At 47.3% G+C, this 115343-nt stretch carries 98 protein-coding genes (2 of these 98 cut by a window edge); 69 read left to right on the top strand and 29 right to left on the bottom strand.

Annotated elements, in window-relative coordinates; translation table 11 throughout:
• From B7982_RS11220 to B7982_RS11185, 8 genes are all read right to left on the bottom strand, one after another.
• Positions 1 to 770, bottom strand: partial view of an ABC transporter permease gene (locus tag B7982_RS11220; RefSeq protein WP_088660825.1) — the 5' portion only. The gene continues 193 nt to the left of window position 1, outside the view; only the first 770 of its 963 coding nucleotides appear in the window; its start codon is at positions 768 to 770; the stop codon falls past the left edge of the window.
• 69 nt (positions 771 to 839) lie between these two features.
• Positions 840 to 1826, bottom strand: a complete 987-nt coding sequence (locus B7982_RS11215; protein ID WP_088660824.1) for a PLP-dependent cysteine synthase family protein — start codon at positions 1824 to 1826, stop codon at positions 840 to 842.
• A gap of 15 nt (positions 1827 to 1841) precedes the next feature.
• Complete coding sequence (locus B7982_RS11210) at positions 1842 to 2930, bottom strand: ABC transporter substrate-binding protein (protein WP_014545829.1); 1089 nt, start codon at positions 2928 to 2930, stop codon at positions 1842 to 1844.
• A gap of 168 nt (positions 2931 to 3098) precedes the next feature.
• The gene (locus B7982_RS11205; protein ID WP_088660823.1) at positions 3099 to 4196 is read right to left on the bottom strand and encodes an ABC transporter substrate-binding protein; all 1098 of its coding nucleotides are present in this window, start codon (positions 4194 to 4196) and stop codon (positions 3099 to 3101) included.
• A 16-nt stretch (positions 4197 to 4212) separates the two neighbouring features.
• Entirely contained in the window at positions 4213 to 4965 is a 753-nt protein-coding gene (locus B7982_RS11200) for a hypothetical protein (protein WP_088660822.1), read from the bottom strand.
• 245 nt (positions 4966 to 5210) lie between these two features.
• Positions 5211 to 6197, bottom strand: a complete 987-nt coding sequence (locus B7982_RS11195; RefSeq protein WP_088660821.1) for a PLP-dependent cysteine synthase family protein — start codon at positions 6195 to 6197, stop codon at positions 5211 to 5213.
• Positions 6198 to 6212: 15 nt separating this feature from the next.
• The gene (locus tag B7982_RS11190) at positions 6213 to 6713 is read right to left on the bottom strand and encodes a GNAT family N-acetyltransferase (protein ID WP_088660820.1); all 501 of its coding nucleotides are present in this window, start codon (positions 6711 to 6713) and stop codon (positions 6213 to 6215) included.
• Between the two features lies 1 nt (position 6714).
• Positions 6715 to 7125, bottom strand: coding sequence for a NifB/NifX family molybdenum-iron cluster-binding protein (locus B7982_RS11185; protein WP_088660819.1), 411 nt, complete (start codon positions 7123 to 7125; stop codon positions 6715 to 6717).
• 403 nt (positions 7126 to 7528) lie between these two features.
• Here B7982_RS11185 and nifH (B7982_RS11180) point away from each other — a divergent pair, with 403 nt between their 5' ends.
• The 7 genes from nifH (B7982_RS11180) to B7982_RS11150 all read left to right on the top strand — a co-directional run bounded on the left by nifH (B7982_RS11180) (position 7529) and on the right by B7982_RS11150 (position 15663).
• On the top strand, positions 7529 to 8374 hold the full coding sequence (nifH, locus tag B7982_RS11180; RefSeq protein WP_014545823.1) for a nitrogenase iron protein: 846 nt from the start codon (positions 7529 to 7531) through the stop codon (positions 8372 to 8374).
• A 26-nt stretch (positions 8375 to 8400) separates the two neighbouring features.
• Complete coding sequence (locus B7982_RS11175; protein WP_073423780.1) at positions 8401 to 10005, top strand: nitrogenase component 1; 1605 nt, start codon at positions 8401 to 8403, stop codon at positions 10003 to 10005.
• A gap of 17 nt (positions 10006 to 10022) precedes the next feature.
• Positions 10023 to 11375: a nitrogenase component 1 gene (locus tag B7982_RS11170; RefSeq protein ID WP_085491306.1), complete on the top strand. Its 1353-nt coding sequence runs from the start codon at positions 10023 to 10025 to the stop codon at positions 11373 to 11375.
• Between the two features lie 444 nt (positions 11376 to 11819).
• Positions 11820 to 13031 (top strand): hypothetical protein, encoded by a 1212-nt coding sequence (locus B7982_RS11165; protein ID WP_088660818.1) that lies wholly within the window; start codon positions 11820 to 11822, stop codon positions 13029 to 13031.
• A 17-nt stretch (positions 13032 to 13048) separates the two neighbouring features.
• Complete coding sequence (locus B7982_RS11160) at positions 13049 to 14077, top strand: ABC transporter substrate-binding protein (RefSeq protein ID WP_088631110.1); 1029 nt, start codon at positions 13049 to 13051, stop codon at positions 14075 to 14077.
• A gap of 9 nt (positions 14078 to 14086) precedes the next feature.
• Positions 14087 to 14902 carry an ABC transporter ATP-binding protein gene (locus B7982_RS11155; RefSeq protein ID WP_088660817.1) on the top strand — a complete coding sequence of 272 codons (816 nt, stop codon included), beginning with the start codon at positions 14087 to 14089 and terminating at the stop codon, positions 14900 to 14902.
• Entirely contained in the window at positions 14899 to 15663 is a 765-nt protein-coding gene (locus tag B7982_RS11150; protein WP_085491302.1) for an ABC transporter permease, read from the top strand. The genes B7982_RS11155 and B7982_RS11150 overlap by 4 nt, the downstream gene beginning before the upstream one ends.
• Before the next feature lie 11 nt (positions 15664 to 15674).
• Here B7982_RS11150 and B7982_RS11145 read toward each other — a convergent pair whose 3' ends face one another.
• The 7 genes from B7982_RS11145 to B7982_RS11110 form a co-directional block, all read right to left on the bottom strand.
• Entirely contained in the window at positions 15675 to 16679 is a 1005-nt protein-coding gene (locus tag B7982_RS11145) for a DsrE/DsrF/DrsH-like family protein (protein ID WP_088660816.1), read from the bottom strand.
• 137 nt (positions 16680 to 16816) lie between these two features.
• Positions 16817 to 17686 (bottom strand): class I SAM-dependent methyltransferase, encoded by an 870-nt coding sequence (locus B7982_RS11140; RefSeq protein ID WP_088660815.1) that lies wholly within the window; start codon positions 17684 to 17686, stop codon positions 16817 to 16819.
• Positions 17687 to 17722: 36 nt separating this feature from the next.
• Positions 17723 to 18634 (bottom strand): PLP-dependent cysteine synthase family protein, encoded by a 912-nt coding sequence (locus B7982_RS11135; protein WP_088631114.1) that lies wholly within the window; start codon positions 18632 to 18634, stop codon positions 17723 to 17725.
• 10 nt (positions 18635 to 18644) lie between these two features.
• Positions 18645 to 19802, bottom strand: a complete 1158-nt coding sequence (locus B7982_RS11130) for a PLP-dependent aspartate aminotransferase family protein (protein WP_088660814.1) — start codon at positions 19800 to 19802, stop codon at positions 18645 to 18647.
• 416 nt (positions 19803 to 20218) lie between these two features.
• Complete coding sequence (locus B7982_RS11120) at positions 20219 to 21688, bottom strand: nitrogenase component 1 (protein WP_014545813.1); 1470 nt, start codon at positions 21686 to 21688, stop codon at positions 20219 to 20221.
• A 10-nt stretch (positions 21689 to 21698) separates the two neighbouring features.
• The gene (locus tag B7982_RS11115; protein ID WP_088660812.1) at positions 21699 to 23009 is read right to left on the bottom strand and encodes a nitrogenase component 1; all 1311 of its coding nucleotides are present in this window, start codon (positions 23007 to 23009) and stop codon (positions 21699 to 21701) included.
• Entirely contained in the window at positions 23002 to 23874 is an 873-nt protein-coding gene (locus B7982_RS11110) for a radical SAM protein (RefSeq protein ID WP_014545811.1), read from the bottom strand. Before B7982_RS11110 ends, B7982_RS11115 begins: the two co-directional genes overlap by 8 nt.
• 411 nt (positions 23875 to 24285) lie before the next feature.
• On the opposite strand from B7982_RS11110, the gene nifH (B7982_RS11105) reads away from it, so the two are divergent.
• Positions 24286 to 25131, top strand: coding sequence for a nitrogenase iron protein (gene nifH, locus B7982_RS11105; protein WP_014545810.1), 846 nt, complete (start codon positions 24286 to 24288; stop codon positions 25129 to 25131).
• Between the two features lie 109 nt (positions 25132 to 25240).
• Here nifH (B7982_RS11105) and mnmA read toward each other — a convergent pair whose 3' ends face one another.
• The 4 genes from mnmA to B7982_RS11085 form a co-directional block, all read right to left on the bottom strand.
• Positions 25241 to 26341, bottom strand: coding sequence for a tRNA 2-thiouridine(34) synthase MnmA (gene mnmA, locus B7982_RS11100; protein WP_233138517.1), 1101 nt, complete (start codon positions 26339 to 26341; stop codon positions 25241 to 25243).
• Positions 26342 to 26536: 195 nt separating this feature from the next.
• Complete coding sequence (cysK, locus tag B7982_RS11095) at positions 26537 to 27469, bottom strand: cysteine synthase A (RefSeq protein ID WP_088631118.1); 933 nt, start codon at positions 27467 to 27469, stop codon at positions 26537 to 26539.
• A 25-nt stretch (positions 27470 to 27494) separates the two neighbouring features.
• The gene (locus tag B7982_RS11090; protein WP_014545806.1) at positions 27495 to 28781 is read right to left on the bottom strand and encodes an O-acetylhomoserine aminocarboxypropyltransferase/cysteine synthase family protein; all 1287 of its coding nucleotides are present in this window, start codon (positions 28779 to 28781) and stop codon (positions 27495 to 27497) included.
• 393 nt (positions 28782 to 29174) lie between these two features.
• Complete coding sequence (locus tag B7982_RS11085; protein ID WP_088660810.1) at positions 29175 to 30191, bottom strand: YafY family protein; 1017 nt, start codon at positions 30189 to 30191, stop codon at positions 29175 to 29177.
• Between the two features lie 191 nt (positions 30192 to 30382).
• Here B7982_RS11085 and B7982_RS11080 point away from each other — a divergent pair, with 191 nt between their 5' ends.
• The 10 genes from B7982_RS11080 to B7982_RS11035 all read left to right on the top strand — a co-directional run bounded on the left by B7982_RS11080 (position 30383) and on the right by B7982_RS11035 (position 41577).
• Positions 30383 to 30904, top strand: a complete 522-nt coding sequence (locus B7982_RS11080; protein WP_088660809.1) for a phospholipase D-like domain-containing protein — start codon at positions 30383 to 30385, stop codon at positions 30902 to 30904.
• 68 nt (positions 30905 to 30972) lie between these two features.
• On the top strand, positions 30973 to 31503 hold the full coding sequence (locus tag B7982_RS11075) for a type II toxin-antitoxin system death-on-curing family toxin (protein WP_088660808.1): 531 nt from the start codon (positions 30973 to 30975) through the stop codon (positions 31501 to 31503).
• A gap of 799 nt (positions 31504 to 32302) precedes the next feature.
• A complete protein-coding gene (locus B7982_RS11070) occupies positions 32303 to 32617 on the top strand; it encodes a hypothetical protein (RefSeq protein ID WP_144065957.1) in 315 nt (104 codons plus the stop codon).
• Between the two features lie 45 nt (positions 32618 to 32662).
• Positions 32663 to 33178: a hypothetical protein gene (locus B7982_RS11065; RefSeq protein ID WP_088660806.1), complete on the top strand. Its 516-nt coding sequence runs from the start codon at positions 32663 to 32665 to the stop codon at positions 33176 to 33178.
• A complete protein-coding gene (locus tag B7982_RS11060; protein ID WP_144065956.1) occupies positions 33175 to 34818 on the top strand; it encodes a GTPase domain-containing protein in 1644 nt (547 codons plus the stop codon). The genes B7982_RS11065 and B7982_RS11060 overlap by 4 nt, the downstream gene beginning before the upstream one ends.
• Positions 34805 to 36517 (top strand): LeoA/HP0731 family dynamin-like GTPase, encoded by a 1713-nt coding sequence (locus B7982_RS11055; RefSeq protein WP_088660804.1) that lies wholly within the window; start codon positions 34805 to 34807, stop codon positions 36515 to 36517. Before B7982_RS11060 ends, B7982_RS11055 begins: the two co-directional genes overlap by 14 nt.
• Before the next feature lie 15 nt (positions 36518 to 36532).
• On the top strand, positions 36533 to 37237 hold the full coding sequence (locus tag B7982_RS11050) for a hypothetical protein (protein WP_088660803.1): 705 nt from the start codon (positions 36533 to 36535) through the stop codon (positions 37235 to 37237).
• Positions 37238 to 37398: 161 nt separating this feature from the next.
• Complete coding sequence (locus B7982_RS11045; RefSeq protein ID WP_144065955.1) at positions 37399 to 38112, top strand: hypothetical protein; 714 nt, start codon at positions 37399 to 37401, stop codon at positions 38110 to 38112.
• 90 nt (positions 38113 to 38202) lie between these two features.
• Positions 38203 to 40506, top strand: a complete 2304-nt coding sequence (locus B7982_RS11040; protein WP_088660801.1) for an AAA family ATPase — start codon at positions 38203 to 38205, stop codon at positions 40504 to 40506.
• Positions 40507 to 40644: 138 nt separating this feature from the next.
• Entirely contained in the window at positions 40645 to 41577 is a 933-nt protein-coding gene (locus tag B7982_RS11035; RefSeq protein ID WP_088660800.1) for an Rpn family recombination-promoting nuclease/putative transposase, read from the top strand.
• Positions 41578 to 41862: 285 nt separating this feature from the next.
• On the opposite strand, the gene B7982_RS11030 is transcribed toward B7982_RS11035, so the two are convergent.
• The 3 genes from B7982_RS11030 to B7982_RS11020 are packed head-to-tail and all read right to left on the bottom strand — an operon-like array spanning position 41863 to position 45742.
• Positions 41863 to 43599 carry an AAA family ATPase gene (locus tag B7982_RS11030; RefSeq protein ID WP_088660799.1) on the bottom strand — a complete coding sequence of 579 codons (1737 nt, stop codon included), beginning with the start codon at positions 43597 to 43599 and terminating at the stop codon, positions 41863 to 41865.
• Between the two features lie 60 nt (positions 43600 to 43659).
• Complete coding sequence (locus B7982_RS11025; RefSeq protein WP_088660798.1) at positions 43660 to 44493, bottom strand: ThiF family adenylyltransferase; 834 nt, start codon at positions 44491 to 44493, stop codon at positions 43660 to 43662.
• Between the two features lie 25 nt (positions 44494 to 44518).
• A complete protein-coding gene (locus tag B7982_RS11020; RefSeq protein WP_088660797.1) occupies positions 44519 to 45742 on the bottom strand; it encodes an aminotransferase class V-fold PLP-dependent enzyme in 1224 nt (407 codons plus the stop codon).
• A 199-nt stretch (positions 45743 to 45941) separates the two neighbouring features.
• Here B7982_RS11020 and B7982_RS11015 point away from each other — a divergent pair, with 199 nt between their 5' ends.
• A complete protein-coding gene (locus B7982_RS11015) occupies positions 45942 to 47318 on the top strand; it encodes an FISUMP domain-containing protein (RefSeq protein WP_088660796.1) in 1377 nt (458 codons plus the stop codon).
• On the top strand, positions 47318 to 48289 hold the full coding sequence (gene epmA, locus B7982_RS11010) for an EF-P lysine aminoacylase EpmA (protein WP_088660795.1): 972 nt from the start codon (positions 47318 to 47320) through the stop codon (positions 48287 to 48289). The genes B7982_RS11015 and epmA overlap by 1 nt, the downstream gene beginning before the upstream one ends.
• Before the next feature lie 51 nt (positions 48290 to 48340).
• Here the strand turns inward: epmA and B7982_RS11005 are convergent, their stop codons facing one another.
• Entirely contained in the window at positions 48341 to 48859 is a 519-nt protein-coding gene (locus tag B7982_RS11005) for a TlpA disulfide reductase family protein (RefSeq protein WP_088660794.1), read from the bottom strand.
• Positions 48860 to 48910: 51 nt separating this feature from the next.
• Here B7982_RS11005 and B7982_RS11000 point away from each other — a divergent pair, with 51 nt between their 5' ends.
• Both B7982_RS11000 and B7982_RS10995 read left to right on the top strand, forming a co-directional pair.
• Entirely contained in the window at positions 48911 to 49978 is a 1068-nt protein-coding gene (locus B7982_RS11000) for a type IV pilus twitching motility protein PilT (RefSeq protein WP_088660793.1), read from the top strand.
• 3 nt (positions 49979 to 49981) lie between these two features.
• A complete protein-coding gene (locus tag B7982_RS10995; RefSeq protein ID WP_088660792.1) occupies positions 49982 to 51184 on the top strand; it encodes a type II secretion system F family protein in 1203 nt (400 codons plus the stop codon).
• Between the two features lie 261 nt (positions 51185 to 51445).
• On the opposite strand, the gene pflA is transcribed toward B7982_RS10995, so the two are convergent.
• Positions 51446 to 52225 (bottom strand): pyruvate formate-lyase-activating protein, encoded by a 780-nt coding sequence (gene pflA, locus B7982_RS10990; protein ID WP_088660979.1) that lies wholly within the window; start codon positions 52223 to 52225, stop codon positions 51446 to 51448.
• Between the two features lie 202 nt (positions 52226 to 52427).
• On the opposite strand from pflA, the gene B7982_RS10985 reads away from it, so the two are divergent.
• Positions 52428 to 52916, top strand: coding sequence for a hypothetical protein (locus B7982_RS10985; RefSeq protein ID WP_088660791.1), 489 nt, complete (start codon positions 52428 to 52430; stop codon positions 52914 to 52916).
• A gap of 23 nt (positions 52917 to 52939) precedes the next feature.
• Positions 52940 to 53638, top strand: a complete 699-nt coding sequence (locus B7982_RS10980; protein WP_088660790.1) for an MBL fold metallo-hydrolase — start codon at positions 52940 to 52942, stop codon at positions 53636 to 53638.
• 128 nt (positions 53639 to 53766) lie between these two features.
• Here B7982_RS10980 and pflB read toward each other — a convergent pair whose 3' ends face one another.
• Positions 53767 to 56022 (bottom strand): formate C-acetyltransferase, encoded by a 2256-nt coding sequence (pflB, locus tag B7982_RS10975; RefSeq protein WP_088660789.1) that lies wholly within the window; start codon positions 56020 to 56022, stop codon positions 53767 to 53769.
• Positions 56023 to 56387: 365 nt separating this feature from the next.
• On the opposite strand from pflB, the gene B7982_RS10970 reads away from it, so the two are divergent.
• From B7982_RS10970 to B7982_RS10920, 11 genes are all read left to right on the top strand, one after another.
• A complete protein-coding gene (locus B7982_RS10970; RefSeq protein ID WP_088660978.1) occupies positions 56388 to 57395 on the top strand; it encodes a family 16 glycosylhydrolase in 1008 nt (335 codons plus the stop codon).
• 118 nt (positions 57396 to 57513) lie between these two features.
• Positions 57514 to 57999, top strand: coding sequence for a hypothetical protein (locus tag B7982_RS10965; RefSeq protein WP_088660788.1), 486 nt, complete (start codon positions 57514 to 57516; stop codon positions 57997 to 57999).
• 199 nt (positions 58000 to 58198) lie between these two features.
• Positions 58199 to 60847: an alanine--tRNA ligase gene (gene alaS, locus B7982_RS10960; RefSeq protein WP_088660787.1), complete on the top strand. Its 2649-nt coding sequence runs from the start codon at positions 58199 to 58201 to the stop codon at positions 60845 to 60847.
• A 209-nt stretch (positions 60848 to 61056) separates the two neighbouring features.
• Complete coding sequence (locus B7982_RS10955; RefSeq protein ID WP_088631133.1) at positions 61057 to 61506, top strand: zinc ribbon domain-containing protein; 450 nt, start codon at positions 61057 to 61059, stop codon at positions 61504 to 61506.
• Between the two features lie 116 nt (positions 61507 to 61622).
• Positions 61623 to 62417, top strand: coding sequence for a MetQ/NlpA family ABC transporter substrate-binding protein (locus tag B7982_RS10950; protein ID WP_088660786.1), 795 nt, complete (start codon positions 61623 to 61625; stop codon positions 62415 to 62417).
• 9 nt (positions 62418 to 62426) lie between these two features.
• Entirely contained in the window at positions 62427 to 63236 is an 810-nt protein-coding gene (locus B7982_RS10945) for a methionine ABC transporter ATP-binding protein (RefSeq protein ID WP_014545774.1), read from the top strand.
• Positions 63233 to 63919 carry a methionine ABC transporter permease gene (locus B7982_RS10940; protein ID WP_073423734.1) on the top strand — a complete coding sequence of 229 codons (687 nt, stop codon included), beginning with the start codon at positions 63233 to 63235 and terminating at the stop codon, positions 63917 to 63919. The genes B7982_RS10945 and B7982_RS10940 overlap by 4 nt, the downstream gene beginning before the upstream one ends.
• Positions 63920 to 64093: 174 nt before the next feature.
• The gene (locus B7982_RS10935; protein ID WP_233138515.1) at positions 64094 to 65182 is read left to right on the top strand and encodes a GGDEF domain-containing protein; all 1089 of its coding nucleotides are present in this window, start codon (positions 64094 to 64096) and stop codon (positions 65180 to 65182) included.
• 44 nt (positions 65183 to 65226) lie between these two features.
• A complete protein-coding gene (locus tag B7982_RS10930; RefSeq protein ID WP_088660784.1) occupies positions 65227 to 66666 on the top strand; it encodes a DEAD/DEAH box helicase in 1440 nt (479 codons plus the stop codon).
• A gap of 453 nt (positions 66667 to 67119) precedes the next feature.
• Positions 67120 to 67950 (top strand): TIGR02147 family protein, encoded by an 831-nt coding sequence (locus tag B7982_RS10925; RefSeq protein WP_088660783.1) that lies wholly within the window; start codon positions 67120 to 67122, stop codon positions 67948 to 67950.
• 14 nt (positions 67951 to 67964) lie between these two features.
• Complete coding sequence (locus B7982_RS10920; protein ID WP_088660782.1) at positions 67965 to 69914, top strand: FISUMP domain-containing protein; 1950 nt, start codon at positions 67965 to 67967, stop codon at positions 69912 to 69914.
• A 105-nt stretch (positions 69915 to 70019) separates the two neighbouring features.
• Here B7982_RS10920 and B7982_RS10915 read toward each other — a convergent pair whose 3' ends face one another.
• Complete coding sequence (locus B7982_RS10915; protein WP_088660781.1) at positions 70020 to 71018, bottom strand: GSCFA domain-containing protein; 999 nt, start codon at positions 71016 to 71018, stop codon at positions 70020 to 70022.
• 203 nt (positions 71019 to 71221) lie between these two features.
• Between B7982_RS10915 and B7982_RS10910 the strand changes: the two genes are divergently transcribed.
• From B7982_RS10910 to B7982_RS10845, 14 genes are all read left to right on the top strand, one after another.
• Positions 71222 to 72052, top strand: a complete 831-nt coding sequence (locus B7982_RS10910) for a TIGR02147 family protein (protein ID WP_088660780.1) — start codon at positions 71222 to 71224, stop codon at positions 72050 to 72052.
• A 9-nt stretch (positions 72053 to 72061) separates the two neighbouring features.
• Positions 72062 to 74023, top strand: coding sequence for an FISUMP domain-containing protein (locus B7982_RS10905; protein ID WP_088660779.1), 1962 nt, complete (start codon positions 72062 to 72064; stop codon positions 74021 to 74023).
• Positions 74024 to 74398: 375 nt separating this feature from the next.
• The gene (locus B7982_RS10900; protein ID WP_088660778.1) at positions 74399 to 75232 is read left to right on the top strand and encodes a TIGR02147 family protein; all 834 of its coding nucleotides are present in this window, start codon (positions 74399 to 74401) and stop codon (positions 75230 to 75232) included.
• Between the two features lie 8 nt (positions 75233 to 75240).
• Positions 75241 to 77076, top strand: a complete 1836-nt coding sequence (locus B7982_RS10895; RefSeq protein ID WP_088660777.1) for an FISUMP domain-containing protein — start codon at positions 75241 to 75243, stop codon at positions 77074 to 77076.
• Between the two features lie 312 nt (positions 77077 to 77388).
• Positions 77389 to 78219: a TIGR02147 family protein gene (locus B7982_RS10890; protein ID WP_088660776.1), complete on the top strand. Its 831-nt coding sequence runs from the start codon at positions 77389 to 77391 to the stop codon at positions 78217 to 78219.
• A gap of 9 nt (positions 78220 to 78228) precedes the next feature.
• Complete coding sequence (locus tag B7982_RS10885; protein ID WP_088660775.1) at positions 78229 to 79977, top strand: FISUMP domain-containing protein; 1749 nt, start codon at positions 78229 to 78231, stop codon at positions 79975 to 79977.
• Positions 79978 to 80223: 246 nt separating this feature from the next.
• Positions 80224 to 80979: a geranylgeranylglyceryl/heptaprenylglyceryl phosphate synthase gene (locus tag B7982_RS10880; RefSeq protein ID WP_085491259.1), complete on the top strand. Its 756-nt coding sequence runs from the start codon at positions 80224 to 80226 to the stop codon at positions 80977 to 80979.
• 153 nt (positions 80980 to 81132) lie between these two features.
• Complete coding sequence (locus B7982_RS10875; protein WP_088660774.1) at positions 81133 to 81657, top strand: FISUMP domain-containing protein; 525 nt, start codon at positions 81133 to 81135, stop codon at positions 81655 to 81657.
• Positions 81658 to 81849: 192 nt separating this feature from the next.
• Positions 81850 to 82167 (top strand): hypothetical protein, encoded by a 318-nt coding sequence (locus B7982_RS10870; RefSeq protein ID WP_088660773.1) that lies wholly within the window; start codon positions 81850 to 81852, stop codon positions 82165 to 82167.
• 8 nt (positions 82168 to 82175) lie between these two features.
• A complete protein-coding gene (locus B7982_RS10865; RefSeq protein ID WP_233138514.1) occupies positions 82176 to 83099 on the top strand; it encodes an ABC transporter ATP-binding protein in 924 nt (307 codons plus the stop codon).
• Entirely contained in the window at positions 83086 to 83889 is an 804-nt protein-coding gene (locus tag B7982_RS10860) for an ABC transporter permease (protein ID WP_088660772.1), read from the top strand. Before B7982_RS10865 ends, B7982_RS10860 begins: the two co-directional genes overlap by 14 nt.
• Positions 83886 to 85544: a type IV pilus twitching motility protein PilT gene (locus B7982_RS10855; protein WP_088660771.1), complete on the top strand. Its 1659-nt coding sequence runs from the start codon at positions 83886 to 83888 to the stop codon at positions 85542 to 85544. Before B7982_RS10860 ends, B7982_RS10855 begins: the two co-directional genes overlap by 4 nt.
• Before the next feature lie 11 nt (positions 85545 to 85555).
• A complete protein-coding gene (locus B7982_RS10850) occupies positions 85556 to 86563 on the top strand; it encodes an ATPase, T2SS/T4P/T4SS family (protein ID WP_088660770.1) in 1008 nt (335 codons plus the stop codon).
• Positions 86535 to 88793 (top strand): patatin-like phospholipase family protein, encoded by a 2259-nt coding sequence (locus tag B7982_RS10845; RefSeq protein WP_088660769.1) that lies wholly within the window; start codon positions 86535 to 86537, stop codon positions 88791 to 88793. The genes B7982_RS10850 and B7982_RS10845 overlap by 29 nt, the downstream gene beginning before the upstream one ends.
• A 2-nt stretch (positions 88794 to 88795) precedes the next feature.
• Here the strand turns inward: B7982_RS10845 and mltG are convergent, their stop codons facing one another.
• Positions 88796 to 89809, bottom strand: a complete 1014-nt coding sequence (mltG, locus tag B7982_RS10840) for an endolytic transglycosylase MltG (protein ID WP_233138513.1) — start codon at positions 89807 to 89809, stop codon at positions 88796 to 88798.
• 102 nt (positions 89810 to 89911) lie between these two features.
• Here mltG and B7982_RS10835 point away from each other — a divergent pair, with 102 nt between their 5' ends.
• The 4 genes from B7982_RS10835 (at position 89912) to B7982_RS10820 (ending at position 92713) form a co-directional block, all read left to right on the top strand.
• Positions 89912 to 90349, top strand: coding sequence for a hypothetical protein (locus tag B7982_RS10835; protein ID WP_233138512.1), 438 nt, complete (start codon positions 89912 to 89914; stop codon positions 90347 to 90349).
• Between the two features lie 146 nt (positions 90350 to 90495).
• Positions 90496 to 91206: an AzlC family ABC transporter permease gene (locus B7982_RS10830; protein WP_088660766.1), complete on the top strand. Its 711-nt coding sequence runs from the start codon at positions 90496 to 90498 to the stop codon at positions 91204 to 91206.
• The gene (locus B7982_RS10825) at positions 91203 to 91523 is read left to right on the top strand and encodes an AzlD domain-containing protein (RefSeq protein WP_088660765.1); all 321 of its coding nucleotides are present in this window, start codon (positions 91203 to 91205) and stop codon (positions 91521 to 91523) included. Before B7982_RS10830 ends, B7982_RS10825 begins: the two co-directional genes overlap by 4 nt.
• 86 nt (positions 91524 to 91609) lie before the next feature.
• On the top strand, positions 91610 to 92713 hold the full coding sequence (locus B7982_RS10820) for a VWA domain-containing protein (protein ID WP_088660764.1): 1104 nt from the start codon (positions 91610 to 91612) through the stop codon (positions 92711 to 92713).
• A 189-nt stretch (positions 92714 to 92902) separates the two neighbouring features.
• Here B7982_RS10820 and B7982_RS10815 read toward each other — a convergent pair whose 3' ends face one another.
• Positions 92903 to 94027, bottom strand: a complete 1125-nt coding sequence (locus B7982_RS10815; protein WP_233138511.1) for a GGDEF domain-containing protein — start codon at positions 94025 to 94027, stop codon at positions 92903 to 92905.
• A gap of 197 nt (positions 94028 to 94224) precedes the next feature.
• Between B7982_RS10815 and B7982_RS10810 the strand changes: the two genes are divergently transcribed.
• From B7982_RS10810 to B7982_RS10730, 16 genes are all read left to right on the top strand, one after another.
• Positions 94225 to 95253: a VWA domain-containing protein gene (locus B7982_RS10810; RefSeq protein WP_088660762.1), complete on the top strand. Its 1029-nt coding sequence runs from the start codon at positions 94225 to 94227 to the stop codon at positions 95251 to 95253.
• Between the two features lie 292 nt (positions 95254 to 95545).
• Positions 95546 to 97066 carry a pitrilysin family protein gene (locus tag B7982_RS10800; protein ID WP_088660760.1) on the top strand — a complete coding sequence of 507 codons (1521 nt, stop codon included), beginning with the start codon at positions 95546 to 95548 and terminating at the stop codon, positions 97064 to 97066.
• A 21-nt stretch (positions 97067 to 97087) separates the two neighbouring features.
• On the top strand, positions 97088 to 98170 hold the full coding sequence (locus B7982_RS10795; RefSeq protein WP_088660759.1) for a hypothetical protein: 1083 nt from the start codon (positions 97088 to 97090) through the stop codon (positions 98168 to 98170).
• Positions 98171 to 98173: 3 nt separating this feature from the next.
• Entirely contained in the window at positions 98174 to 98830 is a 657-nt protein-coding gene (locus B7982_RS10790; RefSeq protein ID WP_088660758.1) for an RNA methyltransferase, read from the top strand.
• A 64-nt stretch (positions 98831 to 98894) separates the two neighbouring features.
• Positions 98895 to 99815 carry an MlaD family protein gene (locus B7982_RS10785; protein ID WP_088660757.1) on the top strand — a complete coding sequence of 307 codons (921 nt, stop codon included), beginning with the start codon at positions 98895 to 98897 and terminating at the stop codon, positions 99813 to 99815.
• Between the two features lie 7 nt (positions 99816 to 99822).
• Positions 99823 to 100095, top strand: a complete 273-nt coding sequence (locus B7982_RS10780) for an HPr family phosphocarrier protein (RefSeq protein WP_073423927.1) — start codon at positions 99823 to 99825, stop codon at positions 100093 to 100095.
• Positions 100067 to 101899: a phosphoenolpyruvate--protein phosphotransferase gene (gene ptsP / locus B7982_RS10775; protein WP_088660756.1), complete on the top strand. Its 1833-nt coding sequence runs from the start codon at positions 100067 to 100069 to the stop codon at positions 101897 to 101899. Before B7982_RS10780 ends, ptsP begins: the two co-directional genes overlap by 29 nt.
• A gap of 35 nt (positions 101900 to 101934) precedes the next feature.
• A complete protein-coding gene (locus B7982_RS10770; RefSeq protein WP_233138510.1) occupies positions 101935 to 104196 on the top strand; it encodes a lytic transglycosylase domain-containing protein in 2262 nt (753 codons plus the stop codon).
• A 16-nt stretch (positions 104197 to 104212) separates the two neighbouring features.
• Positions 104213 to 105076 carry an EamA family transporter gene (locus tag B7982_RS10765; protein ID WP_088660754.1) on the top strand — a complete coding sequence of 288 codons (864 nt, stop codon included), beginning with the start codon at positions 104213 to 104215 and terminating at the stop codon, positions 105074 to 105076.
• Positions 105077 to 105255: 179 nt separating this feature from the next.
• Positions 105256 to 107919 (top strand): CotH kinase family protein, encoded by a 2664-nt coding sequence (locus B7982_RS10760; protein ID WP_233138509.1) that lies wholly within the window; start codon positions 105256 to 105258, stop codon positions 107917 to 107919.
• Positions 107920 to 108006: 87 nt separating this feature from the next.
• Positions 108007 to 109377: a nucleotide sugar dehydrogenase gene (locus B7982_RS10755; RefSeq protein ID WP_088660752.1), complete on the top strand. Its 1371-nt coding sequence runs from the start codon at positions 108007 to 108009 to the stop codon at positions 109375 to 109377.
• Between the two features lie 5 nt (positions 109378 to 109382).
• Positions 109383 to 110486, top strand: a complete 1104-nt coding sequence (locus tag B7982_RS10750; RefSeq protein WP_088660751.1) for a glycosyltransferase family 4 protein — start codon at positions 109383 to 109385, stop codon at positions 110484 to 110486.
• A gap of 16 nt (positions 110487 to 110502) precedes the next feature.
• The gene (locus B7982_RS10745; RefSeq protein ID WP_198953268.1) at positions 110503 to 111597 is read left to right on the top strand and encodes a radical SAM protein; all 1095 of its coding nucleotides are present in this window, start codon (positions 110503 to 110505) and stop codon (positions 111595 to 111597) included.
• 10 nt (positions 111598 to 111607) lie between these two features.
• Entirely contained in the window at positions 111608 to 112843 is a 1236-nt protein-coding gene (locus B7982_RS10740) for a glycosyltransferase family 4 protein (protein ID WP_088660749.1), read from the top strand.
• Positions 112844 to 112858: 15 nt separating this feature from the next.
• Positions 112859 to 113869 (top strand): glycosyltransferase, encoded by a 1011-nt coding sequence (locus B7982_RS10735; protein ID WP_158213004.1) that lies wholly within the window; start codon positions 112859 to 112861, stop codon positions 113867 to 113869.
• Entirely contained in the window at positions 113866 to 115119 is a 1254-nt protein-coding gene (locus B7982_RS10730; protein WP_088660747.1) for an O-antigen ligase, read from the top strand. The genes B7982_RS10735 and B7982_RS10730 overlap by 4 nt, the downstream gene beginning before the upstream one ends.
• On the opposite strand, the gene B7982_RS10725 is transcribed toward B7982_RS10730, so the two are convergent.
• Positions 115107 to 115343 carry the end of a glycosyltransferase family 2 protein gene (locus tag B7982_RS10725; RefSeq protein ID WP_088660746.1) on the bottom strand. It continues 792 nt past the right edge of the window, so 237 of the gene's 1029 nt are visible here — the last part of the coding sequence; its start codon lies beyond the right edge, outside the window; it ends in the stop codon at positions 115107 to 115109. The two genes, B7982_RS10730 and B7982_RS10725, sit on opposite strands and share 13 nt — an antisense overlap.

Here is a 115343-nt window from a genome sequence, read left to right as displayed (position 1 = left end):
AGCGCCAAGAATGCACTGATGATGCCGTAGAATACGCCAAGGAAAATGGAGGGCATGGCGGCCGGGATGCCGACTCGGAAAATCTGGAAAGCGCTGCTTGCGCCGAGCGTGCGTGAAACTTCAAAATAGGCTTTGGGGACAGCCTGTATTGCAGAGCTCGTCATAAGCGCAACCGAGAACCAGACGGAAAGTGCAATGATAAAAACGCTTGCGCCAAAAGTTGTCGGGAAAATTGTCAACGAAATCGGAATCCAAATTGTTGCGGGAATTGGGCCTATCAGCTTGATGTAAGGGTTGATCCAATAATTGAACTTTTTGTTGAATCCAAGGAGAACGCCTGTGATAAAGCCGAATCCGGCACCGTAGAGGAATCCTGTGACTAAAAGTTTTGTCGAGTGCCAAATGCACTTGAGGATGATTTCGTAGCCTTCGAAAAACTGGGCGAGAATGTTGTCGTATTTCGGGAAAAACAAGACGGGGAAGAGGGCGAGCTTTCCGATGACAATGTCAATGATGGCGACGACGATTCCGACGCCTCCCCAAAACGCACCGGAATATTCCAGGCCTTTCTTCAATTTTTTGACAAAGGTGGAGACGATGCCGAGGATGAATGTAGTGACCAAAAAGAAATACAAAATCCAGGTGTAGTAAGCTTCTTCAGCTTCTGGGTGTTCGTCGCTGTCTTCAATAAGCAAGTGGATGGCAAGTGCGACAATAACACCTAAAAAGGGTAAAAATCTTCTTAATGTATTTAATAGTTTGTTTTTCATTTAAACTCCTTGAATAAAAAAGCTCCTCCCCTTGTGAGGTCACGGGAAGGAGCTTGTACACAATGAGTCTTACTTCTTCAATGCGTACACCTTAGTGGAAAGGTACTTGAATCCGTTATCAGCTGTAATAACGACAATGTTCTTTCCTTCGTTTTCAGGACGTGCAGCCACAATGGAGGCGGCAAAGATGCCTGCTGCACCGGATGTTCCGAGGAAGAGGCCTTCCTTTTCGGCGAGTTCGTGGGCAACGCCTGTAGCCTGGAGCGTAGAGACTTCAATGTATTCGTCATAGATCGAAGAATCCTTCAGAAGAGGAGGCGGTTCCGGAACGTTTGCGAACGGGGCAACACCATCGATCACGCCATGTTCTTCAGCTTCCGGGGTGAAGAAGCGGGAATCCGGAGTGGCCTGCACACCGACGATTTTCACGTTCGGATTGTGTTCGCGGAAGTACTTGGAAAGACCATTGAGCGTACCGCCCGTGCCTGCCATGGAAACGATAAAGTCTACCTTGCCATCCGTATCGGCAACGATTTCCGGGCCGGTGGTGTAGTAATGGGCGAGCGGGTTGTTTTCGTTTTCAATCTGGTTGATGAAGAATGCATTGTGTTCTTCGGCATACTTGCGGACGTCGGAGAGCAAGACGGCAACAGAGAAGGAGCCTTCCTTCAGGAGTTTGCTTACGTTCGGAAGGGCGTCGTAACCGAGGAGCGTTGCTCCATAGGTCTTGATCACTTGTACGCGTTCTTCAGAACCACCCGGTTCAAAGAAAACGGTGAGCTTGTAGCCCTTAGCGGCGGCGATAGCGGCAAGGCCGATGCCCGTGTTACCGCTTGTGATTTCAACGATTTCTCCACCCGGCTTGAGCTTGCCTTCGCGTTCGGCTTCTTCAATCATTCTGAGGGCAGCGCGGTCTTTCACGGAGCCGGACGGGTTGAAGTATTCGAGTTTTGCCAGGATATGGCCCTTGGCGTTGTGATTCTTTTCAAAATTGTGGAGCTCCAGCAGCGGAGTGTGGCCGACGAGCTCGGTAATGGAATGGTGAATATTGGACATTGTTACCTCTCTTTTTTAAATGTTTTTCACAAGAGATTTCGGTTCTTCGAAATTTTCTGTGAATTTATCGGTGGCCTTATCATAGGAGTAGCCATCCGGAATTTTGATACCCTTTGATTCGAAGTCTGCAAAGTGACTCTTGACGAACTTTTCGATGTTCAATTTTTTCTTCAAGACTCCCGTCTTTTGAAGCTCTGCAGCAACGATATTGAACGTGCGGAGCGCGGCCTTGCGAGACGGAATGTGACCGTAGCTTTCGAGCAACTGGGCGTTGAATTCTTCACTGCCAGAAACGACATCCTTCGAGAGCTGGAGTCTTGCGGCTTCGCGCGGATTGCTGTTCACGAATGCGGATCCGCGAGCGACAGCGCGCGTGTAAGCGGCTGCACCTTCCGGATTTTCCTTCCAGAGCTTGAGTGTCACGAATGCGACGCAGCAGTATTCTACGGCAAATTTCGGATCGATTGCGGTGTCGAGCAACTTGCGCAAGCCATATTCTTTTTCGGCGGTTGCTGCGGTTGGATCATGAAGGGCGATGATGTCAACGGCACCTTTTTCAAGGGCAATCGGCAAGTCGCTTGCGCCATAGACGATGAATTCGACATCCGCTTCCGGGCCGTCTGCGACGATACCTAGATCGCGAAGCTTGCGTCTGAACGACATCACGGAACTATCGGATAAACCGATAACGCCTACCTTGGTTTTACGTCCCTTCAGGTCTTCCAACTTTTGAATCGTTGATTTCTTGGTGACGTAATACTTGGTGCAACCCGTATGAACACCGGTGACAAAGACGATAGGGAGCCCGTTTTGAATGGGCTGAAGTTCGGTGGCGAGCAAGTCGTTCCCTGCATCGACTTTGCCTGCGACGATGAGCTCGTTCACAGAATTCTTTCCGGCATCAACAGGAACCATTTCGAATTTCTGACCAATCTTTTTGAATTCCTCGTCAAAGTAACCTTTGAGCCAAGCGACATGAACCGGGGCACTACACAACACACCAGTATAGTGTGCGATTCGGACTGGTTTGAAATCGGCAAAAGCGCTTGTTCCGAGGAGGAGGGCGCTTATGAGCGTAGTCTTAATGATGCTTCGTAAATTCATTTTTAATTCCCTATTTTTGATTGTGAAAAGGTATAAATCACTTTTTCTAAATCAAAGATGTTTTAAAGGTGGAAAAACAAAATAATTCAAAAATACTTTGTTCTAATTTTGTTCGTATATTGGGCGCTATAGGCTATGGTTATATAAACCTAGTTGCGCTCCTACTTTTTAGTTCTCAACGATATTTTTCGCTAAGGTTTTCGGTTCTTCGGTCGTTTCTGTAAATGTGCCTGTATCCTTATCGTACTTGTAACCGTCAGGAACGTGAATCCCCTTAGACGCAAAATTGGCAAAGTGGCTTGTGATGAACTTTTCGATGTTCAACTTTTTCTTGAGTACGCCCGTTTTTTGGAGTTCCGTGGCGACGGTTCTGAATGTGCGAATCGTTGCTTTGCGGGATGGAATGTGGGTGTAGCTTTCAAGCAGTTTGGTGTTGAAATCTTCGCTTCCGGGGACGATGTCCTTTGCAAGCTGGAGTCTTGCTGCTTCACGCGGGTTAGCGTTGATGAATGCGGAACCGCGAGCGACTGCACGTGTGAATGCGGCTGCACCTTCTGGATTTTCTTTCCAAAGTTTGAGGCTCACGAATGCGATGCAGCAGTATTCTACGGCAAATTTCGGATCGGTGGCGGTGTCCAGAAGCTTACGGAAACCGTATTCTTCTTCGGCTGTTGTAGCGGTCGGATCGTGAAGGGCGATAATGTCCACGGCTCCCTTTTGGAGTGCCAATGGCAAGTCGCTTGCGCCATAGACAACGAATTCGATATCCGCTTCGGGGCCATCGGCGACAACGCCAAGGTCACGGAGTTTTCGCTTGAATGTCATAATCGAACTGTCTGACAATCCAATGACGCCAATTTTGCTTTTGCGCCCTTTCAGGTCCTTGAGTTTTTTGATGGTCGATTGCTTTGTGACGTAGAACTTGGTGCAGCCTGTGTGTACGCCTGTTACAAAGATAATCGGGAGTCCGTTTTGGATAGGCTGAAGTTCAGTGGCGAGAAGTTCATTACCTGCGTCCGCTTTCCCAGCGACAATCAAGTCGTTGACGGAACCGGAACCTTCGGCAATCGGTACCATTTCGTATTTTTGCCCAATCTTTTTGAATTCTTCGTCGAAAAATCCTTTGAGCCATGCGGTATGAACCGGAGCACTGCACAACACTCCTGTGTAATGTGCGATTCGAACTGTTTTAATTTCGGCGAAAGCGCTTGCTCCGAAAAGCAGAGCGCTTATAAGTGTTGTTTTAATGAGGTGTTTAAAATTCATTATTGCGGCCTCCTTTTTAGAAGCTGAATGTTGTTTGGAAAATGTAGCCGGATTGATAAGCGCCATGAGCAGCGTATTCAACATCGGTGTAAAGCGTCAGATTGACGTTCTTGTTAACGTTGTAAGAAATTCCGGCCCAGAAAGAAATGTTGGAAGCTCCTGTTCCGGATTCGGATTTGTCTTCGTTCTTTGAATCTGTCAACTGGCTCGTAAATACAAAGCCTGTAAACGGAGTAACACCGGAGCTGAATGCGTAATAGAATTCAAAACCATAATCAGCAACGAGACCGCGTTGGACTCCATTATGCTTGAAAGGAACGGTTAAGCCAAATTCATTACCGATACCGAACTGTTCGGAGATGGGCAAGAACCATTGAACACCGCCCTTGAGGCTAAATTCCTGGCTGGAAATTTCTTTTTTTCCGGCGGGAATGTTGGCGTCTAAGAAAGCGGAGAAGTTGGGATTGAATGCGTATTTTGCACCCACGCTAAAGTCCTTGAATCCGTCACCTTCTTTTGTTTTGTCATTCGGATCGGCAAAAAGCTGGTAGCCGAGACCGGTGAGGCTCAATTCTAATCCTTTGACGACTGTATAGCGGGCATTCAAGTCAAAAGATGTGGAATGGAAATCTCCGTTGTACCAATAGTTTGCCTTGATTCGTGCTTGACCCTGATGTTCGTCGAGAACAGTGTAATAATCCCATTCAGCAAATGAACTGACAGTGGCAAGGGCAATAACGGAAATAATTTTTTTTGCATTGATATTCATTGATAAACTCCTTGTTTGTTTTGTTTTTTAATGTCGGATTAAAAGTAAAAAGCGCTTTTGCGCAGTCAAAGAGTTTTGTCAATTGAAAAAAACAAAATAATTTAAAATTATTTTATTCTAATTTTGTTTAAGTATTGGGTGCTATCGCTCGCAATTATACGTATTGATTTATGTTATCGGAACTTATAAAAAACTCCTTCCCCGCATTAGCGAGAAGGAGCATTAGGAGTTTTATGCGATGAGTCTTACTTATTCAAAGCATAAACTTTTGTGGAAAGATATTTGAACCCGTTATCGGCTGTAATAACGATGATGTTCTTGTCTTTATTTTCAGGACGCGCTGCGACAATTGAGGCTGCGTAAACGCCTGCTGCACTTGATGTGCCCAGGAAAAGCCCTTCGTGTTCGGCAAGTTCGTGCGCTACAGCTTTTGCCTGCAATGTAGAAACTTCGATGTATTCATCGTAAATTGAGGAATCCGTCAAGAACGTAGGAGGTTCTGCGACATTTGCAAATGGTGCGACGCCGTCGATAACGCCATTCTTTTCGGCTTCTGGCGTGAAATAGCGGGAGTCCGGAGTCGCTTGCACACCGATGATTTTAACATTCGGATTCTTTTCGCGGAAATATTTTGAAAGCCCGTTCAGTGTTCCGCCTGTGCCTGCCATCGAAACAACGAAATCTACTTTGCCATCGGTATCTTCCCAGATTTCAGGGCCTGTCGTGTTGTAATGGGCTAGGGGATTGTATTCGTTTTCGCATTGGTTGATGAAAAATGCGTTGTGCTCTTTGGTGTACTTTGTGATGGCCTCGATAACGATGTTGTCGCAAATCGTGCCGTCTTCAAGAGCTTTTTTCAATTCGGGAATATCTTTGTAATCGAAAAGCTGCGCGCCATAAGTCTTGATAACTTGAATGCGTTCCTTGGAACCGCCGGATTCAAAGAAAATAGTGACTTTGTACCCTTTTGCGGCTGCGATGGCGGCAAGAGCAATGCCTGTGTTTCCACTCGTGAGGTCAACGATTTCTCCACCCGGTTTCAGTTTCCCTTCGCGTTCGGCAGCTTCAATCATGCTGAGGGCGGCGCGATCCTTGACAGAACCTGTAGCATTGAAATATTCGAGCTTTGCCAAGATATGGCCATGGGCGTTGTGGTTCTTTTCGAAATGGTGTAGTTCAAGAAGCGGTGTATGCCCAATAAGTTCTGTAATAGAATGGTGGATATTTGACATGTTTACCTCTCTTTGTTAAAACGTCAGTCGCATTTGATTCCAGACAACGTTTCCGTGAGTCGAATCTGCCGAAATACCTTCATCGATAAAACCAATTTTGGCGTAATAATGTACGAGCTTTTCTTTGCAAGTGAGAACAACGCCACGTCTGCTTTCTGCTTTTGCGTTTTGGACGAATAATCTCAATAGCTTTTCTGCGCAACCTTGATGGCGGTATTCGGGGATTGTGTTGACTCCGAATATCATTTGCCATGCTCCGTTTGGATTGTGCATACCGGCGTCTTCGTACATTTTGTCGTTCAAATCGGGAATATCCGTTACAAATCCGTCTACGAATGAAATCAGCTTGTCGCCATCGAACATCAGTAAAAAATAGTCCGCATAGCGTTCCAGACGCTTTTGGAAATCTTCATGTTTTGCAGCTTCTGCTGGCGGAAAGCATGTTGCTTCCACTGCGGCAATCGCGTTGCAATCGGATAGCGTCGCTTTTCTTATCGTAAATTTGCTTAGACTCATTTTAGTCGTTGTGATTTGATTTGAATCGTAATGCGCGTTCTGCGATTTTGTTTCTGTAAATGTTGATTTTTGCAATGGCTTCGCTGATGGGGAGCGCGATATCGAATGCGCGTACATTGAAGCGGGCCAATGATTGTATAGCTTGCGGACCAAGTTGTTCGCAAAGCACGTAATCTAAATCGGCTAGATTCTTGGCTGCTGCATACATCGATGAATGCTGAACTTCGCGCTGGCCACAAGTGCCGTCTCCGCAAGAACCATCGCAATGTTCCGGCTTTAAACGGACTTCGATTTTCTCATATTTTCCGCTTGCTTCGTCAACCTCATAGATGTCAAATGCGGCTGCGTGTCCAAAGTGAACATTGACATTTACTCCGTCATTCGTGGCAACTGCTACTTTGTATTTAGCCATGTAAAAAAGCCTCCTTAACGCAGATGTAAAATGAACCACGAAGATGAATTTTCTACGTGGCTAAACTCCCGGCGTTCCGGTTTAGTTTATATAAAAGAATGGTTACCTAGCGTTCTGTATTCTTTTAAATTTTTGCTTCTGTTCCGAAGTCCCGCATAATTTAAAAAGCGTAATAGGTAAATGCAATATAAAACCCTGTTTGAACAATAAATAAAGTTCGATTTTCTTGATTGTGATAGAAATTAAATGAATTGTGTGATAAGATGAAACTATAACAATGTTGTAAATCGAAATTTTTTGAACGGAATGGGCTAAAAAAGTATTGAAAAGGGTAGTCGCAAATTCTAAAATTCCGCAAACCTAGCGTTTCTGTAGGTAATTAAACCTAAGGAGACATTTCATTATGGCAAAACGTTTACGTCAGATTGCAATCTACGGTAAGGGCGGCATCGGTAAATCTACTACGACTCAGAATTTGACCGCAGGCCTTGTAGAACAAGGTAAACACGTTCTTGTTGTCGGTTGCGACCCCAAGGCGGACTCTACTCGACTCTTGCTCGGTGGCCTCCACCAGAAAACCGTGCTCGATACCATTCGCGACAACAAGACCGAAATCCAGCTCTCTGACCTCGAAAAGGTCGGCTTCAAGGGCGTGCGCTGCGTGGAATCCGGTGGCCCGGAACCGGGCGTGGGTTGCGCTGGCCGCGGTATCATCACTTCCATCAGCATGCTCGAACAGCTTGGTGCTTACACCGAAGATCTCGATTACGTGTTCTACGATGTGCTCGGTGACGTTGTGTGCGGTGGCTTCGCCATGCCGATTCGTGAAGGCAAGGCCAAGGAAATCTACATCGTGGCTTCTGGCGAAATGATGGCCCTCTACGCTGCGAATAACATTTGTAAGGGTATCGCAAAGTATGCCGAACGTGGCGAAGTTCGCCTCGGCGGTATCATCTGCAACAGCCGTAACGTCGATAACGAACTTGACTTGCTCCGCGCATTCACCAAGGAACTCAACACGCAGCTCATACAGTACGTGCCGCGCAACAACATCGTGCAGCAGGCCGAAATCCGCAAGAAGACTGTGATTGATTTCGAACCGAACTGCAACCAGGCCAACGTCTACCGCGAACTTGCAAAGAACATCGACGAAAACGAGCTCTTTACCATCCCGACGCCGATGACGCAGGACCGCTTGGAACAAATTCTCATCGACTACGGCATGATGGAAAAGGACTACTCCATTTAGCGAGAACCGGCAGGAGGTAAAAATCTATGGCATCAACTAACATTAATTTAAATATGACCTCGGTCGAAAACCGCGAATATCGACTGGGTACCATTATCGGTTGGGACGGCAAAGCCAGCGACTTGATCAAGGAATCTGCCTACGACGAACGCAGCGCGAAAAAGCACGGTGGCTGCGCAAGCAAGGGGGCCGGCTGTAAGCTTTGCGAATTGCACTCTCCGCTCAACCAAGAAACCATGTGCTCCAACGCTATTGTCCAGTGCCAGGTGGGCAACCTCACGGACTGCGCTTTGATTGACCATTCTCCGATCGGCTGCAGCGGCGAAAACTCCAAATTCAACCTTTCTATGCATGTGGGCCTTAAGCGTCGTGGCAAGCCTTTGCAGAATACTTTGAACATCAGCACCAACCTGAAAGAACAGGACATGGTGTTCGGTGCTTCTGAAAAGCTTCGTCAAACGATTCGTGATGCAAAGGAACGTTTCAATCCCAAGGCTATTTTCATTGGCATGGCTTGCGCTACCGCTATTATCGGTGAAGATATTGATTCCATCGCCGAAGAAATGGAACCTGAAGTTGGCGTGCCTATAATTCCGCTGCACTGCGAAGGCTTCCGTTCCAAGCATTGGTCCACGGGCTTCGACATTGCATTCCATGGCGTTCTCCGTCAAATTGTGAATCGCCATCCGACCAAAAAGCAAAATGATTTGCTCAATATTGTTGCTCTTTGGGGAACGGACTATTTCTCTGAAATGCTTGCTCCGCTTGGGCTCCGCGTCAACTACCTCTTGGATACTGCATCTTTCGATGAAATCCGCCAGGCTTCTGAAGCTGTCGCGACCGCTACCTTCTGCGATACTTTGGGTGGTTACATGGCTACCGCACTTGAAGAATCCTTCGGCGTTCCGCAAATTGATGCTCCGCAGCCGTACGGTATCAAGGGCACTGACGAATGGCTCCGCGCTATTGCAAAAGTTGTCGGTAAAGAAAAAGAAGCTGAAGAATATATCGAAAGTGAACACAAGCGTATTGCTCCGAAGCTCGCTGAACTTCGCGAATTTTTCAAGGGCAAGAACGGCATCGTGATGACGGGTTCTGCTTATGCTCACGGCCTTATCAGTGTTCTTTCGGAACTTGGAATTGGCCACGATGCAGCTCTCGTGTTCCATCATGACCCCATTTACGATGGTGCAGGAAAGCATCAAGACACCTTGAAGGAACTTGTGGAAACTTACGGTGACATTCCGCATTATACCGTAAGTAAGACCCGCGCCTTCCAGCTTCCGCAACTTTTGAAGCGTGCCAAGACGGACTTCTTGCTCATTCGGCATCCGGGTCTTGCCTCTGTTGCGGGCCACCTCGGATTCCCGACCCTCACCATGGGCGACGAACATATTCCGGTGGGCTACGAAGGTATCCTCCGCATTGGTGAAATGCTCAAGGGCGTTCTTTCACGTACAAAGTTTAACCAAGTTCTCAAGCGTAATGTGAAACTCCCGTATTCTGATTGGTGGCTTGCTCAGGACGATCCGTTCTATTTGACGCATCACCCAGAAGCACTTAACGACCTTCCTGAACCGAGAAATCTCAAGTTCAGCAAAGGCAAAGAATCTAATTCAGAAAACGCATAATAAGGGAGATTTCGAAAATGTCAGAAGCACTTAAAACAAAGAAAAAAAGCAATTCTATTTCGGACCCCCGCTATTCTTGTGCAGTCGGTGCGTCCAATACGGTTGTCGGCATCAAGGGTGCAGTTCCTATAGCCAACTGCTCTCCGGGTTGCCAGCTTAAGCAAACCGCATTCCTCACTTTTGAAAACGGCTTCCAGGGCAGCATTTTCGCTGGTGCTGGTAACATGCCGAGTGCAAACTCTACCGAAAACGACATCGTGTTCGGCGGCATCAAGACTTTGGATCAGTTGATTAAGTCAACGCTCAAAGTTTTCGATGGCGATCTCTATGTTGTTCTCACGGGTTGCGTGGGCGGCCTCATTGGTGATGACGTCCCCAGCTTGGTGAATGAATATCGCGATTTGGGCTACCCGATTGTGGCTGTGGATACCGCAGGCTTTAAGGGCAATAACCTTTTCGGTCACGAAGAAGTGGTAAACGCCATTGTCGATCAGTTTGTGGGCGATTACAAGGGCGAACGCAAGAAGGGTCTTATCAATCTTTGGTTCGAAGTTCCGTATTACAACCAGAACTGGCGCGGTGATTACCAGGAACTTGCCCGTATTCTCCGTGGCGCTGGTTTTGAAGTGAATGTGCTCTTTGGACCTGAAAATAACGGTGTCAAGGATTGGTTGCGCATTCCGGAAGCTCAGTTTAACCTGGTGGTCTCTCCGTGGGTCGGCGTGAGAAATGCTGAACACCTTGAGAAAAAATATGGTCAGCCGTTCCTTCACATTCCTGAAATTCCAATCGGTGCCGAAGCAACTGCTGCATTTATCCGCAAAGTTGTTGATTTTGCCGGAATCGATAAGGAACAGAGCGAAAAGTTCATTGAACAAGAAAATGGTATTTATTACTACTATTTGGAACACTTCTCTGAATTCTTTGCTGAATACTGGTACGGTATGCCGAGTGAATTTGCAATTACTGCTGATTCCGCTTACACGCTTGCCTACACCAAGTTCCTTGCCGACCAAATCGGCCTTATTCCGCGCAAGGCGATTATCACGGACGATCCTCCGCAGAAATTCCGCAAGACCATCGAAGATGCTTTCCATAACATCAGCGAAGGTGTCGATGTTGAAGTGGAATTCGAAGAAGATGGCTACTTGATTGAAAAAGCTATCAAGGAAGTTGATTTCTCTTCTGGAAAGCCGTTGATTCTTGCTTCTTCTTGGGAAATCAATCTTGCCAATGATAAGGGCGCTTTGTTCTTTGAAATTACGCCTCCGTCCAGCGAAACTTTGATTATCAATCGTAGTTTCGTCGGTTATAAGGGTGCGCTTAATTTGCTTGAAAAAATTTATAGCGCATCCGTTGGCGGAAAATAAAAAAATGCCGTAAAAAGTTGACCCCGGCACTGTGGCCGGGGTGACAGAAGAGAACGTCATGCCCGACTTGATCGGGCATTTCCTTTTTTATAATGCTCGTATGATAAACTCCGGCGGGAATCTATTGTACATGTATAGACTACTGCTATTTGAGTTTGTTTTGTATAATTGTACTTTATATGTAAATAATTTTCTTATATCTTGTGATAAAAATAAAGTATTTTACAAACCATTTTTTGTTTTCTAATTTATGCAGCGTAATCGAGAACATTGTGTTCCGAAACTTCCACAAATCAACACGAGGATACCTATATGTGTTGTAGCTGTAAATTCTCCAATAACTAAGCCAAAGCCTTTTTAAAGGCTAATCGGCAATTTTAAAAGTGCGCAGAATATTGCTCTGCGTGGTTACTAAACTCAAACAAAAAAAATAGGAGTTCCTCCATGAATTTCAATATTAAAAAATCTATAGCTCAAATTGTTCTTTTGTCTTCAATTACTGCAATTGCTGCTGAACCTATTGCTGTTACCACGAAATCTGGCGTAAGTGCTACACTCTATGGTTTTGCGTCTTTGAACGCCGCCTACGAAGATTCCAAGAGCAATAATGGCAACTTTGCAAACTTTGCTGCTCAATCGGATATTGCCAACAAAAACGATGGTGGCTGGCATTTCACGCCGAACCTCACTCGAATCGGTTTGAATCTTTCGAGCGGTAGCGATACTTCGTTCTTCAAGGCGAACGGTAAAATCGAAGTTGATTTCTACGGCGGCGGTTCCGGTAATGCGCCTGTCCCACGCCTCCGTCATGGTTACGGCGAAATTTCTTTTGGCAAGTCCGGTTTCTCCATTTTGGGCGGTCAGACATGGGATTTGATTTCTCCCCTCGTGACTCCAACGCTCAATGCTGGCGTTCTTAACAACTCTGGTGATCCGGGCCTTCGCAGAGCACAACTCCGACTGACCGAAAAAGTTCCTGTTGGTAATGGCTCTTTAGACTTTGCCGTTGCTCTTGTTCGCACTATCGGCGAAACGCAGCCGTACAACACTTCTTCTGCTTCAGAGACCGGTGTCGATGCAGACGTTCCTACCATTCAGGGACGCATCGGTATTGCCATTCCGCTTTGGGTTGAAAACAAAAAGTTCGGTTTAGGTATTTCTGGTCATTATGGCCAAGAAGAAGTTGACTTGGATGCCACTGGTGATACTAAGGATATTCCCTCATGGTCTTTTAACGTTGATTTGACCCTCCCCATCACAAGCAACTTTACCTTCCTTGGTGAGTATTTTGTCGGTGCTAATCTCGATACATACGCAGCCGGTATTGGACGCGGACTGGTTTCGAATACTGAAGACCCCGAAAGCGTAAGAAGCATTGGTGCTTACGGTGGATGGATTGCCTTGCAAGCCAAATTTATCCAAAAGTTGGCCTTTAATGTGGGTGCCGGACTTGACAAGCTAAAACGTGAAGATATTAGAAAAGCCGGTGGCCGTGAACAAAACTTATCGTTCTTTGCCAACACGACCTACAATTTGACAGACGCATTCTCGTTGGGATTCGAATACCTTCACGTTCAAACGGATTACTTGATTGCCAATACGGTAAAAGAAGCGGACCTGAATCGTTATCACCTTTCTGCAACTTACGCCTTCTAACAATGGAGAATTCTACAATGACTCAGAATAAATTACACACTCGAATTGCATCGGCATTCCTGTTCGTTCTCGCCTGCGTGACTTCCACAATCGCCGCAGACAAACTTTCCATCGGCTATCTCTCTTCTACGGGCCAGGGCAAATTCTTCATCGCAAAAGATGCGGGCATTTTCAAGAAGAACGGCCTTGACGTAGAATTGGTGGAATTCTCGAATTCTGGCGATGGCATTGCTGCCGTTCGTGCCGGAAAGCTCGATGCTGGTGCATTTGGCTCTCTTGCTCCGCTTATCCATGTTTCGCAGGGTGCTGATATTCGCGTTATTGGCGGCCTCATGGGTGGCGACCAGGCTGTGATTACCCGCAAGGAAAATGCAGGCTCCGTCAAAAAACTGAGCGATCTCAAGGGAAAGAAAATCGCTACAATCCGTTTGGGAACAGCGGATGCCATTGTTCGCGGCGGCCTCAAAAAAGAAGGTATTGACTGGCGTAAAGATGTTACTATTGTAGAACTCAAGAATCCGCCTGCAGTTATCGAAGCGGTAAAGAACGGCAGTGTGTATGCCGGCGTTACATGGGGACCGCACGACCTCCGTGCCGAAGAAGCCGGCCTCTCCGTAGTGCTCCGCAGCAAGGACATCAATCCGGGACATATTTGCTGCCGCCTCATTGCATCGCTACGCAAACTTGAAGGCCGTGACGACATTTACAAGCGCTTGGTCAAGTCGCTGATTGAAGCCGAAGAACTTGTCGCAAACGATCACAAGAAGAGCGTTGAAATTATCGCCAAGTGGATTAAGCTTGATACGGCTCTCGTCAATAAAGCGTTCTACAGCGGTTACGTGACTCAGGATACCGACCCGAACGTGAAAGGCGTTGAATTCTTCTGGGATTTCTTGAAGGATGCGGAGTTCATCAAGTCCGACAAGAAGGTCTCTCAATATGTCCTCACGAACTACTATCGTGACGCCCTCGCAGAACTTCGCAAGCAAAAGCCCAAATCTGAATTCTACGCGCAGGCCGAAAAGATTTTCCTATCTAGAAATTAAGGAACTAAAATGACTCAAATACAAAGTGGTTTCGAAGCGACTAATCTCGTTTTTTCCTATGATGGCAAACCCATCCTGAAAGACATCAACTTGAAAATCAAACCAGGCGAGTTTGTATGTCTATTAGGCGAAAGCGGAAGTGGCAAGACCACTTTGCTTAATCTTCTCGCCGGCCTTACAAAGCCAAGCGAAGGCCATGTCTATTGGAACGGAAAGGAAATCGAAAAGCCTTCTTCTGAAAGGAGCGTGGTCTTTCAGGACTACACTCTTTTTCCTTGGCTTACGCTTCTACAGAACGTTTCTCTTGCCATTAAAAAGACGAAAAAGGTCAAGGGGAGTTTTGCAAAACATTTGGCAGAAGAATACCTGAATTTAGTAGGGCTTTCGGGGAGCCTTCATAAATATCCCTTTGAACTTTCGGGCGGTATGCGTCAGCGCGGGGCCATTGCAAGAGCGTTGAGCGTCGGCGCAGATGCCCTTCTTTTGGACGAGCCTTTTGGTGCGCTTGATCCTGTAAATCGTGCGAGCCTTCAAGATTTGGTTTTGGAGCTTTGCCGAGGCTCTAAAGACCGTGCAATTACGACTTTGTTTGTAACGCACGACATTCGCGAGGCCGTTTATCTCGGAAGTCGAATTATCGTTTTGGGATCGACGCCAGGCCGTATCATCGCAGATATTCCTTTGGATTTTCCAGTGAAAAAGAGCCGTAGCGAATGGTTCCGCAACGAAAAAGTCCAAAAGACAATCGTTGAAATTGAAGAAGCTTACCACAAGGACATCCTTGAAAAACTCGGGCATACCGTACAGGAGGGCGCAAGTATATGAGAATTTTTGTGAAATATCTATCTAAATTTTCAGGATTTTTATTCCTTCTGTTCTTGATTGGAATCTGGACGTTCATCAGTAGCGGCCCGGAATGGAGCAGTCAATACTTGTTCCCATCACCTAAAGCGATTTTGACGGCGCTTTTCAATTCTCGCGAGGAGCTTTTGCGCAGTGCGTGGTCATCGCTTTTGAAACTTGTCCCTGCTTATTTCGCGGCTGCCGTCGTCGGAATCTCTCTCGGAATTGTTTCGGGGTCTGTCCCTTGGGTGGGTACTATGCTAAAGCCCATTTCACGATTCGCGGCCCCCATTCCGCCTAACGTTTACATCCCTTACGCCATTGCGATTTTGCCGACATTTTACTTGTCCTCTACTTTCATTATTTTCATTGCGGCCTTTTGGCCTATCTACTTGAATACCGCCGCGGGTGCTGCGGACATTCCTGAAAAGTACAGGCGAAATGCCGCCATTATCGGCATCGGTCGCTTTGAATACTTGTGGCGAATTGCATTTGTTGCAAGCCTTCCGTCCATATTTTCCGGGCTTTCCGTAGGTATGGGGCTTTCGTTCATCATGCTCACCGTTGCTGAACTCTTCGGCGAAAATACAGGCCTTGGACACTTTGTGCAATTCTACGCTGACTATTCCGATTACCCCAACATGGTTGCGGGAATTTTGTGGACTGGCATTGTTGTCCTTGCGATTATGGAATTTTTTGAATTTGTAAAACGCAAGGTGCTATTCTGGACGAAGGCGAATTAAGTCGACAAGTGTTATATAAAGTATGTTAGGTCGGATTTTTCAGTAGAGCCGAGCATGGTCGCGACGCCACCAAGTTCCACGCCGTCAATCAATTCTTCGGCGGTAATTCCCATGAGTTCCATCGACATTTGGCATGCAACGAACTTTATGCCTTTTTGCTTTGCGCTTTCAATCAGTTCTTCGAGCGAAGAAACTCCGTTTTGTTTCATCACGGCGCGGATCATTTTTGCACCGATACCGCCAAAGTTCATGCGTGAAAGTCCGAGCTTTTTGGAACCTCGCGGCAGCATAAAGCTGAACATTTTTCCGATAAGCGATTTTTTGACGCGTACTTTTTCTGGTCTGCGTAAAAGGCTTACACCCCAAAAGGTAAAGAACATTGTAACTGGGCGGCCCATCGCGGCTGCGCCATTTGCCATAATGAACGAAGCGATTGCTTTGTCTAAATCCCCGCTGAATACGACAAATGTTTTGCCGTGTTCAAATTCTCGCTTTTCGGCGACGGGGGCGTTGCGCTTTACGACGGTCGCATAAATTATATTGTCTCTTTCTGTGAGCGATTTTAGCTCGTTGCCGGTGCGCTGGCACCAAATTTGTATGTCCGAATAAAAAGCCTTTTCGGTTGCTTCTATTTGCACTTCTTCGCCAGGCGAAACGCTTTTGATGGCCTCGTCTACTTGAACGATGGGGCCGGGGCATTTTGCCCCTTTGGCATCAACGAAGTGAACTTTAGAAAAGGCTTCTAGCCCGCCTTCGAGATTGTAGACTTCGTAATCTCTGTCGGCAAGAATTTCTGCAACTTGTTCGGAGCGGTCACCTGTCGAACAGAACACATAAACGGGTTTGTCTTTGGGAATGGAATCTACTTTTTTTGAAAGTTCAAAGAATGGAACTTGAACTGCGCCATTTATAGGTCGGACGATCACTTCGCTTGGTTCGCGAACATCAAGCAAAGTTGAATTTTGTAAATCAATCTTATAAAAATCTCTAGCAGCAAGTATTTTGACTTCAGACATGACTTTACCTTTCCCGATTTTATTTTAACCAGATAAAAATAGAATCATGTGAAGTCTATTTCTAATACTTTTTTTTAATAGCGAAATATCGACTTTCTCGATAACAAAACAGTCAGTTATCTTGTTAACGATTTGCTTTACAAACCGCAATACATCAGATGAACGCCCTCGAATGCGGACAATCCAGTTGATGTGCTGAAAAAGGCATTGTCGATATCTTTGGGAGAAAGATCGTGACAATATTGGATGCCCGATTTCCTGGCCAAATTGTCAACTTGAACGGGATCGTATCCGTCAACCATACACTCGCCGCACGATGCTGTTATTTGTTTTAAGCGGCTGATTTTGGTTGTGCTGTCCGCACTGTCCCGCTCTTTTTCGTAGTAATCGAATACTATTGCACTATTGGGGGCTGCAATCTTAGAAATTTCCGCAATCGTCTTGAAAAAGATTTCAATAGGAATGTAGTAGGACACGCCGAGAATCGAAAAGACGGAGCGCTTTTTCGGATTAAATCCGGCGTTTGTCAATCTGCTGATGATGCTATCCTTGTTGAAATCGATTTCTACAAAGTGAACTTTGGGACGCCTCTTTGTGAAAAGTTCTCGCGTTCGCTCGATTTTGAAAACTTGTGTTTCGTACAGATCTAGTTCAAAGACATCGACGTTTTGACTTTTGTTCCTAAGCGCAAAGGAATCTAGGCCCGCACCCAAGAGAACGTATTGCACGTCTCCTGTTTTCTGCTTGGCATCGACAATGTCTTCTGCAAATCGATTTCGTGGAAGAATGATGGGGAGAAGGTATTGGTCAATAAAATCCTTAGCCGGGTAATCTTTGGGCTTCGACTTTTTTGCAGGAAGGAACTGTCTTGCAAGATTGCGTGCGTGGCGATATTCCTTCAGGCTCACAAAATCCTGTGCAAATTCGTCTTCAAAAATTTTTTCACTTTTAGCGTGAGTGTGGACAGCTCGGGCAAGAGCGCATAAAAGCGCAGTTTTGCTAATCATAAACTTGTGCACTCTAATTAAAGATGAATTTTTATGTTATTTGTATAAACCTTTGCTGAAGTAACGATCGCCACGGTCTGGGGCTACAAAGACAATGTTCCCGCGAGCGCCCGATGCAATCAGTTTCTTGGCTGCTGCGAAAGCGCCGCCCGAAGAAGACCCCGCAAAAATTCCCTCTTTTTGCGCGAGTTCACGGGAACCACCGAAAGCGTCGTCATCGTTAATTTTGATGACGCGGTCCACAAGCGACATGTCCATAGTGTCTGCGATAAAATCGTTTCCGATTCCTTCGATATTGTAGTCGCCATGTTCGCCACCGCCCATTGTGGAGCCTACAGGGTCAGCGAGCACGCCTTGAATTTTGGGGTTGCGTTCCTTGAGCGCCTTGAGAATGCCCGAGAACGTTCCGCCGCTTCCTGCGCCTGCAACAACATAATCGACGTTGCCATCGAGATCATCGTAAATTTCAGGTCCTGTCGTTTCATAATGGGCGCGCGGATTTGCCATGTTGTGGAATTGTCTGAGAGAAATGGAATCCGGAATTTGCTTCAGCAGTTCTTCTGCTTTCTTTTCTGCGCCGAGCATGCCTTCTTCACGCGGGGTGTTGATGAGTTCTGCGCCAAGCGCACGCAAAAGCGTCTGCTTTTCTTGTGAAAATTTTGTCGGTACTACAAAAATGACACGCACACCGCGGTTCAATGCTGCAAATGCAATTCCAAGCCCGGTATTGCCTGCGGTTGCTTCGATAATCGTTCCGCCAGGTTTGAGCGTCCCTTTGGCGAACGCGTCCTCGACCATATAAAGGCCGGCGCGGTCTTTTACGCTGCCCGAAGGGTTCCACAATTCAAGTTTTACGAATAAATTTACGCCTTCAGGAACTCCAACATGCGTGAGCTTTACGAGCGGTGTTTTTCCAATCAGGGATTTCATGGATTCGTAGTAATGCATATCTTGTTCCTTATGCTTTTGCGGCTTCAATGGCTGCGTTAACATCTGCGATGATGTCATCAACTTTTTCAATGCCCACGGATAAGCGAATGAGCCCGTCAGTGATGCCGACTTTTTCGCGAATTTCCTTTGGGATAGATGCATGCGTCATTGTGGCTGGATGGCATACGAGGCTTTCGACGCCGCCCAAGCTTTCAGCAAGAGAAACGAGTTTTAGAGCTCTGAAGAATTTTTTGATATCGTAATTTTCACGAAGTTCGAACGAAATCATAGCGCCACCGTTCTTGGCTTGCTTCTTGTTGATTTCGTAGCCTTGTGCTGTCGGGAGTCCCGGATAATAAACGTGCTTTACGGCATCGTGCTTTTCGAGATACTTTGCGATGGTTTCGGCATTTTCTGTGTGACGATCCAAGCGGACGCCAAGCGTCTTGATGCCGCGAATTAAGAGGAACGAATCAAAAGGTCCGAGTACAGCACCGGTTGCGTTCTGCGTAAATGCCAGCCTTTCAGCGAGTTCCTTGGAATTGACAACAGCAAGCCCTGCCACCAAGTCGCTGTGACCGCCTAAATACTTTGTCGCAGAATGCACGACGATGTCGGCGCCCAATTCAATCGGACGCTGCAAATAAGGCGTCATAAATGTGTTATCGACAATGGTCAAAATGTTGTGCTTCTTGGCAATTGCGGCAACGCCTGCCAAGTCCGTCACCGTCAAGAGCGGGTTTGCAGGGCTTTCGACAAAGAATGCTTTCACATCGGGTGTTATTTTGGATTCAAGCGCTTTCAAATTGGTCGTGTCTTCGATAGAATAAGTAATTCCGAGATTCTTGAAAACTTTGTCCAAAACGCGGAAAGTGCCGCCATAGACATTGCTCGAAATGATGATGCGGTCTCCTTGCTTAAAAAGCGAAAGAACGGTTGTTGTTGCAGCCATGCCGCTTGCAAATGCAAAGCCTGCGACTCCTCCTTCAAGTTCTGCAATCAGCGTTTCCAATGCTGCGCGCGTCGGGTTCCCTGTGCGGGAATATTCCCAACCCGTGTTTTCACCAAGGCCTGCCTGCTTGTAGGTGGAAGTCTGGTAGATAGGGACGTTTACAGCTCCTGTAGTTTTGTCGCCATCAATGCCGCCGTGAATGAGTTTTGTTTCGATATTGTTGAAGTTTGACATAAGATAATAATCTCCTATGACGCTATTAAATGCTAGCGCCTTTGTGGTTTAAATTTTTTTTGAATAAAAAAATCCCGCTACGGAACATAAAACCGAGCGGGAATCTGTTTAAAAGAATAGCCTAAAAACTAGATGCCCGTCCGACATCGACAACAACAAGCGAAATTTAAGCTATTGAACGGAAAATTCATTTTTTATATCCTATTTCTTTTGTGGGTTAATTTAGATAAAGCCTTTCGTTTTGGCAAGAGATTTCTTTATACTATTTTTCTGGAACCGGCGATAACGATTTTCTATAGCTATTTTGTTTCTGTGTTTTTTTGAAATCGAATCTCAGCTGAAATTGGTTGCTTAAATAAAAAATCTCCTGCGGAAAAAAATTCCCGCAGGAGAAACCATGTCAAAAAAATGTTTGTTTACCTTGCGCCTTCTGGCTTCAAGAACTTGTCTGTATCTTGTTCGTACCACCACTTGGTATAGGGTAACTTGATTCGAGCGGCAAGACTCTTTTCAAAGCTACGGTTCTTGATGGTATCGAGGATGCTCTTGGCAAAGTTGAGTGTTCCTTCGTAACCGAAAATCATGTATTCATCGGCGACGAAGAGCGCTGCGTAACCCTGCTTGATGGCCCATACGGTTGAGCCCGGATGACGACTAAAGTAAATGTCCGGCTTGTGATAGTTCAATACGCTCATCACTTCGTAGTTTTGTTGGTCAGCCACAGTGAGCTTGAGCCCCTTTGGCGATGTCTTCAGCAAATGTTCGAGTGCTGGCGGAATCTGGCCGTTATCGTACTTGTAGTCATAATGCCAAGCAAGACCGTGAACCACTTCCATGCCGAGTTCCTGCAATACGCGCGAAACTTCGTAGGTGTAGCCCGGGCCCATACCGATCACGGCGCGGAGACCCTTGAGTTCCCTCTTGACTTCTTCGATTTGCGGCAAGTAAATGGCGCGCTGGCGCTCGATGTAACGTTCCACTTCGGCTTCCTTGCCAATCGTTTTGCCGATAGCACGGAACCAAGTTTCAAAACCGGTAATGCCGTTCGGGTTAATCGTACGCACATACGGTACACCGTAAGTTTCTTCGAGGGCGTTGCCGAGGTAGGTGCCGAGCGTTCCGCAAATGCAAACCATTGCTTGGGCTTCGCTCAAGTGCGAAAGTTCTTCGACAGTGGAGTTACAATAAACGAATTGCGGTTCTGCGCCGATTTCCTTGAAAAGTTCCGTAATTTGCGGACGTGCGCTTTCAAAGAAGTTCTTGAAGATAATCTTGTTATTCTTCTTCTCAGGCGGTTTCACGATGCCCTGTAAAACGGCGTGGTCTGCAATATCGAAACCGCTAGCCCAAATGCGGCTCTTGAAACCTTCGCAATGGATTGGAATAATTGGAATATCGTATTCATCTGCGAGTTCGTCGGCGAGACCGTCAACGTCTTCGCCAATCACGCCCGATACGCAAGAAGACGAGAGGAAAATCGCTTCCGGGTGGAACTTTTCGTACGTGTACTGCGTTGCCTTGCGGAGTGCTTCGATAGCGCCAAAGACTGTATCGTTTTCGTTCAAGTCCGTGCAGACGTAAACGGAATTTGTCTTTTCGTTAATGCGTTCGGCGAGTTGGCGGAATTTGACATCTTCACCTTGTGCAAGTGCAACGCAACCGGCTGGAGCGTGATAGACGACGGCCACATTGCGGATACTGATGAGCTGGTCCAAAGCGCAGCCCGAAAGACAAGAACTGGACTGGCTAAAGCAACGTTCGCGATTCTTGACGGAACCGCACTGTGAGCGGTGTGCGAGCGTTTCCAAATCACCAGAAAATCCTGTGATGGATCCAAGACGGTTTTCTCGAACACCGACGTTTGCATTTTTAAAATTAAATGGCATTAGATCCTCCTTAAATTTTCAGCATGGAAAGTGCTGCAGAGTAGATGTCTTCCAACAAGTAAAGACCGCCGGAATAACCTGCCACATGCGAGTTGATGACGATTTTTTCGATCATCGGATAGCTGATGTTCACGAAATGGCCCTTGAGTTCGTGGGCGAGTTTCTTTTCCCAGTTCGAACCGATGATGAGCGGGGAGCCGCCAAAGTCCATTTTGCGGATTTGATTCTGGAGGTCGAAACCGTCCGTGGTGAACTCGACTTTTGTTTTGATGTCGTAATTCAGCGTGTTTGTTTCTTGCGAGACTTCTTCGCGGAATGCTTCCGGCGTGTCGTCCGTAACGAACAGTTTTTGCGGGAAAAGACCCATGTCGTTCACGAGAAACTTGGTCACAGCAATTACGTACTGGGCTTCGCTCACGACGGTAAAACGCTTGCTCACGATACGGCTTTCGAGAATCGTATCGGCGTAGCGTTCCAGGTAGTAGAAGAACTGCGCTTCGTTCTGCTGGATAACGGATTCCGTGAGTTCTTTGTCTGCGCCCGTGAACTCAGCGACCGTACGGAGGAACTTTGTCGTTTCGGCCGCACCAATTGGCAAAATCGGGTAGTGCAACAGCGGAATGTTGAATTCTTTTTCCAAGTATTTTGCGCTTTCGAGGCCTGCCCACGGCGAAACTAGAATCGTGTATTCTGCTGTCGGAATCTTTTGCAAGTTTTCAAGCCCGCGGTCAAAACCGAAAATCGTATTTGTCTTGAGACCGATGGACTGCAAAAGACGTTCGAGTTCACGCAAGTTGCCAAGCCAATACGGATCCTGCTGTGGCACGCCTGCGAATAAGTTGACGAGTCCCTTTTCCTTCGGGGCTGCGCCCTTGAACTTTCTCACATACTGTTCAAAGATGCTCTTTAAAATCCAGTCGTGACCGATGTAGTTGTTGCCCTTGAATCCCGGCGTCTTTGCCCAGATGACAGGCTTTTCGGCATCTTCGAATTCTTCTGCGACTTCTTGAATGTCGTCACCAATGATTTCACCCGTGCAACCGGAAAGAACCACGAACAGGTCGGCATCGATGATTTTGAGAGCGTTGCTGATGGTTGAACGCAACTTGTCTGCACCGCCAAACACGACTTCTTTTTCACTGATACTTGTGCAAGGGTAAATGTTGGGGCTGAATCTGCCGCTCGTGCCGTTGTTATCGTTTAGCTTGGATGCGCATCCCGGACCGGAATGCAAAACGGGAATTGCTCCAGGAATGGATTGCACGGTCTGCATTGCTGCCAAAGCGCATTTGTAGCGCGCCTGATCCAATATTTTAGCCATGAGAGAAAGTCTCCTTTACACGGATGCGATCCATGTAGATTTGCGAACCAACGTCATAGACGCCGGGAACGCCAACAGCATCTGCTCTGCAGTGAGCGCAGTGCTTGAAAACATTGATAAATACGCCGGCCTGTTCCTGTGCAATTGCGAGTCCCTTCGGAGTCGGGGCCGGAAGATCCTTGAATCCGTTTTGCGGAATCAGCGGAATGATGTTGTATATAATCGCTCCCGCTTCGCGGACTGTAGCGGCCACATCTTCGATATGGTTGTCGTTGATACCTGGGCAAAGAACCGTATTCACTTTCACGAGTGTCCCGCTTTTTGCAACCTTGCGAATGCCTTCCAGCTGGTTGTGGATCAAGATTTCAGCGGCTTCGACACCCGTGTAGGTCTTGCCGTGGTAGAAAATTCTCGCATTGATCATTGCTTCGATTTCTGGGTCAACGGCGTTCACCGTGACCGTAAGCGTATCGATGCCCACGTCAATGACTTCGTCTGCCTTGTCGTTCAGCAAAAGTCCGTTTGTGCTCATGCAACGAATCAGGTTTGGAAATTCCTTTTTGACGAGGCGGAAAGTGTCCAGTGCAAAAGGTGTCGCGAGCGTGTCGCCAGGGCCAGCAATACCCACCGTAGTAAGATCCGGTACGAATTCAAGAGCCTTGCGAATATAGCCACATGCTTCTTCCGGTTTGATAACTTTACTTGTATTTCCCGGAACTTGTGCGTCTTCGTTGATGCGACGGTCGCAAAAACGGCATTCGATGTTACAACCCGGAGCGACGGGCAAATGGATACGCCCTTTACGATTCTTGCATGCACCAAAGCAGGGGTGCTCTCTAAAAACTGTTTCTTGATCGATTGCCATAAAACCTCACAAAGGCAAAAGATTCGTGGTAAACACAAGGCGTAAAAGCCTTGCGCTAAACTAGCGGTAAATACCGATTTAGTTTATGTGGAAGATGATGAACGGTTTGCCTAGCGTTCTGTTGTGTGATTAATTCTTTTACTTCCCTGTCGAAGAAGTTCGGGCAAAAATTTAAAAAGCGGTATAGCGAAAGACAATATGAAACAAGGGGTGAAAATTAAAAAAAATGTTTTTTCTGGGCGTGCAATAGATTCCCGCTGAATGGGGTTATAAAAAGTTTTTATAGCAACGCGCAAAAAAGAATAATTGTGACGAAATGGGCTAAAAAAGTATTGAAAAGGGTAGACGCAAATTCTAAACTTGTTCTTGCCTAGCGTTTCTATAGGAAAATCCTAAGGAGACACTTATAATATGTCAAAGAAATTACGTCAAATCGCTATCTATGGTAAGGGCGGCATCGGCAAGTCCACTACAACTCAGAACTTGACCGCAGGCCTTGTGGAACAGGGCAAGCACGTGCTCGTTGTCGGTTGCGACCCGAAGGCTGACTCTACCCGTCTTTTGCTCGGTGGTCTCCATCAGAAGACTGTGCTCGATACCATTCGCGATAACAAGACCGAAATTCAGCTTTCTGACCTTGAAAAGGTTGGCTTCAAGGGCGTTCGCTGCGTGGAATCCGGTGGCCCGGAACCGGGCGTGGGTTGCGCTGGCCGCGGTATCATCACTTCCATCAGCATGCTCGAACAGCTGGGCGCTTACACCGAAGATCTCGACTACGTTTTCTACGACGTGCTCGGTGACGTTGTGTGCGGTGGTTTCGCCATGCCGATTCGTGAAGGCAAGGCAAAGGAAATCTACATCGTTGCTTCCGGCGAAATGATGGCCCTCTACGCTGCAAACAACATTTGTAAGGGTATTGCCAAGTACGCTGAACGCGGTGAAGTGCGACTCGGCGGTATTATCTGCAACAGCCGTAACGTCGATAACGAACTTGACTTGCTCCGCGCATTCACCAAGGAACTCAACACGCAACTCATCCAGTACGTGCCGCGCAACAACATCGTGCAGCAGGCCGAAATTCGCAAGAAGACCGTGATTGATTTCGAACCGAACTGCAACCAGGCCAACGTTTACCGCGAACTTGCAAAGAATATCGACGAAAACGAACTCTTTACCATCCCGACTCCGATGACGCAGGACCGCTTGGAACAAATTCTCATCGACTACGGCATGATGGAAAAAGACTACTCCATTTAAAACTTTTTATTGCCAACTATCTCAAAGTGAAAAATCTTACCCAATCGGGTAGGATTTTTTGCGTTATTTTGTGTTGGCAAAATAAGGAAATGCGGGCGTTTCCCGCCCTTTACTTCCCGATAATCGCACTCGCAACCACGCCTTTGTCTGCGTAGAGCACGAGCACTTGACCCGGTGCCGATGCAAATTGCGGTTCGTCAAATTTCACGCTGATTGTACCGGCTGTAGTGTCCAAAGCAGTAATTCTTGCCGTTGCTCCTTTATGCCCGAGGCGAATGTGTGCCGTGAGCGGCTCCTTCAAAAGTGGGGATGTCTCCGAAACCATCAGGTTCAAGTCAACGGCAGAAACTTCGGTACAGCTCAATGCGCTTCTAGGTCCGAGAATCACCTGATTGTGGTGAGCGTCAATCGCCACCACGTAAAGCGGTTCCGCTTGCCCGCCGATATTGAGCCCCTTGCGTTGTCCGATCGTGTAATGAACGATTCCCTTGTGTTTCCCGAGAACTTTTCCGTTCACATCGATAAAATCTCCGGGAACGTTATCGCTCTCGTCAAATAGCACCGAGTAATCGCCGCACTCGATAAAGTCCTGGCTTTCGCGCTTTGTTGCAAAATCGTCCCAGCCGATTTCCTTGGCGAGCGCTTTCACGTCTGCTTTCTGCATTCCGCCGAGCGGGAAAATCACAGTGGAAAGTTGCTCTGCCGAGAGTCTTGATAAAAAGTACGTCTGGTCTTTATGCTCGTCCAGCGCTTCGTACAAGAACGGAACATCAGGATTCTTGAAATCGAGTCGCGCGTAATGCCCCGTCGCAAAGTAATCGAAATCAATCCCGAGCTTGCGTGCCGCATGCTGTAGCGCTCCAAACTTGATGCTCTGATTGCAACGGACGCACGGATTCGGCGTTCGCCCTGCGCGGTATTCCGCACGGAAATAGTCGAGAACTTCACGCTTGTAATCTTCGGCAACCGGAACAACGTAATGCGGAATCCCGAGACGCTCGGCAACGAGCTTTGCCTCTTCGATATTCTTGTCTTCGCTCGGACCGTAACAGCCTTCGCGACCTTCGACTGCAGGCATTTTCACGGAGCCGTCCCACGTCGCCATCGTCATGCCGACAACTTCGTAACCTTGCTTTTTCAGTAAATACGCCGAAAGGGCGGAATCTACACCGCCCGACAATCCAACAGCGACACGCTTTTTTTGTGACATGTTAAAACCGTTCTTTTTGAAAATTGGTGATCCCGGCACAAGGCCGGGATGACAATGCGTTGTATAAAACACAAATAAACGCTAGAGAGGCGAATGGAACCTTCTAGCGTTTGCATTCAATAAGCTTTTGTTGAGAGGATGGTTTCTACCGCGTAGCGAATGGAACTGCGAGGCACTTACCAAACCTTAAATCAATTAGTCAGCGAAGAGCGGAGTGGAGAGGTAACGGTCACCGCTATCCGGGAGGAGTGCGACAATCGTTTTGCCCTTGTTTTCCGGACGCTTTGCAAGTTCGACTGCGGCGTGGAGGGCTGCACCAGAAGAGATACCGACGAGGATGCCTTCTGCCTTGGCAATTGCCTTCCCTGCGGCAAATGCGTCTTCGTTCTTGACCGGGAGCACTTCGTCATAGACGGAGGTGTTCAAAGTATCCGGAACAAAGCCTGCGCCAATACCCTGGATCTTGTGCGGACCAGCCGTGCCCTTGGAAAGCACCGGAGAAGATTCCGGTTCAACTGCGACAACCTTCACATTCGGATTTTGCGACTTGAGGTATTCACCGACACCCGTGACCGTTCCACCAGTACCTACGCCTGCGACGAAAATGTCAACCTTGCCATCCGTGTCTTCCCAAATTTCCGGACCCGTCGTTGCCTTGTGGGCGGCCGGGTTTGCCGGGTTCACGAACTGACCCGGGATAAAGCTGTTCGGAATTTCCTGAGAGAGTTCTGTTGCGCGAGCGATTGCACCCTTCATGCCCTTAGCACCTTCGGTGAGAACGATTTCTGCACCGTAGGCCTTGATGAGCTGGCGACGTTCAACACTCATGGTTTCCGGCATCACGATGATGATGCGGTAGCCGCGAGCTGCGGCGACAGAAGCAAGACCGATACCAGTGTTACCAGAAGTCGGTTCGATAATCACGGAACCCGGCTTAAGCTTGCCTGAAGCTTCGGCATCGTCAATCATTGCCTTAGCAATACGATCCTTGACAGATCCAGCCGGGTTGAAATATTCAAGCTTTGCCACGATCTTAGCCTGGAGATTGTTTTCCTTTTCGATGTGGGAAAGTTCGAGGAGCGGGGTATGACCGATAAGTTGGTCAGCAGATGCGTAAATTTTTGACATGGTAGAATCCTTTTGTTATTTGTAATTAAATCTGGTCAAGAGCCTGTGCGAGGTCGTTGATGATATCTTCGTAGTGTTCCGTACCGATGGAGAGACGGATCGTTGCAGGAGAGATACCAGCTTCGGCAAGTTCAGCCGGAGTGAGTTCCGAGTGGGTCGTTGTATACGGGTGAACAACGAGGCTCTTCACGTCGGCAACGTTAGCGAGCAAGCTGAAAATCTTGAGCCCGTCGATGAACTTGAAGGCTTCTGCCTGGCCGCCCTTCACATCGAACGTGAAGATGGAACCTGCACCGTTCGGGAAGTACTTCTGGTAGAGAGCGTGCTGCGGATGATCTGCAAAGCTCGGGTGGTTGACCTTAGCGACCTTCGGGTGCTTCGAGAGGAATTCGAGAACCTTCTTGGTGTTTTCCACATGACGGTCAAGACGGAGCGAAAGCGTTTCAGTGCCCTGCAAGAGAAGGAATGCGTTGAACGGGGAAATTGCTGCACCTTCGTCACGGAGAAGGATAGCGCGGATGTAAACGATGTAAGCTGCAGCGCCAGCTGCTGCGGTGAAAGGCACACCGTAGCTCGGGTTCGTTTCGGTGAACTGCGGGAACTTGCCTGATGCAGCCCAATCAAACTTGCCACCGTCAACAATCACGCCGCCGAGAGTCGTACCGTGACCGCCGATGAATTTCGTTGCAGAATGCACGACGATATCAGCACCGTGTTCGAGCGGACGAATCAAGTACGGAGTACCGAAGGTGTTGTCGATCACGACCGGAATCTTGTTCTTGTGAGCGAGTTCGGAGATGGCCTCGATATCCGGGATGTCGGAGTTCGGGTTGCCGAGCGTTTCAATGAAGATGAGCTTGGTGTTGGACTTGATAGAGTTTTCGACTTCCTTGAGGTTGTGGATGTCGACGAAAGTCGTTTCAATGCCGAACTTGCTGAGCGTATGTTCCAAGAGGTTGTAGGTGCCGCCGTAGATGGAGCGCTGTGCGACCACGTGGTCACCCTTGCGAGCGAGAGCCGTGATGGCATAAGTAAGAGCTGCTGCACCGGAAGCGACTGCGAGACCTGCGATACCGCCTTCGAGAGCAGCGATGCGCTTTTCAAAAACGTCCTGCGTGGTATTGGTGAGGCGGCCGTAAATGTTGCCTGCATCCTTCAGATGGAAACGGTCAGAAGCGTGCTGAGCGCTGTGGAACACGTAAGAGGTGGTCTGGTATATAGGAACTGCGCGGGAATCGGTTGCCGGGTCTGCCTGTTCCTGACCAACGTGGAGCTGAAGAGTTTCGAAATGGAGCTTATTCTGAGTCGTCATATTATTTAAATCCTTTTGTGCGCTTGGCGCGAAATTTTCGCGTTCGCCCGAACGTTTTGTTACTGTTGGCGTCGGGCGACGCGATAGTTAATAGTTTTGCTCAATCCTGAGCGTTAAATTTTGGCGGTATTGGGCCCGCCCGCCTTCAGCTTGGTTACACATTCGACATCGCATAGCGAAATCCTCCAGGCTTTTCCCTTTCGGGGTGCCTCGTTCGTTTGATGTGCATAATTTAAAAACAAAACCCTACTAGTCCAATAGGAAAGTAGGGTAAATTATAAAAATTTTCTAGAAAAGTTGCTTATCTATAAATAAAAACTATAACAAGGCCGTAATTTTTATAATAGCAGGCTGTTTTGGGGTGTCATTCCCGCCTCCGAGCGGGAATCTCCCTTACTTTTCGTACTTATTTACGATGGATTTAGCTGTTTCCAGTATCATCTGCCTCAACTTTTTCGGCTGTTGGACCGTCGCGATGTTCCCATAATACATAATCCACTGCTTGAGCAGCTCGTTCACCTCGACCTTCATCGTTACGCGGATCTCGTCGCCTGGCGCGTCTTCCATTTTCATGGAGCGGTGGTACGGACGTTCCTTCAAAAAGTTCTTGGCGTATTTCGGGAAGTAAATGACGACCTTTTCTTCTTGCGGGTTCTGGTCGCCTAAAAGCAAAGATCCCGTGCGGATGCGCTTGCGCAGTGATTCGACCACCTTCGGGTCTTCTTCAAAAGTTTCCTTCAGCAATTTTACCGACTCGATGCGTTGCAATTTTAACGCGTAAGTTTTGTCGGGGTGGTGCTGCGAAACGCAACCGATATAAATGTCTCCATGACTTATCGCGACCATTAACGGAATGCGAGGTTGAGTGGATACCGTTCCCCAATTGTCTGTATATGTTATTTGTACCTTCTGCTTCTTGCGAATCGCATTAAGGATAGTCGGCAGGTGCTTGCTCACGTCTTCGTCGTAATTGGGCGGAGTCCCCATGAAGAGAATGCGGCCGCTTAATTCTTTTGAATAGCTCTTCAGAATGTCTTGCTGCTTCGCAGGCAAATCCTGCGTAATTCTTCTGGTGAGGTCATCGATAAGGCTAGCTGTTGCCGGGTACAAGTTCGCGATGCGCTGTAAAAAGACGAAATGCAAAACCATGTCGCCAAACTCAGGGAATACGAGCTTGTTCGCACGTTCGAGCGCCGCCTGGTAATAAGTCTTGCCGCTGTCGGTAATGCGTTGGATGTAATGGCTTTCGAGATTTGTCAATGCCTGCATATCGCGCTGCACGCTTCGCAATTCACTTGCGGGAATGTCCAAATGCTGCATGATGTCCGTAACGCTATAACGATTGTTATAGTGTGCCATCAGGTACACAAAAATTCGCACCATGCGTTCGCCGCGACCCGGATTTTCCATAAGACCTCGCTAAAACATGTCATTCCCCTAACGGGGCCTGACTAGTTCGCCTCGGATATAGAAACATGCAAGCATGTTTCTGCATCACTCGGCTCCTTTGTCATTCCCGCCTCCGAGCGGGAATCTCCTTTTTCTAATATAAATAAATCCGACGACATTTATTGTCGTGCGACAATACTATATTTCTTTCTATGCCGACCTTTACCAAGTACATCCAAAACGAAGAACACTATTCCGAAGTAATTTCTCGTATCGCGACAGTTCGCAAAACGCTCTGGATCGGCACCGCCGACATCAAGGATGTTTATGTGAAACAGAACGGCGAATCAATCCCGTTGCTCGGACAACTCGCAGGACTGCTCAAGCGCGGCGTAGGCGTGCGGCTCATTCATGCAAAAGAACCCGGCCCGAACTTCCGCGAAGATTTCGACCGCTATAAGATTCTTGCGACCGACCTCGAACGCGTCATGTGTCCGCGAGTGCATTTCAAGATGATGATATTCGACCTTGAAACCGCTTACATCGGCTCTGCAAACTTGACTGGAGCCGGCATCGGCATGAAAAGCTCGCTCCGTCGCAACTTCGAAGCGGGAATCCTCACGAATGACCCGCACATCGTCGAACCCGCTATAGAACAATTCGACACGCTTTGGATGGGCGCTCATTGCGAAAAATGCGGCCGCCAGGAATTCTGCAGCGATAGAATCAAGTAGTTCGAACGACATTAATTGTCGCATCGTCATTCTATATTCTTGACGTTCCCCTACAAAAGGAGTACGTCATGGATAAAAACGAAAAACTTGAAATTGCAAACGTCATCAGCGATTTTAGAACGGCCCTCGAAACGTTGGACCGGTACGACCATCAACAACTTGAAATCCCCAAGGCGGGCGACTATGCTGAAACGAAAGGTGCCATAACATACGAACTCGCCATGGACGCTATCGCTGTGCTCAAGGAAAAGTTCCGCGACAGCGGCATCTTCGGCGTTGAAAAAGATGCCTCTTTCAAAAGTTCTCTCGGACAAATTTACCAGACCTTCGACGGCAAGGACCTTTATCCGACCGTACAGCTAAAAGCCGCAACGCTCCTCTATCTACTCGTCAAGAACCATTCCTTTATCGATGGCAACAAGCGCATCGCCGCATTCATTTTCTTGTGGTACATGTCTCGCAACGAAATCCTCTACCGCGTGGATGGCTCCAAAATTTTGAGTGACGGCGCTCTCGTCGCCCTCACGCTACTCATCGCCGAAAGCAAGCCCGAAGAGCGCGAAACCATGGTCAAGCTCGTCGTAAACTTGATTCTGTGATTGAAAAAGTGTAGAAAACGCGCTTTTGCGTGCATGCCTTGTGAAAATTTGATTATATTACTGAAAAAAGAGGTTTTCATAAGGTAATCAAGTTTTTGACATAAGTTTGAGCTCTGCTCTTGGCTTTCAATCGAAATCGGCAAAATTTTGAATATACGGAAGACTGAGCGCACTGACTCGCGCCTCGTGGCGTGGGTTTTTGTGTTTATTCCGTATAGGTTTTGCCGAACCGCGATTGAGTAAATTGCATAAACTCCACGCTTTTTTTGTGGGAAAAAATGCAAGCCAAGGGCCGACGACTGTAATTGTCGCGGTCCCATTTTATATTAGTGATGGTCGGCAAAACCAAAGGATAAATGCGAGGACTTATGGAAAATGAGAGTGAATTGCAGGAAAAATACTGCGCTAGAATCGTTGAATGGTTTCGTTTGGAATATGGGAGGGTGAATTAAAGATTTTGGATCTGTTTTTATGCGATTTCCTGAAAATAGGGATATATTTCTTTTTAAGAAGGGGACAAAATGAATTTTTATTGTAAAAAATGCGGGCAGTCCTATGACGCCTGGACTATTGCAAATGGTGGCTGCAGCAGAGGCGGAAAACACGATCCTTATCGCGGAATGCAACAAGGACCAAAATACGTGTGTGCCAAATGTGGCTTTTCATATGACTTTTGGACTATCGCCAACGGCAATTGTAGCCGTGGTGGAAAACATGAGGTGATGTAATAAGGAGGATGAAATGAAAATCTGAAACTTTAAGAATCGTCATTCAAAAGTTAAAAGAAAAATATTCTTCTGTGTCATATGTTTCTTGCGAAAAGGATGACAAAGATGAAAAATGTGTATTTGGCAATTTGAATGGAATGAAAATAGGAATAGAAACGCAAGGTGATCCCGGATATCGACTGCCAAAAAGTCTTCAGGATTTTGTTCAAGGGATGTGCAATGTTATAATATGTGCATGCCGAACTAAAGGAAGTACTGTTGAAGCCATTGAATTATATAGGAATGATTATGAAATTGAGTATATCAAAAAAATGGTATCAAAGACAAACTTTAAACAAACGAATGAATTTGATGCTAATCAGATTATAGAAAAACTTGGATTGTAATTTTATAAGTATCCCCCAAAGGGGCTATGAGCAAAAAGGACTATAATGATAGGTAGTAATATTCAAAATTTTTATGAGGAAATCTCCAACAACCTTCACGAGGCGATAAATGAATTGAATAAATTACCGTCTTCTGGTACAAAGGTTTCGTCAACTATTCAAAACACGCAAGATAAATTGGGTATTTTACAAAAAAAATTTGACGAAGAATTGCAAGATTTAAAACAAAATTCAGAGTGGAATGAATTTGCAATTGCTTTTTTTGGGGAGACAAATGCTGGAAAAAGTACTATTATAGAATCTTTGCGAATACTCTTTAATGATCCATCGAGAGAAGAATTACTTAAATTGGATCAAAAAGAAAAAATCGACTTACTAGATAAATATGATGCGGCGATAAATCGTTTGAAAATTGCATCAGAAAAAGATGTAAATGATGTTTATGCAGAAATTGAATCTATAAAAAAATCTATAAAATCATTGCAGAAAAGTAAAGTTCCATATATTGTAGCTTTTATAGTATATATGATGGTTTCATTTTTTATTGGTGTTGTTATATGAATTTTAAAGATTCTTTGATTAGTGAGTTGACTGAAAGGCGAAATTTAGTGAGCCTCCTTCTAGATGATGGTAAAATCGATGGACGGATTATTGGAACCGGGCAGGCTGATTATACTAAGGATAATGCAGAATATCATTTAAGTTGTAATGGAAAAAATTTTATTCTTATAGATGTTCCTGGAATTGAAGGGGACGAAGAAAAATACAAATCACTGATTGATCGAGCTTTGAAAAAAGCTCATTTAGTTCTTTTTGTAAGTAGTTCAGAAAAGAAACCGGAACCAGCAACGGTAAATAAGATTAAGCAATATTTAAAATACACGTCAAAAGTGTATGCCTTGTGCAATATACGAGGAAAAGCTGATGCATATGAATTTGAAGAGGATCGGGAAAATCTAGAGAATGAAAAAGGTATTGAAGTAAAAGAGCAGACTTCAGAAATATTGAAATGTGCTTTTGGAAATGAAACGTTTTTAGGAATTAATTCAATTCAGGGGCTTCTTGCTTTTTGTGGAGCCGCTGTTGACGCAAACGGGGAAACTTCTATTTGTGGACCCAGAAAAGGAAAAAATTTAAGAAAAGTTCAAGAAAACTTTAAAAAATATTTTTCATATCAGGAAATGCTAAAATTTAGTCAAATAGCGTTTTTGCAAAAATTGATAGAGACGAAAATTGAATCTTATGAGAAAGATATTTGGGAAAGCAACAAAATTCGAGCAGAAAAATATATGCAGACTCGTATAACAGAGTTGCAGGCGGTTTTTGATGACGTTGAAAAAAATATTGATGGTAATAATAAGCTAATAGATGAATCGATTAGGAAAATGAGGAATTATTTTAGTCATGAGATTACAGAAACGAAAAATAATGTAGAAAGTATAATTGAAAAAAAATTTGTGAAATGTGAAAATGAAATGTGTCATATTATTGATATCTATATTGGGTCTTATTCGTCAAAAAAAATAAATAAAGAGTTGATGAGATGCGTTGATGATTTACAACAGAATACGAATGGAGAAATAAACGGTATTATAAAAAAAATGGTAGAATCGTTAAATACTTCATTAAATCAGGAAACAAACTATTTAAGAAAGTCTATGTCAAAAGCTGATTTTGCAGATTCTGGTTCAATGAAAATACGAAAAATTTACATAAAGAATATCTCTGATATGTCTTTACCAGTAGATGTAGAATTTTTTTCAAAATCTGTTATAGAGAGTGGAAGTAAACTTTATGATTTAGGAAAGAAAAATTCCGGAGTGTTGAATGTGGTAAATGGTAAAATGAGATTTGATTTAAAAAAAATATCATATGAAGATGCGTTGAATGTTGCGGATGCTGCTTTTAATATTCTTGAAAGTATTGTGGGCAAAGCTTTAAATTTTTATCAGAGAAAATCAAAAATAAATCAAATAAAAAACCAGATAAGGAATCAACTGCTACAACAAAAAAATGTATTTGTTAGTGAAGTTGATAAACAAATTGACGAAGCAAAAGAAATGATTGAAGAAAGATTTTTGTCACTGTTGGATGAGGATAAAAAATCAACAAACTATTTGAAAAAAATATTTGCAGATCAGTTAGAATCGTTAAAATGTACATATAATAATATCAGGGAGATGACTTATGAAAGAGCTTAAATCTGTTCTTGAAAAGAAAGAATTTATGAAGACGAAATTGATAAAGCTAAGAGAAATTATAGAAAATAAATCGGAAATTATTCAAAATTCAAAAAACTATATAAACAAGATTGATCGTTTTGTAAATTCAATTAACGGTCCAATAAAGATTGTGTTTCTAGGAAGCTTTTCTGCAGGGAAAACTACTGCTATTGCGGGCCTGCTTGAAGAAGAAAAAGATGATATGCAGATAAATACGGATGAATCGTCTAACACTATAAAATCCTATTGTGTCCGTGGTCTTGAGGACCGGTGTGTGTTCATTGACACTCCGGGTTTGTTTGGAAATAAAGAAAGTGATAATGGTGATGAGAAAATCCGCTATGAGGATATGACATTACGATACATATCCGAAGCGAATGTAATAGTATATGTCGTTGAAGCTGAAAATCCTTTAAAAGAAAGCCATAGGGATTCTTTGAATTATGTGTTGCGGACGTTAAATAAGTTGCCCAACACGATTTTTGTTATCAACAAAATGGATTCGGTTGCTGATTTGTCTGAAGAAGATGATTTTAAAGAGCAATGCCTCATAAAAACAGAGAATTTAATAAATAAGTTGAAATTATTTATAAATCTTGAAGAAGAAGAAGCTAAAAAAGTTAATGTTGTATGTGTATCCCTTGATCCAGGAAAAAAATCCTTAAAAAAGTGGTTTGCCAATGATGAGCGAAAAACGCTTTACTTAGGCAAATCTAGAATTCAAAATTTACGAAAAAAATTAATCGAAATTTTGGAAGTTAATGAATGTAAAGATCTTATGGGAGAAACGATTGAATCAGTTGTAAGTGATATTTGTTGCCAAATTCAAAATGAAATAAATTCATCTTTACAAGAAACTAATAATAACCTTCAATGTTATAAAAAAGAAAAGAACGACATAGAACGAGAATTGCAACTCTTTGTGAATAAGCAAACTAATTTTGAAAATATGACGAATAAGAGAATGAATGATGTTCTCGCCTTAATAGAAAGTGCTGATAGTGAATCAATTTCTCAGTTTGACAAGAATTTTTTCTTAAAATTGGGGGATTCTTGGAAAGAAAGCTGGAACAACTTATTTGGTGATATCTATAGTATCGAAGCGTTCTATCTACCTCAACTTATTCTTGAAAAACACGATGTTGCTGAATCACAAAGCATCTCTATATTTGATGGAATAAAGGTTGTCGGAGGCCTTGCACAAAAAGGAGCCTCATTGATAGAAGAAGAGAAAATTGATAATAAAAAAGTACTTGCGGCAAGAAATGAAATTCGAAATTATACAGGAGTAAACCATAAATTTAAACCTCATGGAGCTAAAAAAGTGGCTAATAAAATTAACCAGGTTGGCCATACTTTAGAAGGTGTTTCAAGGGTAGCAGATTTTACCTGTAAAAATAAAGAGCATATTGAAAAAGTTGTAAACACCATTGCTAGTTTAGGACAAAGAATATACGCTCAATACGAATTAAAGAAACAAAAAAATGAGCTGAAAAGAGATGTTGTAAAATTATTTGATGATTTTAAGCCTAGTACAATAGAAATAGAGTCTTACAAAGATGGATTAAAAGAAAAGTGCGGACAGATTAAACAAATTGCCTGTGAAATAGAAAAGAAAAAAATGAATTTAGAGGAAACCATTTCTCAAATAGAAAAATTGAAAAATGCTGATGAATAATTTTTAGGAGAAAATATGTCCAATACATCTTATGATTCTCAATTCCAATCCATCCCGTTCTACAAAACGCATTCTTACATGATGCCGTTTGTGGGAGATGATTACGAATCTTCGAAACATAAAAAGCTTTTATTGATTGGTGAAAGTCATTATATGCCTGATGGCTCTACTGTTCATCATGGCGTCAATACGTGGTATGGGGGTTCTATGCTAACGAGTGACGAACAGGATTGGTGTAATACACGCGGAACTCGTGAAGGTAAAAGTGGACGTTTCGGGAAAGAAATTGATCGTTGCTTGAATTTGGTGTTGCCGAACGGTGACAATGGTTGGCATCAGGTGGCGTTCCTCAATTATTTCTTGCGCCCGGCTGATGATCGTCAAAGTATTAGCGATTTGTGGAATTCCTATGGTGGTAAGGATGTTGACTGCGAACAGGCGATTCGTAATTTTATCAAGGTACTTGATATACTGAAACCGGATTTGTTTGTGTTCCTGAGCTCTACGGTCTGCAAACAGGCGGAAGGTTTTGATTATCCGAAGTGTTTCGGAGGAAATCTTTGGGATTGGACTAAATCTCACGGAATTGAGGATTATATCTATACGAATCATCCGTCTAGCGCTCATTGGAACCAGACCATGTCAAAATATGATAAAGCTCGTGGCATGACCTCGCGGGAATTTTTCTGTGCATGGCTTAAGGAAAAATGGCTTAGATAGATGAAAAGGTAGTCTTTCGACTACCTTTTTGCTTGATCTAGTCTTGAATATATTTTTCAATGTCAAACTTGTACAGCGTGAATTGTTTTAGAGTAGATTATTTCAAAGGTTTATAGAGAACTCCCTATGGACGGTAGATTTGAAAAATGTGAGGTTCACTGATGTCAAATTCTATGTATGATTCTCAATTATTATCAATCCCGTTTTATCAATCTCATTGGTATATGCTTCCGTTTGTTGGAGATAATTATGAATCTCCTGAACATAAGAAGTTATTGTTGGTTGGTGAAAGTCATTATATGCCTAAGGGGGCGGTTGTTCATCATAATGATAATTTATGGTATGATGGAAGTCTAAATCTTTCGGATGATGAAGTAAGATATTGTAATACGCGTGGAGCTCGCGATTATAAAAGTGGCCGATTTGGAAAGAATATAGACAGGGCTATTCGTGAAGTTTTTCCAGTTGTGGGTGAAAATGCATTTGTAGAAATGGCTAGTTGCAACTATTTTCTGCGGCCTGCTGATTACCGACGATCATTTAAACATATTTGCACGGACCGAGATTGTGATGAAGCTGTTCGCGTTTTTTACGCTATTCTTGAAATTTTGAAGCCTGATGTTATTGTTTTTACGAGTCGCTTTGCTTTTAATCATGCGGAGTGGATTGATTTTCCCAAAAACTTTAATTGTGGCTTGTGGGTTTATGCTGAAAAACATCATATGAACTATGTTTTTACTGAACACCCATCTTGTTCTTGGTGGAATAGGGTGGCGAAAGTAAAAACAGGAAGCTCTGATGATTATTTTCATGGCTTGACTAGTAGGCAATTTTTTGTTGAATCTCTAAGAAAAAATTGGCTAAATGTGAAATAACGATTGTTGTAAAAATGATTCCCTCTTCGCACGACATCAATTGTCGTGCGTTTCTTTTATATTGTATGGTGCAAAATTGAGGTTAAAACCATGCAGTTACATTATGAAAATACAATTGAAAATTACTTTAAAAATAAGCGCGAAATGCTTGGTAAAGAGGGTGTCTCTGAAAAGTCTCTGAGCGGTCAGCCGACTTTTATAGACTTGAAAATTATGGAATTTTGGAGCCGCTTTATGCGGCATTATCCAGATGGGGATTGCAGAGTCTTTTGCGACAAGTATATGACGGATGAATGCGTTGCGACTTTTTTGGATAGAGTGTATGAATCCCGTGAATGCATTGAACTTCCTACTGGAATTACGACGGAGATTGAGAATAAGTGGTACAAGGCGAAGGATCTTCTTGAAGAATTCCATAAAAGCCGAAGAATCATTTTTGCAAAGCATTTCCTGAGCTTTGTTGCTCATTGGGGCGATGGTGATGTTTATACACGCCTGTTGCTTTCTCGGTCAATTCAAGAGTGTTCCGCAAACTGGCTTGCTGGCGGATGCGATGAAAGCGATGTGTCGATGCAGAGGGCTTTTGAATTGAAGCGCCTTTTCCATCTTTCGGATGAAGCTTTGGATCTTGTGCTGTACTTGTGGCTTCGCGATCATCATAACATGTTTTTTAAGGTTGAAAAGATCTCGAAGATGTTTGATTACTTTGATCCGTCCGAACGGGGATCGTTTAGGCGAATTTCTTTGATTGCGGGGCTAGAGCCGGCGACATTGCATGAACTCTGTTCAAAGGAGAGTGCGCTTATCAAGTTTCAGCTGGTGCGTATGGAGGAGACGAATCGAAATGCAGACTTGAAAATCAAGCGGCGTGAACTGTATTTGGCGAGCGAGGTGAGCGATTTTCTGTATGGCTTTTCGGATATGTCGAGGATTATGGATTTAAAGACTGCGCCAAAGCCTTGTGTTGAATATGCTCAAATTGCCAAGACGAATCCGCAGGCACTTTTTGTTTTGCAGATGCTGAAGACACATCAGAAGGGCTCGCCACTCAATATCCTTTTTTACGGTCGTGAAGGAACTGGAAAAACGGAACTTGCGAAAGCGCTTGCTCAGGAGTTGAATGTCCCATTGCTTGCTGTGGGCTTGGGTGACGAATCTATGGATAAGGAATCCCTTTTGCAGACTCGTTTGCGTTCTATGTTGCTTGCTGATTGGGAATGTGAGCGGAGTGGTGGCGTAATCTTGATGGACGAGGCTGATTTGGTTTTGAATCAGGCGGAGAAAGGTTTGCTGAATATCATTTTTGAGAATCTGAAAACACCTGTTATTTGGATTACGAATAATATTGCGTGTATTGAAAATAGTACTCGTCGCCGGTTTGATTATTCGCTGGAATTTTTCACGTTCAGTAATAAGGAACGCGTTGCGATTTGGCAGTCTGTTCTTAAAGCGCAACAGGCGGAATCGATTTTGTGTAATGACGAAATAGAGAATATTGCCAAGGAAATTCCCGTGATGGCGGGGAGCATTACGTTGGCGGTTCGTCAAGCACAGCTGATGCAAGCGGCGGATTTTTCCCCGTTGAATGTGGTTCGTGAAATTGCGACGTCTCATGCCAAACTTTTGGGCATATCGATGGGTTCGCAAGAGGCTAAAGGAAACGAGTATAATATGGAATGTGTCCGCATTTCTAGCGGGGATATAAAGAATATTGATTATGTCGTTCCGATGCTCAAAAATTTCGATGCGCAATGGCGTGCTTCAAAATTGAATGGACGCAGAGAAAACTTGAACATCTTTTTGTACGGTCCTCCGGGAACGGGGAAGTCGGCTTATGCAAAGCATATTGCTCATGATATTCTTGGTCGAGATTTGCTTGTGAAGCGTGCAAGCGATATCCTTGGCGGAATTGTGGGCGATACGGAACGCAACATTCGTGAAATGTTCAGAGAAGCTGAACAGAGCGATGCTATTCTCTTCATTGATGAGGCTGATAGCTTCTTTGAAAATCGTGGCAATGCAAAAAATCACTGGGAAGTAACTTTGGTAAATGAGTTTATTTGTCAAATGGATGCGTTCAACGGAATGCTTATCGCAGCGACGAATTACGAGAACGTTTTGGATTGGGCAATCCGTCGGCGTTTTCAGCTGAAGCTGGCGTTTGACTATATGGACTCTAAGCAGGTTTCGAAAACATGGACATCGTTCTTTGGGGATAAATGCCCAAGAGAAGTTCTTGCTTGCGATAATGTGTCCATTAGCGATTTTCAGAATGTTCGCCGTAAACTTGCCTACGTTCCCGCCGACTTGCGCACGCGAGAACTGATTATGCAGAACATGCTCGAAGAAATTGCCAATAAAGATGACCATCAAGGACGCAGACTGGGGCTGTAATTTATTTTACAGTAAAGTTACAAAACGTCGCTTGCCACTATATTCAAATATTGATACATTAATGCATAACCCTTGAAAAGGCCTCAGGCATCCGAAAAAATCGGATGCTTTTTTCTTTTTTCAAAACTAGGAGGCTAAATGAGTCAAGAAAAAACTCGGTCGCGTGACCACGACGGATTCTTCCGCTATGTGTATAGCGTTCCCAAGAATGCCAAGGCGCTGTTGAACATCTGCAGTAAAAACAATAGCGATCTTGATAGGATTCTTGCAGGTGTAAACTTGGATACGCTTGTGCGTCTGCCGGACACCTACAGCGAAGTTGGCGAACGCGGCGAGGCGGACATTGCGTTCAAGGCGCATCTTTCGGGAGGCGGCGAAATCAATGTCGGCATTCTTTTGGAACATAAGTCCAAACAGGAGAAGAGCGTGCTTAATCAGGTTGGGCGTTACGCTCTTCGAGTCATCTTGGATCACGAAGACGAAGTGTTCAGCTGGATTCCGACGAAGGCGATTATCATTTATAACGGTCCTACCGGATGGGATCCTTTGGCTGAATTTCGCAAAAAAGCTCGTGCTAAATTCCAGGGGAATGAGCTTCCTTTTGAGTGCGTGCTTGTGAACCTTGCTGCAGCTGATGATATTGCCTGTGTTGAATCTGATTCCCCTGCGGCGGCTGTCGGGGTAATGGCGATGAAATACGCTTTCAGTCCTGAAGGCTTTAAGTCGGCTATCCCGAATGTCGAAACTATTCTTCGTAAAATGCCTAGCGCTGAGCAGGCTACCCTTGTTGAAAAAATCATACTATATTTAGGAGAGTATATTGACGAAAGTACCGTGGAGAAACTTCAGATGGCATGGAAAAGTATCGGACAGAGGATGGGCTTTGTAAGCGCCGGGGATGCCCGCCGTGCCGCTGAAAAAGCCGGTCGGGAAGATGGCATGAAAAAAGGTCTTGAAGAAGGTCTCGAAAAGGGTTTCGACAATGCCTTGGATGTTATGCGCAAGCTTGGGGTTCCTGAAGAAAAAATTCAGGAAGCAAAGGCGATGCAGGAAAAGGCATCAAATAATTGAATTTTTTGATTCTTAACATCCAAAAATTTAATAGGTTCACGGATGACATTAATTGTCGTCCGCTGAATTTACATTCTTGATAGGCTCAAAAACGAGGATTTATGGCGAAATCTATATTGCATAATGAGTCAGAACGTCCTACGATGAATGAGTCGTCTGGACTTATGTCTGCATTACGAGCTCTCAACGAAGAGGCTTTGAGGAATGGTTCTGCAGATATGAGCGAAGAAGAAATTGAAGCCGAAATTAAAGCCGCAAGAGCTGAGAGGAAAGGCTGAGTCTATTTTATAGTCCTTTCAAATACTCTTCTACATTCAAATAATTAATATCGCCAAAGCGGTCTTTTGCTCCGCGGTAGATGACGTTCTTGCTTAAGATTTTCCCGTAGCGGAATTCTGTTTCGGCACATTTCTTAGGGTCAAGCAAATGGCGGCATTGTTCTTTAGCAATTTTGTCACTATGCTTGATTTCGTAAATTTCGGAACAGGCATTTTGTGGGTCGAATACCACCATGTCGAATTCGCCGACGGCAAACTGCAATTGGAAAACTTGCTTTGTGGGTTTTGCAATTTTGGTTTCCAGGAGTACGATCTCTTCCATCATGCGTCCACGGATTTCATCGAGAATTCGTTTCTCGATTGCCATACGCTCAATAATCGGAACTTGTTTGAACGTCTCATCTAGCAAAAGGCTCTTGATGAGTGCTGATGCTTGGGCGTAACGGAGTCCTGGTTGCGAAAGAACTGTACGTGTACGGTGCTCGTTCAGGTTGGACATGTTGACAATATCGATGTCGCAAGTCAAATCGAGTAAGTCAAGATATTCCTTGATTTCTATGCGGTGTGGTTCGCTGATTTCTACAGATTGTTCTGCTTTGTCCTTGATGAGCAAAAGATGTTTTAGTTGTTTTGTAAAAGCGTTGATATCGATGCGATCGAGAATGTCGGTAGGCTTGTTTCTGTCGCGACGCAGATTCGATGCCGATATTCTTAAATCGCTTGACTTGAATTTTTTAGTCAGTACGTCTATGGTAAATCTGTGGTTGACATCTTCTACGATGCGGTTAATGGCACTCGTCAATTCGCCCGCATTGTATAGATCTTGCAATGCGCGGAAATGCCCTTCGTGCTGGTAGCATTTGAGGGAATGTTGGATGTTGCGTGCAATGGCGGAATCCACGTAATCGTTTGCGCTTTTTTGTGTGGCAAAAGTAAACTTGTCTGTGTTGTAGTTGCTCCCGCCCATGCTCATCGTTCCACCGAACTCGATAAATTTATCGATGCCAGCAATTCCAAGAACGTTTTCAAATTCGCGATAGGGAATGAATGTCGTGTGCAATAAAATGCAACGATCATAAAGTTGCTCGTCTTCGGAAAAAACGAATCCCAAGGAATCGGTTCCCGATAGGACCACTTTCATGCCGCCGGCGGCGAAAATATCGGAGAATAATGCGGCACCTTCGATGAAATCGTTTAGCAATGTCACTTCGTCAATGAATACGTAACGAAAACCAAGCAATTCTAATTGTTTCAGGTCGTGGTTGACGTCGGCGAGCGAATGTCTAGAGCTCAGCTGGATAAACGCCGTTTTCTGTTGCATGTCGGCAGACATTTCGCCAATTAGTTGGCGGATGAGCGTCGTTTTGCCTGTGCGACGTAGCCCGTATAGGATGAGAACTCGGTCGTTGTTTTCTCCGTAAATGTAATCGTGGAGCGCGCCGAAACATTCGCGCTTTTTCCATTTCATGACGGGTTCAAAAAAACGGGTGAGTTGTGCTCCGATTTTTATGTCGGTTTTGAAATCGGGTTTTGCTGAATATGGTGCTATATTTTCAGCGACCATCAGTTGCTGAATGTTTTTTGACGAGTTCTTTTTCGCTTTTTCTGTTGCAATTTTTGCAGCGAGTTCCGCAAATTCATCATCCTTGACACGGCGACTGTGCTGTTTGCCGTTTTCGGTCCATTGATAGTAAGCGTAACGCTTGCCGTTGATGGTCTTAAATGTAATTCCGCCGATGCTCATGCTCTCTCCTTTTAACTTTAATTTAACTTATTAAGTTAAAAAAGTCAAGAGCAAGTTAAATCACTCGGCTTGCGTTAGTGCTTTCTGATAAATGTCGTTCATCACAAGACCTGCAATCATAAAGCCGAAAATGGCCGTGGCATGTGCCATGGTGCCGTTGATTTGAGCCTTGCTGCTACACCATTCGTGATCGACAAGTTCGGCGTTCTTGAGTTCCGCTTCGCTGCGTTCTTGGCGGACTTTAGGACACATGCAGGCGTCGGTTCCGCAAGAAGAATTTTGACCGCGATTTTTTAAGAGTTCGTCGCTATAAACGCAAAGTACTTTTTTCTTGAGCCACAATTTTTTTCGCTTGAACTTGTCGCGAAGTGCGCGTGCGAGCGGGCAACCTGTAACCTTCCAGAATTCAGCGACCTTGATTCGCGTGGGGTCCATCTTGAGGGCGGCTCCCATCGACGAGAATACGGTTGCCTTGGTGTGCGTGGCGTGCCAAAGCAACTGCATCTTGTTTTCGAGGCTGTCGATAGCGTCGATGATGTAATCGAATGTGTCTAGCTGGAACTTGTCCGTATTCGCTTCTTCGTAGATGTCTTGCAGTGCGACGACGTTTGCGTGCGGATTGATTTCTAACAAGCGGTTTTTAAGCACTTCGACTTTGACTTGGCCCACGGTTTTGGTGGTGGCCATCAGCTGGCGGTTTACGTTGGTGACGCACACGCGGTCAGAATCGACGAGCACAAGTTCCTTGATGCCGGAACGCACCAGGCTTTCGGCACACCAGCTGCCGACTCCGCCGAGTCCAAAAATGATGACGCGTTTTTGGTAGATACAGTCCATAACATCGTCTCCGAGAAGGAGCGATGTGCGGTTGAAAATGCCTTTTTCAATTCCCATGAGAATCCTGCAAAACTGGCGGAATTTAGGCGAACAGACGGACGACGCGCTTGATGCCTGCAACAAAGCGGTCGATGTCGCGTTCGAGCGTGTAAACGCCAAAGCTCAGGCGGAGCGTTGCATCTAGCCCAAAGCGGTCCATCACCGGTTGTGCGCAATGGTGCCCGCTACGTACTGCGACGTTTTCTTCGTCGAGAATCATGGCGGCATCACCGACGGCAATTCCGTCCAACGTAATGCTGATAAGCGCTCCGCGTTCCTTCGGGTTGCCGAGGACTTTCACTTGCGGGATTTCGGCGAGTTGTTGCAGTGCGTACTGCGTAATTTGTTCTTCGTGCTTGCGGATGTCGTCAAGGCCGACGTTGTTCAGCCATTCGATAGCTTTTCCGAGACCGATGACTTCGGCAATGGCAGGCGTGCCTGCTTCAAAGCGTGCAGGAACATCCGCATAAGTCGTTTTTTCGAACGTGACGTTCTTGATCATTTCGCCACCGCCATGCCATGGCGGCATGCTGTCGAGCACGTCGTACTTGCCGTAAAGAACGCCGATGCCAGTCGGGCCGTACATCTTGTGGCCGCTGAACGCGAGGAAGTCGCAGTCGAGCTTCTGCACGTCAATCTTGATGTGGCTAGAGCTCTGGGCGGCGTCTATCAAAACTTTTGCTTGCGGGGCGAGCTTGCGAACGGTTGCAATGATTTCTGCAATCGGGTTCACGGTGCCGACGGAGTTGCTCACGTGGGTAACGGCGACCATCTTGGTGCGTGGCGTGAGGAGCTCGGGGAGCTTGCTCAAGTCCAAATCGCCATCATCGCGGACGGGAATGACCTTGATCTTTGCACCCTTCATTTCGGCGACGAGCTGCCAGCTCACAATGTTTGCGTGGTGTTCCAAACCGCTGATTAAAATTTCATCGCCCGCTTCGAAGAACTTGCGTCCGTAGCTCCAGGCAACGAGATTGATGCTTTCGGTAGTGCCGCGAGTAAAGACGATTTCGTCTTCGGATTTTGCGTTGATGAACTTCGCAACGTCTTTGCGGGTCTTTTCAAAGGCTTCTGTGGTGCGTGCGCTGAGGCGGTAAACCCCGCGCTTCACGGAGCTGTAGTGCTCGCGGTAAAAATCGTCCATGGCGTCGATGACGCTTGCGGGCTTCTGGGTCGTGGCGGTGCTGTCCAAAAAGGCGAGCGGCTTTGCTTCTTTGTCGCCTGCGACCAACATCGGGAATTCATTGCGTAAGACTTCTGCGTTCATGCGCCAAAAGATAGAAATCCTCTATAGCCGGAGTCAAATTCAAGTAAAATATTATTAGGGTTCAAGATTTTTTTTGATTATTCATTAGGGATTGTTTATAATTCGTTATATATTAAAACTATTCATGTATCATCCCGACTTAGGATTTGTCATCCCGAGCGAAGTCGAAGGATCCAGTTAAGTTTTAAAAGAGGTTTAGATGAAGAATCTTTTTATAGCAAGTTTGATTTGTTCTGCAATTTTGGCGCAGGGTGGTTTTGCCCAGGAAGCGCTCCGCAAGGCCGTCGATTCCAATAACTGGAAAAAGGTGAAAAAGATTGTCAATTCCGGCGAACTCGAAGAAATCTATTGCGGCAAGATGTCGGCAAAGAATGCAACGAACATTTATGGCAAGCATTTTAAGCAGATGCCGGATGAAGCGTTTGCTGCCTGCCCGTCCCAGTTTGCGTATGGCTTTGGTCCGAAGGTGTGCTCGATGGCGAATGCCGCGAATGCCTGCTCGGGTGTCATCAAGTATTTGCTCGCCGATGGCGAAAAGGGGAGTGCAAAGGCTCTCAAGACGCTTGACGAGGTAGCTAAGGCTGCAACGAAGACGAAGGCTTTTGGAAAACAGTCGCTCGTGAGTGTCGATACCACGGTCTGGAAACCGTGCCCCAAGAAAGGCGCTGCACGAACAAAGTGCATTGCCCAGTGCAAGGTGGATGCGAATTCTTTGATGGCCATTGACCATGATGTGAATTGCAAGACGAAACCTGAACAGATGGTGGACAAGACGATTAAGGTCTACAAACCGTCTCCGGTATTTGCAAGCTTGCGCGAAGGTCTTTCCGAAGGCTTCTGGAAAGCTCCGATGTCTGTTGCCGGTACGTATGCCGCACTCTCTGGCAAGTATGCCAAGGTGCTTTCGATTCCCGATACCGCTGTGACGGGTCTCCATTACGTGAAGACGTGGGCCGCCAAGCATAAGGGAGCTTCGCTCCCGGGCGGTCAGTTGTTCCGCTTCTGCACGGCCTGGAAGGGCAAGGTCGATCCGATTCTTTCTGAAGCAGGCTTCAGCACTCGCTGCCCGGTGTTCAAGAACTTTGTGGACAAACGTGACAAACAAGTTTACAAGGTCAAGGAAATCGGTGGCGTAGACTGGTTCGTCGAAAACTTGAACTACAATGATCCTGATGGCTCGATTTGCTACGACCGCGACGATGCAAATTGCAAGACGTTCGGCCGTCTCTACACGCAAGAATCCGCCAAGAAGGCTTGCCCGGCAGGTTACCATCTCGCCACGGATGCGGATTGGAAAAAGCTTGAAGAATACGCCGGTGGCGCACGCTCTGCAGCGCTCAAACTCAAGAGCAACGGCAGCGACGATTACGCATTCACGGCCATGTTCGGTGGTTACGCTAACAAGACCGGCGTCTGCACGACGATGGGCGAGGGCGCCTACTTCTGGACTGCTGATTCCGAAGAGGATTCTCGCGGCAAGGCTCGCACAATGTTTAGCTCCGATAAGGATGTCGGTTCCATCTCCGTGGACCCGAGTTTCTATCTTGCGGTCCGTTGTGTAGCCGGAGCTGAGTAATGGAAAATTTGAACTCGGGCGCGTTTGCGCCCACTTGCACGCGTGAAACTTGGGTCAAGCGCCAGGCGCTGATGGCCCGTGTCCGAGATTTCTTTGTTCGTCGTAATGCGCTCGAAGTCGAGACGCCTGTGCTTTCTGCATACGGTGGAACGGATCCGCAGCTCGATTACTTTGAGATTGAAGACCCGAAGCGGTTCATGATGACGAGCCCGGAATTTCACATGAAGCGTTTGCTTGCTGCAAAGTTCGGTGATATCTTCCAGATTACAAAGTCGTTTCGCAAGGATGAATTTGGCGGCCACCACAACAACGAGTTCTCGATGGTGGAATGGTACCGCGTGGGTATGCCTCAGGACAAACTCATGGACGAAGTCGAAGACCTCGTGAGTGAAATCATTGGAACCAAACTAAATGCCCGCCGCACCCGCTGGATTGATGCTTTCAAGAATTACGCTGGCGTGAATCCGTTTTGCGAAAAGCTTACAGACTTTGCGGATGCTTGCCGCGCTCGCGAGATTCCCGTGCCCGAAAAGAGCGAGACGCTCACGCGCGAAGACTGGTGGGACTATCTCATGGTCTTCCTCGTGGAACCTGCGCTCGCAAGCAATGGCCCCGAGTTCATCTTGGATTACCCGCCCTCGCAGGCGGCTCTCGCACAGACGTACGTGGATGATGAAGGTTACACGTGGGCTCGCCGCTTTGAGCTTTTCGTGAACCAGGTGGAACTTTGCAATGGTTACACGGAACTTACGGACCCGGTGGAACAACGTCGTCGTTTCTATGCTGATTTGGAAATTCGTAAGGGGATGAACAAGCCCTTACCGCCTATTGACGAACGGTTCCTTGCAGCTCTTGAATCGGGAATGCCTGCTTGCTCTGGTGTGGCTCTCGGGCTCGACCGCCTGTTCATGCTCGCCCTCGGTAAAGAAGAAATCGCTGACGTGATCCTCTTCCCAAGTCCGATAGCTTAATACGCTCTTCGTCATCCTGGAGCGTAGCGATGGGATCCATTATTTTTCGTATTACAATCCCAGCAGTCTTTTTAGCTCGTGGCGGACTTTCAGTTCGTTGAGCACTCCGACATCAACGTGCTGGATCTTGTCGTCCTTGTCGACCACAAAACTCACGGGAATTACTCCTGGGTTCCCTAGCGCCTTAAGCGCGTCGTAGTTCCAGTGGAGCATTGTCCACGGAATATCCATGCTCCTCTTGTACTTGCGGGCGACCTTCTTGGAGTCGTCCTCGTCAATCATCAGAATCTTGAGGCCCTTCGGTCCGAATTCCTCGTTGAACTGCTTGAGTATCGGAAGTTCCGCCCTGCATGATGGGCACCAGGATGCGGTTAGAACAATAAGTGTTGCGGTCCCCTTTTCACTGGCATAGTCCGATTTGCCCCCCATTACATCGTCGGCTGCGAAGTTCACGACGGTCTCTGGGAAGTTCAGGTTGTAGCGGGACTTGGCCTCGAACGCATAAAACGCGAAGCCGAGGAAAATGATTGCCCCTACCCATGCGAGTATTTTATAAGTGGATGAACGCATTGCATAAAGAATTTATGAAATTTTTGGGCTTTTTAAATTATATTCTAGAGCATGGCATATAACATTCAAGATCTTTTAGCAGAAATGGTCAAACGTGGGGCGTCCGACTTGCATATTACGGCCGGTGCACCCCCTCTTATTCGTCTTTCCGGCAAGCTTACCCCAATCGGGGAGAACAGGCTCAAGCCCGACGAAACCATGCGTATGACTTACAGCTTGATGAATGAAGCCCAGAAAAAGACTTTTGAACAGCAAAAGGAATGCGACTTTTCATTCGGTATTGCAAATCTTGCGCGTTTCCGTGCGAACGCCTACTTGCAGCGTGGCTGCGTGGCGCTTGCCCTCCGTATTATTCCGCTTGATATCAAGACGTTCAAGGACCTCGGCCTCCCGAAGATTATGGCCGAATTTACGACGCGTCCTTCTGGCCTTGTACTTGTGACGGGTGCTACCGGTTCTGGTAAGTCCACGACTTTGGCGGCCATGATCGACAAGATTAACAAGGAACGTCACGACCACATTCTGACGGTCGAAGACCCGATCGAATTTTTGCATAAGCACCAGGGCTGTATGATCAACCAGCGCGAAGTCGGTAGCGATACGCACAGCTTTGCCCAGGCCCTCAAGATGGCTCTCCGTCAGGACCCGGACGTGGTGCTCATCGGCGAAATGCGTGACTTGGAAACTATCCGCTCGGCACTTACGATTGCAGAAACGGGTCACTTGACTTTTGCAACGCTTCATACAAACTCTTGTGTGCAGACGATTAACCGTGTGGTCGACGCCTTCCCGAAGGGCGAACAGCAGACCGTGCGTACGCAGCTCTCGTTCGTGCTCCAGGGCGTTATCTGCCAGACCCTTTTGCCAAAGATTGGTGGTGGCCGCGTGATGGCGTACGAAGTCATGAACGTGACGCCGGGTATCCGCGCTTTGATTCGCGATGACAAGGTGCACCAGATTGAATCCATGATTGAAATTGGTCAGAAGTTCGGCATGAATACGATGAATATGTGCTTGTGCGACCTCGTCAAGAATCACAAGGTCGACCGCTTTGATGCACTTGCCCGTTCGTCGAGCCCGGACCAGTTGGAACAGTTGTTTGTGAAGGAAGGGGTGTAATCGATGGCTGAATTTTTGTACAAAGCCCAAAATTCGCAGGGCAATAACTTTGAAGGTACGCTCGAAGCAAAGGACAAGGCCGAAGCCGAAGCCCTTTTGCTCCGCCGTCGCTTGATTATTACAAGCCTCAAAAAGAAGCCGACCGAAATCAAGATTAAGATTGGTTCTGGCATCAAGACCGAAGACATTACCCGTTTTACGCGTATGTTCTCGTCTATGTGCTCGGCTGGTCTTCCGATGCTTCAGTGCTTGAACATTCTCGAAGCGCAGTGCGAAAACCCGGAACTGAAGAGCGTTGTGCATAAACTTACGCAGTCGATTAACGGCGGTTCTTCTTTGGCTGATGCATTGGCGCAGCATCCGAAGGTTTTTGACTCCCTGTATTGCAACATGGTGGCCGCCGGTGAAGCGGGCGGTATTCTCGAAGGCATCTTGGCTCGTTTGGCCGAAACTCTCGAAAATAACCAGCGCCTCAAACGCAAGGTGAAAAAAGCTTTGACATACCCGATCATGGTTATCATTGTGGGTATTCTCGTTGTGATTGCGCTTATGACGTTCGTGGTGCCGACGTTTGCAGAACAGTTCGCCGCTCTTGATGCAGAGCTCCCGGCCCCGACGCAATTCGTGATGAATATTTCTGATTTTATACGTAATAATGGTGCGTTCTTGTTTATCGGACTAATCATAATCATCTTTGCCTATAAGATGATCATGCGAATCCCGCAAGCGCAATTTGCGATGGATAAGTTTACGCTAAAAATGCCGAAGTTAGGCGATTTGCAGATTAAGTCTGCAACGGCGGGCTTCTCGAGAACGCTGGGTACGCTTCTGAATGCCGGTGTGTCTGTGATGGATGCCTTGAAGGTCGTGGCGACAACTGCAGGTAACAAAGTTGTTGAAAAGGCAATTTATAAGATATCGATTGGTATTGCAGGTGGTAAGTCAATTGCCGAGCCGATGGAAGAAGTTGGCATTTTCCCGCCCATGGTGATCCAGATGACGGGCGTCGGTGAAAAAACCGGTAACCTCGGCGGTATGCTTTTGAAACTCGCGGACTTCTACGATGAAGAAGTGGATGCCGCAGTCGATGCCGTCGTGAGTATGATTGAACCGTTGATCATCGTGTTCTTGGGTGGCGCCGTCGGCTTCCTCCTAATTGCAATGTATATGCCGATGTTCAGCATGGGCGACGCCATCAAGGGCTGATCTTTCGCCGAAAGCCGTCGCGATAGTTCGTCACAGCTTCGCTCACGTATAACAATACGCTACGCGAAGCTGATTCCTGCTCTCGCTAGGCTTTAGGCAAAATCTCGATTTAAATTTAAAGACGGGGCTGCGCGCTTCGTCTTTTTGCATTGTCATGCCCGCCGCTGAGCGGGCATCTCCTTTTTTGCGCTGTCATCCCGGCCTTGTGCTGGGATCGCCATCTCGTATAACAATCCTTTCCTACTTCCTATCGCCTACTGCCTACTTTTTCATCCAGCCCGTGTATTTCGCGGTTTCAAGAATTTCGTTGGCGTTCTTGACACGGTCGGCGGTCGGGGTTTGCGTGTCCTTTAGCGCGTAGTCAATTTCGAGTTCTTGGTACTTGCTCAGCGCAAATGCGTGATAGGGCAGCACTTCGACGCGCTTGACGTTGCTTAATGTGCGGATGAAGTCGCGGGTGCGTGTGAGGGCTTCGTCGTTGTCGCTGTTTCCCGGGACGAGCACGTGGCGGATCCAGATGGGCTTTTGGATGCGGTCGAGGTAACGGAAAAATTCGATGATGTTTTCGTTGCCGTGTCCTGTGAGTTCCTTGTGTGCGTCTGCGTCGATGTGCTTAATGTCCACGAGTAAGAGGTCGGTGGATTTCATCAAGCGCTCGATTTTAGCAAACGGTTCGCCTGTGGGTCTGAATGTGACGCCGCTCGTGTCGACACACGTGTGGACTCCTGCCGCTTTTGCTGCTTCGAAGAATTCAATCATGAAGTCAATTTGTGCGAGAGGTTCGCCACCGCTCACGGTGATGCCTCCGTCGGTTCCCCAGTAGGGCTTGTAGCGCAAGGCTTTTTTCAGTAGGTCTTCTGCTGAAATTTCGAACGATCCGTTCGCAGTTCCGTTTGCGCTTTTGGTGCCAAAGTCCCAGGTTTCCGGGTTGTGGCAGAACTTGCAGCGCATGGGGCAACCCTGCGTAAAAACGACAAAGCGGATTCCCGGTCCATCGACCGATCCGAACGTTTCAAGCTTATTGATTCTTCCGAGAGTCATGGTGTAAAAATAAAAAATGAACCACATTTTTCGGAGGTCTTACCATTTGGAATAGCATGTTTTTTATAAAAGGTTCTATATAATACGAACCACGCAAAAAACAGTGTTGACGGTGTGAAAAAGGGTGAAAATTTGTATAAAATAAGAGAATCCTGGAGTAATCTGTTCTTATATTTAAAGAAAAGATGAGGAGGAAATCTTTATGAAGAAATCATTATTTGTTTCGATTGCGGCAGTTGTTGCTTTTGTGATGCTTGCCGCTTGTTCAGATGATTCTGGCGTGGATAATGGCGCTGGCGGTTCTGCAGGCTTAAACACGGAATCTCAAAAATCCTCTGATTATGAGGTGGGCGTGGGCTCTTGTGGTGGCGGGCATTTGGAAAAAAGAGCTGAATGGGGTGATGAATCTGTTGATTTCGTGATGAACGAAGATGGTTCTGCAACCTTTACGATTAATACAACATCGGTTTGTGGAGAATATGGGCATGTAACAGATGTCAAATTGGAACGTAAGGAAGACTCTTTATTTGTTCATGATTTTTTCGAATATTATCCAGACGATCCGCAAGTGCCTAAGTATAATTGCCTCTGTTTTGCTGATTATAGAATTAAAGTTCCTGCGGAGTATATTGGCGTGAAATATCTAAATTTCAATGGTGTTTACGATATTGTTTATAAAGAACAGGAATAAGGATATTTTCTATCTTTGGCACCGTGCCGAAAATAGTAAAGCTCACGGATAGAATCCAATATTTGCAAGTTTCATACGAGCCGCTGAGTGCGGACGTTGTGGCGGTGCGTGGCGATAGCGCTTGGTGGATATTTGACGTGGGCGCGTGCGATGAGGCGGCGCAGTTTATCAATGAACTGCCACGCGTTCTCGTAGACGATGCGGCGAATCTTGCAAAGCGTGACAATGGAGCTAATCTCGCAAAAAACGTTGTCATTTCGCATTTCCATCGCGACCATTTGCTGAATGTCCAGCGCATGTGCGGTGGCGAGATTTCGCTAGACATCAATGCGCTTTACGTGGGCGCCTACACTTCAAAAACGTTCGGTGAAATTGAAGGTGTTGCGAAGAACGTCGTGATGGAACCGTTTGCGTTTGACGATGGTGTGCAAATTCAAATTTTGCCGATGCCTAATAGCCATGCTAAAGGCTCACTTGCGCTCATCGTTGACGATTACGTTTTCTTGGGCGATGCGACTTACCCGATGGTGGGGCATGGTTCGCCGGACGTCTATAACGTGCAGATTTTGGGCGAGCAGATAAAGATCTTGAAGTCGCTCACGTCAACGCGTTTTTGCTTGAGCCATAAGCGTGGACTTGTGCGCGATAAGACTTCTGTGATTCAGTTCCTGGAATCTGTTTACGCTCGCCGTCAGAAGAACGAAAATTACATCGTGGCGTAGAACCGGCGCCTTCCCATTTTCCGCGGCTTTTCGCCGCATCTCAACGCGCGCATTTCCTCATAAATCGGCATTCCCCAATAACAAAAAAGGTTCCCTTTCGGGAACCTTTTTAAGCTTTTTCCAAGCGATTAGAGCACGCCGTGTGCCTGGCGGGCAATCACGTCGAGCTGCTGTTCGCGAGTGAGCTTGATGAAGCGCACGGCGTAGCCAGAAACGCGGATCGTGAAGTTCTGGTATTCTTCCTTCTCCGGATGTTCCATAGCGTCCTTGAGCTTTTCGACACCGAACACGTTCACGTTCAAGTGGTGGCTGCTCTGGCCGAAGTAACCATCGAGAACCTGCACGAGCTTGTTGGTACGTTCTTCGTCGTCGTGACCGAGAGCGTCCGGGTTGATCGTCTGCGTGTTGCTGATACCGTCGAGAGCGTATTCGTACGGAATCTTGGCGACAGAGTTGAGAGATGCCAAGAGGCCGTTCTTTTCGGCACCGTAGCTCGGGCTTGCCCCCGGAGAGAACGGTTCACCCTGCTTACGACCATCCGGGAGTGCGCCCGTGGCCTTACCGTAAACAACGTTACTCGTGATGGTAAGGATGGAAGTGGTCGGTTCAGAGTCACGGTAAGTCGGCGTGTGCTTGATCTTAGCCATGAATGTTTTGAGGAGCCAAACAGCGATGCTGTCTGCGCGGTCGTCGTCGTTTCCATAACGCGGGAAATCGCCTTCGATCTGGAAGTCTTCGGCAAGGCCCGTAGCCGGGTCACGGATGACCTTGACCTTAGCGTACTTGATTGCAGAAAGGGAGTCGACAACGTGGCTGAAGCCTGCGATACCCGTTGCAAACGTACGGCGAACGTTGGTATCGATGAGAGCCATTTCGGCAGCTTCGTAGTAGTACTTGTCGTGCATGTAGTGGATCAAGTTGAGCGTGTTCACGTACAAGTGAGCGATCCAGTCCATGTAGAGTTCAAATTTGTGGACGACTTCATCGTAGTTGAGGTATTCGCTAGTGATAGGCGGATATTCCGGGCCAACCTGCGTACCCTTCACGAGGCATTCATCCTTACCGCCGTTGATGGCGTAGAGAAGCGTCTTGGCGAGGTTTGCGCGGGCGCCGAAGAACTGCATTTCCTTACCGGTCTGGGTTGCAGAAACGCAGCAGCAGATGCTATAGTCGTCACCCCAAATCGGGCGCATCGTGTCATCGTTTTCGTACTGGATGGCGCTGGTCTTCACGGAAATTTCTGCAGCGAACTTCTTGAAGCTGGCCGGGAGGCGCGGGCTGTAGAGAATCGTGAGGTTCGGTTCCGGAGCCGGTCCCATGTTCACGAGCGTGTGCAAGAAGCGGTAGTCGTTCTTGGTCACCTGATGGCGACCGTCCTGGCCAAGGCCAGCAACTTCGAGCGTAGCCCACACCGGGTCACCGCTGAAGAGTTCGTTGTAGCTTGTGATACGAGCAAACTTCACCATGCGAAGCTTCATCACAAAGTGGTCGATGATTTCCTGAGCTTCGACTTCGGTGAGCGTGCCGTTCTGCAAGTCACGCGTCATGTAAATATCGATGAAGGTCGAAACACGGCCAACGCTCATGGCGGCACCGTTCTGCGTCTTGATGGCAGCGAGGTAACCGAAGTAGAGCCACTGCACAGCTTCGCGGGCGTTCATAGCCGGCTTAGAAATGTCATAGCCGTAAATCTTGGCCATGGCCTTCATGCCTTCGAGAGCCTTAATTTGTTCGGCAAGTTCTTCACGTTCGCGGATAACGTGTTCGCGCATATCCGTTTCATCGGTCAGAGCCTTGTCGGCCTTCTTCTGGGCGATGAGGTAGTCGATACCGTAAAGAGCAACGCGGCGGTAGTCGCCGACGATACGGCCACGGCCGTAGGTGTCCGGAAGACCCGTGATGATGTGGGCCTTGCGGGCCATACGCATTGCTGGTGTGTAGGCATCAAAAACGCCCTGGTTGTGAGTCTTGTGGAATTCCGTGAAGATGCGGTGAAGTTCTTCGCTCGGCGTGTAACCGTAGTTCTTGCAAGATTCTTCAGCCATCTTGATGCCGCCGAACGGCATGAATGCGCGCTTGAGCGGCTTGTCGGTCTGGAGACCTACGATCTTTTCGAGATCCTTAGTTTCTTCGGCAATGTAGCCTGCCTGGTGGCTTGTGAGAGTGGAGACAACGTCTGTGTCCATGTCGAGGACGCCACCCTTTGCAATTTCTCTCTTCTGTAAGTCCTGGAGTTCTGCCCAGAGCTTGTTCGTAGCTTCGGTCGGACCTTGTAAGAACGATTTGTCGCCATCGTATGGAGTATAGTTCTTTTGGATGAAGTCGCGGACATTGATTTCTTCCTGCCAGCGACCGCCTCTAAAGCCAAGCCATGCTTCCTGCATAGTAACCTCTTTTGTCTCGAACCCTGCTGTCAATACAATTAAAAAGTTGTTTAACTTTTAAGCGTTGTAGAAAAAGGTGGGCCCGAATTTGTGCTTTTTTCTATCGATTTTTTTGTAAAACGCAATATACATATTAAAAAAGGGGCGGGCAAGGTATAAAATGCACCAAATTAATCAAAAGTGACTCCTCAAAATGCTTACGCAAAGCTTACATGACCAATTTTTGAAAAAGTCGGTTTTTTATGTAAAATTGTTGCAAAAATGTGTAAAATACGGATGATACAGTTAGTTTTAAAATGCCTCTCGACACGCGTGCTTCATGCTCGAACAGAAGCTATCTTATGAACAGAAAGAACGAGGTTATTATGAAAAAGATTCTCATCCCTATGGTTGCAATGGCATTCTTCGCCGCTTGCTCCGATACTAACGACAATGCTTTCCCGGCCGCTCCGGTTGCGGGTGCATCTTCCAGCTCCGAGGCTACTCCGGTTGCAGGACAGTCGAGCTCTGATGCAACGCTTTTGCCGACAGACCTTTCTTCTAGCTCGGTTGACGCTCTTCCGGCTGTTTCTTCTAGCTCGAATGGCGCCGCTCAGTTCACTTATGCCGTGCCGACGCTTACTGAACTTGACCCGACGAAGGAATACTCCTTCTACGGTGCTGAACTTACCGGTAAGGATCAGTTCAAGTATGGCCGTTTCGAAGCCCGCATGAAGATGGCTGCCATCTCTGGTTCCGTGAGCTCCATGTTCGTTTACTACGATGACTCCTGGGAAAAGGGTGAAAAGCCGTGGAACGAAATTGATATTGAAGTTTTGGGCAAGGCCGCAGACAAGTGGCAGTCCAACATCATCACTCGCGAAGGTGACCCCTCTATCAAGGCCAACACCTCTTCCGAAAGCAAGCCGCTTCATGAATTCGGCTTTGATGCCACGCAGGATTTCCACCTTTACGCTATCGTCTGGACTCCGGAATACGTGTCCTGGGAAATCGACAGCGTCGAAGTCCGTCGTGATGAAATTGGTCTCAGCCGTGGTACTCACGCCGATGCTGACCAGGTTGCATTCTTGACTGAAGACCAGTCTCTCCGCTTCAATCTCTGGGCCTCCAAGAGCGCCGCATGGACTGGCAAGTGGGCAGGCGGTATCGGTCTTCCGGTTGAACAGCAGATTGACTACGTCCGCGTTTACTCTTACGATGCTGCAACGAAGGGTTTCACGATGCTCTGGCAGGATGACTTCAATGGTGAAGACTTGGATCCAGAACATTGGGACCGTGGCAACTGGGAAATGGAACGCGTGAACCTCCGCCCGGACAATGTCCTCGTCGAAAACGGTGTTTGCCGCCTCATCTTGGACTACGAAGCTAACTAACAAGTTTGGTGTATAGAAGTAAGCCTCCCGGAGAAATCTGGGGGGCTTTTTTTATAAAACATTTTTTTGCTTTTCTCAAAACGTAAATGATTGTATATTGGTCTAAAAAGAGGTAATCATGAAAAAACTTTTCCTTACGGCTCTAGCCGCAATCTCGCTTGCCTTTATGGCTTGCGCTCCTTCTAAAATTGAAATTCAGGAAGCATCGTCTATGAGCGATGTCCTGATCGAAGTGCGTCAGGTGCTGAATGATTCTATTAGTTTGTATGTTGGTAACGTTTTTTATCTGAACTCTAGGCAGATCGTTGCCGACGAAATGTTCCCGCTAGAAGCGAGTACGCGCGATCCGTCGGAATTCGAAAAGTTGACGCCGACGGATGTCATTAACAGCGATGAAGAATTCTTGAGCTATCTGCGCCGCAAGGCTCCGGACATGATGAACGTGGGCATCGTGATTGGCGAAACCGCTTATAACGAAGTTGGCTTTGAAGAGGCTATCGCCGTTGAAAAGCTCACCAAGATTTTCCAGAAAATCCAGGGTGGCTCGCTCACGCTCTTCCACGAAAAAGAAGGCCACCTCACCGACATGAAAAAGATTTATTAGTTGTTGGTCAGTAGTCATTAGTCAATAGTTATTGGTACATTGTCATGCCCGCCTCCGTGCGGGCATCTCCTTTTTTTTCTAATTTGAGCTCCTTCGGAGCTCATTTAGCTCGGCTCAGCAATGTCAAAGCAACAAGTTGCTTTGCCGCTGCGTTCGCCTTTTGCTAAATTTGGGCTCGTAAAAAATCAAAGGAATAGCTATGTCCGAAAAAATGACTTCTGCGCAAGTGCGCGAATCCTTTATCAAGTTCTTCGAATCCAAGGGCCACCTCTTCGTGCGTTCTTCGCCGGTGGTTCCGCATGACGACCCGACGCTCATGTTCACGAACGCGGGCATGAACCAGTTCAAGGCCATCTTCCTTGGCGACAATCCGAAGGGCTGGAAGCGCGCATGCAACAGCCAGAAGTGCCTCCGCGTGTCTGGTAAGCACAACGACCTCGACGTCGTGGGCCGCGACAACTACCACCACACCTTCTTCGAAATGCTCGGTAACTGGAGCTTCGGTGACTATTATAAGAAGGAAGCTATTTCCTGGGCTTGGGAACTCCTCACTGAAGTTTGGAAGCTCCCGAAGGAACGCCTCTTTGCAACCGTCTATCAGGATGATGACGAAGCTTGGCAGATTTGGAAGGACGTGTCCGGTCTTCCGGATGACCGCATCATGCGCTTTGACGCTCACTCCAACTTCTGGGAAATGGGCGACACCGGTCCGTGCGGTCCTTGCTCCGAAATCCATTACGACCGTGGCGACCTCGCTACGCAGGCCGAAACGTTCAAGGACCCGATCAAGGGCGTGAACGGCGAAAACGACCGCTACATTGAAATTTGGAATAACGTGTTCATGCAGTACGAACGCGTGAGCGACGGCTCCCTCATTCCGCTCAAGGCCAAGAACGTCGATACCGGTATGGGCTTCGAGCGTATCTGCGCTATTCTTCAGGGCAAGACCAGCAACTACGATACCGACGTGTTCACTCCGATTATCGCAAAGATTGCTGAACTCTCTGGCGTTCCGTACAACGATGGCGAAGCCGGCACCCCGCACCGCGTGATTGCCGACCACATCCGCGCTATTTCGTTTGCTATTGCTGATGGTGCTCTTCCGTCTAACGAAGGCCGTGGCTACGTGCTCCGCCGCATCCTCCGCCGTGCTAGCCGCTTTGCTCGCTTGCTCGGTCAGAAGAAGCCGTTCATTTGCCAGCTCGTTCAGGTGCTTGCCGACACGATGGGCGATGCCTTCCCGGAAATCCGTGAACGCAAGGAATTTGTTGCTAGCGTGATTAAGAGCGAAGAAGAAAGCTTTATCCGTACGCTCGACGCTGGTCTCGAACGCTTCGCCGCTATCTCTGCCGAACTCAAGAAGGGCGACAAGATTCCGGGCGACAAGGTGTTCCTCCTCTATGATACTTATGGATTCCCGCCGGACCTCACTGGCATTCTCGCCGAAGAAAAGGGCCTCCTTATCGATGAAGAAGGCTATGAAAAGTGCATGAATGAACAGAAGGAACGTGCCCGTGCCAACATGAAGCAGGGCATCAACACGATGGGTACCGAAGGCTGGACGCAGTACAGCGAAGCTAGCACGAACTTTGTCGGTTATGAACTCTCCGCTTGCGAAACGAAGGTTGTCCGCTGGCGTGAAGACAAGGGCGTTTTGAGCATCGTTCTCGAAACCTCTCCGTTCTACGCCGAAATGGGTGGCCAGGTTGGTGATAAGGGAACGCTCGTTTCCGCCGACCTCGAAATCCAGGTGTTCGACACCGTGAAGGTGAACGATACGGCCCTTTGCCGTGGTAAGGTTGTGAAGGGCGAAGCTAATGAAAAGACGATGGGCGCCGTGTTCATGGCAACCGTCGATAACGATCGTCGCGCTGACATCCGCAAGAACCACTCCGCAACACACTTGCTCCAGGCCGCTCTCCGCGAAGTGCTTGGCACTCACGTGCAACAGCAGGGTAGCTTCGTTTCGAACGAACTCCTCCGCTTCGACTTCAGCCACTTCAACGCCATGACCGCAGAAGAAATCCAGAAGGTCGAAGACATCGTGAATGCCAAGATCATGGAATGCTTGCCGGTCCACACCGACGTGATGGACGTCGATGAAGCTAAGGCTAGCGGTGCTATGGCTCTGTTCGGCGAAAAGTATGGCGACAAGGTCCGCGTTGTGAAGATGGGTGACGCTGGCGTCGAATTCTCCCGCGAACTTTGCGGTGGCTTGCATGTGCAGAACACTGGTAACATCGGCATGGTGAAGATCGTTTCTGAATCTAGCGTGTCCGCAGGCGTGCGCCGTATCGAAGCCGTTTCTGGCCGTGGCGCCTTGAGCCTCCTCCGCGCTGGTACGCAGATCCTCAACGCTCTCCGTGAACAGCTCCGCTGCAAGGATGCCGAAGTTCTCGACCGCATCCAGCAGACGTTTGCCAAGACGCAGAACCTCGAAAAGAGCCTCCAGTCCGTGAAGCTCGAACTCGCAACGCTCGCCGCTGCCGAACTCTTGAACGGTGGCATCAACGTGATGGGCGTGAACCTCTACGTTCGCGAACTCTCCTTGCCGGATGAAAAGTACAAGAACTTGCTCGACGGCGTTCAGAACAAGCTTGACGTCGATAGCATTGCTGTGATTGCGAACAAGGACAACGGTTCTGGTAGCATCGCCGTGATGGTTGGCAAGAATGTTCAGGCCAAGGGCATCAAGGCTGGCGACATCGTCAAGGATCTCGCTAAGGCTTGCAACGGTAAGGGCGGTGGCCGTCCGGACCGTGCTCAGGCTGGTACCCGCGAACCGGAAAAGATTGCCGAAGCTATCGCTAACGCTAACAACTGGATTCGCGCCAAGTTGGGTGCTTAGTTAGACGAAAGAATCTCAAATTTTTCAGGCGGCCTTAGGGTCGCCTTTTTTTGTTTGTGGACCGGGGGGCCGCGCGCTTCTCGGTTGCGCGTCTCTCGTAAAAAAGCAACAGCCTGTTGCTTGCTTTTGCTATAGCTTGGTTCTATATTATACTCGTCAAAAGAAATGATAAACGATTAAAAATATTTTATTTGCAAAAGGAGAATATTATGGAAGTACGAGAAGTCTTGCTTAAGTTGCGCTCGAATCAAAACCTGACCCAGGACCAGATGGCCGAACGCTTGCATGTAACGCGCCAAGCTGTGAGCCGCTGGGAAACTGGCGAAACCCAGCCGAATACCGAAATGCTCAAAGTCATCTCCCGTGAATTCGACGTGTCCATCAACACGTTGCTCGGCGCTCCGCGCCAACTCTTCTGCCAATGCTGTGGAATGCCTCTCAGCGAAGATTCCATGATCAGCCGTGAACTGAACGGCGAATTCAACGAAGATTATTGCAAGTGGTGCTATACCGACGGTAAGTTTGTTTACAACGACAAGTCGGTCCTCCTCGATTTTCTGCTTTCGCACATGCCCAATCCCGACAATACTCCCGACGCAGAACGCCGCGCCTTTTTCGACAAACACCTCTCGCAACTAAAGCATTGGAAACAAGCGTAAAGCGTTTTGCATAAAATACGTATAGAAAAATCTTATAAAACGCTATAGTTAAATATATCTTGCTGATAACTCTTGCTAATCCTATCTTTTGTGCGAAAAAAAATAGGAGAGTAAAAATGAATATCAGTAAGATTATTTTGTCTGTTGCTTTTGCCGCTATTGCTGCGTTTTCTGCCGATGTCATCAAGGTTGGTGCGACTCCGGAGCCGCATGCTTCCATCTTGAACTTGGTTAAGGATGACCTTGCCAAGGCGGGTTATGAACTCAAGGTTGTTGAGTTCACAGATTACGTGACTCCGAACGAGGCGCTGGAATCTGGCGAATTAGATGCCAATTACTTCCAGCATTTGCCTTACCTCGAAAGTTTCAATAAAGAAAAGGGGACGCATCTTGTGAATGCGGGCGGCATTCATGTGGAACCTTTCGCACTTTATCCGTCGAAGAATTCCAAGAAAAAGGTCAAATCGCTTGCGGATTTGAAGAAAGGTGCAACGATTGCGATTCCGAACGACCCGACCAACGAAGGGCGCTCCTTGCTTTTGTTGCAGGCTGCTGGTCTTATTAAGCTTGATCCAAAGTCTGGCATCACTGCAACTCCCATTGATATTACCGAGAATCCGAAAAAGCTGAAGTTCAAGGAACTGGAGGCTGCTTCGCTCCCGCGCGTTTTGCAGGATGTGGATGCGGCAGCCATCAACGGCAACTATGCGATTCCGGCAGGTCTTAATGCATCGTCTCATGGTTTGTTTGTTGAAAATGCGAGTTCGCCTTACGTGAATGTTATTGCGGTCAAGGCGGGTAACGAGAAGTCTGCAAAGATTCAGGCCTTGGTGAACGCCCTCAAGAGCGAAAAGGTCAAGAATTGGATTAAGGGCAAGTACACCAAGGGCGAAGTGGTTCCCGTTTTTTAGATTGCGTCAATGCAGCTTAGGCTCGAACATCTCAATAAAACATACACGACAAAACGCGCAAGCGTCACGGCAGTCAAGGATGTTTCCCTTGATTTTCCTGATAATTCCATCATCGGCATTATCGGCAAGAGCGGGGCTGGCAAATCTTCGCTGTTGCGGCTTGCGAGTTTGTTAGAAACTCCCGATAGGGGCGAGGTCTATTACGATGGCGTTCGTGTGGACCATTTGCCAAAAAAAGAGCTGAACCGCCGTAGGCTCGAAATCGGAATGATTTTCCAGAATTTTAATTTGTTCAGTTCTCGCACGGCAGGCAAGAATGTGGCGTTCCCGCTGGAACTTGCAGGTTGGAACCGCCGCGATATCGACGCTCGCGTCAAAGAGATGCTTGCGCTTGTGGGCCTTGAAGACCGCGAGAAGTCGCCGATTACAACACTTTCGGGCGGTCAAAAACAGCGCGTGGCGATTGCACGTGCCTTGGCACCGCGGCCGAACATTCTTTTTTGCGACGAAGCGACGAGTGCGCTCGACCCGCAGACGACTCACGAAATTCTGGACTTGATTAAGAAAATCCACGCAGGAATGAATCTCACAGTGGTGATGATTACGCACCAGATGGAAGTGGTGCGCGATGCTTGCCAATATGTCGCTGTTGTAGACAAAGGTTATGTTATCGAGACGGGTGCGGTGTCGGATGTTTTCCGTTCGCCCAGGCACGAAATCACTCGTGAATTTTTGTCGAACATCCGTCGCGAAGAAATCACAGTGGATTCCGCTATCGCTTATTTGCAGGCTCAAGGTTACGAGGTGAACAAAAGATGAGTCCTATAACAGAATTGGTTTTGCAATCGACTTGGGAAACTGTCGTCATGGTTTTCTTTTCGACGTTGTTCGCGATTCTTCTCGGATTTCCTCTTGGAATTTTCTTATTTGTCACATCCCCGCGCGGTATCGCTCCCAAAATTATTCCGTATCAATTAATTAGCCGTATCGTGAATGTGCTGCGTTCGTTCCCGTTCGTGATTTTGATGATTGTGCTGTTCCCGCTTTCCCGTGTGGTGTTGGGTACGGCGATTGGAACTGAGGCAACGATTATTCCGCTATCCATTGCGGCGGCCCCTTTTATTGCGCGCTTGACCGAAACGGCGTTGAACGAGGTGGACAAGGGTGTCATTCAGGCGGCTGTTGCCATGGGCGCATCCAAACGTCAGGTGGTGCGAAAAGTGTTGATTCCCGAAGCGCTTCCATCGATTATTTCTGGTGTTACTTTGACTATAATCACGCTGATTGGCTATTCGGCGATGGCGGGGGCAATCGGCGGGGGTGGTCTTGGTGATCTAGCCATCCGTTATGGCTACCAGCGTTTCCGTACTGACGTAATGATCGAATCGGTCGTTATCATCATTGCGATGGTGGAGGTTATCCAGTTCCTCGGCAACAAGGCGGCAACTTTGGTGGTGAAATACCCTATCGGGAGTTTTGGACGCCAGAAAAGTCCTAAATAATTTCTTGAAACTTCTTTTTTTTTGTTGCAAAAAGCGTTTTTCTGCGGAACCCTTATTGCCAAGATTGCCTAATTATAATGTATAATTAGGGAGCAGGTTGGAAATATGGAGCCGTTATTTAATCTAGAAAGCATTTATGTTACAAACGTAATCGGGATAGTTCTGATTGCTGTCATGATTGTTTGTAATTTATGGCGTTTCCAGACGCGCAGCCGTGCGGACCAGAATTTGCTATTGATGATGTTCCTTGCTCTCACGAGCTGCATAGCCGATCCGATTTCTTATTCGATGAAGGGCGTGCCCGGCCTTGTTCCAAAGATTGCCGTTTATGCGACGAGTACGTGGCTTTTTGCGGCGAATATGCTTGCAAGCTTTTTCTGGGTGCGATTCCTTTCGTTCCATTTGAATGGTGGAATCCCGCGCCGTTCTAGAATTGTGCTCGACTCAATTGTTGCCGTTGGCATTACTTTGCTCTTGATAAATATCTTTACGCCGATTGTATTTTCTATCGACGAGAACAACCTTTATTCGAGAACTGATCTGTACGCTTTCTTCTTAGTGGTAGATTACTTGTTTGTCGTTTATAGCGTTGTGGTTTATATCAAGGCGCGCGCGAAAGGCGGCATTCTCAAGTTTTTCCCGATTTGGGTTTATCTCGCGCCGATTCTCATCGGTGGCGTGGTGCAGTCGCTTTATTATGGCATTTCTGTGATTCCGACGAGTATCGCCGTCTCGATTGCGGGCGTGCTTGCGAGCCTCCAGAACGAGATGATTTACCATGACCAACTGACAGGTCTTTTTAACCGTTCCTATTTGAATTACCTGTTGGACAAACTTACGGACCGGACGAAGTTGAACATTACGGGTATCATGATTGACTTGAATGGGTTCAAGCGTATCAACGATGAATTAGGCCATGCGGTGGGTGACGATGCGTTGGTGATAACGGCCCGAATCCTGAAATCGGCGGTGGGTAACGCAGGTAGCGTAGTTCGCTATGCGGGCGATGAATTTATTATTTTGTTGAATACTCAAGATGACGTTGCAATAGAAAATTGCCTTGCTCGAATCCGCCACTCTTTTGATAAATTCAATAAAGAAACTGACAAACCCTACAAACTTTTTATTTCTGTTGGCTTCCACAAGTTCGACATGAAGAACGAAAGTGCGGATGCCTTTATTAACGCTGTTGATGAGCGCATGTACGAGGATAAAGAAGCGTTCTATGCCGCTCATGCCGAAATGAATCGCCGTAAGCGTTAACTTTTCGAGAGGCGTGAGCCTCTCTTTTTCTATCTTTGCGCAGTATGAAATTTGAAGAACTTCCTTTGGCAAATCCGTTGCAGCGGGCTGTCCGCGCTGTTGGTTACGAAACCCCGACCCCGATTCAAGAACGTTCCATCCCGAGCCTTCTCGAAGGCAAGGATCTCTTGGGAATTGCTCAGACGGGAACCGGTAAGACGGCTGCTTTTGCTCTCCCGATTTTGCAGCGACTTTTGGATTCCGGGAAGTTCCGTTCTCCCAAAACTTGCCGTGCTTTGATTTTGTTGCCGACGCGTGAGCTTGCGATTCAGGTGGAAGACTGCTTCAAGGAATATGCTCAGTTCACGGCAATTTCGACGGCGTGCATTTTTGGTGGCGTGAACGACAATCCGCAAAAGCAAAAGCTTATTCGCGGTGTCGATGTGCTTGTCGCGACTCCGGGACGTTTGCTGGACTTGATTGGTCAAAAGGCTGTATCGCTCAAGAAACTTGAATTCTTTGTGCTCGATGAAGCTGACCGCATGCTCGATATGGGCTTTATCCATGATATCCGCAAGGTTGTCTCGATGCTCCCGCAAGACCGACAGAATTTGTTCTTTAGCGCTACGATGCCGGAAGAGATTTCGAAACTTGCAGCGACGATTTTGCGCCCGAATCCGGTGCGTGTCGAAGTTGCTCCGCAGAGCACTCCGATTGAACGCATTCGTCAGGAACTTTATCGCATTGACAAGCGCCGCAAGGGAGCTCTCCTCAAGGAACTTTTGGCAGAACATCCTGAAATGAAAAAGGTGCTTGTCTTCTGTCGTACAAAGCATGGTGCAGATAAAATTGTGCGCGTGCTTGAAAAGGCTGGCATCAAGTGTGCCGCCATTCACGGAAACAAAAGCCAGAACCGCCGTCAAGAAGCTCTCGGAAATTTCAAGTGTGAACAAATTCGAGTGCTCGTGGCTACAGATATTGCAGCACGTGGCATTGACGTGGATGATGTGAGCCATGTGTTCAATTACGACTTGCCGAATGAACATGAAACGTTCGTGCATCGCATTGGCCGTACGGCTCGTGCGGGCAAGGAAGGCGTTGCCATTTCGTTCTGCTCTCCGGACGAAGAATCCGATTTGCGCGGGATTGAAAAGCTTACTCGTGTGAAAATCCCGGAAGGCGATCAGAGCATTTACGAGAAGCTCCCGCCTCCGCAAAAAGAAACTGCCGAAAGCATGATGCGCAATTCTCGCGGTCGCATGTCGCGCGAAGAAGCTCAGGCCCGCGCTGCGGAAACTCGCAATAAACAAGGTTCGCATAAGGATAATCGCGGTCCTCGCGGTCGCAAGGACAATCGCAATGAAAATCGCGAGAATGTGACCGTACAAAATGCTCCGGCTGACAACACCCCGAATCCGCAAAACGGCGGTCGCCGTCATCGCCGTAACCGCCCAGGTTCCCGTGCTCGCCGCCGCATGCGCGAATCGCAATCCCAACAACAGTAAAATCTCGCTCGCGGGCGCAATACCCGCGCATCTCGTTATCTTGTCATGCCCGCCGGAGCCTGTGCTGAGTGCAGTCGAAGTAAGCGGGCATCTCCTTTTGCATTGTCATCCCGGACTCCGTTCCGGGATCGCCATTCCATCGTATTGTCATGCCCGCCTCCGAGCAGGCATCTCCCTTTACATTGTCACCCCGGATTTATTCCGGGGTCGGCATTTTCTATATCAATAAATCATTTCTACAATACATTTGTATTGTGGAAAATGCTTAAAATTTTGCAATATTTTATAAAATCTTTAAAAATTTTGTAAAAATCAATATTTTGTGTTGTAAAACTATTGTGTTTTTGAAAAATATGTTGTATATTTGATTTCAGAAACGAAACGGACAAAAGAACCGCAATTCGTTTTTTTTACGGATCCTGAAGAATTCAGGGATTGTCGTAAGGAGGAAAAATGAAAGAAATACTAGAATATACGAGCTATCGCCAGTATATTGCGGACTACTACGCCGACAAAAAGGCGAGTTCTGCGTTTACCTGGCAGACGTTCGCTACCGAAGCTGGTTTTTCTTCGCGTGTTTATCTGAAATACGTGAGCGAAGGCCGCTTTAACTTGAGCGAAACGGCGACAGCCCGCGTAGCTGATGCCATGCGCTTGGTCGATTACGAACGCGAATATTTCACTGAAATGGTCAAGTTTGACCATGCCAAAACGGATGCCGAAAAGAAGGCAGCATTCAACAAAATGCTTGCAATTGCGGACTCCCACAAGGCTAAAATCTTGGAAGGCGATTCGTTCCGCTTTTTCGAAAGTTGGAAAAATCCTGTCATTCGAGAACTTGCGCCATCAATGCCTGGTGCAAAGCCGCTTGCACTTGCCCATGCCTGCCGCCCAGAAATTACCGCCGCCGAAGTCAGCGATGTGCTGAACTTCCTCGTCAAGGGCGGATTCCTTGAAAAAAATGACGAAGGCAATTACGTACAAACTGATAAATCCTTGACAACGGGCCGCATGGAAGTGACTCCGTTGGCCGTCCGTACAATGCACCGCCAAATGGGAGAGCTTGCGCTTGAAGCAATCGAGGGTGTGGCTCAGGATAAACGAAATTTCTCCGGTGTCACGTTTGGTATCACCAAAGACGGCTACGACGAAATCGTGCAAGAAATTGCTGATTGCCGTAAAAAAGTTATCGCCATTGCTCGGAAAAACGCCGCCACAGACGAAGTCTATCGCCTGAATATGCAACTTTTCCCGCTGACGCAAAAACAAGATTTGAAAAAATAAACGAGGAGGAAACCATGAATTATTCAAAAATTAGCGGACAGTTTGTCTGCAAAATGGCGATGCTGCTCGCCTTTGTGTTCGCGGCATGCTCGGAAACAAATTCAGGAAACGGTGTTGCCGGTGGCACCGTTGAAGAAACAGGCGTTTATGCCTTGTCTGGACGCGTGGGCGATGTGTATCCCAAGTTGCTTGCGAAGGAAGGCAATAGCTCGGCAAATATCCAAAATGATGAAGGTTCCCTGTATGCTGCGAAAGGAACCGTTGTGACTATTTACGAACTGAATTCGTCATCTCTTGCGGCCACAGGTCGTACGTTTGTCGATACGATTGATAATGATGATGGTCGTTTTTCGTTCGAAAACCTTACCTTGAATAGCCCGTATGTATTGATTGAAACGCTTGATTCCTGCATCACCAATAATTGTCTTGAGCGTGCTGGTGCGTGGGGCTTTACGACCTATCTTCCTACGAAATTTGATTCAACAGGAGCGGCGAGTGTATATGGATCGCAAAAATATCCGGTTTTGAGGAGCGCTATTGTTGACTTGAAAAAGTATAAGAAGATAAGCGTCAATACGTTGTCCAATAAAAAGGTCCCGCTAGTGCGGGCGTACTTTGCCGAAGGAATGTCGTTTGCGGAGGCCAGCAAAAAGGCTGAACAGGACATTCTTGAAAACATAGGCATTTACGAAGATCTTGGAAGCTTTGAAGACCTGGAAAATGAAGAATTGAATTATGTTATGGCATTGTACTTGAAAATTTCTGAACTTGACGATTTGGGACGTGGAGGTGGAGATGAAATAAAAAATGAATTATTGGGTTATGATTTTATCTGGATCTATAAAGAAGTTTACTTTGCGCCTTTGTCGCGATTCTCTGCGTCAGAAGAAATGCAGCAATATTATTTGAATACAATAAAGTTGTTCGAATATGAGGTTGGCTATTTGGCTCATAAGGTTGGATTGGGACAATGTACGGAATTGCGTGAAAACGATGTAGATACTATTGCAATTCGTGAATTTTATGAATTGCCCAAGTTTGCAGTCGCCTGCCGGTCAAAAAAATGGGTGGTTGATTCCAAAAAGGCTTCATACACAAGTGGAACGATGGTGGACAATCGCGATGGAAAAACATATAAGACCGTTACGTATAACTGGGGTGATGTCACGCAAACGTGGATGGCCGAAAATCTGAATTTTGCGGATACGGTGTCTTCAAGTGTTGATAGTACCTTGAAAAAGAATTTGCTTGGAAAAACGAATTGCTGGGAATACGATCCGTCATGTGAAAAACTGGGCCGTTTTTACAAGTGGACTGCGTTTATGAATATTGATGAATCTTTTCTTAAGTTGAATGCCGATGTTTACGACCGTGTGTTGGGTAAGGACATGATGCTAAAAACGGAGTCTGTTGAAGATCGGTGCTTGACGGTTGAGTTTGATTTGCGTGCGTATGAAGATGAAAGTAATAGGATTGAATATTGCCTTTTTAGAACTGAAGCGGATGAATGTTATGAATTAGATACTGCTGAAACGTTGTGGGATTATTGCAACCATAAATATGGAAATGGAATCTATTTTGATAGTTCGAGTGTTATCCCTGAATCGGAACTTGCAACTTATCAGGGCGTGTGTCCAGATGGATGGCGAATCCCCAATAAAGCTGATTGGGATCTCTTGATTGAAAACATGGCAAGTCAAGGTGTCTTGTTAAAGCACGCTGATGCGAGTGGCTTTGGGGATATTGAAGGAATAGTTGTGGAATCCTATGGTTCGGGAGTTCCTGAGCCGAAAATGATAATATACGGTTACTATGAATTTGCCTCGGTTCTGGATCAAGATGGTAGTTTTGTCCGAGTTGGCAAGAGCGAGCAAACTCCTCTTTTGGCTGCTACATCCCATAAGAAAGTCCGATTCAACTTTTTTAACTCTGACTTGTTCGCAGTCCGCTGCATCAAAAACTAAACCAATGAAAACTTAACGGAAATACTGTTAGGAGGAAAGAGGAAGGCGAGCTTCGGCCCGCCTTCTTTTCATCTCGTCATCCTCGACCGTAAGGGAGGGAATCCATTATTTCTCGTTATTGAGATGTAACCCAGTGATTTCTTTCTCGAGCGTTTCGGCTTGTGCTATAATCTTTTGTGCGAATTCTCGTGAGGCGGGCGATTGCGAGTCAACGACACGGTGGTTTGCCATTTTCATGAACTTTTCCACTTTGCGGATATCTTCGCGCGTTTTCTCGTTGCAGTACGTTTCTGCCATGCGCTCAAAGATGTAGCCTTCTGCCGTCTTTGACAAATGAATCATGTCGTCATCGTAAAAGCGGTAGTCGCGCAGTTCGTCCATCACAATCTCGTAACTCGGGAAATAACTGATGGTTGTCGCGGGCTCTGTGACGATTTCTCTTGTGACCTTTTCTATTGCGAGTTGCAATGTCGCTTTTGAAAGTGTGTTTTCGTGAGCGCCGTCGCTCAAATGCCGTAACGGTGAAACTGTAAAGACAATGTGAAATTCGCGATTCTCGCCGATTCGGTCATTTTTTAACTTCAGCAAATCATGCACGATGCTTTTCAGCGCTTCTGCCGCATGGTCCACGGAAATCATTTTGCGGATGAACATTCTCGGGTCTTGCCGATGGCAATTCGAAACGGCAACCCCGTTTTCTCTCAAAAAGTACACAAACGCAGTTCCGAGCGTAATAAATACGGTATCGGCTTTCTGCAAAAACTCATGTGCTTTAGCTGTGGCTTCGTCCAATTTTGCAATGCACTCTTCACGTGTTGCTGCAGAAAGTGAACTATGCGCATCCCAACAGTGCCACGGACCGCGTGCGTCCTGAAAAATTTCGGGACCTCCAAATTTTTTCCCGTTCGCAATAGCCTTGATCTGCATCGCCGCCGAAAGCGGATTGTAAACCGTTCCGAACGGATTTGCTAAAACGTTGAATTTTCGCGATGCAAACTGCGCCGAAATATTGTCTGCAAAGCATGACCCGAAAAAAGCGAGCTTAGAATTATAGTCGATTTGCCAATCGGCAACCGGAATATCGATTTTCGTGAAAAAGTCCATGAAGTAAATATAGTAGGTTATTTCTATAATATTTGGCGTATTGTTGATTTATATAATTTTTGTATATGTATCAAAAATCCTTTAAATTCTTGTAAAAATAAGCAAAACATATTGTAAAACTATTGATTTTTGGAAATTTATGAGTTATATTTAGATTAACAACAAACGAACCGGCACAAAGAGGTTGTTTGCTAGGAGGAAAAATGAAAGATATACTAGAATATACGGACTACCGCCGGTATATCGCGGATTACTACGCCGATCGAAAGGCGAAGACTGCGTTTTCTTGGCAGGAGTTCGCCAAAACAACAGGTTTCTCTTCGCCGGTCTACCTTAAATACGTGAGCGAGGGTCGCTTCAACTTGAGCGAATCTGCGGCCGATCGCTTGGCCCGCTCCATAAATCTCACCGATTACGAATGCGAATTCTTTGTTGAAATGGTCAAGTTTGACCATGCGAAGAACGATGCCGATAAGCGCGCTGCTTTCAGCAAGATGGTCTCGATTGCAGAGTCCCATAAGGCGAAAATCGTCGATGGCGAGTCCTTCCGCTTTTTTGAAGACTGGAAAAATCCGGTGCTCCGTGAACTCGCTCCTGCCATGCCTGGCGCAAAGCCTTTGGCGATGGCGCGTGCCTGCCGCCCCGAAGTTTCCGCTGCCGAAGTCTCTGAATCGCTGAGTTTCTTGGTCAAGGCGAATTTGCTCCAAAAAGATAAAGATGGGAACTACGCTCAAACCGATAAAGTCGTGACCACTGGCCCGATGGAATTTACACCGCTCGCCGTTCGCGGGTTGCATCGTCAAATGGGCGAGTTTGCACTCGACGCCATTGAAAACGTCCCTCAGGACGAACGTCATTTCTCGGGCCTTACGCTTGGTATCACTCGCGAAGCGTACGAAAAAATCGTGCAGAGAATTGCCGAATTTCGTAAGGACATCATTGCGATTGCGACAAGTGAAACTGCAACGGAAGAGGTCTACCGTCTGAATGTGCAGTTCTTCCCGATGACCAAAAAGAGTGCTAATAAAGACTAGGAGGAAACTATGAATTTCAACAAGATTACTTTGGCTGCGCTGATGGCGCTCCTTTTGGCGGCTTGCTCAGACGAAAACAAATCACTTGGCTCGATGGGTGGCGCCGAAGAAGAAACCGCATATGTTTTGAATGGGCGAATTGGCGATGTTATTCCAATGATGCTTCGTGCAAAGGAATCGGGGGCGGTCTCGGGCCAAGCTTTGATTGCACTAGAAGGCTCGATTGTTGTTGTTTTTGAATTGGATTCTGTGACGCTTGCTAAAACTGGCCGTAGTTTTACTGATTCGTTGAAGAACAAAGATGGTCGTTTCTCGTTCGAAGATGTTTCTTTGCAAAGCCCTTATGTGTTGATTGAAAATCAAAGATCGTTTGATTCCTTGAGCTGCCCGACATGTCGCCAACGCGCGGATTGGGATTCCGTGTATGCAACAGAGAATAATGTTATATATATGGAAGTGGCAAGAGCCATTGTTGATTTGCGAAAAATCAAAGAGATCAGCGTGAATTCGTTGACGAACAAGAAAGTTCCGCTTTGGTTGAAATATGTTGCCGAGGGGATGGATGCGGCTACTGCAAGCGATAAAGCCGAAAGCGAAATCCTTGAAAGTTATGGCGTTTACGAGAGCCTGGGTGCCTTTGAAGAAGGTGGCGATGAAAATTCGGATTTGCCTTTTTTACAAGAAATGGTCGGTGATTTGCAGCCTTATTCTGCGTTTAAAGTTCACATGGATCTTCATGAATTTTATAAATCCTTGTTGTTTATTTCGCCCAAATTAATTGCTAAGAGAGGCGGCGCTGTTGAACGCCTTTATCGAAATGCGGAAAAAATGAACAATTATCGAGTGGGTTATTATGCGAAAGAACATGGATTTGGACGATGCGCGGAAGCGCGTGAAGGTGAAATGCAATCTATAGAAGATTATTATGGTGCGCCTATTACAATTGTCTGCCGCTCTGGAAAGTGGACGTTGGGCTTTAAAAAGATGGATTATACAAAAGGCACAATGACGGACCCTCGCGATGGAACAGTTTATAAAACGGTGACGTATGATGCGAATGGCGTTTCGCAGACATGGATGGCCGAGAATTTGAATTTCGCGGATACGTCGTTGATTGCTGACAGCGCGTTGAAGGCAAATTTGCCAGGACATTCGTTGTGTAAGGTTTATGATCCGTGGTGTAAATTGTATGGCCGTTATTATTCGTGGATTGGCGCAATGGGTATCGGCGAAAAAGACTTTAGGGTATATGCCGTTGAACCGAATGGCGATACGTTGTTCTTGGAACAGCAATGCTACGATGCTCAAATAAAAGAGTGCCCATCTGAAGATATGGTTTGCGCGAATGAACAATATCGGATTCAACAGCATTGTGATACCTTGTATACCTGGTCTCGCAAAATTCCAGGCGATTATGACTCCGTAATGGACTGTGTTGAAGAAAAAATGTTGAAGTGCGACGACCATGATGATGAGTGTCTAAAAAGTGTGAAAGAAACTTGTCAATCTATGTATGGTGGTAGATATCTGCCGGGTCCTGATTGGTCGTATGGTTATGTCGAATACATGGCGGATAAAAATAAGGATGACTATCAAGGTGTATGCCCTGATGGGTGGCGAATTCCCACGGCGGACGATTGGAAAAAGTTGTTGCAAATTATGGGAGATGCCTATGGTGTTGATTCTCTTGAATCGGGCGTCGTCCTTTACGATGATGAGGCGACCGGTTTTGGAATGGAAAAAGTCGTTGAGGAAATCTTTGTCGAGGAAGAGACTGGATGGATGTCTATAAGCAGTTCTTGGTGGATTCAGTTTATTGTGGCAGATGCGCCCATTTATTCGCTTACTTTCTATGGAAAAAATGCGGGCATGCCGTTGAACATGCTTGGTGTTGGTGTTGGTCCAGAGACGACGTTCTTTACGCCTGTTGACAACTTTTATTCGGCTTTTGTTCGTTGCATAAAGAAATAAAGCGAATTGTAAATAATTGTGAGGAGGAACAAAATGATGGGAAGTACTTCGGAAGAAAATGCAATGAACTCATAAAGACTATTTATGTTAGGAGGAAAAGGGAAGACGGGCTTCGGCCCGCCTTCTTTTTTTTGCGTTGTTATCCCGGCCTTGTGCCGGGATCGGCATCTCGTTTTGTAGAAATGATGGTTATTTTGTTTATATTGTGAAAAATGACTAAAATTTTTAATGAATGATAAAAATTGCTTAAATTTTACTAAAAACGCTAAAAATTTATGATAAAACTATTGACTTTTTAAAATTTGTGATTTATATTTGATTCTGTAAACGGCACGGACCTGTAAGTCGAGATGCTGTTTACGTTAGGAGGAAACAATGAAAGATATACTAGAATACACTAGTTATCGTCAGTATATTGCGGATTACTACGCCGACAAAAAGGCCAAATCCGCATTCACTTGGCAGGAGTTCACGCGTGCGGCGGGATTCTCTTCGCCAGTTCATCTGAAGTATGCTAGCGAAGGTAAGCTTAACTTGAGCGATGCGGCTGCACTGCGCGTGGCGCAGGCCATGCATCTTGCTGGCTACGAACAAGATTACTTTTGCGAAATGGTCAAGTTTGACAACGCAAAAACGGATGCCGAGAAAAAGGCCGCTTTTGGCAAAATGCTTTCAATTGCAGATTCTGTCAAGGCGAAAATCATCGAAGGCGATTCATTCCGCTATTTTGAAAGCTGGAAAAATCCGGTACTCCGTGAACTTGCCCCAGCGATGCCCGGTGCAAGGCCGCTTGCGCTTGCCCGTGCCTGCCGCCCAGAAATTACAGCCGCCGAGGTGACGGAAACGTTGAATTTTCTCGTCAAGGCGGGCTTGCTCCAAAAAGATAAAGACGGAAATTACAAGCAGACCGAAAGAGGCGTGACGACAGGGCCGATGGAGGTGACTCCGATTGCGGTTCGCGAAATGCATCGCCAGATGGGTGAGTTTGCTTTGGAAGCCATTGAAGGCGTTGCTCAAGATGAACGCCATTTCTCAGGCCTTACGCTCGGTATCACGCGCGATGCCTACGAAAAAATTGTTCAGGAAATAGCTGAATTCCGCAAGAGGATTATTACGATTGCGACGCAAGATGACGGTATGGACGATGTCTACCGTTTAAATGTGCAGCTCTTTCCGATGACAAACAAAAGTATTAATAAAAAAGGTTAGGAGGAAACATGAATTACTCTAAGTTTAGCGGGCTGGTTGCCTGCAAAATGGCTATGCTGCTGGCCTTTATGTTTGCGGCGTGCTCAGATGAACCTAGCGTTTCTCCGCTTGCGCAAGACGGCGGCTACACGGAAGAACAAGGTGTCTATGCTTTGGTGGGTCGCGTGGGCGATGTGTATCCTGCGTTGCTGATGTCGACAGCGGACGAGAACGGATCGGAGGATTCTTTGAAGAACGATGGTTCTGTGTTTGCTGCTAAGGGAACGGTTGTTTCTGTTTATGAATTGGATTCGTTGACGCTTGAAAAAACGGGCCGTTCTTTTGTGGATACCGTTGATAATGATAGTGGTCGTTTTGCATTTGAGTCGCTAGCTCTAAATAGCCCGTATGTGCTGATTGAAACCTTGGATTCGTGCTATGTAGAAAATTGTCGAGAACGTGGAGCTTTCTATGGGCGTAATGCGTCTAGGCCGGCAAGCATGGTGGATAGTTCGCGTGACCGTCGTATGTTTTCGCAGGAGTTGAAGGCTGTTGTGGATTTGAGAGATGTGAAAAAAGTAAGTGTAAGCTCTCTCACTACTTCCAAGATGCCGTTGTTGCAAAAGTATTTCGCTGAAGGAAAATCCTTTGCAGAAGCGGGTAAAATGGCTGAACATGAAATCCTTGAAAATCTTGGCATATATGAATATTTCGGCGGATTTGAAAATTTAAACGACGGAAATTCTGAGTTGGCTTTTGTGAATGAGCTGGTTCGAATGAGCGAATCTAGTATGCTTAAAGATCTTCGTGGGATGGATCCTATGCTTGTTTATGCGGTGCCGCCGAAATTATTTGTTGGGCGAGGCGAAATTCGAGAACAATATTATTTGAATTCGAAAAAAATGATAGACTATAAGGTTGGCTATATGGCTCGATTGAATGACCTTGGCCAGTGTACGGATGCTCGCGAAAATGCAGCCGCTGAAATCAATGCCCTTGAAGGTAAGGTGTCTGTAGTTTGCCGCTCCGCTAAGTGGACTTTGGGATTTAAAACGATTGAACATACCATGGGTTCTATGACGGATAATCGAGATGGAAAAACTTATAAGACGGTGACGTATAATTGGGGCGATGTCTCGCAAACTTGGATGGCGGAAAATCTTGATTTTGTGGATACCACATCTTTGAGTGTTGATAGTTCGTTAAGAGCGAATTTGTCTGGGAGCATCGACTGCTACTACCATCAGGAAGATTATAGAATGGCGGATTGCGGGGTGTATGGACATGCGTATCAGTGGAAAGCCGCAATGAATATTGGAGACGATGAAGTGAAGGTATATTCTGTTGATTCTCTTGGGGATACAACGTATTTTGCGAAGTCGGAGTCAGATCCATTTGGAGATTATTCTCAAAATGCTTGGACTTGGAATTATACAGATTATATCACGCCGTCAAATCATAATGCGTATCAGGGCGTTTGCCCGGATGGGTGGAGAATCCCGACATTTGAAGATTGGCAAACGTTGTTGCGGAATATGGGTGAACGATATGGTGTTGATCAAAATGACGTTTTGCCGGCGCTTTATGATGCTGTTGCGACGGGATTTGATTTGAAAGGCTGGGTTCAGGCTAGCATTGAGGAAGAACTTCGTCTTGTGTATTTCATAACCTTTGGGTACACTAACGAGTTTGTTTTAGCGGATGTGCCTTTGTATGAATTGGAAATTTTCAATTGGAAACCTGATGGTTTTAGTTTAGGGTTGGCGGATATGCATGCCTTTGTGAAAAGAATAGAAAGTGAGGGGTATAATTATAGCCCTTATGCACCGAATACTTCTGCCGCTGTCCGCTGCATCAAAAACTAAACCATTTAAAACTGCATAAAAATTATTTGTTAGGAGGAAAGGGAAGACGGGGTTCGCCCCGCCTTCTTTTTGTGCTCTGTCATCCCGGCCTTGTGCCGGGATCACCTTCTTGTTTTATGAATGTTAAGTTATTTTATTTATATCCTTAAAATTGCTTAATTTTTATAAAAAATGATAATAATGCTTAAATTTCTTTAAAAACGTGAATTATTTATCACAAAACTATTGACTTTTTAGATTTTGTAGGCTATATTTCAAATTAGAAACGACACGGGTCTTCGGATCAAGAGGTTGTTTTGTTGGGAGGATACGATGAAGGATGTACTAGAGTACACGAACTATCACCAGTACATCGCGGATTATTACGCCGAGAAAAAGGCAAAATCCGCGTTTACTTGGCAAACTTTTACGCGGGCGGCAGGGTTTTCGTCGCCGGTGTTCCTAAAATACGTGAGTGAAGGCCGCTCTAACTTGAGCGAAGAAACTGCAGGTCAAGTGGCATCTGCGATGGGCCTTGCAAATTACGAACTGGATTACTTTTGCGAAATGGTCAGGTTCGACCATGCGAAAACGGACGAAGAGAAAAAGTCCATTTTCAACAAAATGCTCGCTATCGCTGACATCCATAAAGTAAGAGTTCTTGAGGGAGATTCCTTCCGTTATTTTGATAGCTGGAAAAATCCGGTACTCCGTGAACTAGCCCCTGCCATGCCTGGCGCAAAACCGCTTGCGCTTGCCAAAGCCTGCCGCCCGGAAATCACTGCCGCCGAAGTCTCTGAATCGCTGAGTTTCTTGATCAAGGCGAACTTGTTGCAAAAAGACGAAAACGGCAATTATGTCCAAACTGAAAAATCCGTAACGACAGGACCTATGGATGTGACTCCTGTGGCTGTCCGCGGGATGCATCGCCAGATGGGCGAGTTCGCACTTGAAACTATTGAAGGTGTGCCGCAAGATCAACGCCATTTTTCTGGCCTCACGCTCGGTATCACGCAATCTGCTTACGATGAAATTGTTGAGGAAATCGCTGCATTCCGCAAGCGCATCATTGCGATTGCCACGCGCGATGACGAAACGGACGAGGTCTACCGACTAAACGTTCAGTTTTTCCCGTTGACAAAAAAGAGTGTTAAAAAGGGTTAGGAGGATATCATGAATTACTCAAAAAATTGCGGACAACTTGTCTGTAAAAAGACGAACTTGCGATTGTTCCTGATTGCGGGCTTGAGTATAATCTTGAACTTTGCTATCGCTACGTTCTTCGCTGTGATGGTTGTAGGCTGCTCTATGGGCGGTTCCACTGAAGAAACGAGCTATTTAGGAGGCTCTTCCGAGGAACCCGCTGTTGAGGCTTTGCTTCCGAATATAAACGTGACGGGTGGTGCAAAAATGCTAGCTCGTAATGTTGAAAGTACTGAAGTCGTTGATAGTTCTGCCATGAACACGTGGAGTGTAGCCGCGAAAGAAGGTACGATTATAAGAATGGCTGAATTGGATTCGGTGACTTTGGATACGACAGGCGTGTTTTATTTTGCCAAGTGCAACGGTTATGACGGCGAATTCCGTTTTGACAGCGTTTCGCTGAACAGCCCGTATGTCATGCTTGAAATCGCGCCTTACGTTGAAGATGGTTCTTGGACGTGGGACGGAACATGGTCTTTTGATGCCTATGATGAAATTTGGGGAGAGTATCCGATAACGTATAGCATAATCGTTGATGTGCGGGATTCTGGTGGCGTTGATATCAACATCATGACTTATTTGGAGGCCGCTCGCTTGCGTTATCTTGTCCGTCAAGGAATGGACTTCGCGGCTGCAAAACAACAGGCCGATCGTGAAATTCTCAGTGCTTTTGGCTTGCCTAATGGTAGTTTTTATTTCGATAAAGGAAGGTATCCCGCATATTCTAAATATGAAACTGCGATGCTTTATATGAATGCGTTTACGTCTTATTGGAGACGGACAAATTCACCGGTTGAACTTGCTGATGTGTTTGGGGCGTCGGGAACGTTTACGTCTGTAGATTCGATAAGGGACTTTTTCGCAGCGAGAGCGTATTCGTTCCGAGTCCGTATGAAATCCGGCTCTGGAAATCCCGCATTCTTGGATGGTTTCTTGGCAACCCTTTATGAACTTGGGGCGTGTACTGCGAAATCGGAAGGGCGTACTGTAGAACTTCCGTGCGAGTCAAAGCTGTTTAAGGATATTACGTGTGTTTCGGGCGCGTGGACTATTTTGGATAAGAATACCCCGGAAGAAATTGAAGAGGCTTTCTCTGTTACGAAAGGGACGATGACGGATGCTCGCGATGGAAAAGTCTATAATACGGTGACGTACAGTTTCGAGGATTCAACTTATACCTGGCTTGCTGAAAACCTGAGGTATAGCGATTCGCTTGTTCAGCCTGTTTTGGGAATTGATTCGGCTTTCTTTGTTAAAAATCAGGGCCGCGATGGTGAATTTAAAGAATACATCAATTCGCGTGATTCCTCGTATTGGGAAACTTATGCGGGATACGCTGTTTCTGACGTCATTGGTGGCGATTCGATTGTAATGGATAATGGGCATTTCCAGGGTATTTGCCCGGATGGGTGGCATATCCCGACTCGTAAGGAATGGTCTCGAGTATTTTACTTTGCCGAAAAAGAAAGTGGTGAATGTTATTCTCAGGATTGCAGGGAACAATTTGAGGTTTATGAGGGCTTTGGATGGTACGCCTCACAGTATTTGCACCAGATTGGATTTGGCGATATTACGGTGGAGTATATGACATTTTTAGATCAGGAATACAAAGGTGCGTGGTCGGTATGGGTACTTACAATGGATAACTGGAAGCCGATTGATTACAATGTGTCTGATGATCCGGATGTACGCATAAGTGTTCGCTGCGTCAAAAACTAACGGGCAGGAGGCAATTATGACGGGCGTTACTACAGATGATTCTAATACCCTTACTATGTGAGGAGGAAAAGAGGGGAGGCGGACTTCGGTCCGTCTCCTTTTTTTTGAATAGTCACCCCGGATTTATTCCGGGGTCGGCATACGCACTCGCTTTTGTATCGTCATTCCCGGCTTGACCGGGAATCTTCTTGAGGAAATATTGTATCTTTACTCTGTATTGCACATGGTGCGTTAAAAGGAATTGTTATGAAACCTGGTAAGACTGAACTCCGTTTGAATGCTGATATCGAAAAGCGCGGTGCACTTTTTGCTGTGCTCTTGGATCCGGATACTTCGGACGAGGCCGCCTTTGTCAAGGCAGGTACGATGGCTGCAGAAAATGGTGCGGACTTGCTTTTGGTCGGCGGTTCTTACCTCGGCAATTTTACGCTCCCGAAACAGGTCGCAGCCCTCAAGGCCGCTGTCGACTTGCCGGTGATTCTTTTCCCGGGTGGCGCTTCTCAGGTTGTTCCTGGCTTTGATGCCATGCTCTTCATGACGCTCGTGAGTGGTCGCAATCCGAACTACCTCATTGACGAACAGGTGCGTGGTGGCGCTCTCGTGCGTGCACTCAACATGGAAGCAATCCCGACGGCTTACCAGCTCATCAACAGTGGCAAGCGCACGACGGTCGAATACATCAGCAACACGATGCCGGTGCCGGCCAACAAGCCGAAACTTAGCATGGTGAACTCCATCGCCGCAGAACTCATGGGCATGCGCTACGTTTACCTCGAAGCAGGCAGTGGTGCAGAAGAACCTGTGCCGGTCGAACACATTGCCTACACTCGCAAGGCAACTGAAATGACGATTATCACCGGTGGTGGAATCAAGGACCCGCAGACTGCGGCCGTCCGAGTTGCCGCAGGCGCCCAGATCATCGTCACAGGCACCCTTTGGGAAAAAGTCAACGATCCTGCACTTCTCAAAGAATTCGCCGCCGCAATACATGTAAAGGGGTAGCTCCTTATAGAAAAACCCTAATTCATAATTTTTAATTATGAATCTAATCGAAAGAAAGTATTAGTCAAAACGGCTAATTCCATCTACATTTGTGCCCGAAAAAAAGAGCTCTTGAAAAATTCAAAAAAAAACAATCTTAAGGAGATTGAACATATGAAGTTCAAGTTCGTTGCCGTATTGGCTCTTTTTGTAACCGCAATTGCAATTACTGCATGCGAAAAAGTTGAAAACTGCCATTACGATGAATCCGCCAAGACGCTCAAATGCCAAGGCCAGACCTACTCCACCGTCGAAACAGGTGACCGCGTGTGGATGGCCGAAAACACTAACCTTGTGAATTTCGATTCCAGCTACTGCTACGGCAATAATCTCGACAACTGCAAAAAGTATGGCCGCCTCTATGACTGGAAATCCGCCAAGGACGCATGCCCCACAGGTTGGGAACTCCCGAAACAGGCTGACTTCGAAAAGGCCGACCTTAAGGCTCTCAACATCGGTAAGGATGGCTTCCGCTATTACGATGGCAAGTTCGCCGACGAAAACGTGAGCGCAAGCTTCTGGACTGCTGATGAATTCGACGAATCCCGCGCCGTGATGGTCCGCGTACAGGACAAAGTAACGTACGAACATTACAACAAGACCATCGCTGCCTCCGTCCGCTGCGTCAAAGTAAAATAGCGCTAAAACACAATCCTCTTAGCTGAATCATAACAAGAAGGCCCTGTGGCATCCCGCCGCAAGGCCTTTTTTGCGTGTATTTCGCGAAAAACGCACGATATTCGCGATTTAGCTCGCCTTTTTCATCTATAAATACATATATTCAAAATGTGAATGCCGTGCGGGTTGTACGGCATCGTTTAGAGGTTTACGATGCAGAAAATTGTGATTGTCACTCATGTGCTCAGGGCGCTCGGTTTTATCTTGGTGCTGCTTTCGCTTTTTGGCCACGAAATTATCTTGAACGTTTTCCCTGGTCTTGAAGGCAGGTCTATCAACCCGATTTTCTATTCGGGCATTATCGTGTATTTGATCGGTGCCGTCGTTTACTTTTTCATCAACAAAAAGGAAAAGGCGGATCGCCGCCGTCGTGAAATTGAAGAATCCTATAAGGCGGCTGGTCTCGGCGATTCTGATGATGTGTCTAGCGAAGATGCGGCTAGCGATTCTGAAGAAAATTCTAACAAGTGATTGCGTGTATGAGTGATTTGATGATTGAAATTGAGCACCTGCACAAGACGTATCGCAGTGGCTTTACCATGAAGCCGAAGCTTGCGCTCAAGGACGTGAGCTTCAATGTCGAAGCGGGCAAGGTGTATGGATTTATTGGACCTAACGGGGCGGGCAAGTCCACCACGATTAAGGTCCTGACGGGACTTTTGAATTTTGATTCGGGCAAGGTGCTTGTGAACGGCATCAGCCCGCGCGATGTGAAGAGTCGCCAGTACATCGGTTATTCTCCGGAACAGCCGTATTTTTACGATTACCTCTCGGGCCGTGAACTTTTGCGTTTTTACGGAAAGCTTGTGGGCCTCAAGGGCGCGGAACTCGAATCCCGCATTGGCTGGGCGCTTGAACTTTTGCACGCGAACAAGGACTGGATCGACCGCCGCTTGCGTTCGTATTCCAAGGGCATGATGCAGCGCGTGGGCATTGCCCAGGCGATTCTTGGAAAGCCGAAGCTTTTGATTCTCGATGAACCGATGAGTGGCCTCGACCCGATGGGTCGTCGCGACGTGCGCGAGGCCATCCAGCAGCTCAACCGCGATGGCGTGACGATTTTCTATTCGAGCCATTTGCTGAGCGACGTGGAAAGCATCAGCCACCGCGTGGCGATGATTGTCGATGGCAAGATTGTCCGCGAAGGGACTGTCGATGACATTACGGAATCCTGTGGTGTCGAATACCATATCCGCACGCGCGAAGCGATTCTCGGTGCCGACCTGCCGCGAGGCGTTTCTGCAACGGGCCATCCGCAAGAATACATCTGCGCCGACGATGTTGCCCGCGACCGTTTGCTCGGCTTCTGCCTCTCAAACGGGATTGCCGTAGAAAAGATGGACCACAAGCGTCCGAGTCTCGAAGATATTTTGACGGAGGAAATTGCCCGTGCAGACGCTTAAGCATATCGGCATTATTGCCCTCAATACGTTCCGCGAATCTATTCGCGACAAGATTCTTTATAACATTGGCTTTTTGGCGATTGCGCTTACGCTTTTTAGCATTGTGCTTGGCGAGTGGTCGGTGTTTGACCGCGCCTACGTCATCAAGTCTACGACGCTTTCTGTGATGAGCCTTTCGGGCCTTCTGATTTCCATCTTTGTGGGCATTAGCCTTGTGCAAAAGGAAATCCAGCGGCGCACGGTGCTCACGCTTTTGTCAAAACCCATTAGCCGTGCTGCGTTTATCGTGGGCAAGTATTTTGGGCTTTTGGCGGTTGTCGCTGTGCATCTCGTGCTTCTTACGGGAATCTATTATGCGATTCTGTGGATTACAAATTCTAGTCCGACGGTGAGCCTCCTGACTGCAATTTACCTCATCTTCTGTGAAATGGCGGTCGTGATTGCAGTGGCACTTTTGTTCAGTAGCTTCAGCAGCACGGTGCTTTCTGCGCTCTTTACGCTTGGCGTTTACTTTGCGGGCCACTTGAGCGACCAGCTCTTGGAACAGGTCAAGTTCGCAAGCCGTATGGGCGAACTGCAGGGAACGTCTTCAGCCATTCTTGAGAAGGCTGCGGTCGTGATTCATGCCGTATTCCCTGGACTTTATCGCTTTAACGTGACGAACTATGTGGTGCATGGGGTTGCGCTCCCGGACATGTACGTGTTCTGGAACAGCGTCTATGCACTTGGTTATATCGGCGTGTTCTTGGCCATCGCAAGTTGGTGGTTTAGCCGGAGGGATTTCCTATGAGAAATCAGTACATGGCAAAGGTCCTTGTGCACAACAAGGTTGTGTCCGAGGACCAGGTCAAGGCCCACTGGGGCGAAATCTCCGACTCGATGGATATCGGTCAGGTTCTTGTTCGTGCGGGAATCTTGAAACAGTCCATGTACGATAAGGTTCTTGCGTTTGTGAAGAACCTCGAAGCGAAAAACGCAAAACCCGCTGCAAAACCTGCAGAAAAGACCGCGGCAACCCCGTCTGCTGCCGCTCCCGCGCATTCCGCCGCATCAACGCCAGCACAGCCCTCATCTCCGGCACATCCTGTGCCTCCCGCGCAACCTGCGCCTACCGCTCCAGCAGTTTCTGCCGCGCCTGCTCCGCAGCCGGCGGAAGAACCCGCTATAAAGATTGAAGGCAATAGCAGCCTTTACGGCGAAGCCTCTTCTTCGACGGTTGTCATCGAAAAGGTCGAAGGCCTCGAAACGACGAGCATGGCGAGCGTGCAAGTTCCGGTCGAAAGCGAAACGCCCGCCGAAGAAACTGCGACCGAAGAACTTCCGTCGCAGTTCGCCGTTGCTACCGGCGAAGGCGAAGCCGTTGAAGCTCCTGATGTTTTGCACCCGATTACACCGCTTGCAAAAATCATCGCTTACGCCCGCAAGTTTAACGTCACGGACGTTTATCTTTACGCCGACCGCCAGATTACTATGCGCCAGTCCGGCACGCTTTTTATCGCGTCCGAAAAGGTGCTCGAAAAAACGCATTTGATGGACCGCCTGACCGAAGCGGCCGAAGGTTTTGCAGACGGCTACAAGATTGTGGTCGGCCGCAATTTCAGTAAGACTATGGGTCTCCCGGGTGTTGGCCGTGCCCGTATTTCCGTGACGTGGAACGACGTCACGCCGAGCATTTCCATTCGCATCATTCCGATGGAATCGGTGGCACTCGAGAATCTTTACTTGCCCGAATTCAGCATGCAGTTTGCAACGCTCAATAGCGGGCTTGTGCTCATTGCGGGCCCGTCGTCGAGCGGCCGCTCCACGACGATGAACGCCTTTGCCGAGTGCATCGCCGCGAATCGCCAGGTGTTCATCCAGACGGTCGAAAAGCCGATTGAACGCTTGCTCCAGAATCCGAACGGCTCCATTGCCCAGCGCGAAGTCGGCTTGCATGTGCGCTCCGGTGCCGCTGGCATCGAACTCGCCATCCGCACCGGCGCTGACGTGATTCTCTTTGACCATCTCGAAACGATGGAAGAACTTTCCCTGCTCATGCAGGCTTCGAACGCGGGCGCTCTCGTGTTTGCGGTCGCGAGCGGTAACAATATCAACGCGCTTCTTTCGCGCCTCCTCATGTCCGTGCCGAGCGAGAACCGCAGTGCCTTTGCATGCTCACTTGCTGAACAACTCAAGGGCGTCATCGTGCAGCACTTGATTCCTGCTGTGCAAAACCAGGGTCTTGTGCTTGCAACCGAAGCGATGAAAGTCACGTCGACGATTGCGGGCATGATCCGCAAGTGCGATGTGTCGCAGATCCTCTCTGCGATTAGCAACCAAAAAGATCAAGGCATTACGCTCGACGATTCTTTGCAGATGTGCGTAGAATCCGGTTACATCGAAGGCAGCGAAGCCTGGAAACGTGCAAACGACAGCCGCCGTTTTGCGTCTTACCGCAAGGTTTAGCGAGGTTCATCATGGCATCAGAAATTGAATCTCTTTTGGAATACGCCTTGAACATCGGGGCAAGCGAATTGATTGTGACCGAGGGCGCTCCTTCGGCGGTCCGCTTTGCTGGCCGCGTCTGTGCGGTCCCCGAATCTACAGCACTCCCGTTTGGTTCTCTGCTTGAGTTTTTAGGCGCGCTCGATGGCGAGTCGGGTACGTTTGTCGGTGGCCCTTGGGTAAACACCAAGTGGCGCGTGAAGTACTTCCGCGAAGCGCTTGGCAATGCGGCAATTTTCCGCCCGCTTATGGCGGAATGTCCGGATTTTACATCTCTTGGCGCGCCCGCCTCGCTTGATAGCTTGCTCGGTCTCAGTTCCGGTCTCGTGATTTTTGCAGGTCCTGCGTGCTCTGGGAAAACGGTAACGGCAACATCTTACGTCTCTGCAATGTGCAGTTTTGGCATTTTGCGATTCTGCGATTTGGACGAAGGCCATGAATTGCCTGTGAAAACCGGCGAAAGCTTAAAGCTTGTGAATACGGTCGGCTCGACCTCCGAAAAACTGGAACAGGGCCTCCGCAGCGGTACAGACCTTTTCTGGCTTGGCGATTTTGACGGCTCGTCGTTGATTTCCATTTTGCGTGCCGCAGAGTCTGGCGCCTTGGTTGTCTTGAACGTGACGGCGGGTAACGCCGTTGGCGTTATCGATGCGCTCCTTTCTGGTGTTTCTCCTGAAAACCGTGACCTTGTCCGTACCATGCTTGCGGCATCTCTCAAGGCTGTTGTCGTGCAGAGACTCTTGCCCGCTGCAGCTGAAGGCGGTGGCGCCGTTTCGGCCTGGGAAATCCTTTTTAACACGCAAAACGTGGCTGCTCACATTCGCAGCGGCGAACAGTTCAAGCTCACGTCCGTGATGGCTTCCTCTTCATCTGAAGGCATGCTCTTGATGGACGATTGCTTGGCAGAACTTGTTCGCTCTAACTATGTGACTGCCGAAGAGGCAGGTAGGTATGTTTCCAACCCCGCACGGCTGGCTTAAAAAAACGCTCCTTTGGGCAGTGGCGATTGCTGCTGTTTATGTGGCGCCTGCCCAGGCGGCACATTCCGCTGATGAAACTCTTTTGAGCGCCATGCAGTTGGTGCCCGATTCGCTACAGGCCAAAAAGACCAAGTCCGTGCTTTACATTGGTGGCGGCGATCGTTCTCCCTGGTTCCATTTGGGCGCCTTGTATGCACTGGAAGAATACAAGATTCCCGTGGATTCCATTGTTGCAACTTCGTGGGGTGCCTGGATGGGTGCACTTTGGTCGCTCGGCGTCTCGATTGACGATATCCAGCGCTTGATGATGGATCCGCATGTCGCTGACTATTTGGGAGTCAACGAAATTGACGCTAAGACGGAACACGATGCCTTCCGTTTGCCTGTTTCGGTGGATGGACTTCCGTCGCTTCGCCAGAGGTTCTCGTTCTATGCGGATTCTGCGGGAAACGTCTATCGCAGTATGCATGCGCTTGTCCCGGATACCGCTTCCATTGAACGCTCGCTTTCGCGGCTCCGCTTTGAAGAATCGCTTTACCGCCAACGTGGCTCCTACCGTATCCCCTTTACGCTCCAGACGTGCGATGGCGTTATCGAAAATCCGTCGTATGCTGATATTGTGAATTCTCTCCCGCTTGCGGGTAACGATAAGTCTGGTGAACTTTGTCCGTACTTGGCGCTCCCGCTGTCTAAAAATCAGCAAGAGGCCTCGTTGATTGTTGTTGCAGACCCCATCCGCTATGAACTTGGCGGAAAGCCGGAAATGAAAACCCTGAAGAAGAATATGTTGTCCAAACTCTCCGACCAGGGAATCTTTGTGAGGGCACATTCCATTCGCGATACGTCTCGCAAGTCCATGATCCAGGCGGGTTTTTCGGCCGTGGAAAGCCGCTTGCGCGAGATTATTCCGGTGGTCGATGGACGCAGGGAATACACCAGTAAGCAAACTTCGGACCCGTGGTTTGAATTCAATCCGGTGTTCGATAGCCTTTCGGCGGAGCACCATTCCTCTGTGTTGTCTTACTGGAATCCTGACGATACGGGCTTTGTCGCCCCTCGAAATTTTGCCTACGCCATTTCGGCCAAGGCTCCTTACGATACAGTCTCGTTGAGCATGCAGCCCGATGGCGGACTCTTGATTGATGTGGGCGTGCACCCGACTATTGATGTCGCCGCTGGTGGATTTGGCTCTAACGTGATTGGCGCAAATGCGTATGGGGAGTTGACTCTCAGTTACGTGAACCAGATGGAAATTACTTTCAGGCTTGCCGGTTTTTACGGGATGTCGTCTTACGGATTCCGCCCGCGTCTGGAACTTTCGAACTTGATTAGCCGTCGATGGAAATTTGGCTTTGGCTATGACATGATGAAGCTCCGCTACCTAAAGACTTTTGAAAACGACTACATCCCGAACGAGAACCGTTTTGCATACGAAAAACGCAATGATCTTTTCTTGTCGGCAAAGTATGCGATTGATAAAATGCAGTCCGTCGAGGTCAAGTTCCTGTTTGGCAGTCGTGATTTCGAACTTAATCCGAGCGCTATTCCCGAGGTGGATTTCTTTGATGATTATATCGTGAATACGAGCAGTAAATATGAAACGAGCCCTGTAACGCAAAGTGTTCATTATTCTTTATTGAACGGCGAAGACGACCCCTGGTTTGCCTCGAAGGGCTATGCTGCAAATGCATCTGTCGGCTTGAACTTGATTGGTTACGGATTCCACCAGCGTGGCCCGATTTACGGCATTTATACGCTCGATGGAAGACTCACTTACTCGCCGACCCGCAATACGACGGTAACTATGGGAACGGCTCTAGGCTTTGATGCTTACCGCGATGGACATTTCATGTATCCCAGGAATTTTGACAATACGGCGATGGAAGATCGCTACCGTCTGCATGTGGCGGCAACGCCGTGGTCTGGGGACTGGCTAGATCCGGAACTTTCGACGCATGGTTATGCCATGATTCGCTTGAACGGAGGCGTGCACCGCAATGGTTTTGGCGCCTGGCTCTCGTTTGCGTATGTCCATGATTTCGAAGACAAGTCTACAGCCCGGCTGAACTCAAATAAGTTTGTTTTTGAACCGGCGCTTCGCTATAAGTACCGTTCGTTTACTGTTTACGCAGGCCTAAACCGCGTTGTCGATACGGAAACGTTTGGCGATTTGAATGACTTTAAAAATTACCGATACTTTATCCGTATCGGTGACTACAGCTTGTTCTAGCGTTATTTCTTTTCGCCGCGGTTCTTGGCGGCGACATCTTTATACTTGTTGTGGTCGGCAAGGTTCGTGCTGAAGAAGTGTGTGTGCGAACCATCATCCTTTGCAACAAAGTAAAGTGCTTCGGTCTTGTCGGGGAAAAGTGTAGCTTCGATGGCCTTGCGACCCGGATTTGAAATCGGGCCGGGCATGAGTCCCGGGAACTTGCGGGTGTTGTACGGGCTATCGCTGTTCAGCTGGCTCTTGTAGATTGGACCTGTCAAGTTCTTGAAAATGAACCGCACGGTCGGGTCTGCCCCGAGCGGCATGCCGATTTTGAGTCTGTTGTGGAACACTCCTGCAATGAGGGGGCGTTCATCTGGGATGCCGGTTTCTTCTTCGACCACGCTTGCAAGCGTGAGCACTCGGTGCCAGTTGCCAAGCGCTTCCCACTTGGAACCTTTACGCTGCTTCATCTCGTCGCGGACCTTGAAGTTGGCGGCGACCATCTGTCTCAGTATGGACTCTTCGTCGGAGTTGATGGCGAACGGGTACGTGTCCGGCAACAGGTACCCTTCGAGAGAGTTGCCTTCGATGCCGAGCGAGCGGGCGAACTTCGGGTCCTGGACTAGTTTGTTCCAACGGGCCGTGTCGAGGTTCGGGAAGCTCTTTTGGAGGTAGGCGGGGATTTCCCAGGAGGCGCGACCTTCGGGGATGGTCACCTTGCGGACGGCGTTTTTGCCGCTCTCGAACAGTTCGGTGAGCTCATCGAGCGTCTGGTGGGCGGGGACCTCGTACCACCCTGCCTTGAGGGCCGGTTTGTTCAATTTGCACCATAAATTGAACGCTAGGTCGTCTGTCCAGACCCCTTTTTCGTGTAAAATTTGTAAAACTTTTGTGGGGGAACTGCCCTTTGGAATCTCCAAAATGACAGTTTTTTCGTTGAGTGAAACGGCGCTCAACCGTTGATTTACGTGGAAATACGCAAAAACAGCGATTAAGAGGAGGATAATGGCGGTAATTGAAAAAATCTTCTTCATTGCGTAAAAATTTAAAAGAAAATGCAACGGATTGGCAAAATAAAAGGTATATTCGTATAGCATTGTTGAATATTTCCCTTGTTTTGAGGATTCGCTATGAAAATGATGAAAAAAATTATGTTTGTCGCCTTCGCTTTGTTGGTTGCCTCTTCCTTTGCAGCCAAGAAGGTCAAGTCTAAGATTGGCGACGTGGAACTCACCAAAGAAAAAGATGGTGGCTCCGTAGTCTGCACGGCTAGCTTTAACGACGAAATGACCGTCTTGAAAGAAGGCGATACCGAAGTCCTCGTGAAGGGCGCCTGCGGTCAGGGCTGGGTTCCGAAGTCCAAGATTGAATACGTTGCCCAGAAGGCTGGCGACAAGTCCATGAAGTTGGAAGACGTGGACATTGTGGGCTGGCTCGATAACCCGAGCGCCGTGTTCGTGTTGGAAAACGACGACATCGACTTCGACGGTGTGAACATCGACCGTGACTTCAAGGAATACTTGCAGCACACGATGGACCGTGAAACTATGGAAATGCGCAACGGCGAAAACTAGTTGCTGAGCATTCTCGAATGTTTTAACCCGTGGCTAACGCTGCGGGCTTTTTTTATGCCTTTAGCCCACTCCCTACAATTTTTGCATGTATTTAAATATTTGCATAAATTCCCCAAAAGTCTCTTAAAAATGCTATCTTTGCGCCCATGAGTTATTTGAAGGGCTTAAAGGACGGTTCGCCGATTGGGCTTGGCTACTTTGCCGTCTCGTTCTCTTTCGGTATTGCTGGCTCGAAGATCTTTTCGTGGCCGCTTGTGACGCTTATATCCATGACGAACTTGACCTCGGCAGGCCAGTTTGCAGGGCTTCAGATTATGGCAGATGCCGCCGGCACGTTTATCGAGATGGCGCTTGCGACGTTCTTTATCAACCTCCGCTATTCGCTGATGGCGATTTCCTTGTCCCAGAAGGTTTCTCCGGACTTTGGTACGGTGAAGCGCCTTTTGCTTGCGACGGGCATCACGGATGAGATTTTTGCGGTTGCCATGTCACAGAAGCGCGTGACGCCGATATATTTTCTTGGGCTTTCGACGCTCCCGTACATTGGCTGGTCGCTTGGAACGCTAGTCGGTGCCATTTGCGGTGAAATTCTCCCGGCGATGGTGACGAACGCCCTTGGCGTTGCGCTTTATGGCATGTTTGTGGCAATTGTCGTTCCGCAGATGAAGGTGCATGGCCCGACGGTTTTTGCGGTCGTGATTGCCGTTGCGCTCAGTTGCGCATTCAAGTTCTTCCCGCCGTTAAGCGGCGTGTCTGTCGGTTTTGCGATTATCATTTGCGCTCTTGTGGCGTCTTTTATTGCGGCTTGGCTCTTCCCGATGGAAAATGCCAATGCAGATGACGAGGAGGCCAAATGAATATCGACATGCAGACTTATCTGATTTACCTGTTTGTGATGGCTAGCGTGACGCTGTTCTTGCGTGCGGTGCCGTTCATTTTGCTGCGCAAGAAGCTCAAGAGCGTGTTTTGGAGCTCGTTCCTCGCTTATGTGCCCTATACCGTGCTCAGCGCGATGACCGTCCCTGCAATATTCTTTGCGACGGATAGCCGCCTGACGGGCGCCTGTGCGCTCCTTGCCGCCGTGGTCGCGTCTCTCTTTGGCGGTGGCCTTGTGACAGTCGCTGTTGTATCGTGTCTCACCGTGCTCGGTGTCGACGGACTCATGCTGTTGTAGAATTCGGTTTTCGGAATTGTCTCCGCGACGACTAAATTGTATATTCTTGCATGTAATTTGTCGTTTTTCGTTATTTTGGAGCTGAAATGGATATTGGAGCCCTTCATTTTCAAAATCCCGAAGCCTTTTGGCTGTTGTTGTTTGTCCCGCTGTTGATTGCGCTTTATGTTTATCGCCAGCAGCGTCGCAAGAGTACAATCAAGTTCCCGGCGCTTGCCATTGCAAAGAAGGCGGTGCCGAGCCGTCGTGTAAAGTTTAGGCATATCGTCCCGGCTCTCCGTTTGGCCGCCCTTGTTTGCTTTGTGGTGGCGCTTGCCCGCCCGCAGAATGCGATGGAAGTCGAATACACTTCGACCGATGGCGTCGATATCATGCTTGCGCTTGACGTTTCGGGCTCGATGGGCACGCTCGACATGCTCACCCGTAGTGAACAGGCAAAGCTTGGTACGATGAATGCCGAAAAATTCTTGAAGCGTGGTGAATACTGGAAGTTTAGCCGCCTGGGTTACGCTCAGGACGTGATTGCCGAATTCATTGGCAAACGCCATAGTGACCGCATTGGACTTTCGGCATTTGGCGCCCGCTCGTTTACGCAGTGCCCGCTTACGATGGATTATGGCTCCCTGCTCGAAATCTTGAAGGCAAGCGACGACCTTGCCCGCGATACGCTTGTGAATAACAGGACCGCTATTGGTGATGGACTTATGAATGCACTTGCAAGGCTCAAGATGTCCGATGCCAAGTCCCGCGTGGTGATTCTCTTGACCGATGGCCGCGACAACGCTAGCGTCGTCCCGCCGGTACGTGCCGCCGAAGTGGCGAAGTCCCTGGGCGTGAAGGTTTACACCGTTGGCGTCGGTAAAAAGAGCGGCAAGATTCTGGCGTTCCAGCAGAACCCGTGGACGGGTGATATCTCTTGGGGCGAACGCGATATTACGCCTGAAGAAGGCATTGACGAGGACGTGCTCAAGGCGATTGCTTCGAAGACGGGTGGACGTTTCTACCGTGCCGAAAACAAGGCCGAACTCGAAAAGATTTACTCTGAAATCGATGAACTCGAAAAGACGGAAATCGAGACGATTGCTTACGCCCGCTACGCCGAAAAATTCTACCCGTGGCTTTTGGTCGGGGCGCTCCTCATTTTGCTTGAACTCGTCCTTGCAAACACCCGATTCGTGAGAATCCCGTAAGGGATAGCTCGTCATCCTGAACGTAGTGAAGACAACCTCGAAAGGCGAGCGTTGCAGCCATGCTTGCATGGCTATAACCGAGCCAAAGAGGTTGGGGCTTGCCCCCATCCAGTGATTTCTTGTTTGCTTAAATCGGAACTTAACTGGATTCTTCGTCCTGTCGGACTCAGAATGACGTTGTTCTATCAATTACTCTCTCGGTGCCGGAGTTTCAGGCTTGTAGCAGTTCTTCTTGGCTTCGGCAAATATCTGCGAAATATTGCTTGTCGAAATGTTCGAAATTTCGGCGTAATGCAGACTGAACGAAATCTTCCATGTGGTCATGTCGGATTGCATGCTGTCGCGGTCGCATTCGCGTACAAGCTTTTGGCAGAAAGATTCGATTTCAGAAACTTCGTCGCGTTCCATGATGATGGCAAACTGGTTTTCGCGCGTCCTTGCGAGGAACGCATTCTGGCCTCTGCACTGGCGCTTGAAGAATGAGGCTAGGTCTGCAATGACGCGGTCAGACATCTCGTAGCCGAAGTTGCGGACGATGTCCTTGAAAAAGTCTACTTCCATCACGAGAATGAACAGGCGCTTGCTTGCGTCCTGGTGTTGTGTGATGTACTGGAGGTACTCGATCAGTCGGATCTTGTTGTTTACGCCCGTGAGCGGGTCCGAGGTGATTCTGTACTTCAGGAGGGTAACGTAAACGTGCAGGAGCGTGAGCGCAAAAATCGGGTCCGTGAGCGGGACTTCAGGAATGAAATACTGGAGAATGCAGGAACCGCTTGGGACAAGGGCGATAAACGAAAGGTAAAACGCTTCTTTGCGGTTCGTGGAGTTCTTTTGCGAGATGGCGTGCTGGATGCCGAGGACCATCGTCGCGAGGATGTAGATGAAGTTCAAACCGATAAGGAACGGCAACAGGCGCCTGAACTGCAAGGACGTCGTATGGCAATTGTTTGTGAATCCGTAAATGCTGATGCCGATGCAAATGAAAATGCCGATGATGCTCGGGGTCGAAAACAGCGGGAACAGGTGCTTGTACGAGTAGACGCTCTTGCGGATTCGGAGGAAGATGAATGAGAACCACAGCTGGGCGAGCAGGAGCGAGGAGCTCAGGCTCAGCGCATACATGATGGCGTAGATGACACAAATCTTCTGGTTGCTCGAGTAAAGATCGCTTTGCACATGGACAGAGTACAGCATCTTGGTCACCGTGCTCAAGACGATGTAGATGATTGTATCGATGATGGTAAAGCCGAGGATGCGCTCTTCGAGGTGCCTAAGAATACTATCCTTGAACTGTAGCAGTGTAATGATTAGCACTGCTATGCAAATGACGTTGATTTCTATTAAGCCTATATAAGACATTCTCGCAACCCTTGTTGGAAATATAACTATTTGCACGCTTTTGGTAAGAAGACTTTATGAAAAGAAATCAAAACCTTTTCAAAAGTTTTTTCTCGTAGACTTTTGTATATTCTTGGTGCTTGTTGATGCAAGATTTTTTATCGGAGTAGATAATGAGATTTGCCGAACCGAATTTTTTGTGGGGCCTTTTTACTCTGCCTCTATTTGCGCTTCTGTTTGTGTATGCTTACCATCGCCGTAAAAAATTGGCGGCACGCTTTGTTTCGCTCCCTATGCTCTCGAAACTTTCGACGAGCGTTTCTCCGTGGAGACGCCTCACGAAGGTCTTGCTTTTGCTCCTCGCTATTGCGTTCTTGTTCGTGGCGCTAGCCCGCCCGCAGTGGGGCCGCAAGATGGAACATGTGGAACGCCGCGGTCAGGACCTTGTGCTGTTGCAGGATATCTCGCTTTCGATGCTTGCCGAAGATGTGAAGCCGAACCGTTTGGTCCGTAGCCGTCACGAGATTTCGGCCTTCCTTGAATCGCTGACGGGGGACCGTGTGGGCCTTGTGGCGTTCAGTGGTGAAGCCCAGGTAATGGTGCCTTTGACGCTTGATTACGGTACAGTGCAGATGGTGCTTCGCGAACTCAATCCGGGCTGGCTCATGCCGGGCACGAACCTCGAAAGCGCTATCCGCAAGGGTATGACTTTGTTCAAAAACTCCGGTGGTGCAAGTCAGCATTCCGTGATGATTCTCATGAGCGATGGCGAAGAACTCGAAGCAGCCGCGGTCAATGCGGCAAAGGAAGCGGCTGAACTCGGCATCAAGATTTATACAATCGGCATTGGTTCCCGCGAAGGCGTGCCTATACCGCTCAAGGACAAAAATGGCGGTAGCGTCTACAAGAAGGATATGCAAGGGAACATCGTGACGACCCGCCTTGAAGAAGGAACGCTCCAGGAAATCGCTAGTGTGACGGGTGCGCTTTACTTTTATGCAAGTCCGGGCGAGTTCCAGCTGCAAAAGGTCTTGACCGAGATTGCAACGCTTGAAAAGAAGGACCAGAGCAGCGACCGCATGGAAAATTACCAGGACCGCTACCAGATTTTCCTCGGGCTTGCTGCCCTCCTGTTCCTGATCGAAGCCGTTATCTCGGAACGAGGCCGCCGCCGCAAACAGCTTAACGGAAGATTTAGCTAAAAATGTGTATGCAGACCCCGGCACAGGGCCGGGGTGACAATGCAATGAAAAAAGGCCCGGCGCGCTCGCGTCGGGTCTTTTTCATAGGAGGGATTGAAGAAGCCTTCCTGGTGGGGCTTGTGTCTCGACTGGAGAACTGTGCGGAAGCCGGAGGTTGGCTTACTACGCGTGTTGTGGCCACTAGGAAGGCTCAAGTATTAATATATGTCTATTTCCAGAAAGGGGAGCGATAAACCTTAAAATGGTTGGTCTATTTTGGAATGTTCCTAATTAGTTTACTATTTTCTACTTGATGAAAACGAATTATTTGATCCCTGCCGCTGCTTTTGCGGCTTTGTTGGCTTTGACATCATGTTCCCTGATGCCTAAAAAGTCCTCCCATATTAAGCATACTCCGGATATGTACGCTACTGCAGTGGGGGGCTCTAGCTCCTCGAATGTATCTGCAAGTGACTTGCCGGAACACTATAGCAAGATCCAGTTCCCGGAATACAAGTATGTTGCCCCGTATCCGAAGGATTTCCGTGTAGAAATCGCAGAGGGCATTACGGGCTATATCGTAAGCGATAGCACGCTCCCGCTGGTGGACTTTACCGTCTATTTCGAAGAAAGCAACTTGCCGCAGGTGCTGAAAGACGAGGCCGCTTTTGAAATGGTCGGTACCATGATCCGTCGTGGTGCAGGTGGCGGAATCACCCCGCATGTGCTCGAAGATTCCCTGGAATTCGTGAGCGCCTCGATCTCGACTAGTGTTGGAACGTACCTCTCCGCTTTTGATATCAATAGCCTTTCGAAAGACTTCCCGTCGATGCTTGAACTCGCAAAAAAGGTGCTCACGGCGCCTGCATTCGATAAAAACCAGCTCGAAGTCGTGAAGGCGAATTACGTTACGGCTTATGAACGTCGTTTTGAAACGCCCGCCAAGGTGCTTTCTGCACTTAAGGCCAAGGTGAACTATGCGCCGAACCCGAGACTCTGGGATGCCAATTCTGCCGAGTACAAGGCCGTGACCGCCGCCGACGTGAAGCGCCTTGCCAAGGGTGTGTTCTCTTCGAAGCGCATCGTCTTTGCTCTTGCTGGCGATGTCAATAAGGATTCTGCAGTCGTTCAGCTCAAGAAGTTCTTTGCGGACTGGAATGTGGAACCTTCGAAGGCTGAAAAGCCGAAGCCGACTCCGCTTGCCTTTGCCCGTAAGCCTGGCGTTTATGTGGTCGACAAGGACATCACGCAGGCGAACATCACCATGAACCAGCCGTTTGTGCAGCGCCCGCACCCGGATTATTACCCGACGGCCGTCGCAAGCTTCATTTTGGGCGGTGGAAGCTTCAGCTCGAGGCTTATGAACCGCGTCCGCAGTGACGAAGGCCTTGCCTATAGCGTCTACAGCACGGTCGGAAACGACTACCGCGATACCGCGATGACGACGATTGCCCTCCAGACGAAGGTCGAGACGGTGGACTTTGCCATGAAGCTCATTTTTGAGGAAGTGGAAAAGCTTGCAAAGGATGGCCCGACTCCCGAAGAACTTTCCCAGGCTAAAAAGTCCCTGGTCGAGAGCCTCCCGAGCCTGTTTGATTCCCCGGCGTCAACGGCATCTATCTTTGCAAAGGGTGAATTACTTGGCAAATCGGACAATCATTATATAGATTATGTGACGGAAATCAATGCAGTGACGGCAGAGCAGGTCAAGGCGATGATCGCTAAGTATTTTGATAAGGAGAAAATGACTATTTCGATCGTCGGTCCTGTCGCCATGTTCGATTCACTGAAACCGTTCACGGTGATTCCGCTAGATAGTCTTGAATTCAGATAACCTTTAGGAGCGAGGTTTAATATGCAGGGAAGAAATTTGCGTTTTTCGTTATTGATGTGCGTCTGCTTTTGGCTTGCGCTAGGCTCTTCTCTGTCTTTTGCCGCCAAGACAGTCTCTTCGTCGGAGGTCTCCCGTAGGCAGCTCTTGATGAAAATGAAGAACAAGGACGACGACATGCGTTCGTTCTGTTCGGGCATGCACAAGTGCCTTGACATCAAGTACGAAGCCTGCACGGAAGCGGATTTGAAACCGTGGCCGAAAATCAGCTATGACGAGGAATTCTGTGGCCCGTACAAGGAAATCGTCAAGCGCGGGTTCCCGCTGGATATCAAGGCCCCGATGATGACGGACGTGTTTTTGCGCCTCGGCCGCCAGTACAGGGCTATTTACTCAAGCGAAGGAACGCTCCCGCTCGAGGTCAACGAAATTTCGTACCTGTTCGACAACATGCCCTTTACGGCAGACTTGATTAACGCTTATCTTGAATCTGAATATACGTTGGAATACAATAGCCTTAACCGCCGCTATTTCTCGGGCAGTAACGGTCATGGCCTTTCCGGTGACTTTTACTGGGCCTTGCAGGATAGTGCAGGCACAAAGACGATGTTGCGTAACATGTTCTTTGGATACGGCTATGCGCAGATTTTGAAATGGTCCCTCAAGGGAACAGCTGTCGCATTCTTGGATATGGACCTCGTCGCGCCGCGCAAGCTCAAGTACAAGCTTACTGCAGTTGTCTTCCCGGCAAACTCCGTGCTGAATTCCATTATGCAGCTGCGCGTCTTCAAGAGCGTCGTGAACTCAAAAATCGACGATGTCGTGAACGATATCAAGAAGGCGGCATCGATGTACTATGGCGGAAACAGACGCCCGCTTACGGAAAACGCCAAGTTGCGCACTCCCGAAAACAAGCGCCATATCGCAGAATATGACAAGGTGGTTGCCGGTGGCTCCTGGAAACTTGGTGATGCCGAACGCCTTGAACGTTCCCAGATGGAACTTTCTAAGCCAAAGCCGGTGGTGAAGCCGGCTGAACCGAAAGAGAAAAAAGAGTCTATTGAATCGCCTGACTTCAAGGCAAATACTTTTATAATAAAGGAATAAAAAATGAGTGAACCTAAGGACTTGGAAACTTTGCTTGCACGTGTCACGGAACGCCGTCGCGAGCTCTTGACTTCTGTCGTGAACCGCCGCACGCGCCACTTTTGCATGGTGCTCGAAGACCTGTTTGACCCGCACAACATTTCCGCCGTTATCCGCACTGCCGAAGTCTTTGGTCTCCAGGATGTTCATATCATCGAAGAAGACAATGCCTATAGCGTGAACAAGTCCATCTTGAAAGGTTCTTACAAGTGGATGAGCCTTTATCTGTACAAGAAGCGCATGCTCTGCATGGAAAAGCTTCGCGAAAAGGGCTACAAGATTGCTGTCGCCAGCACGAACACCACGAATTCCGTGCTCGACCTCGATTTGAGCCAGCCGATGGCTTTCTATCTGGGCAGTGAATTCCACGGGAATCACCCGGACACGCTTGCCCATGCGGACTATGAATTTAAGCTCCCGCAGTATGGCATCACGGAATCGATGAACGTCTCCGTTGCCGGTGGTGTGCTTATGACCTACCTCGACGTGTTCATGCAGAAGCAGGGCCGTGAAAAGTTTGCGCTCCCGCAGGCAGAACGTGACGCCCTCTTGCTCGACTGGTTGGACCGTCATGTGAACGGCATCGAGACGAACAGCCCCATCGTGAGAATCGGGGAGTAGTTTTGGGGGCTTTTTGCCCCCGCTATCCAATGCCAATCGCAAAATATGCTAGATTGTTTTTAGAATGAAAAAGAATACCGCTTTATATTTCTCCGTCGGACTAGTCGTTCTTTTAGCCATTTTCATCTTGATATTTGGCATGATTTTCTTGAACGAGAAGGATCTGCGTGAAACTTTTGATGTTTACCACTTGCGCTTTACGCAGGTGAGTACGCTTGTTTTGGATGACCCCGTGAAGATCAACGGCGTGAAGCTTGGTCGTGTGGAGTCCATTGAGCTTGCTGGGCACCGCGTGGTGGTGACGGTGAGACTCAAGTCCAACGTGAAAATCCCGAAGGATTCCGAAATCCGCGTGCAGAACATCGGCATCATGGGCGAACGCCAAATCGGCATGATTCTCGGTGACTCCGAAGAATACTACGTGCCGGGCGATACCATCTCGGGCCAGTTCGATGCGGGCATTGCTGAAGCTTTAGGCCTTGCCGGTGAAGTTTGCGATTCCACGAAGGTCTTGCTCGAGGCTGTAAAGACGGCCTTGAACGGAACGATTGCAAACCCGGAATTCCAGGACCGCTTCAAGACTCTCCTCGTGAAGGCCGAGAATCTTGAAGACCGCCTGATGTCTCTTGTGACGACGACCGATCCGCAGCTCAAGAAGAGCCTTGCCAACCTGAACAAGGTGACCGTCAAGGTGAACGAGCTTGTCGATGGCGTCAAGGAACCGATCAACGGCCTCTTTGCCGGGACGGACAAGGTTATGGGGAACGCAAACCAGCTCATATCTGACCTGGAAGGCGTGACAAAGCATTTGGATGGGCTGATTGCCAAGGTGCAGGCCAAGATGGATTCAAAGGACAATACCGTCGGTATCTTGCTGAACGATAGACAGCTTCATGACGACCTTGTCAAGACGGTGCACTCTGCTGACAGCCTGTTCAAGATCATCCTGCAGGATGGCCTTGACATTAATGTGGATTTCTTCTGAGGAATTGATGATTACAAAGTTACTTACCGTTTCCAACAAACTGGGTATTCACGCCCGTCCGGCCGGAATGATAGTCGATATCACGGGTCAGGCCAAGAGCGATGTATCCATCGTGTTTGATGGTTCCAAGGCCAATGCGAAGAGCATCCTTAATGTGATGATGCTTGCCATCCCTGCCGGTTCCGAAGTCAAGTTCGAAATCGATGGCGAGGATGAAGAGCTCGTCGTTCAGCAGTTGGAAAAGCTTTTTGATGACCACTTCAACGAAGAACCCTGCTGATTTTGTGGCAAAGACCGCCAATGAAGTGAAGTCCCAGAGGATTGAACTCGTTGGCGTGCCGTCGTCCCCTGGCTTTGCCATGGGTACGGTTTTCCCTGTTGCAAACCGTGAATTTTCCGTGGTCGACGAGACTCTCCCGGAGAGCCGTCTTGCTGCAGAAGAGCAGATGTTCCTGAAGGCCATCAGCAAGACCTCCAAGGAAATCGCCCATATTAAGGAAATTTCGGAAAGCAGAGCTGGCGTCAAGGACAGCCTGATTTTTGCAACGCACCTGATGATTTTGCAGGATCCGGGACTCGTGAATGGAGTCCTCGACAAGATCAAGAAAAAGCACAAGAATGCGAAGTGGGCGGTGCACGTTGTATTTAACGCCTACATCGAAAAGTTTGAGAAAATTGATTCTCCTGCCATGCGCGACAAGGCGACAGACCTTAGGGACCTGTACAACCGCCTGATGTCTGCGATGGACGACTCCGGACCGGTATTGGAGGATGTGTCTGACGAAGAAGGCATTGTCCTTGTGGCCCATGAGTTTGTCCCAAGCTTCTTGATGACTTTGAAGCCAGGGCAGGTAAACGCAATCGTGATGGATACCGGTGGCCGTACAAGCCACGTGGCCATCTTGTCGAGAGCGTTGCAGATTCCGGCAGTGTCCGGCCTTAGAAATGTGGCGGCCCTCGTCAAGAGCGGCGATACGATTATCGTCGACGGTGCTGATGGTAAGGTTATCATCAACCCGAACGAAGAGGATATCCGCAAGTTCCACGAACGCCAGGAAATGTTCGAACGCCAGCGCCGTGAACTTTTCACGATGCGCCAGCTGGAACCGATGACTCGTGACGGCAAGTACATTGTGCTGCACGCTAACATCGAAATCCCGACCGAAGCAGATAAAGTAACTGACTTTGGTGCGACGGGCATTGGCCTTTACCGTTCGGAATTCCTGTTCTTCAGGAAGGATACCCCGACCGAAAAGGAACAGGAAAGCGCCTATAGGCATATCCTCGAAAAGATGGACCCGTATCCGGTGGTTATCCGTACGCTTGATGCGGGTGGCGACAAGCTTGTTTCGGGAGTCTCTGCGGTGAACGAATCGAACCCGTTTATGGGTTGGCGTTCTATCCGCGTGTGCCTGGATCGCGAAGACATTTTCATTACGCAGTTGCGAGCTCTGTTGCTTGCAAATACAAAGGGCAACCTGCGCATCCTCTTGCCGATGATTTCTAGCATGACGGAACTCAGACGTGCAAAAGCCTGCATTGCCAAGGCCCGCAAGCAGCTTGAGGATGAAGGCCATAAGCTCCCGGTCGTGAAAATTGGCTCGATGATCGAAGTCCCTGCGGCCGTGATGATTGTGGACAAACTTGCTAAGGAAGTGGATTTCTTTAGCTTGGGTACAAACGACTTGATTCAGTTTACGCTTGCCGTTGACCGTACAAACGAACTTATTACCGATATGTTCCAACCGCACCATCCGGCTGTGCTTAGCATGATTTACCAGACTGTGGTAGCGGCACACCGTGAAGGAATCCCCGTGGCTGTTTGCGGTGAAATGTGTACGGACCCGATGAGCGTGCTTTTGCTGGTTGGACTTGGTGTTGATGAACTTTCGATGACTCCGTGGAGCGTGATGACCACGAAGAAGATTATTCGTTCTATCAACTTTGAAGATGTTCGTGATGCTGCGTTGACAGTCCTGCAAATGGAAGATGCCGAGAGCGTTAATGCGTTTTTGCATAAAAAGTATGCACAGACCATTATGGAACTTGGTATATCTGGCTTTGTGGGACAGGTTGAAAAATAAAAACAGTTGGTTTGCTGATGAAATTATTTTATTCATTGTTGTTGGCTTGTTCGGCCGCCTTGTATGCTCAGGTGGACGGCTCTGTATATTCTACGTACAAGTCCCCGTTTGCGGATCAGGAAATGATTGCTCCGGACCAGTTCCAGGATGCCGTTATCCGTGCCGCCCGTGCAAAGAAGACAATGAATGATGTTGCTGTTTCGCAGAACTCTCGCGACTTTGCCCGCGCAGCCTATTACTATTACAGTGGACAGTGGGATAGTGCCTATGCCGCCTATAATTCGTTGCGCAAGCGTGAACCGGAACTTTTGGGAACGGTTGTGCTCCGTATGGCAAAGGCAAACTTCAAGCAAGAAAACTATGCCAAGATGCGCGAAACATTGCGCCTCGAAAAGAGCCTTGAAAATGATAGGGCTTGGCGTGATGCTGCCGACCGTTTGAGAATTGAAGCCACCATGGCGGACTATTCGCTGAATGATGTGGCCCGTGCTGATTCATTAATGGCTTACCTTAACGGAAACCCAGATAGCGATGATATCGATCCATTGAAGTACCGTTACGCCCGCTACCTGGAAGATTCTTACCAGTTGAAGCAGGCAAAGCGCATGTACATGAAGCTTTTGACGAGCCGTACATCGTACAAGGATTCTGCTTACGCTTCTGTCCGCCGCTTGAGAGAGGTGATTGGCGCTCCGGAGTCGCTGGCCGAAAAGGTTGCCTATGCAAAGATGGCCTGCACGAAAGACGAAATGAAGAGCTGTCTTGATTTGCTCGATTCCATCCAGATTATGGACTCTCAGCAGGCGCAAAAAAATCCGGCCTCTGTCGTGGTGCTTGACGATCCGGCTTATGCCCGCCTAAAGAAGAGCACGCTGGATTTGAACACCCGCATTATGCTGTGGGAAAAGCGTGCTGCTGCACTCCGTTCGCTGAACCGTAACGAAAATGCGATTGAACAGTACCGCTATTTGATTGAAAATGTGGAACCGCGTCCGTCCTGGATCCAGGCCATCCTCAAGCTTTACCGCAAGGAAGCCGCAGGCGTTTTTGACGAAGAAATCCACATGTATGATTCCCTCTTGCAGGATGTGAGCCAGTTCAGTAACGAAAATGCGAACAACCTCTGGTTGCGCGGTTTTGAATTTGAACAAAAGCTGATGTACGACAAGGCGATTGACTGCTACAAGAAACTCATCCATAAGCGTTTCAAGAGCAATCTCAAGCGCCAGTGGGCGAGATTCCGCATAGGCTACTGCTACTTTAAGCGTGGCATGTGGGTAGAGGCCGCCGCTTACTTCCGTGATGCAACGAAGGATCCGTTCCTCTGGAGCGGAAGCGCCTCGAGAATGTTCCTGGGCGATACGTATATGAAAATGGGCGAGGATTCGCTTGCCCGTGCCGCTTATCTTGACTGTATCAAGGATTTTCCGCTTTCGTACTATGCACACCGCAGCCGTACCAAGCTCTTGGAAAAACACTTGCTCCCGGCTGAAAAGATTCCGTACGCTCATGGCGTGCCGATGTCCCATGCGGCGACTGTTGAATGGATTCGCTCTGTAAACAAGCTTGGAAAGCCGGATGGTTCCTATACCAAGGAACGCTTTGAACGCATCAAGAAACTCTTCCTTTACGGTTTTGAAGAAGAAGCCTTTAGGCTCTATGAAGAAATCAAGAAGAAGAATTTCAAGCGTATGGATTTCCTGTACGAATATGGAAAGCTGTTCTACGATGTTGGCGAAACGGCTGCCGGTTATAGGCTTGCACGCCAGTTCCAGGCAAAGATGGACAGACGCTTGTTTATGTCTCCGCCGCTTGATGTGCTGCATTACCTCTTCCCGGTCCCGTATGCAGACCCGGTGGTTTACTACTCGGGCACGAGCATCGATCCGTTCTTTGTGTATAGCGTGATGCGTCAAGAATCCATTTTCGATTTCCAGATTACATCACCTGCGGGCGCCTGTGGCCTTTTGCAGATTATGCCTGCGACGGGCAAGATGCTTGCGGACAAGGAAGAGATTTCGGGCTTTAATCCGAAGCGCCTCTACAATGCTTACATGAACATCCGCTTGGGGATCCGCTACTTGATCGACCTCAAGGACGAATACAAGAACGACTACATGTATGTGCTTTGCAACTACAATGCGGGCCCGAAACCGACGAAGCGCTGGCAGTCCGAAAGCGAAGGCCTCCCGTGGGATTTGCGCGTCGAAGAAATCAGCTACTGGGAAACCCGCGACTACGTCAAGCGCGTCATGGGAAATTATTGGATCTATCAGGAAATATATCCTGAGAAGTAGTTGCTTGTAATTTCCTATGTTGTTCTTACTCTTAACAATTGGTCCTGCGTTTTTATTTGCCTGTGGAAACATCCTGGAAAAGTCCGGGGTGTCCACTGTTGGCAAGCGCACGGGCGGTACTTCTAGACCTTGGGAATTTTTCAAGGGCGTTATCACGAATAAATTTTGGTGGCTTGGCATTGCATGCTCCGGGCTAGCGACTGTCGGCTATTACATTGCGATGGCGCAGTATGACCTTTCGCAAGTGCAACCGATGATGGTCCTGAATCCGGTGCTGACGGCACTCATGGGATTCTGCATTTTGAAGGAAGTCTTGACCAAGCGCATTGTTGTAGCCATTTGCTTTGTCGTGGCAGGCCTTTTGTATTCCGTCGAGAATCTCGGTGAATCGACTGCCGTGCAGAACATTGGTACGCTTTGGCTGTATGCAGGCGGGCTTTGCTTTGCAACGCTCATTGCACACCTCTGGGTGAAAGACCGCGAAATGGTCGACTCGCTCATCATGGGGGTTGGCTTTGGACTCTCGGCGGCATTCTACAAGAGTCTCGCAATGGATTTTGATTTGGACCATATCGAGTTCTCGTCAGTGGCAAATTTGCTCATGGACTTTAGAACGCTTGGCTATGTGGCGACATACGGCATTGCCTTTTTGTATTCGCAGGTGTCGTTCTCGCGTGGACGTGCGCTGTTCATCATCCCGTTCAGCGCGGCGGTCGGTGCCGCAGTACCTACGCTTGCGGGGGCTCTCGTTTTTTACGAAGCGTTCCCGATGGGCAAGGTGATTTCTGTGTCGCTCGTGCTGATTGGCGCCTGTCTTTTTATTGTTCGCAGACCGCGCCGAAAGAAAGTGGTTGCTTCGGAACTCGAAAATAAGAAGTAGTTTTTTTCTTATATTCCGAGCCCGGCATTCCAAATACTCAAGTATAATATATATTCCACATTATGGTGTGTTGGAATGATCTTTCGTCTCAGATCTGTAGGACTTTTGGTCCTCTTTTTATTGTTGCTCTGTTTTGGTCTGCGTGCTCAGACGATAATCCAAGTTCGCTGAATTTTGATTTGGGAAGTAGTTCTTCTGCAAATGGTCATGCAGATGGCGCGAACCTCCCTTTTGCGGGTGGCCCTGTGATTTTCACGGAGGTCGATCCGGTTAACATTGATTATAAAGATCACGAAGGCGATGACGCGGGCTGGGTAGAACTTTTCAATACTTCTGCAGATACGGTGAATTTGTCTGGGATGTACTTGACGGACTCGCAAGATGAACCTTTCAAGTGGAAACTTGGCGATGTGAAAATCGCGCCGAACTCATTTTTGGTCGTTTTCTTGTCGGGGAAGAACTATCCCGATTACGTGATGCCGCATGATTCTATCGATATGATTGGGCCAGGTTGCTGGACATGGACGGATGCAGAAAGCGACCCACCGGGTTACAGCTATGCCGATCCGTTGCCGGGATACAAGAAAAATTGCTTTAGTGAAAATGGAAAGCGTCGCATAGGCTCGGTGATGCAATTGGGCGAAAACGAGGAACTTGGATGGGCGTCCATTTCGCTTTTTGTTGGGACGGGGAACACCGACCCCTCGGATGTGCTTGATATTTCGGCTGCCAATGAAATCTTGATGCAGGCGTACATTACAAAAGGTCGCAAAGTTTCTGTGCGCTTGGCACAACCCGACATTGACGATTGGAAAGGTTACGAAATGGTCCTTGAAGGGACGGGGGATTCTTCGACGGTTTACCGCATGGCTCTCCCTACGGGAACGACATTCCCTGATTTGGCGAATATTTACGGGACGCGGTTTAGCCCCGATGCGAATGAATCGCAAGAAGTGACTCTTAAGGTTTTCAGCTACATTACTCGCAATCGCGGCCATGAACCGCATGCGGGTTTCAAGCTTTCAAAAAAAGGCGGCTCGCTTTACTTGGTGAATGCTGATACGGCGATTGTGGATTCTGTATCTTACCCGGAATTGCCTCTAGGGAAAACTTGGAGCTATGCAAATGGCTGGGGCTATGCAGATCCTTCGCCGTATGGCTATACGGAAAGTACGTTGACTTTTACTCGTGAAGAGAGTATCGACACCTTGCTGTTCCCGCCTTCGGGATTTTATACAGAACCTTTTGTTCTAAATCTTGAAAGTACGAATAATGCCGTGTGCGAAACAGGTGGCAAATTGCCTTCGGAAGAGACTGTATTTCAGAAGAGTATTTTAATCGACAAGACGACGGTAATACGCTGTGCAAAAATCGCTCCGCAAAGCCTCCCGAGCGATGTGGTGACTCGCACTTACGTTTTCGAAAGTGCGCCTGCTGTGCCTGCGGTGTTCCTTGCGGCTGACCCGAATTCGCTTTTTGACCCGGATACAGGTATTTATGTGGAAGGCCCGTATGCGCAGAGCAAGGAACCTCATTACGGCGCCAATTACTGGCTTGACAAGGAAATCCCCGTGACGGTGGAATTGATGGAACCAGGGACGGATGCGCCTGCATTTGCGAAGAATGCAGGACTCAAAATTTTTGGCAATTACAGCAGGCAAAAAGACAAGAAGTCGGTGGCGATTACGTTCCGTGAAAAATATGGCGATTCTCACCTGAAGTATCCGCTGTTCCCTGAATTCCCGGAGCTGAACAAGTTCAAGGTGTTCCTGCTGCGCAATAATGGGAGCAATTGCGGAAACGACTACATTCGCGACCGCTTGGCAAGTTCTGTGAGCGAAGGGCTTGGCGTTGATTACCAGCGCGGGCGATTTGCAGTCGTGTATTATAACGGCGAATATTTCGGTATCCACAGCATTCGTGAGCGCTCGACGGCAGACTATTTCGAAACGCATTACGGACTTGATCCGGATAAAATAGATTTGCTCAAGGCGGATAATGCCGTGTCGGCGGGTTCGGCTGTCGATTACGTGGCGTTGATGGATTGGCTGGAATCAAATAATTTGGATGACGAGGAAAATTACTCTTATATCGCATCGCAAATAGATGTCGATAATTTCATCAATTACATGCATACGGAGCTCTTTGCGAATAACCGCGACTGGCCGGCGAATAATCTCAAGAAGTGGCGCAGTACAAGCCCCAAAACTCTGTGGAAATGGTTCCTGTACGATCTTGATTTTGGTTTCGGGAATGATTACAGCAAATATACGAATAACATATTTGAATTTGCAACAGCGGAAGATGGGGATTCTTGGCCAAACGGGCCTGAATTCACGTTGTTGCTCCGAAGACTGCTTGAAAACGAAGGCTTCAAGGCGGCTTTTATCAACCGAATGGCGGTGCTCTTGCAAATGAATTTTGAAAGCTCGCGTGTGCTTGCACGCATCGAAAAGATGATGGCGGAAATCCAGTCGGAAATTCCTCGCGATCAAAAACGCTGGGGGCTGAGTGCTTCGAAAATGACAAAACAGCTTAACGCCATCAAGAATTTTGCGATGGACCGCCCAGGTGTTATTTACGACGAATTGCAGGAATTTTTTGCACTCGGTAAAAAGGCGGCTGTAACCTTGTCTGTAAATGGCCCTGGTAAGATTCTTGTGCACAACCTCCCCGTTGATGAACCGGAAATGACTGTGAATTTCTTTATGGGATTCCCGGTGGTGCTTAGCGCGGAGCCTCTTATGGGAAGTACTTTTGTAGGTTGGAGTGACGGCGAAACAAACCCCACGCGAGTGATTCTGCCGGAAAGCGTCAGTGAAGTTTCTGCTCTCTTTAAATAGGCTGGAGAGCGCTAGAACCTTATAAATAGCCTATGTTTTGAAAGCGATGTTCATCGTATAGCTTTCTAATTTCTATCTTGTAGTATCATGAGTTTTGAAACTAAAATCGTTTGCATTGGTGCTGGCTACGTCGGTGGCCCCACCATGACCGTTATCGCCGATAAGTGCCCCGATGTTAAGGTTACCGTAGTTGATATCAACCAGTCGCGTATTGATGCCTGGAATAGCGAAAATCTCCCAATTTTTGAACCAGGTCTGGACGACGTTGTAAAGCGCGCCCGTGGCCGTAACCTGTTCTTTAGTACGGATATTCCTGCCGCCATCAAGGAAGCGGATATCATCTTTGTGTCGGTGAATACCCCGACGAAAACGTTTGGTCACGGTGCTGGCAAGGCTTCTGACTTGCAGTACTGGGAAAAGACCGCCCGCAACATTTTGGAAATTGCCGATGAAGGCAAGATTATCGTCGAAAAGTCGACGCTCCCGGTTCGCACCGCTGCGGCCATGGAACGCATCCTGAATTCGAACGACAAGGGCCTCCACTTTGAAGTCCTCTCGAATCCGGAATTTTTGGCTGAAGGTACGGCTATCAACGACTTGTTTGAACCGGACCGTGTGCTCATTGGTAGCCACCAGACAGAATCGGGCCTCGCAGCCTGCCAGAAGCTCGTAGACGTGTACGCCCACTGGGTGCCGCGTGACCGCATCCTTACGACGAACCTCTGGAGCTCCGAACTCACGAAGCTCACGGCGAACGCCTTCCTCGCACAGCGCATTAGTTCTATCAACTCCATTAGCGCTCTCTGCGAACGCACTGGTGCCGATGTCGACGAAGTTGCCTATGTGATGGGCAAGGACCGCCGCATTGGCTCCAAGTTCCTCAAGGCTTCCATCGGTTTCGGTGGCAGTTGCTTCAAGAAGGACATTCTGAATCTCGTGTACCTTTGCGGTTATTACGGACTCCCGGAAGTCGCCGCTTACTGGGAAAGCGTCGTGAAGATTAACGAGTGGCAGACGCACCGCGTGGTGGACCGCATGCTCGAAACCATGTTCAATACGATTGCAGGCAAGAAAATTGCCGTGTTCGGTTTTGCGTTCAAGGCCAATACCGGTGACACCCGCGAAAGCCCGGCGAACCTCGTTGTGCGTGACTTGCTCGCCGAACATGCACTGCCTGTCGTGACCGACCCGAAGGCTATCCCGGATGCAAAGCGCGACCTCAAGGACGTGATTGATCAGGTCTCGTTCGAAGAAGACCCGTACAAGGCTGCCGAAGACGCCCACGCCGTTGTCGTTTGCACGGAATGGAAGTGCTTTGCCGAGCTCGACTGGAAACGCATTTACAGTTCGATGGCAAAACCGGCATTTGTATTTGATGGCCGCAATATTTTGGATGCGGACGCCCTTCGCAAGATCGGCTTTGAAGTGACGAGCATCGGTAAGGGCAAAGCGGAGTAAAGATCTTGAAAATCGCAGTTGTCGGTACTCGCGGGATCCCTGATATTATGGGTGGTATTGAAACCCATTGTCAGCAGTTGTATCCGCGTCTTGTTGAACGGGGGGCTTCAGTCGTGATTTTTGCACGAAAGGCATATACCCCACAAAAGACGCCTTATGAATATAAGGGTGTACAGGTTGTTCCTGTTTATGCGCCTAAAATAGCGGGAATAGAAACTTTTGTCCATACGTTCCGCTGCTTTTTGAAAGTGTTGCGTTGGAAACCTGATATTGTGCATTTGCATGCTATCGGGCCGTCTTTCGTTGCTCCGTTTTTTAGACTTTTTGGTCTTAAAGTTGTTTATACCCATCATGGCCAAGATTATAACCGTGCTAAGTGGGGATGGTTTGCTAAGGCTGTTCTTCGTTTGAGTGAATTTGTCGGAACGACTTTTTCGAATTGTGTTATTGTTATTTCGGATTTGCTCGAAAAATGGCTTCAAGAAAAGTACCATTGCAAGAGAACGTTCCGTATCAACAATGGTGTTACTTTACAGCCGACTTTGTCGCAGCTTGTTGCTAACAAGTGGCTTGATAAGTATGGGCTGAAAGGGAAACGTTATATTTTTGCATTAGGCCGTTTTGTTAAGGAAAAAGGTTTCCATGATTTGATTGCGGCCTATAAGAAGGCTAATCTTAAGGATGTTCCGCTTGTGATTGCCGGTTCTGCGGATTTCGAGTCGGGGTATGCCGAGAAGATGAAGTCGGACGCAAATGAAGTCGGTGCAATTCTTCCTGGATATATTCACGGCGAAGAACTTCAGGCGGTCTTTGAAAACGCATCTTTGTTTGTTATTCCGAGCTATCACGAGGGGCTCCCGATAGTATTGTTGGAAGCTCTTGGTTATAACAGGAATGTGATTGCTAGTGATATTCCGGCAAATATGGAAGTCCCGCTTCCTGCTGAGTGTTTCTATGAATTGGGTGATGTGGACGAATTGGCGGAAAAAATACAGAACTTTATGAAAAATCCCATAGAAAGGGATTTTAAGCAAATTGTTTTGCGTTACTATGATTGGGATGTGATTGCGGATCGTACAATGAAGTTGTATCAGGTTTTAGTAAAGTGAGTTACTTGAGGTCATTATGAGTTGTGCAAACTGCAGTTGTGGTTCTAGTAAAATACAGATGCCGACGGACGTGTCGGTGATTACGACATATCGTTGCCAAATGCGATGCAAAATGTGCAACATTTGGAAGAACCCGACTAAGAAAAGCGAAGAGATCCAGGCGAAAGATTTGGAAATTTTGCCACAACTCAAGTTCGCAAATGTTACTGGTGGCGAACCCTTTATCCGTCAGGATTTGGAGGACATCGTTGAGGTTCTCTACACTAAGGCTCCGCGTATTGTAATTAGTACGAGTGGTTGGTGGGTGGATCGCGTCATAAAACTGGCGGAACGTTTTCCGAATATTGGCATCCGCGTGAGTATCGAGGGTCTTGAAGGTACGAATAATTTTTTGCGTGGTCGCGATGACGGCTTTGAACGCGGTATGCGCACGCTCAAGACTCTCCACGAGATGGGTGTGAAGGATATCGGCTTTGGCCAGACGCTTAGTAACTGGAACAGCAATGATCTGATTCCGCTTTACGAACTTGCGCTCTCAATGAACTTTGAGTTTGCGACCGCCGCTTTCCACAACAGTTACTATTTCCACAAGGAAGACAATCAGATTAGTAACAAGGAAGAACTCTGCGAGAATATTGGTAAATTGGTGAACCGCCTCTTGAAAGAGAATCATCCGAAGTCCTGGTTCCGTGCATTCTTCAATTTGGGACTTATCAAGTATATCCAGGGCGGCAAGCGTATGCTGCCGTGTGAGGCTGGCTCCGTGAACTTCTTTACTGACCCGTGGGGTGAAGTTTACCCCTGCAACGGCCTGGAGCCACGCTACTGGCAGGAAAGCATGGGTAATATTCACAACGCTAAGAACTTCGAAGAAATCTGGTTCAGCGAGCAGGCTCAGAAGGTTCGCGAAAAAGTTCGTACCTGCCCCAAGAATTGCTGGATGGTGGGTACCGCTGCTCCGGTGATGAAGAAGTATATTGCGCATGTGGCTCCGTGGGTGCTTAAGGCCAAGCTCAAGAGCTTGTTCGGTAAGGAAGTGGATTGCTCCTGTTTCCCGACGTTCGATGTCGGTCAGGATCCGCGTCAGGGCGATTTGAGAATTGAAGAGTAGTGAGCGCACTATGCGAATAGCTCTTGTAAATTATCGCTACTATGTTTCCGGTGGACCGGAACGGTACATGTTCAATATCAAGGAAGTGCTGGAACGGAATGGACATGAGGTCATTCCGTTTAGCATCAAGAGTTCAAAGAATGTTCCGTCTCCGTACGAAGAAGATTTTTTGGATACCGTAGATGATCAGACTTATTTTGCACAAAGCAAGAAGACTCTCCGTGTTGTCTTGAAGTCTTTTACGAGAATGTTTTATTCCTTTGAGGCGAAAAAAGCATTTGCTCGTTTTTTGGATAAGTACAAACCGGAAATTGTCTATATCATCCATTATCACAACAAAATTTCTCCTAGCATCATTGATGTTGCAAAAGCGAGAAATATTCCGGTTGTTCACAGAATTTCAGATTTCCAGTACATGTGCCCGAACGCTTTGTTCTATAATGAACGAAAGGGAATATGTGAAGATTGCTTAAATAGCCGTTCTTTGTCTTGCGTTAAGAACAAGTGTGTAATGAACTCCCGTGTGTATTCGGCAATAAAACTTGCTGCTAAAAAATTGCACGATTTTTTACATACGACGGAGAAAATCGATGCCTTTGTTGTTCCCTCGACATTTACGTTGAATAAACTGAAAAAATATGGTATTGCTGAGGATAAGTTAAATCATATTCCGACCTTCTTTAACTTAAAGCAAGAACCGGATGTGTCTTATTTACCATATTTTTTGTATGTGGGGCGAATTGAAAAGCAGAAAGGTCTATTGACATTAGTGAATGCTTTTGTTGGTTCTTCAATGAAACTAAAAATTATTGGTTTCTCCAATGATGGCTATGAAGATGAATTGAAAGAATACTTGTCAAGAAAGGAATGTGATATTGAATTCCTTGGGAAAAAAAGTTTCGGTGAAATTGAACCTTATTTGAAAAATTGTTTGTGTACTATTGTACCTTCTGAATGGTATGATAATTTCCCGAATGCAATTTTGGAAAGCTTTGCCTTTAAAAAGCCGGTGATTGCGACTGATATTGGTTCGTTACCTGAATTAGTGGAAGATGGAAAAACTGGATTCCTGTTTAAATACGCTTCTCCAGAAGATTTGAAATCTAAGTTGAAACAGGCTCTTGAAAATGTTGATGCTGTTAAAGTGATGGGCGAAAAAGCCTATGAAAAAATATGTACGGTTTATTCTCCTGAAATGCATTATGAGCAATTGATGAAACTTTTTGATAAACTTGTTGAAAAGTAGAGATTGGAGAAAAATTTGTCTCATCAAGCATTGATTTCGGTGATCATCCCTGTGTATAAGGTCGAAAAATATCTCGATCAGTGTGTTGAAAGTATTGTTGCTCAAACTTATAGGAATCTAGAAATAATTCTAGTTGATGACGGCTCTCCAGATAAATGTCCTGAAATGTGTGACTCATGGGCTAGGAAAGATTCACGAATAAAAGTTGTACATAAGAAAAATGGTGGCTTGGGAGATGCTCGAAATGCAGGCTTAGCGATAGCAAAAGGTGATTTTATAGGCTTTGTTGATAGTGATGATTGGTGTGAATCCTGTATGTATGAAGAGTTGCTTCATGCGTGTTTGAAGTTTGATGTTTTAGTTTCTGCATGTAATGTATGGGTTGATTGGGAAAATGGTTGGCCTACAAGCTGTACCGAATTTGAAAAAGAAAATCGTTGTTGGAATCAGTTGGAAATACAAGAGAATTTTTGTATTGGAAAAATAACAGCGTGGGCATGGAATAAATTGTATAAAAGGGATGTTGTTGATTTTTTGTCTTTTCCGCATCAGGCTTATGAGGATATTCCTGTAGCGCGAAATTTGTACCCTAAATTGGAAAGACTCGCTTTTACAGGAACTGCTTTATATCATTACAGACAGAGATCTTCTAGCATTGTGAATTCAAGTGTCCGTCGTTCTCATTTTGTATTGATTGAAGAAAATCGGAAAATCGTGGATATGGCTGCTCAGAAGCCTTATTATGGAAAAAGCGCTGCCGAATTAGCAGTAATGAGTTTTAAGTTTCTTGAAAAAATATATTCTAATTCTGCAGAAAATTTAGATGATTTAATACCGTCTTTGCTGAATGATATTCGTAATGGAAGTACGTATTTAATGCCAAGGGGAGATGTCCACAAAGTGGATATGCTTTTCATGAAAATGATTGCAAAAGGATTTCCGTATCGAATTGTTCTGAAAATACGTTATTTATTTCGAAAAGCATATTGGTTTTTTGATATGAAGGGTGTGAGAAGGAATAAATGATTTCTTATTTGGTCGGTGCATATTTAGCTTTTGCTTTAGTGAATTTTCGTGTAGCTGTTTTATTAATGGCTCCGTTATCGTTGCTTTTGCACATGTTTCCTGCGATTGACCGACAAGTGACTTCGATTTTGGATTTGTGCTGTCTAGGGTTGACTATTTTGCTGCCTATAAAAAGTAGTTTTATTCCCAAAATAAAAACATATCCTTTTGTTATTCCCAGTATAGTTGTAGCGCTTTCGTTCGTAATTACGAATTTATTTGCGGAATCACATTGGCCTAGTACTGTATTTACTCTTAATACAATTTACGTTTTTCCTTTTGTTGTTTGGTGTGTCTTAGATGATGAAAAGGACTTGAATCTGTTGGTCCGTTTATTTATGATATATTTTGGATTCTGCACCATCTATGCGTTGATAGAACTTGCTCTTGGTGATAATTTGATAATTGAGTCAATTAGACAGTTGGATATCGTGAATGCTAATGTGTGGAATTATACTGAAATTCGTTTTGGGTTTAAACGATTGCAAAGTATTTTTGATACGCCGATGTCAATGGGCTTGGCCATGGGGACTTTTGGATATTTACTTATTGACTATTGGAAACTAAACAGAAACAATAATTTTTTCATAGGAATTTTGATGGCATTGTGTTTAGTTTTGCCCTGGTTAACAGGCTCAAGATCTGTTTTTGCAGCTGTTCTTGTAATGTTAATGCCTGCATTATATGATTACCTAAAAGGAAACCGATTTGCATTATTGAAAATAGGATTGATTGGTGGTGGAATTTTCTTATTCGGTGGTTGGGTTATGACCTTAGTGGATTCTTTTATTCATTCTGATACCGCAGTGACAGGAAGTAGTATGGATATGCGACTGATGCAATATCTCGTTATTCTACCGTTCTTTTTTAATTCTCCAATATGGGGAAATGGCTATGGCTTTACATGGACCTTTGTTAAGGAAGTCGATGCGGATATTCTTGGGGCGGAGAGTATTTGGTTGCAGTTGCTTGTTGATTACGGAGCTCTTGGCGCTATTGCTTATATTGCTTGTTTAATATATATGGTCAAGTGTTTAAAACCGTATTTCGGGAAAAAAGCCTGCTTTTTCCCGTTGGCAATTGCTGTTGGATATACTTTGTCTACATTTTTGGGATTGGAAATAAACTACTTTTTTATTATTTGCATGATCATAAAAAAATTGCATGAAATTTATGGCGATGCAAATACAGAAAGTTCTCAGGATGCGTAAATTTTTTTCATAAGCCTGATCAACCCGCGAATCCATAATGATAGGGTGATTTTGTGTCTGAACAAAAATAAATCGATTATTTTTACAAGGGGCAATCCTTTTGTATCGACATATTGCAAATAATCCTGAATGTATTTTTGCTTGATTTCTTTGGATAGTTGAATCATTCTTCGCAGATACGATTCAGGATTTTGGGGGTTCATGTATGTTAGCTCCCAGCTTAA

It is taken from the genome of Fibrobacter sp. UWB2 (assembly GCF_002210425.1).
Taxonomy (GTDB): Bacteria; Fibrobacterota; Fibrobacteria; order Fibrobacterales; family Fibrobacteraceae; genus Fibrobacter; species Fibrobacter elongatus.
This window is presented reverse-complemented; position numbering and strand designations above follow the sequence as displayed.

Coding starts and splice junctions, on each gene's coding strand:
- B7982_RS10820 (WP_088660764.1), top strand. CDS start 91,610: ATGGATATTGGAGCCCTTCATTTTCAAAATCCCGAAGCCTTTTGGCTG.
- B7982_RS10905 (WP_088660779.1), top strand. CDS start 72,062: ATGAATTTCAACAAGATTACTTTGGCTGCGCTGATGGCGCTCCTTTTG.
- B7982_RS10875 (WP_088660774.1), top strand. CDS start 81,133: ATGAAGTTCAAGTTCGTTGCCGTATTGGCTCTTTTTGTAACCGCAATT.
- B7982_RS11215 (WP_088660824.1), bottom strand. CDS start 1,826: ATGTCCAATATTCACCATTCCATTACCGAGCTCGTCGGCCACACTCCG.
- B7982_RS10895 (WP_088660777.1), top strand. CDS start 75,241: ATGAATTACTCTAAGTTTAGCGGGCTGGTTGCCTGCAAAATGGCTATG.
- B7982_RS11145 (WP_088660816.1), bottom strand. CDS start 16,679: ATGTCTGAAGTCAAAATACTTGCTGCTAGAGATTTTTATAAGATTGAT.
- B7982_RS11160 (WP_088631110.1), top strand. CDS start 13,049: ATGACTCAGAATAAATTACACACTCGAATTGCATCGGCATTCCTGTTC.
- alaS (WP_088660787.1), top strand. CDS start 58,199: ATGTCCGAAAAAATGACTTCTGCGCAAGTGCGCGAATCCTTTATCAAG.
- B7982_RS11075 (WP_088660808.1), top strand. CDS start 30,973: ATGGATAAAAACGAAAAACTTGAAATTGCAAACGTCATCAGCGATTTT.
- B7982_RS11170 (WP_085491306.1), top strand. CDS start 10,023: ATGTCAGAAGCACTTAAAACAAAGAAAAAAAGCAATTCTATTTCGGAC.
- B7982_RS10845 (WP_088660769.1), top strand. CDS start 86,535: ATGTTTCCAACCCCGCACGGCTGGCTTAAAAAAACGCTCCTTTGGGCA.
- B7982_RS11110 (WP_014545811.1), bottom strand. CDS start 23,874: ATGGCAATCGATCAAGAAACAGTTTTTAGAGAGCACCCCTGCTTTGGT.
- B7982_RS10780 (WP_073423927.1), top strand. CDS start 99,823: ATGATTACAAAGTTACTTACCGTTTCCAACAAACTGGGTATTCACGCC.
- B7982_RS11025 (WP_088660798.1), bottom strand. CDS start 44,493: ATGGGAATTGAAAAAGGCATTTTCAACCGCACATCGCTCCTTCTCGGA.
- B7982_RS10865 (WP_233138514.1), top strand. CDS start 82,176: ATGAGTGATTTGATGATTGAAATTGAGCACCTGCACAAGACGTATCGC.
- B7982_RS10955 (WP_088631133.1), top strand. CDS start 61,057: ATGGAAGTACGAGAAGTCTTGCTTAAGTTGCGCTCGAATCAAAACCTG.
- B7982_RS11090 (WP_014545806.1), bottom strand. CDS start 28,781: ATGACGACTCAGAATAAGCTCCATTTCGAAACTCTTCAGCTCCACGTT.
- B7982_RS10825 (WP_088660765.1), top strand. CDS start 91,203: ATGAATATCGACATGCAGACTTATCTGATTTACCTGTTTGTGATGGCT.
- B7982_RS10870 (WP_088660773.1), top strand. CDS start 81,850: ATGCAGAAAATTGTGATTGTCACTCATGTGCTCAGGGCGCTCGGTTTT.
- B7982_RS11085 (WP_088660810.1), bottom strand. CDS start 30,191: ATGGAAAATCCGGGTCGCGGCGAACGCATGGTGCGAATTTTTGTGTAC.
- B7982_RS10950 (WP_088660786.1), top strand. CDS start 61,623: ATGAATATCAGTAAGATTATTTTGTCTGTTGCTTTTGCCGCTATTGCT.
- B7982_RS10885 (WP_088660775.1), top strand. CDS start 78,229: ATGAATTACTCAAAAAATTGCGGACAACTTGTCTGTAAAAAGACGAAC.
- B7982_RS11150 (WP_085491302.1), top strand. CDS start 14,899: ATGAGAATTTTTGTGAAATATCTATCTAAATTTTCAGGATTTTTATTC.
- B7982_RS10915 (WP_088660781.1), bottom strand. CDS start 71,018: ATGGACTTTTTCACGAAAATCGATATTCCGGTTGCCGATTGGCAAATC.
- B7982_RS10890 (WP_088660776.1), top strand. CDS start 77,389: ATGAAGGATGTACTAGAGTACACGAACTATCACCAGTACATCGCGGAT.
- B7982_RS10920 (WP_088660782.1), top strand. CDS start 67,965: ATGAATTATTCAAAAATTAGCGGACAGTTTGTCTGCAAAATGGCGATG.
- B7982_RS10795 (WP_088660759.1), top strand. CDS start 97,088: ATGCAGGGAAGAAATTTGCGTTTTTCGTTATTGATGTGCGTCTGCTTT.
- B7982_RS10985 (WP_088660791.1), top strand. CDS start 52,428: ATGAAGAAATCATTATTTGTTTCGATTGCGGCAGTTGTTGCTTTTGTG.
- B7982_RS10755 (WP_088660752.1), top strand. CDS start 108,007: ATGAGTTTTGAAACTAAAATCGTTTGCATTGGTGCTGGCTACGTCGGT.
- mnmA (WP_233138517.1), bottom strand. CDS start 26,341: ATGTCACAAAAAAAGCGTGTCGCTGTTGGATTGTCGGGCGGTGTAGAT.
- B7982_RS11195 (WP_088660821.1), bottom strand. CDS start 6,197: ATGTCAAATATCCACCATTCTATTACAGAACTTATTGGGCATACACCG.
- B7982_RS10910 (WP_088660780.1), top strand. CDS start 71,222: ATGAAAGATATACTAGAATATACGGACTACCGCCGGTATATCGCGGAT.
- B7982_RS10880 (WP_085491259.1), top strand. CDS start 80,224: ATGAAACCTGGTAAGACTGAACTCCGTTTGAATGCTGATATCGAAAAG.
- B7982_RS11210 (WP_014545829.1), bottom strand. CDS start 2,930: ATGAATTTACGAAGCATCATTAAGACTACGCTCATAAGCGCCCTCCTC.
- B7982_RS11035 (WP_088660800.1), top strand. CDS start 40,645: ATGAGTCAAGAAAAAACTCGGTCGCGTGACCACGACGGATTCTTCCGC.
- B7982_RS11185 (WP_088660819.1), bottom strand. CDS start 7,125: ATGGCTAAATACAAAGTAGCAGTTGCCACGAATGACGGAGTAAATGTC.
- B7982_RS11055 (WP_088660804.1), top strand. CDS start 34,805: ATGAAAGAGCTTAAATCTGTTCTTGAAAAGAAAGAATTTATGAAGACG.
- B7982_RS11080 (WP_088660809.1), top strand. CDS start 30,383: ATGCCGACCTTTACCAAGTACATCCAAAACGAAGAACACTATTCCGAA.
- B7982_RS10800 (WP_088660760.1), top strand. CDS start 95,546: ATGAAAACGAATTATTTGATCCCTGCCGCTGCTTTTGCGGCTTTGTTG.
- B7982_RS10785 (WP_088660757.1), top strand. CDS start 98,895: ATGAAAAAGAATACCGCTTTATATTTCTCCGTCGGACTAGTCGTTCTT.
- ptsP (WP_088660756.1), top strand. CDS start 100,067: ATGACCACTTCAACGAAGAACCCTGCTGATTTTGTGGCAAAGACCGCC.
- B7982_RS11120 (WP_014545813.1), bottom strand. CDS start 21,688: ATGCCATTTAATTTTAAAAATGCAAACGTCGGTGTTCGAGAAAACCGT.
- B7982_RS11020 (WP_088660797.1), bottom strand. CDS start 45,742: ATGAACGCAGAAGTCTTACGCAATGAATTCCCGATGTTGGTCGCAGGC.
- B7982_RS10790 (WP_088660758.1), top strand. CDS start 98,174: ATGAGTGAACCTAAGGACTTGGAAACTTTGCTTGCACGTGTCACGGAA.
- B7982_RS10940 (WP_073423734.1), top strand. CDS start 63,233: ATGAGTCCTATAACAGAATTGGTTTTGCAATCGACTTGGGAAACTGTC.
- B7982_RS10835 (WP_233138512.1), top strand. CDS start 89,912: ATGATGAAAAAAATTATGTTTGTCGCCTTCGCTTTGTTGGTTGCCTCT.
- B7982_RS10810 (WP_088660762.1), top strand. CDS start 94,225: ATGAGATTTGCCGAACCGAATTTTTTGTGGGGCCTTTTTACTCTGCCT.
- B7982_RS11165 (WP_088660818.1), top strand. CDS start 11,820: ATGAATTTCAATATTAAAAAATCTATAGCTCAAATTGTTCTTTTGTCT.
- nifH (WP_014545823.1), top strand. CDS start 7,529: ATGGCAAAACGTTTACGTCAGATTGCAATCTACGGTAAGGGCGGCATC.
- B7982_RS11200 (WP_088660822.1), bottom strand. CDS start 4,965: ATGAATATCAATGCAAAAAAAATTATTTCCGTTATTGCCCTTGCCACT.
- pflA (WP_088660979.1), bottom strand. CDS start 52,225: ATGACTCTCGGAAGAATCAATAAGCTTGAAACGTTCGGATCGGTCGAT.
- B7982_RS11065 (WP_088660806.1), top strand. CDS start 32,663: ATGATAGGTAGTAATATTCAAAATTTTTATGAGGAAATCTCCAACAAC.
- B7982_RS10930 (WP_088660784.1), top strand. CDS start 65,227: ATGAAATTTGAAGAACTTCCTTTGGCAAATCCGTTGCAGCGGGCTGTC.
- B7982_RS10995 (WP_088660792.1), top strand. CDS start 49,982: ATGGCTGAATTTTTGTACAAAGCCCAAAATTCGCAGGGCAATAACTTT.
- B7982_RS11015 (WP_088660796.1), top strand. CDS start 45,942: ATGAAGAATCTTTTTATAGCAAGTTTGATTTGTTCTGCAATTTTGGCG.
- B7982_RS10970 (WP_088660978.1), top strand. CDS start 56,388: ATGAAAAAGATTCTCATCCCTATGGTTGCAATGGCATTCTTCGCCGCT.
- B7982_RS11000 (WP_088660793.1), top strand. CDS start 48,911: ATGGCATATAACATTCAAGATCTTTTAGCAGAAATGGTCAAACGTGGG.
- B7982_RS11135 (WP_088631114.1), bottom strand. CDS start 18,634: ATGCATTACTACGAATCCATGAAATCCCTGATTGGAAAAACACCGCTC.
- B7982_RS10925 (WP_088660783.1), top strand. CDS start 67,120: ATGAAAGAAATACTAGAATATACGAGCTATCGCCAGTATATTGCGGAC.
- B7982_RS11005 (WP_088660794.1), bottom strand. CDS start 48,859: ATGCGTTCATCCACTTATAAAATACTCGCATGGGTAGGGGCAATCATT.
- B7982_RS11130 (WP_088660814.1), bottom strand. CDS start 19,802: ATGTCAAACTTCAACAATATCGAAACAAAACTCATTCACGGCGGCATT.
- B7982_RS10850 (WP_088660770.1), top strand. CDS start 85,556: ATGGCATCAGAAATTGAATCTCTTTTGGAATACGCCTTGAACATCGGG.
- pflB (WP_088660789.1), bottom strand. CDS start 56,022: ATGCAGGAAGCATGGCTTGGCTTTAGAGGCGGTCGCTGGCAGGAAGAA.
- B7982_RS10745 (WP_198953268.1), top strand. CDS start 110,503: ATGAGTTGTGCAAACTGCAGTTGTGGTTCTAGTAAAATACAGATGCCG.
- B7982_RS10730 (WP_088660747.1), top strand. CDS start 113,866: ATGATTTCTTATTTGGTCGGTGCATATTTAGCTTTTGCTTTAGTGAAT.
- B7982_RS11190 (WP_088660820.1), bottom strand. CDS start 6,713: ATGAGTCTAAGCAAATTTACGATAAGAAAAGCGACGCTATCCGATTGC.
- B7982_RS11155 (WP_088660817.1), top strand. CDS start 14,087: ATGACTCAAATACAAAGTGGTTTCGAAGCGACTAATCTCGTTTTTTCC.
- B7982_RS10740 (WP_088660749.1), top strand. CDS start 111,608: ATGCGAATAGCTCTTGTAAATTATCGCTACTATGTTTCCGGTGGACCG.
- B7982_RS10855 (WP_088660771.1), top strand. CDS start 83,886: ATGAGAAATCAGTACATGGCAAAGGTCCTTGTGCACAACAAGGTTGTG.
- B7982_RS11060 (WP_144065956.1), top strand. CDS start 33,175: ATGAATTTTAAAGATTCTTTGATTAGTGAGTTGACTGAAAGGCGAAAT.
- B7982_RS11175 (WP_073423780.1), top strand. CDS start 8,401: ATGGCATCAACTAACATTAATTTAAATATGACCTCGGTCGAAAACCGC.
- B7982_RS10765 (WP_088660754.1), top strand. CDS start 104,213: ATGTTGTTCTTACTCTTAACAATTGGTCCTGCGTTTTTATTTGCCTGT.
- epmA (WP_088660795.1), top strand. CDS start 47,318: ATGGAAAATTTGAACTCGGGCGCGTTTGCGCCCACTTGCACGCGTGAA.
- B7982_RS11050 (WP_088660803.1), top strand. CDS start 36,533: ATGTCCAATACATCTTATGATTCTCAATTCCAATCCATCCCGTTCTAC.
- B7982_RS10945 (WP_014545774.1), top strand. CDS start 62,427: ATGCAGCTTAGGCTCGAACATCTCAATAAAACATACACGACAAAACGC.
- B7982_RS11140 (WP_088660815.1), bottom strand. CDS start 17,686: ATGATTAGCAAAACTGCGCTTTTATGCGCTCTTGCCCGAGCTGTCCAC.
- cysK (WP_088631118.1), bottom strand. CDS start 27,469: ATGTCAAAAATTTACGCATCTGCTGACCAACTTATCGGTCATACCCCG.
- mltG (WP_233138513.1), bottom strand. CDS start 89,809: ATGAAGAAGATTTTTTCAATTACCGCCATTATCCTCCTCTTAATCGCT.
- nifH (WP_014545810.1), top strand. CDS start 24,286: ATGTCAAAGAAATTACGTCAAATCGCTATCTATGGTAAGGGCGGCATC.
- B7982_RS11045 (WP_144065955.1), top strand. CDS start 37,399: ATGTCAAATTCTATGTATGATTCTCAATTATTATCAATCCCGTTTTAT.
- B7982_RS10830 (WP_088660766.1), top strand. CDS start 90,496: ATGAGTTATTTGAAGGGCTTAAAGGACGGTTCGCCGATTGGGCTTGGC.
- B7982_RS11115 (WP_088660812.1), bottom strand. CDS start 23,009: ATGGCTAAAATATTGGATCAGGCGCGCTACAAATGCGCTTTGGCAGCA.
- B7982_RS11030 (WP_088660799.1), bottom strand. CDS start 43,599: ATGAGCATCGGCGGAATTACATTTAAGACCATCAACGGCAAGCGTTAC.
- B7982_RS10900 (WP_088660778.1), top strand. CDS start 74,399: ATGAAAGATATACTAGAATACACTAGTTATCGTCAGTATATTGCGGAT.
- B7982_RS10935 (WP_233138515.1), top strand. CDS start 64,094: ATGATTGTTTGTAATTTATGGCGTTTCCAGACGCGCAGCCGTGCGGAC.
- B7982_RS10965 (WP_088660788.1), top strand. CDS start 57,514: ATGAAAAAACTTTTCCTTACGGCTCTAGCCGCAATCTCGCTTGCCTTT.
- B7982_RS11040 (WP_088660801.1), top strand. CDS start 38,203: ATGCAGTTACATTATGAAAATACAATTGAAAATTACTTTAAAAATAAG.
- B7982_RS11205 (WP_088660823.1), bottom strand. CDS start 4,196: ATGAATTTTAAACACCTCATTAAAACAACACTTATAAGCGCTCTGCTT.